The sequence below is a fragment of the Leptospira alstonii serovar Sichuan str. 79601 genome (assembly GCF_000347175.1).
GTDB lineage: Bacteria > Spirochaetota > Leptospiria > Leptospirales > Leptospiraceae > Leptospira > Leptospira alstonii.
The window spans coordinates 1-91,365 of the sequence record NZ_ANIK01000064.1 but is presented as its reverse complement, the minus strand read 5'-3'; the positions used below and the strand labels follow the sequence as shown (position 1 = coordinate 91,365).

General features: G+C 42.3%; 80 protein-coding genes and 1 pseudogene. 33 read left to right on the top strand and 48 right to left on the bottom strand.

Going from position 1 to position 91,365, the window contains the following annotated elements:
• Positions 1-318 precede the first annotated feature (318 nt).
• Complete coding sequence (locus LEP1GSC194_RS13595; RefSeq protein WP_036042864.1) at positions 319-858, top strand: DUF1564 domain-containing protein; 540 nt, start codon at positions 319-321, stop codon at positions 856-858.
• Between the two features lie 170 nt (positions 859-1,028).
• On the opposite strand, the gene LEP1GSC194_RS13590 is transcribed toward LEP1GSC194_RS13595, so the two are convergent.
• Positions 1,029-2,348, bottom strand: a complete 1,320-nt coding sequence (locus LEP1GSC194_RS13590) for a radical SAM protein (RefSeq protein ID WP_020774068.1) — start codon at positions 2,346-2,348, stop codon at positions 1,029-1,031.
• 270 nt (positions 2,349-2,618) lie between these two features.
• Here LEP1GSC194_RS13590 and LEP1GSC194_RS13585 point away from each other — a divergent pair, with 270 nt between their 5' ends.
• Together LEP1GSC194_RS13585 and LEP1GSC194_RS13580 are read left to right on the top strand one after the other, a co-directional pair.
• A complete protein-coding gene (locus tag LEP1GSC194_RS13585; protein ID WP_020774066.1) occupies positions 2,619-4,010 on the top strand; it encodes a PQQ-dependent sugar dehydrogenase in 1,392 nt (463 codons plus the stop codon).
• A 98-nt stretch (positions 4,011-4,108) separates the two neighbouring features.
• Entirely contained in the window at positions 4,109-5,278 is a 1,170-nt protein-coding gene (locus tag LEP1GSC194_RS13580) for a lipoprotein LipL45 (protein WP_020774113.1), read from the top strand.
• Between the two features lie 95 nt (positions 5,279-5,373).
• Here the strand turns inward: LEP1GSC194_RS13580 and LEP1GSC194_RS13575 are convergent, their stop codons facing one another.
• Together LEP1GSC194_RS13575 and lipA are read right to left on the bottom strand one after the other, a co-directional pair.
• Positions 5,374-5,673 (bottom strand): hypothetical protein, encoded by a 300-nt coding sequence (locus LEP1GSC194_RS13575; protein ID WP_017809155.1) that lies wholly within the window; start codon positions 5,671-5,673, stop codon positions 5,374-5,376.
• The gene (gene lipA, locus LEP1GSC194_RS13570; protein ID WP_020774056.1) at positions 5,661-6,566 is read right to left on the bottom strand and encodes a lipoyl synthase; all 906 of its coding nucleotides are present in this window, start codon (positions 6,564-6,566) and stop codon (positions 5,661-5,663) included. The genes LEP1GSC194_RS13575 and lipA overlap by 13 nt, the downstream gene beginning before the upstream one ends.
• Positions 6,567-6,652: 86 nt before the next feature.
• Between lipA and LEP1GSC194_RS13565 the strand changes: the two genes are divergently transcribed.
• The 3 genes from LEP1GSC194_RS13565 to LEP1GSC194_RS13555 are packed head-to-tail and all read left to right on the top strand — an operon-like array spanning position 6,653 to position 9,884.
• A complete protein-coding gene (locus tag LEP1GSC194_RS13565) occupies positions 6,653-7,414 on the top strand; it encodes a pseudouridine synthase (protein ID WP_017809153.1) in 762 nt (253 codons plus the stop codon).
• Positions 7,411-8,829, top strand: a complete 1,419-nt coding sequence (locus LEP1GSC194_RS13560) for an MBOAT family O-acyltransferase (protein WP_020774119.1) — start codon at positions 7,411-7,413, stop codon at positions 8,827-8,829. The genes LEP1GSC194_RS13565 and LEP1GSC194_RS13560 overlap by 4 nt, the downstream gene beginning before the upstream one ends.
• Before the next feature lie 14 nt (positions 8,830-8,843).
• Positions 8,844-9,884: a DUF1574 domain-containing protein gene (locus LEP1GSC194_RS13555; RefSeq protein WP_020774053.1), complete on the top strand. Its 1,041-nt coding sequence runs from the start codon at positions 8,844-8,846 to the stop codon at positions 9,882-9,884.
• Between the two features lie 942 nt (positions 9,885-10,826).
• Here LEP1GSC194_RS13555 and fsa read toward each other — a convergent pair.
• The 5 genes from fsa to purN all read right to left on the bottom strand — a co-directional run bounded on the left by fsa (position 10,827) and on the right by purN (position 15,172).
• Positions 10,827-11,471 (bottom strand): fructose-6-phosphate aldolase, encoded by a 645-nt coding sequence (fsa, locus tag LEP1GSC194_RS13550; protein ID WP_020774055.1) that lies wholly within the window; start codon positions 11,469-11,471, stop codon positions 10,827-10,829.
• 156 nt (positions 11,472-11,627) lie between these two features.
• Positions 11,628-12,347 (bottom strand): hypothetical protein, encoded by a 720-nt coding sequence (locus LEP1GSC194_RS13545; RefSeq protein ID WP_017808666.1) that lies wholly within the window; start codon positions 12,345-12,347, stop codon positions 11,628-11,630.
• A gap of 30 nt (positions 12,348-12,377) precedes the next feature.
• Complete coding sequence (locus tag LEP1GSC194_RS13540) at positions 12,378-13,004, bottom strand: hypothetical protein (RefSeq protein ID WP_017808667.1); 627 nt, start codon at positions 13,002-13,004, stop codon at positions 12,378-12,380.
• Positions 13,005-13,006: 2 nt separating this feature from the next.
• Positions 13,007-14,542: a bifunctional phosphoribosylaminoimidazolecarboxamide formyltransferase/IMP cyclohydrolase gene (gene purH, locus LEP1GSC194_RS13535; protein WP_020774049.1), complete on the bottom strand. Its 1,536-nt coding sequence runs from the start codon at positions 14,540-14,542 to the stop codon at positions 13,007-13,009.
• A 3-nt stretch (positions 14,543-14,545) separates the two neighbouring features.
• Positions 14,546-15,172: a phosphoribosylglycinamide formyltransferase gene (gene purN, locus LEP1GSC194_RS13530; protein WP_020774116.1), complete on the bottom strand. Its 627-nt coding sequence runs from the start codon at positions 15,170-15,172 to the stop codon at positions 14,546-14,548.
• 307 nt (positions 15,173-15,479) lie between these two features.
• On the opposite strand from purN, the gene fliS reads away from it, so the two are divergent.
• From fliS to LEP1GSC194_RS13515, 3 genes are read left to right on the top strand one after another with little or no spacing between them, the layout of a single operon-like run.
• Positions 15,480-15,926 carry a flagellar export chaperone FliS gene (gene fliS, locus LEP1GSC194_RS13525; protein WP_020774078.1) on the top strand — a complete coding sequence of 149 codons (447 nt, stop codon included), beginning with the start codon at positions 15,480-15,482 and terminating at the stop codon, positions 15,924-15,926.
• A gap of 4 nt (positions 15,927-15,930) precedes the next feature.
• On the top strand, positions 15,931-16,350 hold the full coding sequence (locus tag LEP1GSC194_RS13520; protein ID WP_017808672.1) for a hypothetical protein: 420 nt from the start codon (positions 15,931-15,933) through the stop codon (positions 16,348-16,350).
• Entirely contained in the window at positions 16,344-16,826 is a 483-nt protein-coding gene (locus LEP1GSC194_RS13515) for a J domain-containing protein (protein ID WP_036042862.1), read from the top strand. The genes LEP1GSC194_RS13520 and LEP1GSC194_RS13515 overlap by 7 nt, the downstream gene beginning before the upstream one ends.
• Here the strand turns inward: LEP1GSC194_RS13515 and LEP1GSC194_RS13510 are convergent.
• From LEP1GSC194_RS13510 to LEP1GSC194_RS13500, 3 genes are read right to left on the bottom strand one after another with little or no spacing between them, the layout of a single operon-like run.
• Positions 16,813-17,310 (bottom strand): LIC11661 family lipoprotein, encoded by a 498-nt coding sequence (locus LEP1GSC194_RS13510; protein WP_020774110.1) that lies wholly within the window; start codon positions 17,308-17,310, stop codon positions 16,813-16,815. The two genes, LEP1GSC194_RS13515 and LEP1GSC194_RS13510, sit on opposite strands and share 14 nt — an antisense overlap.
• Positions 17,307-17,861, bottom strand: coding sequence for an HNH endonuclease (locus tag LEP1GSC194_RS13505; protein ID WP_020774073.1), 555 nt, complete (start codon positions 17,859-17,861; stop codon positions 17,307-17,309). Before LEP1GSC194_RS13505 ends, LEP1GSC194_RS13510 begins: the two co-directional genes overlap by 4 nt.
• Positions 17,862-17,906: 45 nt before the next feature.
• Positions 17,907-18,521: a DedA family protein gene (locus tag LEP1GSC194_RS13500; RefSeq protein ID WP_017808364.1), complete on the bottom strand. Its 615-nt coding sequence runs from the start codon at positions 18,519-18,521 to the stop codon at positions 17,907-17,909.
• Between the two features lie 123 nt (positions 18,522-18,644).
• Here LEP1GSC194_RS13500 and LEP1GSC194_RS13495 point away from each other — a divergent pair, with 123 nt between their 5' ends.
• The gene (locus LEP1GSC194_RS13495; RefSeq protein ID WP_020774063.1) at positions 18,645-19,790 is read left to right on the top strand and encodes a deoxyguanosinetriphosphate triphosphohydrolase; all 1,146 of its coding nucleotides are present in this window, start codon (positions 18,645-18,647) and stop codon (positions 19,788-19,790) included.
• A 212-nt stretch (positions 19,791-20,002) separates the two neighbouring features.
• Here LEP1GSC194_RS13495 and LEP1GSC194_RS13490 read toward each other — a convergent pair whose 3' ends face one another.
• The 8 genes and pseudogenes from LEP1GSC194_RS13490 to LEP1GSC194_RS13455 form a co-directional block, all read right to left on the bottom strand.
• Positions 20,003-20,662 carry an LA_2272/LA_2273 family lipoprotein gene (locus LEP1GSC194_RS13490; RefSeq protein WP_020774064.1) on the bottom strand — a complete coding sequence of 220 codons (660 nt, stop codon included), beginning with the start codon at positions 20,660-20,662 and terminating at the stop codon, positions 20,003-20,005.
• A gap of 23 nt (positions 20,663-20,685) precedes the next feature.
• The gene (locus LEP1GSC194_RS22365; protein WP_155826352.1) at positions 20,686-21,123 is read right to left on the bottom strand and encodes a hypothetical protein; all 438 of its coding nucleotides are present in this window, start codon (positions 21,121-21,123) and stop codon (positions 20,686-20,688) included.
• Positions 21,124-21,261: 138 nt separating this feature from the next.
• Positions 21,262-21,309 (bottom strand): annotated as a pseudogene (locus tag LEP1GSC194_RS23635) (LA_2272 family surface repeat-containing protein); the annotation flags it as partial.
• A gap of 186 nt (positions 21,310-21,495) precedes the next feature.
• The gene (locus LEP1GSC194_RS13480; RefSeq protein ID WP_020774090.1) at positions 21,496-22,416 is read right to left on the bottom strand and encodes a hypothetical protein; all 921 of its coding nucleotides are present in this window, start codon (positions 22,414-22,416) and stop codon (positions 21,496-21,498) included.
• A 296-nt stretch (positions 22,417-22,712) separates the two neighbouring features.
• Positions 22,713-23,711: an LA_2272/LA_2273 family lipoprotein gene (locus LEP1GSC194_RS13470; protein ID WP_036042849.1), complete on the bottom strand. Its 999-nt coding sequence runs from the start codon at positions 23,709-23,711 to the stop codon at positions 22,713-22,715.
• A gap of 2 nt (positions 23,712-23,713) precedes the next feature.
• Positions 23,714-24,691 (bottom strand): LA_2272/LA_2273 family lipoprotein, encoded by a 978-nt coding sequence (locus LEP1GSC194_RS13465; RefSeq protein ID WP_036042846.1) that lies wholly within the window; start codon positions 24,689-24,691, stop codon positions 23,714-23,716.
• A gap of 557 nt (positions 24,692-25,248) precedes the next feature.
• Complete coding sequence (locus LEP1GSC194_RS13460) at positions 25,249-26,379, bottom strand: cysteine desulfurase family protein (RefSeq protein ID WP_020774089.1); 1,131 nt, start codon at positions 26,377-26,379, stop codon at positions 25,249-25,251.
• Positions 26,354-27,637 (bottom strand): hypothetical protein, encoded by a 1,284-nt coding sequence (locus tag LEP1GSC194_RS13455; RefSeq protein ID WP_020774097.1) that lies wholly within the window; start codon positions 27,635-27,637, stop codon positions 26,354-26,356. The genes LEP1GSC194_RS13460 and LEP1GSC194_RS13455 overlap by 26 nt, the downstream gene beginning before the upstream one ends.
• Before the next feature lie 134 nt (positions 27,638-27,771).
• On the opposite strand from LEP1GSC194_RS13455, the gene LEP1GSC194_RS13450 reads away from it, so the two are divergent.
• The 3 genes from LEP1GSC194_RS13450 to LEP1GSC194_RS13440 all read left to right on the top strand — a co-directional run bounded on the left by LEP1GSC194_RS13450 (position 27,772) and on the right by LEP1GSC194_RS13440 (position 31,467).
• On the top strand, positions 27,772-29,793 hold the full coding sequence (locus LEP1GSC194_RS13450; RefSeq protein WP_020774088.1) for a tetratricopeptide repeat protein: 2,022 nt from the start codon (positions 27,772-27,774) through the stop codon (positions 29,791-29,793).
• Positions 29,794-29,808: 15 nt separating this feature from the next.
• A complete protein-coding gene (locus LEP1GSC194_RS13445; protein ID WP_020774054.1) occupies positions 29,809-30,597 on the top strand; it encodes a LolA family protein in 789 nt (262 codons plus the stop codon).
• 102 nt (positions 30,598-30,699) lie between these two features.
• Positions 30,700-31,467, top strand: coding sequence for an enoyl-CoA hydratase/isomerase family protein (locus LEP1GSC194_RS13440; RefSeq protein ID WP_020774101.1), 768 nt, complete (start codon positions 30,700-30,702; stop codon positions 31,465-31,467).
• Positions 31,468-31,681: 214 nt separating this feature from the next.
• On the opposite strand, the gene LEP1GSC194_RS13435 is transcribed toward LEP1GSC194_RS13440, so the two are convergent.
• Positions 31,682-33,373, bottom strand: a complete 1,692-nt coding sequence (locus LEP1GSC194_RS13435) for an FAD-binding oxidoreductase (protein WP_020774067.1) — start codon at positions 33,371-33,373, stop codon at positions 31,682-31,684.
• A gap of 194 nt (positions 33,374-33,567) precedes the next feature.
• On the opposite strand from LEP1GSC194_RS13435, the gene LEP1GSC194_RS13430 reads away from it, so the two are divergent.
• Positions 33,568-35,220, top strand: a complete 1,653-nt coding sequence (locus LEP1GSC194_RS13430; RefSeq protein WP_020774059.1) for a glycerol-3-phosphate dehydrogenase/oxidase — start codon at positions 33,568-33,570, stop codon at positions 35,218-35,220.
• Between the two features lie 2 nt (positions 35,221-35,222).
• On the opposite strand, the gene LEP1GSC194_RS13425 is transcribed toward LEP1GSC194_RS13430, so the two are convergent.
• The 3 genes from LEP1GSC194_RS13425 to LEP1GSC194_RS13415 form a co-directional block, all read right to left on the bottom strand.
• Positions 35,223-35,801 carry a TetR/AcrR family transcriptional regulator gene (locus LEP1GSC194_RS13425; RefSeq protein ID WP_020774050.1) on the bottom strand — a complete coding sequence of 193 codons (579 nt, stop codon included), beginning with the start codon at positions 35,799-35,801 and terminating at the stop codon, positions 35,223-35,225.
• Between the two features lie 115 nt (positions 35,802-35,916).
• Entirely contained in the window at positions 35,917-36,408 is a 492-nt protein-coding gene (locus tag LEP1GSC194_RS13420; protein ID WP_017810207.1) for an Mpo1 family 2-hydroxy fatty acid dioxygenase, read from the bottom strand.
• A gap of 198 nt (positions 36,409-36,606) precedes the next feature.
• Positions 36,607-37,497, bottom strand: coding sequence for a hypothetical protein (locus tag LEP1GSC194_RS13415; protein WP_036042844.1), 891 nt, complete (start codon positions 37,495-37,497; stop codon positions 36,607-36,609).
• A gap of 72 nt (positions 37,498-37,569) precedes the next feature.
• Between LEP1GSC194_RS13415 and LEP1GSC194_RS13410 the strand changes: the two genes are divergently transcribed.
• The 4 genes from LEP1GSC194_RS13410 to LEP1GSC194_RS13395 all read left to right on the top strand — a co-directional run bounded on the left by LEP1GSC194_RS13410 (position 37,570) and on the right by LEP1GSC194_RS13395 (position 41,335).
• Complete coding sequence (locus LEP1GSC194_RS13410; RefSeq protein ID WP_036042842.1) at positions 37,570-38,073, top strand: NYN domain-containing protein; 504 nt, start codon at positions 37,570-37,572, stop codon at positions 38,071-38,073.
• 2 nt (positions 38,074-38,075) lie between these two features.
• Positions 38,076-39,563: an MBOAT family O-acyltransferase gene (locus tag LEP1GSC194_RS13405; RefSeq protein ID WP_020774071.1), complete on the top strand. Its 1,488-nt coding sequence runs from the start codon at positions 38,076-38,078 to the stop codon at positions 39,561-39,563.
• A gap of 9 nt (positions 39,564-39,572) precedes the next feature.
• Positions 39,573-40,643: a DUF1574 domain-containing protein gene (locus LEP1GSC194_RS13400; protein WP_020774072.1), complete on the top strand. Its 1,071-nt coding sequence runs from the start codon at positions 39,573-39,575 to the stop codon at positions 40,641-40,643.
• A gap of 83 nt (positions 40,644-40,726) precedes the next feature.
• Positions 40,727-41,335, top strand: coding sequence for a glutathione S-transferase family protein (locus LEP1GSC194_RS13395; RefSeq protein WP_020774051.1), 609 nt, complete (start codon positions 40,727-40,729; stop codon positions 41,333-41,335).
• Between the two features lie 156 nt (positions 41,336-41,491).
• Here LEP1GSC194_RS13395 and LEP1GSC194_RS13390 read toward each other — a convergent pair whose 3' ends face one another.
• The 4 genes from LEP1GSC194_RS13390 to LEP1GSC194_RS13375 form a co-directional block, all read right to left on the bottom strand.
• Positions 41,492-42,145, bottom strand: coding sequence for a suppressor of fused domain protein (locus tag LEP1GSC194_RS13390; protein WP_020774062.1), 654 nt, complete (start codon positions 42,143-42,145; stop codon positions 41,492-41,494).
• A 222-nt stretch (positions 42,146-42,367) separates the two neighbouring features.
• The gene (locus tag LEP1GSC194_RS13385) at positions 42,368-43,099 is read right to left on the bottom strand and encodes an SIR2 family NAD-dependent protein deacylase (RefSeq protein ID WP_020774105.1); all 732 of its coding nucleotides are present in this window, start codon (positions 43,097-43,099) and stop codon (positions 42,368-42,370) included.
• Positions 43,096-43,641, bottom strand: a complete 546-nt coding sequence (locus LEP1GSC194_RS13380) for a DJ-1 family glyoxalase III (protein ID WP_020774107.1) — start codon at positions 43,639-43,641, stop codon at positions 43,096-43,098. Before LEP1GSC194_RS13380 ends, LEP1GSC194_RS13385 begins: the two co-directional genes overlap by 4 nt.
• A gap of 21 nt (positions 43,642-43,662) precedes the next feature.
• Complete coding sequence (locus tag LEP1GSC194_RS13375) at positions 43,663-44,817, bottom strand: glycosyltransferase (protein ID WP_017809016.1); 1,155 nt, start codon at positions 44,815-44,817, stop codon at positions 43,663-43,665.
• A 389-nt stretch (positions 44,818-45,206) separates the two neighbouring features.
• On the opposite strand from LEP1GSC194_RS13375, the gene LEP1GSC194_RS13370 reads away from it, so the two are divergent.
• On the top strand, positions 45,207-46,085 hold the full coding sequence (locus LEP1GSC194_RS13370) for a S1/P1 nuclease (protein ID WP_020774081.1): 879 nt from the start codon (positions 45,207-45,209) through the stop codon (positions 46,083-46,085).
• A 487-nt stretch (positions 46,086-46,572) separates the two neighbouring features.
• Here the strand turns inward: LEP1GSC194_RS13370 and LEP1GSC194_RS13365 are convergent, their stop codons facing one another.
• A complete protein-coding gene (locus LEP1GSC194_RS13365) occupies positions 46,573-46,857 on the bottom strand; it encodes a hypothetical protein (RefSeq protein ID WP_020774085.1) in 285 nt (94 codons plus the stop codon).
• Between the two features lie 353 nt (positions 46,858-47,210).
• Positions 47,211-48,806 (bottom strand): methyl-accepting chemotaxis protein, encoded by a 1,596-nt coding sequence (locus LEP1GSC194_RS13360; protein ID WP_020774108.1) that lies wholly within the window; start codon positions 48,804-48,806, stop codon positions 47,211-47,213.
• Between the two features lie 561 nt (positions 48,807-49,367).
• Between LEP1GSC194_RS13360 and LEP1GSC194_RS13350 the strand changes: the two genes are divergently transcribed.
• The 3 genes from LEP1GSC194_RS13350 (at position 49,368) to LEP1GSC194_RS13340 (ending at position 53,704) form a co-directional block, all read left to right on the top strand.
• Positions 49,368-49,868, top strand: a complete 501-nt coding sequence (locus LEP1GSC194_RS13350; RefSeq protein WP_017809116.1) for an SRPBCC family protein — start codon at positions 49,368-49,370, stop codon at positions 49,866-49,868.
• A gap of 834 nt (positions 49,869-50,702) precedes the next feature.
• Positions 50,703-53,108, top strand: a complete 2,406-nt coding sequence (locus LEP1GSC194_RS13345) for a TonB-dependent receptor (protein WP_020774052.1) — start codon at positions 50,703-50,705, stop codon at positions 53,106-53,108.
• A gap of 29 nt (positions 53,109-53,137) precedes the next feature.
• The gene (locus LEP1GSC194_RS13340; protein WP_017809117.1) at positions 53,138-53,704 is read left to right on the top strand and encodes an LIC_11695 family lipoprotein; all 567 of its coding nucleotides are present in this window, start codon (positions 53,138-53,140) and stop codon (positions 53,702-53,704) included.
• A 211-nt stretch (positions 53,705-53,915) separates the two neighbouring features.
• Here the strand turns inward: LEP1GSC194_RS13340 and LEP1GSC194_RS13335 are convergent, their stop codons facing one another.
• A complete protein-coding gene (locus LEP1GSC194_RS13335; RefSeq protein WP_036042840.1) occupies positions 53,916-55,112 on the bottom strand; it encodes a polysaccharide deacetylase family protein in 1,197 nt (398 codons plus the stop codon).
• Between the two features lie 45 nt (positions 55,113-55,157).
• Entirely contained in the window at positions 55,158-56,375 is a 1,218-nt protein-coding gene (gene tyrS, locus LEP1GSC194_RS13330) for a tyrosine--tRNA ligase (protein ID WP_020774106.1), read from the bottom strand.
• Positions 56,376-56,407: 32 nt separating this feature from the next.
• Here tyrS and LEP1GSC194_RS13325 point away from each other — a divergent pair, with 32 nt between their 5' ends.
• Positions 56,408-58,060, top strand: a complete 1,653-nt coding sequence (locus tag LEP1GSC194_RS13325) for a glycerol-3-phosphate dehydrogenase/oxidase (protein WP_020774079.1) — start codon at positions 56,408-56,410, stop codon at positions 58,058-58,060.
• A gap of 464 nt (positions 58,061-58,524) precedes the next feature.
• Here the strand turns inward: LEP1GSC194_RS13325 and LEP1GSC194_RS23135 are convergent, their stop codons facing one another.
• From LEP1GSC194_RS23135 to LEP1GSC194_RS13290, 7 genes are all read right to left on the bottom strand, one after another.
• Positions 58,525-58,830, bottom strand: coding sequence for a hypothetical protein (locus tag LEP1GSC194_RS23135; RefSeq protein WP_081605101.1), 306 nt, complete (start codon positions 58,828-58,830; stop codon positions 58,525-58,527).
• 220 nt (positions 58,831-59,050) lie between these two features.
• Positions 59,051-60,808, bottom strand: coding sequence for an RNA polymerase sigma factor RpoD (rpoD, locus tag LEP1GSC194_RS13315; RefSeq protein ID WP_036042859.1), 1,758 nt, complete (start codon positions 60,806-60,808; stop codon positions 59,051-59,053).
• Between the two features lie 18 nt (positions 60,809-60,826).
• Positions 60,827-62,626: a DNA primase gene (dnaG, locus tag LEP1GSC194_RS13310; RefSeq protein WP_020774104.1), complete on the bottom strand. Its 1,800-nt coding sequence runs from the start codon at positions 62,624-62,626 to the stop codon at positions 60,827-60,829.
• Positions 62,627-62,643: 17 nt separating this feature from the next.
• On the bottom strand, positions 62,644-63,090 hold the full coding sequence (locus LEP1GSC194_RS13305; RefSeq protein ID WP_017809123.1) for a GatB/YqeY domain-containing protein: 447 nt from the start codon (positions 63,088-63,090) through the stop codon (positions 62,644-62,646).
• A gap of 62 nt (positions 63,091-63,152) precedes the next feature.
• Positions 63,153-63,362, bottom strand: a complete 210-nt coding sequence (gene rpsU, locus LEP1GSC194_RS13300) for a 30S ribosomal protein S21 (RefSeq protein ID WP_000232823.1) — start codon at positions 63,360-63,362, stop codon at positions 63,153-63,155.
• A 194-nt stretch (positions 63,363-63,556) separates the two neighbouring features.
• Entirely contained in the window at positions 63,557-63,769 is a 213-nt protein-coding gene (locus tag LEP1GSC194_RS13295; RefSeq protein ID WP_036042858.1) for a hypothetical protein, read from the bottom strand.
• Positions 63,770-63,922: 153 nt separating this feature from the next.
• Positions 63,923-64,366: a hypothetical protein gene (locus LEP1GSC194_RS13290; protein WP_017809127.1), complete on the bottom strand. Its 444-nt coding sequence runs from the start codon at positions 64,364-64,366 to the stop codon at positions 63,923-63,925.
• A gap of 164 nt (positions 64,367-64,530) precedes the next feature.
• Here LEP1GSC194_RS13290 and fbp point away from each other — a divergent pair, with 164 nt between their 5' ends.
• Positions 64,531-65,559, top strand: a complete 1,029-nt coding sequence (gene fbp, locus LEP1GSC194_RS13285; protein ID WP_020774095.1) for a class 1 fructose-bisphosphatase — start codon at positions 64,531-64,533, stop codon at positions 65,557-65,559.
• A gap of 90 nt (positions 65,560-65,649) precedes the next feature.
• Here fbp and lvrB read toward each other — a convergent pair whose 3' ends face one another.
• The 4 genes from lvrB to mgtE all read right to left on the bottom strand — a co-directional run bounded on the left by lvrB (position 65,650) and on the right by mgtE (position 72,426).
• Complete coding sequence (gene lvrB / locus LEP1GSC194_RS13280) at positions 65,650-66,798, bottom strand: hybrid histidine kinase/response regulator LvrB (RefSeq protein ID WP_020774117.1); 1,149 nt, start codon at positions 66,796-66,798, stop codon at positions 65,650-65,652.
• 36 nt (positions 66,799-66,834) lie between these two features.
• Complete coding sequence (gene lvrA, locus LEP1GSC194_RS13275; protein ID WP_017809878.1) at positions 66,835-69,333, bottom strand: hybrid histidine kinase/response regulator LvrA; 2,499 nt, start codon at positions 69,331-69,333, stop codon at positions 66,835-66,837.
• Positions 69,334-70,299: 966 nt separating this feature from the next.
• On the bottom strand, positions 70,300-70,950 hold the full coding sequence (locus LEP1GSC194_RS13270) for an LA_2219 family laminin/E-cadherin/plasminogen-binding protein (RefSeq protein ID WP_020774083.1): 651 nt from the start codon (positions 70,948-70,950) through the stop codon (positions 70,300-70,302).
• Between the two features lie 84 nt (positions 70,951-71,034).
• Entirely contained in the window at positions 71,035-72,426 is a 1,392-nt protein-coding gene (gene mgtE, locus LEP1GSC194_RS13265) for a magnesium transporter (protein WP_036042857.1), read from the bottom strand.
• A 136-nt stretch (positions 72,427-72,562) separates the two neighbouring features.
• Here mgtE and LEP1GSC194_RS13260 point away from each other — a divergent pair, with 136 nt between their 5' ends.
• The gene (locus tag LEP1GSC194_RS13260; protein WP_020774112.1) at positions 72,563-73,585 is read left to right on the top strand and encodes an OmpA family protein; all 1,023 of its coding nucleotides are present in this window, start codon (positions 72,563-72,565) and stop codon (positions 73,583-73,585) included.
• Positions 73,585-74,538 carry a cation diffusion facilitator family transporter gene (locus tag LEP1GSC194_RS13255; protein ID WP_020774074.1) on the top strand — a complete coding sequence of 318 codons (954 nt, stop codon included), beginning with the start codon at positions 73,585-73,587 and terminating at the stop codon, positions 74,536-74,538. Before LEP1GSC194_RS13260 ends, LEP1GSC194_RS13255 begins: the two co-directional genes overlap by 1 nt.
• 83 nt (positions 74,539-74,621) lie before the next feature.
• Here the strand turns inward: LEP1GSC194_RS13255 and LEP1GSC194_RS13250 are convergent, their stop codons facing one another.
• Together LEP1GSC194_RS13250 and uvrA are read right to left on the bottom strand one after the other, a co-directional pair.
• Positions 74,622-75,671, bottom strand: coding sequence for an acyl-CoA dehydrogenase family protein (locus LEP1GSC194_RS13250; protein WP_020774069.1), 1,050 nt, complete (start codon positions 75,669-75,671; stop codon positions 74,622-74,624).
• Positions 75,672-75,697: 26 nt separating this feature from the next.
• Entirely contained in the window at positions 75,698-78,595 is a 2,898-nt protein-coding gene (gene uvrA, locus LEP1GSC194_RS13245; protein ID WP_036042856.1) for an excinuclease ABC subunit UvrA, read from the bottom strand.
• Positions 78,596-78,704: 109 nt separating this feature from the next.
• Here uvrA and sppA point away from each other — a divergent pair, with 109 nt between their 5' ends.
• Entirely contained in the window at positions 78,705-80,459 is a 1,755-nt protein-coding gene (gene sppA, locus LEP1GSC194_RS13240) for a signal peptide peptidase SppA (protein WP_020774087.1), read from the top strand.
• A gap of 154 nt (positions 80,460-80,613) precedes the next feature.
• On the opposite strand, the gene LEP1GSC194_RS13235 is transcribed toward sppA, so the two are convergent.
• Both LEP1GSC194_RS13235 and LEP1GSC194_RS13230 read right to left on the bottom strand, forming a co-directional pair.
• Positions 80,614-81,558 carry an L-threonylcarbamoyladenylate synthase gene (locus LEP1GSC194_RS13235; protein WP_020774099.1) on the bottom strand — a complete coding sequence of 315 codons (945 nt, stop codon included), beginning with the start codon at positions 81,556-81,558 and terminating at the stop codon, positions 80,614-80,616.
• Positions 81,539-83,143: a glycosyl hydrolase family 18 protein gene (locus LEP1GSC194_RS13230; protein WP_020774080.1), complete on the bottom strand. Its 1,605-nt coding sequence runs from the start codon at positions 83,141-83,143 to the stop codon at positions 81,539-81,541. The genes LEP1GSC194_RS13235 and LEP1GSC194_RS13230 overlap by 20 nt, the downstream gene beginning before the upstream one ends.
• Positions 83,144-83,304: 161 nt before the next feature.
• Here LEP1GSC194_RS13230 and LEP1GSC194_RS13225 point away from each other — a divergent pair, with 161 nt between their 5' ends.
• The 3 genes from LEP1GSC194_RS13225 (at position 83,305) to LEP1GSC194_RS13215 (ending at position 85,599) form a co-directional block, all read left to right on the top strand.
• Complete coding sequence (locus tag LEP1GSC194_RS13225) at positions 83,305-84,012, top strand: queuosine precursor transporter (RefSeq protein WP_020774070.1); 708 nt, start codon at positions 83,305-83,307, stop codon at positions 84,010-84,012.
• A gap of 82 nt (positions 84,013-84,094) precedes the next feature.
• Positions 84,095-84,664: a hypothetical protein gene (locus LEP1GSC194_RS13220; RefSeq protein ID WP_020774096.1), complete on the top strand. Its 570-nt coding sequence runs from the start codon at positions 84,095-84,097 to the stop codon at positions 84,662-84,664.
• Between the two features lie 353 nt (positions 84,665-85,017).
• Positions 85,018-85,599, top strand: a complete 582-nt coding sequence (locus LEP1GSC194_RS13215) for a hypothetical protein (protein WP_020774111.1) — start codon at positions 85,018-85,020, stop codon at positions 85,597-85,599.
• Between the two features lie 585 nt (positions 85,600-86,184).
• Here the strand turns inward: LEP1GSC194_RS13215 and LEP1GSC194_RS13210 are convergent.
• The gene (locus LEP1GSC194_RS13210; RefSeq protein ID WP_020774114.1) at positions 86,185-86,517 is read right to left on the bottom strand and encodes a hypothetical protein; all 333 of its coding nucleotides are present in this window, start codon (positions 86,515-86,517) and stop codon (positions 86,185-86,187) included.
• A gap of 79 nt (positions 86,518-86,596) precedes the next feature.
• Here LEP1GSC194_RS13210 and LEP1GSC194_RS13205 point away from each other — a divergent pair, with 79 nt between their 5' ends.
• Positions 86,597-88,180, top strand: a complete 1,584-nt coding sequence (locus tag LEP1GSC194_RS13205; RefSeq protein ID WP_036042838.1) for a 2-isopropylmalate synthase — start codon at positions 86,597-86,599, stop codon at positions 88,178-88,180.
• 3 nt (positions 88,181-88,183) lie between these two features.
• Here the strand turns inward: LEP1GSC194_RS13205 and LEP1GSC194_RS13200 are convergent, their stop codons facing one another.
• Positions 88,184-88,708, bottom strand: a complete 525-nt coding sequence (locus LEP1GSC194_RS13200) for a DUF1564 domain-containing protein (RefSeq protein WP_036042854.1) — start codon at positions 88,706-88,708, stop codon at positions 88,184-88,186.
• A 257-nt stretch (positions 88,709-88,965) separates the two neighbouring features.
• Here LEP1GSC194_RS13200 and LEP1GSC194_RS13195 point away from each other — a divergent pair, with 257 nt between their 5' ends.
• Both LEP1GSC194_RS13195 and LEP1GSC194_RS22360 read left to right on the top strand, forming a co-directional pair.
• Entirely contained in the window at positions 88,966-90,909 is a 1,944-nt protein-coding gene (locus LEP1GSC194_RS13195) for an oxidoreductase (protein WP_231384473.1), read from the top strand.
• Between the two features lie 347 nt (positions 90,910-91,256).
• Positions 91,257-91,365 (top strand): transposase (locus tag LEP1GSC194_RS22360; RefSeq protein ID WP_232424468.1); only part of this gene is annotated, 109 nt, incomplete at its 3' end.

Below are 91,365 nucleotides of genomic sequence, written 5' to 3'. Positions count from 1 at the left end.
AGTTGGAAAGTTCCAACTACTATCAAACTAACTTCTTGCCACTTGAAATGTGGGAACTCACACGTTTTAAGGGATCATGAGTCAGAAATTAGATTTCAGGACTTTACAAGGGAAGAGTTGGAAAATTCCACCCCTCTCAGACTAACCTCTCGTCACTTGAAATGTGGGAACTCACACATTTTAGAGTGACACCTATGATTCAAGAAAGTAGGAACACTTACAAATTAGGTTAAAGTTTTTTTAGAAAAAAGAGGTAAACTTCTTCTTTTGCCGGTTGAATTCGATCCGTTCCAATACGTTCCGAGAACCGTATTTGGTATGGGAACTCTATTACTTAATTCCGATTGTAAAATCAGTTCGACTCTTGGGGAGAATCGTTCCGAAACGATCACTCTTTTGATTCCGGAAGATACCTGGCTTTGTTTTTCCGAAAAGGATGTGAAAGCCCTTCCCAGGAAAATTCCTGAACTTTTGAGAACGTACGGAAAGTATCTTTCTACTACGAAACGGCTCGGTAAGAAAGCGGGGCGGACTTTGTATCAGCCCAGTCCGGGAAAACAAAAAATGAAGCGAGTGAACATCCGGGTTAGTACTGGAAGTTGGACGCTTTTTGGAGCGCATGCTCAAGCCCACGGCGTGTCTCGCTGTTATCTTTTCAATTATCTCCTTTGGTTGGAGTCTGTGGGAGTCGGAGATTCTATCGTGGATACGATGAACGCAGGAGTTCCCGCATTCCATCGATCTTACAGTTATATTCTCCACATCGACCTGGTAAACAACGAGGTTACTCGTAAACTACGCTGTCGACCCATATCCTATTTTTACGCGTTGGACTATCGAGACTGGCTTCCTTCGTAAAACCTACGCATATCCCGTGCTCAAAACCCGAAAACTAAAATGTAAACTTTCACTACATGTTCAAAAATCTTAAGACTTCGAAAAATTCAAACCGCTCCTATCCTAACGCTTCGTGAATATTCAAAAATTTTAAAATAACCGTACGCTGATAAACAAAGATAGGAATCGTTTTAATTTCTTCCCGGGTAGCTGATTACGTCCATAAACGCGGAAACCGAAAACACGGCTTTGCCCGGACCCGGTTCTCCATAACCGGGAGGAACCGGTAGATTATACTTTTCGAATGTAGCTTTCCAAACGGTCAAAAGTTCGCAGAAATATTCCAGAGGTGGACCGGCCTGAGTTCCCAAAGTAGTGTAAGGTTCCGGACACCAAGCCGTAAATCTAGGCATGATTCCCTTTGACATAAAGAAGTCTAAACCTTCTCCCGTTGATTGGATTGCTTCTGCGACCGTTGCAAAACCGTGAGGTTTGGAAAGTTCCACTCCACCGACAAAGTTCGGAATCACAGATGAAGGTCCGAATACTTCCGCAGAATCCACAACTCTTCGAATCCAATTGTCTCTTCCTATGTAGGCTTCCTTACCGGGACAGATCTTTTGAAATAAATTCTTATCCCAGACTTCGTAGTTCGGATGATAAACTTGAATTCCCGCATCCTTAAATTTCCGGCAGTCCTCGATTTCCCAAGCTTGAGAAACGATCTTGCCCATCCATCTTCCCGGAAATTTGGATTCGATTGCCTGTGCGTAATCCAGATAAAAATCGATTTCATTCTTTTTCTTTAAGGAAGTAATCACACTTCCGCCAGTGATCGTATAAACTTTTGCGGTTTTGTCTTCCTCGTCGATCCAAGACAACACTTCTAAAATATCTTCGATGTCTTTTACACCGGTGTAAGGTCGTCCCGCGTTCTTCTGCTGACGGTAGTTATGATTGATGTCGCAGTAAGCGCATTCTTCTTCCTTTCCGAAGTATTGGCAGTTTCTAAAAACGGTAAGATAGATCAGATAACCCCATTCGATGACGGGCGCGATTTCTCCCGGAATTTTTCCGTTCTTGGTTTTATGACGATACCAAGCGGGAAGAGGAGGAAACTCAACGTTTCCTAAAAACGTTTCGCCGAGATAAAGAGCCGGTTTTCCATCCGGAGATTTTTTTACTTTATAGGGAGAATTCGGATTGTTCCTTGTGGAAATCACGGTGGGAAGCAGACTAAAATGACCGCCGGAAACTTTGATTTCTTCCGGAGCTTTGACGTCCGCGCCTTCTCCTAATTCCGAAAGTGGAATATGATCGAAGGAGAATATAAAGTAATCTTTCGTCTTGTATTCGCCCGTGACTTCAAAGGCTTCTTTGAGAAAGTGAATTCCCTGTCTAAGAATGTCTTGTTTGACGATGGCTTCCATCGGAATTGATTTATATTTCTTCTCCATTTCCTCCAGAAGCGGAATGGTAGAACTTTGGCGGATTGAATCTGTGACTTCCATCTTGATTAGACAATGTCCCCAAAGGAACGGAAATGACACGCAGTTTTTTTCGAAAAAACAGATATCCGATTTTCATACAGTCCTAGATCGTTTAAAGTTTGTTCTGAGACTTTAAAGAAGGATTGAAATTAAGAATAATTCGATAAGAAATCCTTTCGTCTTATGACCGCTCCTTACATCCAAGTCCCTTTAAAAAACAAAGAACCGATTCGGAAACTTGTCGTATAGAATTCAAGTTGACCGATTCACGCAAGAGGCGTAGGAAAGAGCATGATTTTTTCGGCGCAATGTTTGTTTCCGTTGGATTCTCAAACAGTACTCTGCAGGTATTTCCGGCTTGTCTCCTCAAAATGGAAGTCGCCGAGGTTCTTGTTTCGTTCCTTCCTTGAATGGAAATCGTTCTCGTTTTTTTTCGGCTTTCAAAACCTTTCGATTGGTCTTATCCAATCGTTTCGGGCTGGGTTTTCATTTACGCTCGTTTTGATTGTCTTATTATTGGGACTCGTTTGTTTCCATTCGATTCAATCTCCGTTGATTGCTAAAACGAAAAAACCTCCATTCAAAAAGAATCAGACAAAAAAAGAAATCGAAGCCATTCCCGGATACGTTCAGGTCGCGGAAGGATTTCAAGAGCCGACCGACATTCAATTTTTTCCAGGGGATTCAAAACGGATGATTGTTTTGGAAAAACGAGGAAAACTCGTGGAAGTGGATCTGACCACGGGAATCAAAACTCTCAGAGCGGATTTTACCGGCCAGGTGGAAACAAGATCGGAAGAAGGTCTTTTGGGACTTGCGTTTTCTCCCGAATTTTCAAACGATTCCAAATTTTTCGTACACGTTATTGTAAAAGAGGGAGGCAAGGACTATTCTAAGATTTTAGAATTTGAATGGAAGAATAACGTAGTACAAAAGATAGAACACGCAAAAAAAACTCTTCTGAAGTTGGAACAACCTTACTCCAATCATAACGGAGGTCAGCTCGCGTTCGGTCCCGATCGAAAACTATACGTCGGTTTCGGAGACGGCGGAGGAGCGAACGATCCGTATAAAAACGGGCAGAATCCCGGAACACACCTCGGAAAACTTTTGAGAATTTTTCCCAATCCTCAATCCTTCGGGGCTCCTTACAAAGTACCGGAAGACAATCCATTTCTGGGTCGCCCCGGTTTTTTACCGGAGATCTGGAGTTACGGTCTTCGAAATCCCTGGAGATTTTCCTTTGATACGATTACCGGCGAACTTTACTTAGCCGACGTAGGACAAAATGAATTCGAAGAGATCGATCTGATTCAAAAGGGAGGCAACTACGGTTGGAATATTAAAGAAGGATTTCATTGTTTTAAGAAGAATCCCGTGTGTGGAGAAGTGTTCCTCACCGATCCGATTCATGAATATTCCAGAGACGAAGGACAGTCTATTACTGGAGGATACGTATATAGAGGAAAAGAACTGCCTAAATTGGTAGGTTCGTATGTGTATGGAGATTTTGTAGCGGGTAAAATCTGGGCCTTACGACAAAAAGACGGTAAAAAGATCTCCAACGAGCTTCTTATGCGAGTTCCGTTTCAAATCAGCACTTTTGGTCGGGATTCGCGCGGAGAGATTTATTTTGCCGATTTTGGTTCAGGAAATATCTTTCATTTAGCAAAAAAAAATTGAAAGATTTGGCAAAATCGATTCTATTGTTTGTTGAGAAACATAGATAGAGGCTGCCACCACCGCAGTCCTGTTATCAATCCAATCTTAAGGAAAATGGTATGAAGAAGTTCCTAATCGTTTCCTCAATCGTATTGACCGCCGGAGTTCTGGTGTTCAACGCTTGTAAGAAACCTACCGAAAGTTCCAAGGCAGCCGCTACCGGTAAAGAAAACAGCCCTTCGGCTGTCGTTGTGTTCAGTGTAGGAGAAGCTAAAATTCTTCACGCGGATTTAACCGAAGAAAAAGCCACCTTAGGTGCCAGTTTGAAAACTGGAGACAAAGTCACGACGAAAGAAAAATCCAAAGTTGATATCCAATTTGCAGACGGATCAGCGATTCGAATTTCAGAAAATTCAGCAATCGACTTTGAAGGTCTTTCCATCAATTCCAAAGGTAATTCCGATACAAGACTGGCGCTTGTTTCCGGAAAAGTTTTTGCGAAAGTCAACAAGGCTTCTAAAGAAGATCAGTTTTCCGTGGTCACTCCGACCGCGATCGCTGGTGTGCGTGGAACTTCCTTTATCGTAGACAGATCTAAATCCGACAAAGCGGTCGTCAAAGTTTTGGACGGTTCCGTTGCAGTGGCTCCTCGTGTTACCGTTCTTGAAGGTTTAAGCGACGAGGAAATTTCTAAGAGTGAAGATCTGAAAAAGATTCAACAAAGTGTTGCATCTTCGGAGATCGTTCTGGAAAAGAATCAAGCTTCCGTAATGAAGGCGGACGATAAGTCTCTGGAAGGAAAAGATTCTTCTAAGATCAGTGAAAAGAATATCTCGGGCGCCGTTAAGAAACTGGACAACTCCGGAATCTCTAAAAAGGATGAAGAAGAAATTAGAACGATCGTGACCGTAGACAAAGAAACTACGGATAAGATGGTTCGTATCAACGAAGAATCTTCCGGAAAAGTCGATGAGCAAAAAGCTGCGTCTCTTGAAACTGAGAGAAAAAAACTGGAAAGTGAAGTAGCAGCTCGTCAAGAAGATGAATCTAAGAAATTCAAACAAATTCTGATTTCCTCTCCGAAAGAATTGAAATCCGGTAAGGATATCGTAAACTACTACGAAAGAATCGAAAAAATCATTATGACCGACGGATCTTCTATGATTGGTGCAATTGTTGATCAACAAGGATCAACCATGATCGTTCATACCGAAAAAGGAATTAAGAAGATTAATCAGGCCGATGTTCAAGAAGTGATTTACGACTTCCAAACAAAAGCTAAATTCTGATAACAGAGACTGAATCTGAAATCAGGTGGAAAGAACCCGGGTTTTAAACCCCGGGTTTTTCTTTGTACCATTGTCCGTCGAGTGACGACGACCTTTCAAGAATCGAATCTTTGATTCCAAAGTAAATGAATCGATTCCAAAATTTCTTCCATGTCGATGAGCATGATGCGCGCTTTCCATTGAAGAATCATCTTATTCTTACCGAATCGATTGATTTCAGCCCAATGCGCTTTTAAACCCGGAATCAGATTGATCGTTTTTTCCAAAAGGTCCTTAACTTCGGACCTGCTGACCGGCCCTTCCTTATGGGAAAGAAATTGAATTATGGAATGGTAGATAAGTTTCTTAATCTCTTCAGGGGGAGGACCGGGAACGAAATCTTCTACGAAGTCCATGAGACTTGTTCATCCGCGTGATAGGAACTTCTCACCAGAGGCCCGGAAAAAACTCCCTTAAAGCCGACGGACTTTCCGTATATTCTTAATTCTTTAAACACTTCAGGGAGAACGTATTCTTTTACGGGAAGATGTGTCGGGGTGGGTTGTAGATATTGTCCGAGCGTCAAAAGGGAAACACCGACACTTGCAAGATCTTGCATGCATTCTTTTACTTCTTCTACGGTTTCTCCCATTCCCAAAATTAAACCGCTTTTAGTCAGGAAACCTCTTTCAAAAGCGATCCTCAAAACGTCCAAAGAACGTTCGTATTTTTTTTGCGGGGCCACTTCGGGAAAAAGTTTTTTAACGGTTTCTACGTTGTGATTGAATACGTCCGGTTTACATCCGAAAATGATTTCCAAGGATTCTTCTTTTACCTTGAGATCCGGAATCAAAAGTTCAATCTTACAATCCGGAAGTCCTTTACGAATCGCTTCCACGGTTTCCGCAAAATGAGCGGCGCCCCCGTCTTCCAGATCGTCTCTGTTCACCGCGGTGATGACAACGTGTTTTAAGCCCAATGAAATCGCTGATTCCGCAACACGTTTCGGTTCCTCGCGATCGAGAGGAAAAGGTTTTCCCGATGCAACGTCGCAATAAGAACAACGTCTCGTACAAATATCTCCGCCTAACATGTACGTTGCGGTTTTTCTGGACCAACAATGATTCAGATTGGGACAGGAAGCGCTTTCACAAACCGTGTTGAGTTTTTTTTTCTCCAAGGAATCCCTTACGATCGCAACGGAATTATTTTTTGGATCGGGGAAGGTAAGTTTTACTTTGAGCCAATCCGGTTTTTCAGGAGCTTCTTGAAGAGATTGAGTGCGAGGTCTTTTTTTAAGAGGATTCATACGATTGCAGCTCCGACTTGCAACAAGCAACTCTATCCTAGAATTTTAGGAAGTGCGGTCAACGAAAGTTTTAGGTAGAAGATTTTTTGAATCTTTCTGAAATGGAAGAATCCATGCAATCTAAGGACGATCCAAACCTTCCAGATGAGATTCGACTGAATCGATTTCTTGCAGACTGCGGTTTGGGCTCGAGAAGAAAAACGGAAGAATTAATCCTAAAGGGCCAAATTACGATTAACGGCAAAAAAGTGGAGGCACTAGGAACCAAGGTCAAACCGGGGACGGACGTGGTTTCCTATTTAGGTAAAGTCGTAAAGCCGATAGAAGAACCTAAAAAAATTCTGATCTTAAATAAACCGGCGGGATATCTCTGTTCTCACGGGGATCGTTTTCACGAAAAGACGATCTTTTCACTTCTTCCTCCTGCCTATCAAAACTACAAAATTGCGGGGCGACTCGATCTTGATTCGAGAGGGCTTGTCCTTTTGACCAATGACGGAGAATTGGCTCAGAGGATTTCGCATCCTTCCAACGGTTCCGAGAAGGAATACCTCGTGACCTTAAAATATGATCCGGGAGAAAAGGGCATTCAAGTCGCTTTTCAGAAAGGGATTTTGGATGCAGGGGAAATTCTGCGTGCAAAAATGGTTAAACTCGTTCCTGGGAAAAATTGCGTGTATCGTGTTATTCTCGCGGAAGGAAAAAAAAGACAGATCCGAAGGATGTTTCACTCATCCGGAGCGAGTGTGGTTGATCTGCAAAGAATTCGCATCGGTTCGATACAATTAGAAAGGCTCAACTTGGAAGAAGGTAAATATCTTCTGGCTGAGACGGTAATTTGGAAATGAATTTTATCAGCATTGAGTTTCTTTTATTTTTTTTGGCGGTATATCTGATCTACTGGAACGTTCCGGAAAAGAGCAGAAAGTATCTTTTGATCGTAGGATCCGCTTTTTTTTATTCCGCATTCAGTTTTAATTTTTTATTCCATCTTATCTTGGTCGTTTTCGCCAACTGGCTTTTATACAGATATTTGTACGAAAAATCCTGGTACGTAAAGTCGGCAGTCGTTTTTAATCTTCTCAATTTGGGTTTATTCAAATATTTTTATTTACTCATGGAGTTTGTCGGTTTCGTATTTTCGATTTCCGTTCTCCAGGAAAAAACGGCGATTGACTCGAAATTTTCCGCTTTGTTCGGTTTAGCGGGATTTGAAGTCGTCCTTCCGGCTACGATCAGCTATTATACGTTTCAATTGATCTCATTTGCGGTGGATTCGAAACGAGAGGGTTATAATAGGAACGTTGGGCTTACGGGATTTTTTTCCTTTATCTTTTTCTTTCCGGTGATGATTGCGGGACCGATTCTACGATTCGATCAGGTTCGAGATCAATTTGAAGCTCCTACGATGACCCCGACCAAATTGATCGACGGTCTCTGGCTTTTTGTCCGAGGTCTCGTTAAAAAAGGATTATTATCCGCCGCTATTCTTCCTCTGATCGCGCCCGTGTTTTTATCTCCGAGAGATTACTCGGGGATCGCACTACTTTTGACCTGTTTTCTTTTTGCGGCCAATCTTTACTTCGACTTTTCGGGACTTACCGATATGGCTAGGGGGATCGGGAAGTTGATGGGTTTCGATCTGCCGGAAAATTTTAAAGCTCCGTTTTTTTTCCGGAATTTCGGGGATCTCTGGCGGCGGTGGCACTTAACGTTTTCCTATTGGATTCGGGACTACATCTACATTCCGTTAGGCGGGTCTAGAAAAGGTGAACTCAGAACCGCGATCAATTTTATCGTAACTTTTATGTTAGGCGGACTTTGGCACGGTGCGAGTTTGAATTTTCTCATTTGGGGTTCACTAACGGGAATTTATCTGGCCTTGGAGAGATTGTTCGAAGTGCGGAATTGGAGGATTCTTCCCGAAATTCCTTATGTAAAAGCCGTTTTACGTTATCTATTCGTCTTGCTCGTATATTCGATTTCCTGGACTTTCTTTTTTACGCCGAATTTTAATTCAGCAATTTCTTCCATCGCGAGAATTTTGACGTTCCAAAGCGGACAATCTTTGACCGGGCTGGAAACAGGAGTCTATATGTTGGTCTTCGTATTCTTGTTCCACGTTGGCGAGGAATGGCCCGAAAAATATTCGGTTCCCGAAAGGTGGAAAGCCCGGCTTTTGCCGATCTTAGGACTCGTAATCCTTTTTATCATGGTCGGAATGAACGCGGGAAACGCGGACTTTTTCTACTCGAGGTTTTAACGGAGTTTTCATCTATGAAGAAAATATATATCTATTATCCGATTTTATTTCTCATATTCGTATTTTGTTTGGATAAGATATTCACTCTCGAATACTTTCAAAAGAATTTCATTCAAGCCGGAAATACCGTTTATTATACCCAAAGGAAATCCCTCTTTGAAAAACTGATTCGCGATCAGAGTTTAAAGGAACGTTCTTTGGCGCTCGCTTTCGGAGATTCAAGAGCTTATCCGTACTCAGCGATGGGAATCGACAAAAAATTACAAGAGGATTGGGTATTGTATAATTTTTCCGGTCCTCAGGCCGTTCCGGCCTACGGTTTATATTGGTTCGAAAAAATCATCAAACAAGGTCTAAAACCTAAATTAGTATTTTATGTTGTAAGTCCGGAAGGATTCGACGATGCCAAGGGAGTTTTTTACGATCCGTTCTTAAAGTACGGAGCGGACGATGAATTTCTCCTGAAGTATATGGATCAAATTTCATTCGAAGATCGTAAAAAGCTGTTTTTAGATCGTCTGTTTGCGGTTAGACGAATCAACCCGGATCTGAAACTTTTTTTCAAAAGATTGCAGGAAAGAAAACTAAACGAATACGATCCCGCATTGAATACCGATTATACGGTACTCAATTTAAAAAACGGAGAACAATTCGCTTATACTACTTTCCTAAACGATCCGGATCGATTGGAAAAAGATTCGGCTCGAATTCGAAATCTGTATCTTTCCACGTTCAATCTCGGACCGACTCAATTCTTTTTTGTGGAACGGTTTTTGACGCTGGCAAAGGAGAACGACGTCAAGGTTTATCTCATCTGGCCTAAGGTGTATGAAACTTATCGAAAACGTTATTACGAACTCGAAATGGAAAAAACTTGGTGGCCTAAGATTCAAAATCTCGCGAAAAAATATTCCGCCGTTCCGGTGGATCTGAATACGCAGACGTCCTGTTCACTCTTTTACGACGCTTCTCACCAATCGATTATGTGTTTCTTGGAATCCATGAAACTGATGATCGACGATTACTACGGTTTTAAAAAGATTTCGATTCCTTAAAAAAGACGACGGCCTTAGAAAAAACTTTAAACTGAAATCGATTTTGAACTTGCCCTAAAATCTGAAAATGTGGGAACTCCTACGAAAATGGAACGATTCGAATTGCTTGAAAATGTCCTATGCGACGGTTTTTGTAAGAACTCTTACTTTTTTTAACGACAAGAAAATCAAGTAAAAGCCTAAAAATCGTTAAAGAAGCGAATTTCTGTGGGAACTCCTGCAAATTTCCTTTCCGGGTTCTGGGACAAACCCAGTGCTTTTTCTTAGGAATGCTCTGGAAGTTTGAAAGAAAAAAAATTATATTTCTTCAAAAACACAATGAATCCCTTTTTGTGCAAGAGCGGAAATTACCAAACTCAGGAATTCTTCGCGATCGTCTCTATCGGAAACTCGAAAAGAAATGATCAATTCATGGTTCTGAACGATTTCAACGTCTGGAATTCCGTTGTTGATACCTAAATATTTTACATTCCGTAATTTGAATCTATTTGGCGAAGATGGTTCAAAAAGAGTATAATTTCCGTTCCTTAAAATAGAGTCTTCAATCGTTTGTATTTGTGAAGAGGTAAGTCGAATGGAAGCGCTATATTCAATACTCATGGATTTAGCCTTTGAGATTTTAAGCGAATTTGTTTTAGAGAAGGGTCGATCTTTTTTGCCTAGGATACTCGTCGTCCTTTTTCGCGAAGATAAGTAGACAAATCCAGCGTTTCGGAAAACTCCCTTTTATAAAGTCGTAAAAGCTATCCTATCCATCAAAAGAATGTAAAGGAAAGATTTGATTTAAACCAAAATAAAAGCCCTCTTTTCAAAGGGCTTTTATTTGATTCTTCTTTTTAGAATTCCAAGAGTTTGAAAGAAAATTTTTACAATTCAAAAACTTTCGTATCGATGCAGAAAGAAAAAACTTTTAGAACGAATCCTAAAAACATTCTTAAAGAATTACCACTTTAGTTTTTTAGAATCTTCCAAGAACTTTTCCAAACCGATGTCGGTCAACGGATGTTTGAAAAGTTGTAGAAACGCGGAGTGAGGCATGGTCGCACAGTCTGCACCTCTCAGCGCGGATTCTTTTAAGTGCATAGGTCCGCGGATGGAGGCGGCGAGAATTCTCGTATCATAACCGTAGTTGTCGTAGATCTCTCTGATTTCGGAAATGAGTTCCATTCCGTCCCAGCTCGTATCGTCGACTCTACCGATAAAAGGAGAAATGAAAGTCGCACCCGCCTTAGCGGCCAGAAGAGCCTGAGGCGCCGAAAAACAAAGAGTCACGTTCGTGGGAATATTTCTTTTAGTAAGTTCCACAACGGTCTTGAGGCCTTCCGGAATCAAAGGAACCTTAATAACTACGTTCTCCGCGATTTCTACGAGTTCTAGAGCTTCTTTCAACATTCCATCGTACTTCGTAGCTAAAACTTCCGCGCTGACCGGACCGGGAACGATGGCACAAATTTCTTTGATGACTTCTTTAAAACTTCTACCCGACTTTGCGATGATCGAAGGATTTGTGGTCACTCCGTCTACAAGTCCGTAGGATGCGATTTCTTTAATTTCGTCTATGTTTGCAGTATCCAGGTATAATTCCACCGACATGCTCCATAAAAATAGGATGCTTAGAGCATGGTTGGAAAGCTATATCGTGGTCAATTGAAAAATTGCGATACGCACGGTACGCACCTATAAGCACTATACGCAGTTTCGTTTTCGTGCGAATTGCACGGCGCAATCGCGAACGGACTTCTTTTATGGAATCAAATCACGAAGGGTTTTGATTTCTTCCGCACTGAAGAATTCTTTGTATTCCTTTCCGATCTGAAATTGAATCGAAGAACTGAAGTAGTCCACTCGTCTTGTGAAAGGCATCTTTTTATACGCCTCTTTCCACTGAACCACATAACCGCCTTTGGGAGGAGATTGTTTTTCATCCGTTTTTTCCCAAAGAACCGCGCCGCCGATTTTATTTTCAGCAAGAGATTCTTTTTTAGGTTTTCCGTATTTCTGTTCCAACTTTTGTTGAACTTCTTTTCCCGGAAGATACCGGAATAGAACTCCGACGGAAAATAAAACTCCTGGCGCCGAATGATTTTCTTCTTCCGTCTCCGATTTGTTTTCAGCAGTCGCCGTTTGATTCTTAGGTCTGGAATCGGTTACGATTTTTGGGGTGGAATAAAAACGATAGGAATAGAAAATTCCGTTTCTGCGTATGAGAAGGGTTTTTTCCTTATCTTCGAAAACGATTTCCACCTTCTCGTCGTTCTGCGGATTGGTGGAAAGGGATAAGAACTTTTCTCGTAGGTTCGCGTAACTTTCACCCCAAGAGGACTCCGCAAATCCTTCCAACAAATTGATCGCCTGCTGCGAGGTGTTAGTCGGTTGTCTACGATCCGGAGATTCGTCCGGGAGTTGGGCATAAAGCGCGGCGGGAATTAGAATCCAAGAAAGAAGAAGCGCGGAAATTCTCATATTTTTCCTATCGGCAATTTTTAGAGAAATTTATTCAGAATCTTCTTCGTGCGAACGGTTTTTAGAACCCGAAAATTGAATCCCGCCGATCCTTACCTTTCCGTTCCAACGAAGTACGAGTAAAACGGCGATGATGGAAATATTCGGAAAAACGAATAAGAACGGAATCTCGTGAAACAATCCGTATACGGCGAGATTGGATGCGATGACGGAAATCGCCGATCCGCTAAGAACGGCTACTTCCTGTTCGAAAAAGCGGACCAGAAAATGATTCGGGTTCGTGGACGGAAGATCCTTGAGGACGAATTCCACAAGAACTCCGTATGTGGTCAAAAGGGTGGCCGGCAGCAAAAACGAAAGAAAGAAATAATTTCCAAACGAATCCGCGTAGTGAGGAGCGCCGATCATTCCTCCGAGAAGAGTCCAAAGGTAGGAAACGAATGCGGAAACGAAAAATCCGATCGCTCCATACTGAAGGCTTCCGTCGGATTCTAAAAGTTTGAGCAATTCATCCGGAAGGATTCGAATCCAGTCGATGAGTTCCAATCTTTCGAAAGATTCTCTTCCGGAAAGAAAGAGAAGTTTAAAGTAATAACTCGCCAGAACGAGTAACCCGGAAACGATTCCGAAGAAGATTAGATAGAGTAGAAATTCCATAATCAGTGTCTGAAGTGCCTCATCCCCGTAAAAACCATAATGAGTCCGTGTTCATCCGCAGCCTGAATGACTTCCGGATCTCGAACCGAACCGCCCGGTTGTATGATCGCCTTGGCCCCCGCTTTTGCAAGAGCGTCGATCCCGTCCCGGAAAGGAAAGAAAGCGTCGCTGGCAACGTAAGAACCCACAACGGAAAGACCGACGTTGAGCGCTTTGTTAGCGCCTAACTGCACCGAGTCGACTCTGGACATTTGCCCGGCGCCGATTCCCAAGGTCGCGTTTTCTTCCGTATAAACGATCGCATTGGACTTGATAAAACGAACGCAGGACCAAGCAAACATCAAACCACGAATATCATCGGGCGTCGGTTGTTTTTTAGTGACTACTTTTAAATCTTTTTCGGTAATTGTAGTATAATCCCTGTCTTGTATGAGCAAACCGTGATGGATTGGTCGGAGATCCAATTCGTCCAGAGCTTCTTTGAAGTCCGTAATTGCAATCAACCGAACATTCGGCTTTTTGGAAAAGATGTCGAGAGCTTCCGGAGTGAACTTCTGAGCGATCACACCTTCCACGAAGTTTTCGGTGATCACGGCGGCCAATTCTCCGTTTACGATTCCCTTGATCCCGATCACACCTCCGAACGCGGAAATCGGATCGGTTCTTCTCGCGAGTTGAAACGCCTCCAACGGATCGTCCGCGTAAGCGATCCCACATGGATTGAGATGTTTGATGATACAGACCGTGTTTTCGGGAAGAAGACTGGAGATATGAAACGCCGCGTCGAAATCCAGCATATTGTTAAACGACAATTCCTTTCCTTGTAAAGGGGTAAAGTCGCTCTTCGCAAAAAGAGGTTCGTAAAAGGCCGCGGCTTGGTGGGGATTCTCCCCGTATCTGAGTTTTTGTTTTTTAATAAAAGAAAGATTGAGAACGTCCGGAAAAATGTCTTCTGTCTGTTTATGGAACCAGGATGAAATCGCTGTATCATACATCGCCGTATGAGAAAACGCTTTTCTCATATAACTCGCGGCTACTTCTTCCGAAATTCCTCCGGATGCAACGAGAGTTTGTACTTCTTTGTAGTCGTTCGGATCGGTGAGAACGAGCGTATGTTTGTAGTTTTTAGCCGCGCTTCGAATCATGGAAGGTCCGCCGATATCGATATTTTCGATCGCTTCTTCCAACGAAACTCCGGGTTTGGAAACGGTTTTTAAAAACGGATATAAGTTGACGACGACCAAATCTATTTTAGGAATTTTTAATTCTTCCATTTTCTGTTTGTGCGCCGGATTGGAAGGAACGCCGAGAAGACCTCCGTGTACTTTAGGATGAAGAGTTTTCACTCTTCCGTCCAAAATTTCCGGAAAACCGGTGTAGTCGTCGATTGCGATCGCGGCAACGCCGTTGTCTTTCAGAAGTTTTAAAGTTCCGCCGGTGGAGATGATCTCAACGCCGTTTTGATTTAAAAATTGTGCGAACTCTATTAAGCCGGATTTATCACTGACGGAGATAAGGGCTCTTTTGATTTGTATCATCGTTTACCCAATGCTTACCTTTCTATTTTCGATCTTAAGCCTATTCTCGCAAAAATATTGCACCGCGAGTGGCAGGATTTTATGTTCCTCTTTGAGAATCTCCAGAGTCAAATCTCTTTCCGACATTCCCTCTTCGATTTTCACCGTTCCTTGTAAAATCACAGGACCGGAGTCCACACCCTCGTCCACAAAATGCGCCGTACAACCGGCGATCTTGACACCGTATTCAAAGGCTTGTTTTTGGGCATTGAGTCCCGGAAATGCGGGCAAGAGAGAAGGATGAATGTTGATGATCCGATTCGGAAACGCTTGGATCACTTGCGATTTCAGAATTCTCATATAACCCGCAGTGACGATCAGGTCGGGTTTTAGATCAAGTAGAAGGTTCAGAAGTTTTTGGTGATATGACGACTTGTCCGAAAATGAAACAAAGTTTAAAACGTGGGAAGGGAGTTTAAATTCCCGAGCGATTTCCAAAGCCTTGGCGTCCGGATTGTCGGTGATGAATGCAATTCCCGTTCCTAGGATCTTTCCGGCTTGAATCTTTTGAAGAACGGCTTTGAGATTGGAGCCTCTCCCGGAGGCGAGGAAGACGATCTTTTTTTTAGGTTTTGTAAACAGGCTTGCCAAGAAAATTGAATCCGAGTAAAATCAAAACGGTTCCGGAATTTTTGAGCACGTTGGAATCCAAAAACTTCGGTAACTTCAAGCGAATTCCTCCGATAAATTCGGCTGAACTTTGGCGCGGTCTTTTTTTTAAAAGATGAAAATCCGTGCCAAACTCGTGGAAATAATCACTTCAAAGCGATTTTTGCGAGATTTTTTTCGCTTTCGGACTCTCGATCTGCGTTAAAGTTTTGAGAGAAACCGCAAGAATGTTCAGACCCAGCATTAAGGAGGCAAGCGTTTTTGTCGAAGAGTATTTCAGGAGAGATACATGTCACTTGCCAGAAAATCCACAGCGACCGTTGAACAATATAAATCCAACGAAATCTCGACTGTAAGCCAGGGAAAACTCATCGTGATGCTCTATGACGGAGCGATCCGTTTTCTAAATATCGCTCTGGAGAATAATACGCCCCGAAAATACGATGTGGTGAACAACCATATCCTCAAGGCCGGGGAGATCGTTACGGAACTCATGCTTGCCCTCAACTTGGAACAAGGCGGGGAAGTGGCGAACAACCTCCTGGGAATTTACGTTTACATCAAAAAACGCCTTCTAGAAGCGAACATGAAAAAGGATTCCGAAATCATTCAAGAGATCATCAAATATATGGAAGATCTGAAGTCGGCTTGGGAAGAAATCGAGAAAAAGGAAAAATCCAACGTAGTTTCGGCGCCGTTCCAAAATCGCGGGAACGGTTTATCCATTCAGGGCTAAAACTTTGTCGGATTCAAATTCAGTCGATTCAAACCGCAGTCTGGTCGTCCTCTACGGAGATAAAATCCTTCTGTTGGAACAATTGATCGTCAATCAAAAACGACAATTGGAAGTGTTCGGTTTCGGAGACGGAGAAGGTGGGGTCAAGATTGAAAACTCTAACGTAAAAATCATCGAACAACTTTGTTCCGTCGATCGAAAGATCGAAAAATTGGAAGAAGCGGTTCCTCAGACTTCGGAATTGATCGAACTTACGGAAGTTCTGTTTCAAAAAATGGAAGAATCCAGATTTCTACATTCTCAAGTGGAAGAAAGGATGAAAGAAATTCTGAAAGAATATCAAAAGGAATTAAACCTGGTTCAGGTTCAGATTCAATTAAAAGCCCATCTTAGACAAGACTATTGGAAAACGGGGACCTGTTAGAAAGAGCCCTGGAATTTCTAGGTTTAGAACCGGGGTTCGACGAAGAAAATTTAAAAAGTCGTTTCTACTTCCTTTCCAAAAAATATCATCCCGATACGGGCGAATTCTCAAACGATTCCCTATTCAAACAACTGATCGAATACAGAGACGTTTTATATTCCCACCTGGAACAAAGAACATTCAAAAAAACGAATGTCTCTCCAGGTTCCAAAAATTCCAACCAAGACGATTATAACGTCTACAAACGGGCGAGGGAAGTCTACGATTTGGCGATTCACGAGTATTACAAACTCACGGAAGGAAATCCGATTTTTTTAAAAGGAGAGGAAAATCCGGCTCTTCGAAAACTTAGGTCTTCCCTGGAAATTTCCAAATCGGAATTCGAAGAACTGATCTCTTTTTATCCGCAGAGTATTTGGGTCGCGGACGCGAAGGATATCCTCGCGAAAATCGAGATTTGGTTTAAGGAACCCTAAGAGAATTGGAAGGCATCGAAAAAACGAAACCGGATGCGTTTCCGTTCGTGATACTGACGACCAACACTTGAGAACGAAGAGTGAGATACTGACCCGAAGAGAGAGTAACGTTCATCTTGCAGATTCGATTTGCGTTTTCTCCGGTTCCGATTCCGGCCAAGGGTCCGTCGTTAGGACTCAGCTCGATAGAATATTCCAGCGGCTGGTTCGGTATTATATTCAGGATTCCGTTTACACATTCGATTCCCGAATCTAGTCCCGAAGGAAATCTGGATTCGTTTTCCGTGCTCCCCACATACAATCGATATCCGCTGAAAAGAAGTTCCGGATTTCCGGCCCTCATTCTGAGTTCGTAACCGCTCGCAATCGGAATGACGCTGATCAACGTGGGCGGAGTGGAGATCAATCGTGTTGTGGAGTAATGAGGACATCCGAATAAAAACGAAAACACCGGTAGCAGAAATAAAAGATAAAAACGTTTCAAAAAGAAATATACTCCCTCCAGCCGAACTTTTCAGCCTGCTGATCCGATATTGAGAAGAGTGGAAAGCGTAGTTTCGGTGTCACCCGATTTTCTTCCGGCAAGCTCCACTTCAATTCGGTAAGAAGTTTGTTTCCTTTTCGAGTGTTACAATGTTTACATGCTGCGACCAGATTTTCCCAAGAATTGAATTCCTTCGGTCTTTCCTTTTTGGGTACGTGTTCCCATCGACTTCGCGGTATGACGTGATCGAGAGTGAGTTTGGAACCCGGAAATTTTTTTCCGCAATAAACACAGTGATAGTTATCCCTTTGAAAGATGTTTTCTCTGGAAACCCGATCTTTCCTAGGAGGAACCCTGTAGTAATCCCGAAGAAGTATGATTCTAGGCGCCGTAAATTTGAGTTTTTCGGAACGGATTAAAAAGTTTTTATCATCCTTGATGAGTTGTGCTTTTTCAAGGATGATCAGGATGAGGGCGTCTTTGACCGACCGGATCCCGATGGGGACGTAACCGGCATTCAGCACAAGCACCGGCTGCGCAAGAATGTCCATAGCTGGTCAAAAAATAACCGAAGGTCGGAAGATGTAAAGAAATTCTCAAGGCTCTGAGGATCGTTTCTTACGAATCCAATACGCGACCCCTAAGAGCAAAAATACCGTTCCTATAAGTCCGAGTACCATGAGTTGACCGTTGTGAACCCAGCGCATCAGAGTATCGAAATTATAGGCTCCGAAATATCCCAAGTAGACCCAAATCGGTACCGAGATGATTGCGGCGAGAAAGTCAAGGATTACAAAACGATAAAATGAAATTCGATCCGAGGTCCCGGTCGTGAGATAAATCGGCATTCTGAGACCCGGCATAAAACGGGCCATAAAGGTGACCCAATTTCCGTAACGAGAGATTTTATCCTGAACCTTTGCGAACCGTTCGGGTGTGACGATCCTCGAAATCATCGGAATCTGAAGAACTCGAACTCCATAGATCCTCCCGATCAAAAAAACGGAACTGTCCCCGATGAGAACCCCCGCCATTCCGACCAGAAACATAAAATGAGGGTCCGCCTTTCCGAGTCCGGCGATTACTCCGCCGGAAACCAAGGAAATGTCTTCCGGAACGGGGAGGCCGAAACCGCAGAAAATCAAAACTAAAAAGACGGCGATGTATCCGTACTCGGAAAAGATGTGAACGAGAAGATTTAAGAATTCCATTCCTACAATAGACGCCTTGGGTTAGGATTTCTGAGTCAGTAAAATCCGGCTCCTTTAAAATAGCAGTAAACAAACAAAAAAAGAGGAGGGACTTTTGGGAAAAGTTTCCGAATTTTGTAAAACGTGTACTTTTCCAGAAACGATTTACTACAAAAAGAAATAGAAGGTTTGGCTCCTTACGCGATTTCGAGCGTAAATAACGGAGGAAGAATCCATGAAGAAGAGGAACATTCCTACAGACTTCCGTTTCAGAGGGATAGGGATCGGGTTCTTCATTCCAGCGCTTTTAAACGCCTTCAGTATAAGACTCAGGTGTTTATCTTTTCCGTCGGCGAGAATTATCGAAATCGAATGACCCACACCTTGGAAGTCGCCGGTCTTTCTCGAACGATCGCAAACGCACTCGGACTCAATTCTCATCTTTCCGAAACGATCGCTTTGGCACACGATCTCGGTCATACTCCTTTCGGTCACGCCGGTCAGGAAGTGTTATCGGGTCTTATGAAAGATCACGGAGGTTTCGAACACAATAAACAATCCCTGCGAATCGTAACTTCGATCGAAAAGAAATACCCGAATTTTTCGGGACTCAACTTATGCAGAGAAACTCTGAAGGGCCTTATGAAACACGGAACCGATTACGATCCTTCCATGATGCTTTTGGAAAGAAAAGAAAGCGGGCCGTCGCTCGAAGGAATGATTGCGGATCTTTCGGATGAGATCGCGTATACAAGCCACGATATCGAAGACGGTTGGGAGATGGGTTACCTGCATCTCGGCGATTTGTCCGAAAACCGTTTTTGGAAGGAAGTTTACGAAAATTGCAAGTTGTTATACAAAGACGCCGGAGAAAAAATTTTGGTCCGCACGACCATTCGAACTCTCACTAATTTTATGGTTTCCGATCTGATCCAAAACATTTCCCGCGAACTGGAAAAAAATCAAGTTAAGTCCACGGAAGACTTGGTTCGCCTTTGGAAACAGGAAATTCGGATCGCTTCCTTTTCGGAGGAGGTAAATTTTAAATTCAGGGAACTCAAGTCTTTTCTGTACGAAAAACTTTATCGTCACGAGGATTTGGTTCGTATGAGCGATTACGGTAAGAAAGTGATCGAATCCTTATTCGATTATTTTTTAAAACACCCCGAAAAGATTCCGGATACTTACAAGGAAAGAATCGAAGAAGAATCCCTTTACAGAGTCATCAGCGATTTTGTGGCCGGAATGACCGATCGATACGCGGAAAAGATCTATCAATCGCTTCCGTAATATTTGAAAAATGGAATATGCTTTGTTTTTAATGTTATACAAGTCGTGATTGATTGTCCATTTTGACTTTGGGAACTTCGATTTGAGATTGTTTTACTTAAATGAGCGCGTAATACGTTTTTCTGAATGTTTATTCTATGGATTGAGTTGCGTTTCCCGTTGTTTCTTGCGACTTCGGTTGAATCGAATGATCCGTTGCGCTTCAAAGAGGATTATTCTTTTGCGCAATAATTCGCGATAATCATAATAGGAATCGTGTTGTTGGGACAATAGTTGACGATTCCGATTTGAAGATTTCCGTTACTACCAATGTTGATCGCGCCTACGCTCAAACCTGGCTCACCGCTTCCATTTACGACTCCTAAGCTGAAACTTGCTCCCGCATTGAATACGCCTACATTGATACCTCGTCCAACGTTGAATATTCCTATGTTGAAGGCGTTGTTAAAATTGAACATACCAATCGAAAGTGCAGTCGCGATTTTCCTTCTTTCTTCTTCAACTTTCGAGCCCGGCATCGGGTCGCCAAAAAAAGAGAAATTAAAATTGAAGATTCCAAGTTTTAAACCATAATATCCGAAACCACTATTATTCAAGATTCCTACTTGGAAACCTTTTCCTTCGGAGTAATTAACGGAATTGAGTAGCCCGATTTGGGTGCCGATCATACGACTGACTATAATGTTGACGAGTCCTATATTCATTCCGTATAAAGTTTCTACTTCTCCGTGAAATAGATTGAGTCTGAAAATTTCTGTGTTTGTTTCCCGTGGAATTTTCACCGTGGCCTTCGGAGTCAAAGCGACGCCACAATGATAAACGAACAGACAAAGAATTAGGATAAGAACGTAAAGTTTAAGAGCTTTTTTCATAAGTTTATTCTAATTTCAGAATATTATTCTACGGATTGAGGTAGTTTTTCCGTTTTTTGTTCCGTCTTCGGTGTTGAAGATGGAGTTTCAGGTTTCGGTTTCGAACAATAATTCGCGATAATCATAATTGGAATCGTATTGTTGGGACAATAGTTGACGATTCCGATTTGGAATTCTTCTTTATGAGATCCTGCATTGAAAATTCCGAAACTAATCGCCCGTTTCTCTTTAGGCGAAACTTCCAGGTTTGTTCCTATATTCACAATTCCTAAACTAACCGAACTACCTTCATTCAAATTTATAAGCCCTACGTTGAGACCCTCCCCCCAATTAAATAGTCCTAGATTGAACCTTCCGCTCATCACATTGGCGGCGCCGATCGAAAGTCCGAAGTTTTTTCGGTCGCGACTTTTGTTTTCCTGTTCCTGATCGTAACCTTCATAGGGCCCTGGTCTTGGCATTCCTCTATCCAAGGAAAAGTTAAAGTTGAAAAGTCCGATTTTCAAAGCGCCATACGTTGGGTTTGAATTGTTGACGATTCCGATTTGTGCTCCTGTGGCATCATCCGCTCCGTTTATAATTCCAATTTGAGCACCGATCAAATGGTGTCTAACAGAGTTGAACAAACCGACGTTGAGTCCATAAATGTTCTTTGCTTCTCCTTCGAGTAAGTTGAGTCTAAATATTTCCGTTTCAGAGGGATTTTAATCGTCCTTCCGGAAGTCAAGGCGACGCCGCAATCAATCGACGAAAAGCAGAATGCAAGGATCGAAAAGCCGCGTAAAAAAAATGAATTCATCGTCTTTTCGATTTCTGAAATTATCAACGCTTATCTAACGTTGAATGATCGGAGTTGTCTTTTTATAGTTACAGGCGAGGGTTCTGGAAAGTTCAATGGCCAAGGGTTGAACGTCCTTTCGCTCCGGCATCAACTGAAATTCGTAGGTTTGAAACTTGGCCGGTTCCGCCGTATAATTATAAACCGAAATCATAACTCCGGAAAAACTATTCGTCTTCAATACTTCGATTAAAAACGGACCGTGACGACTCGGTTCCGGTTTTACCGGCATCTGATGCGTGGATTTGCGGTTCATGATTTCGGATTCTATGGAAGCGAAGTTTTCAAGGGTATATACGAATACGTTTTGAGCCAAAGAGATTGGGGCGCTAATGATTTTCGTTCCGAACCCTACGAGTGGAATGTCTTCCACAACTTTAAAAAGTCCCGATAAACCGAGCATTTGTTTTTGAGACGAGGGAAGTGCGTTATGCGGAACACGATTTGTGATATTCCAGGCAAGCGACTGCACTTCCGACCTGGAATTACATTGGCCCCACATACTATTGATAAGTTTTCGAATTTCATTACGTTCATCCACTCGAATGACTCGGTAGGGTTCCTCTCTTTGGGGTCCGGCTCCCGATGATTTCAAACAATAAGCGCTTAGGGACAGAATGAATTTTGTATTCGGTGGAACGATCAAAGTATTGGATTCGAACGAAGGGGATAAAATACTAACGAGAGTAGGGGAAACTTTTATTTCGGTATTTTTAATTTGATTTTTTTTATCCGGAACTGAATTGAATTCGACTTGAGCTTGTTTGTCGATATCCATTTCGATCGTTTTTTGAGGAAGGAGTTTTGAAAAATCGATCATCTCTTCGGATTTCGTTTGTCTCATGCAAAAGACCGAAAGAAACGTAACGGAAACGTACAGAAAAAAAGGAATGAATTTTTTTTGAAAAAGAATCATGAACTTATCCTAAATCTTGAATGGAATGGTTTGTAAATCGAAAAACATCTGATTAAAAAAAGAGCCAATGTTTTTTAACAATCCGATCGGAGTTGGTCTCAAAAGCTTGTGTTCCGTCAAGAGTCTGTCCCACAACGTCTCGGAATTTTTCGGTATTGGATTGATTTCCGTATCTTTCGTAAGTTTTTTGGGACAAACCCTAAATAGATATGATTTAAAGAATATCATAATGGATCGCGGGCAAAATCGAGTTCACAAGAATATATTGTTCCTTGAATATTCTAAACTATGAATTCTTAGTTTGTGGAAGAGGTTTCTTTTTTCTGCATCGGAGAGTCGTCGTAACAATAATTTATGAGAATCGTAATCGGAAAAACCCCGTCCGGGCAGATATTGATTGCTCCGATTTGGAAGTTTCCAAGCTTGCCGATATTGACCGCGCCGACGCTTAAACCGCCTCCGACATTTACCGCTCCGACACTGAATCCGGTTCCTTTGTTGACGACTCCGACGTTGACCCCGGTTCCTCGGTTGAAAAGCCCTACGTTAACTCCCTTTCCTCGATTGATGGCTCCTACATTGACTCCCAATCCTCCCGAATTGTACAAAACTCCCGCGTTCAGGCCGTTGCCTCCGTTGGAATTGATGACTCCGAGAGTGATGCCGCCTCCGCCACTATTCACTCCGCCTACGGTTAGGTATAAACCGTCTTTTGTTTTTGCATTATAAAGTCCTAATTGGATTCCCGAGTCGCTTTCTTCCACCGAATTCATTCCGCCCGCCTGAACCGTAAAAACCCCTTTTCGTTCTTTGTTATAAAGCCCGACTTGAATTCCGGCGCTAGATTCGGCGGTATTCACCGCGCCCGTTTGAACGGCAAAAATTCCTTTTTGTTCTTTGTTATAAAGCCCGACTTGAATTCCGGCGCCGCCTTCCACTTCGTTCATTCCCCCGGTTTGCAGCGCAAAACGGGTCTGTTTAGAAGTGTTGTACAACGCGACTTGCGTCGTCGCATAGGTGTCTCCATTGGAAATATTCGCGCCTCCGACTTGGATTCCCGCATGACCTTCCCTTACAATGTTTGCAAAACCGAGGTGAACTCCGTATAAATTCTTAACCTCGCCCGTTGAAAGGCTGACATGAACCACTTCGGTTTCCGTTCGTACGGGGATTCGGACAAAGGATTTTTCTCCCCTAAATCCGGTGATTCCGCAATTCAGAAACGACGTAGCAGATCCTATGATTCCGAAAAGAGAAATAAAGATTTTGAATATTAAAGAATGGTTATGTTTCATAGTCATTTACAGTAGTTGAATCCTATCATCACGGGAAGCAATCCTTTCCCGCAGAAGTTTAAAAGTCCGAACTCCAAGGTGGGTTCGTCCGTGTCTTCCTCTCCGGAAGCGTTGATCAAACCGATATGAATTCCGGTTCCTCCGTTCAAAATGCCCACGTTGATTCCTTCTCCCTGAATGTTCAAGGCTCCGAGATTGAAACCGCTCCCTTTTTCGTTCATAATTCCTACGTTGACTCCCTCCGAGGCTATGTTCAAGGCTCCGATCATCAAACCCTTGGTTTGGAAATTCCCCGCTCCTACGGTAAGATCAAATCCGGACCTTTGTTTTCCGATGTTGACGAGACCGGCTTGTAATCCTTTCGAATCCCCTTCGGAATAATTTACGAGGCCCGCTTGAATTCCGGCTCCTTTATCTTTCGCACTGTTGATGAGAGCGATTTGTGCTCCGTATGTGCTTCCATCCGAAGTGTTTACAAGTCCTACTTGAGCGCCCACCATACGATCCCGACTTGAATTGTAGAGAGAAACTTGGGCTCCGTAAGTATTTCCCTCGGAAGCGTTTACGATTCCCACTTGGCCGCCGATCATCAGATCTTTGCTTGAATTGTAGATCGAAACTTGGGTTCCATACGTATTTCCTTGAGAGGAGTTTACGATTCCCACTTGGCCGCCGATCATCAGATCTTTGCTTGAATTGTAGATCGAAACTTGAGCGCCGTAAGTATCTCGGTTCGAGAGATTTACAATCCCGACTTGACTCCCGATCATTCGATTTTGAACCGTATTATAAATACCTAAATTTAAACCGATCAGATTTTGCAGTTCCCCGTAAAGAAGATTGAATCGAAGTATTTCCGTATCCGTTTTCGGAGGAACCCTAGTCGTAATTCGGGGAGTCAGTGCAAAGCCGCAATTCAACATTGAGATTCCGCACAAAAGAAGAAACGCATTTGTAGTGTGTTTGAAATTGATTTTCATAATATAGGAAATGGGTGAGTGTAACACTCCAAAAAATGGAACAGAATGTCAAACTCGTTTTACTCATCTCTACATAATAGAGTGTCTAAAATTCTGCCTCTAAACGTGGGATTTGTGCTCAAACTAACGGTACTCTATTTTATAGGGATCAGTAATACGAACAATGGATTTTCGGTAGTGTAAAGTTTAAGTCAAAAACTATTTTTCGAATATTCGATTGGCTAAAACGATTTACAGCGCGTCCCAAAACCTAGTTCTACTTTATCAGAAAGATCAAGCTGCAAGGTTCTGTCCCAGTTTTGGGACAGGTTCTTATATCCATCGAAATAAAAACGAATGATCCATCGTGATCGGCTCGCAACGCAATTCAGACGATCCACCTCAAAGGATTCCTAAAAATAAGATACGAGTTCAAAGAATGAATTCAAAAAAGAACCGACCGCTCAATTTGAAACAAGATCATTCTACTTTGCAATTTCGTTTTTTAGAATTTGTTCGGTAGGGCGACATTCAAATTTAAAATGTGACGCGGTATGGATTTTAATCGGAATGGATATTTATAAATCATCGACCAACGCTTTCAAAACGTCTCTTATCTTTTTACAAAGTTCTTCCACTTCTTCCTGAGTCGTAAACCAGCCGGTGGAAATTCGAATGGCGCGTAACGCTTCTTCTTCCGAAAAGCCCATCGATAAAAGGGACGGAGCCGGCTCTCTGGATCTGGACTTACAGGAAGATCCGGTGGAAACTACAAAGCCCGCTTCTTCCATTCCCATCATAAAAAAATCGACGTCGTCCGTGGGAAGGATACAAAAGGAAGTGGAAGGAATTCGAATTGTATCTTTTCCGACGATCTTACAACCGCATCCTTCCAAAACGGCTTCGATTTGCGTTTGAAAATTTTTCAGGAGATCGTTTTTCTTTTTTTGCTCCGGAATTCTACGTTTTAGTACTTCAGAAAGTGCTAATATGGAAGGGGAGTTTTCCGTTCCCGCCCTGTGATTGTTCTCCTGGTTTCCTCCCCGAAAGATCGCAAATTCCTTTTCCGCAACCAAGTCGGAGCGGATCCAAGTTCCCGCGGCTCCCATTCCCGCTCCGATCTTATGGCCGGAAAACGTAAATCCGTCCAAAAGTTCAAAAGGAATCTCCAATTTACCGAAAGACTGCATAAGATCGCCAAAGAGGGGAACGGAATACTTTTGGGAAAGTTGATAAACCTTTTCCAAAGGCTGAATCACACCCGATTCATTAGCAACGTGTAATATAAAAATCGGAGAGGGATTTTCTTTCAAAAGTTCTTCCAGATGAACTAGGTCGATTTCGCCTTCGGACAAGGAACGGATTTTTTGAAAATCGAATCCCGCAAATTTCAGAGCGGAATACATCGAAGAATGTTCCAAAGAGGAAACGATCGCACAACCGCCAAACTTCCCTCGGATTGCTTGCGCGAGTAAGTGATTGGATTCGGTTCCTGTGGAAGAAAAAACGAATTCCTTTGCGGGTTTGCCCGTATAAAATTCCAAAGTTTTCCGGGCCTCTTCTATCTTTCCTTGTCGGCTTAAGGAGAAACGGGTCGCTCCGGACGGATTGTAAAAATCGGAAAAGTAATCGTTTTGAATTTCTACGAGTACGTCGGAAAACGGAGGATGAGTCGCGTTGTAGTCAAAATAACGAATCTTCTTCGACATAGAGTTCATCCGCTTCTTCGTATCTTTCTTTTTTTCTGAGAATGTATCTGAGAAGTTTTTTTCGATCTTCCACAAGATCGCTTCTTCCGCCGCCGTTGACACGATAGGCTTTGTCGATCGTATAAAGGTTCATTTCGAGTTGTTGTAATTCTTTCAAAGCCTCGTCGAGTTGTCCTTTGCGGATCTGGGCGCGTACGATCATCAGTCCGGATTCGAAAACGGAACCTTTTTCCAAGAGGTTCGATTTGGAAGTTTCTCTAAAATAAAAGATCGCTTTGTTCAAAAAGAAAGGGTCCCGTTTTCCGAGTTGGTAATTGAGCATTCCTCGTTTCATTAGCAATTCGTCATATTCGACCGTACCCGGATCGGAAAAGAAAAGTAGTTTTTCCAGAATTCCGTCCGCTTCCAAAGGAGAAATGGAATTGAGCCCCGTTTTGTAGATCCCGAACGCGAGTACATTGAGGGCCTTTTTAAAATCGTTCGTACTGACTTTGAGATTTCTTTCCCGATCGATCACAAAAGAATTGGATTTGATCTGGGACCATACCCTCATCTGATTTTGTTTTTCGGTCAATACGTTCGGCGGATCTTCTCCGGAATTGCAGGAGAAAAAGGATTTCGGTTTTTTCGTTTCTTCCATCACGATCCGAACCGCTTCTTCTGTGTTTCGAACGTAGTCCGCGTATGCAAGCAGAACTTCTTCGGGACGACAAACGGCTAACGCGGTTTTTTCGATTTTTTTAGGAACGTTCAAGTCCGGACCTGAAAAGTTCAAGGCTCTTTTGTAATAGTCCAAGGCTTCGAGTACGGTGGGAGAAACCGTTTTCCAATATTCTCCCGGATTGAAACTTCCCGTGATCGGATTTCTGGATTTGGAAGAAAGTTTTTTTCCTCCGGATTCATCGTTCATTCCGGAGTCTTTGAATCTCCAGATCGATATGGAATCCGTCCAAGCGGGTCTGTATAAAACGTTATCCCTTCCGCTCAAAGAATAATAATAAAGACAGGCTTCCCGCATCACATCCAAATCCGGAATTCTTTCTCCCAGATCCTGATAAGAAATTTCTCGTTGTAAAATCGAGTCTCCTTTTTCGATAAATTCTTCGGCGGTTTTAAGATCGTAACCCGGCGGACGAATCGCAAGTGCGAGTTTACTCAATAATTTATATCGATTGGGGAGAATCCACGCCGTTGCGATCACCCAGACAAAAAGCAGGAAGAATACGTACTTTCGATTTTCTCGAATGTAGGTTAACAAAGTTTCGAACTCTCAGGCATTGGAAAATTGATTCGACTCCTGGATGGATCGGTTGCAGAATGAAATTCAGGACCTGCAGAAAAGATGGTTCCCGATAAATGGAACATTCTATTCAAATCTGTCCCGTTACCTGAATGAATCAAGCAAATATTAAAATCCAGCGCAATCGACTAACACGTTTCCGTTCCTTTTTTTTTGGTTCCTTGACAGTTTCGGTCTGCTTATTTCCGATCTCGGTTTTTTCCCAATCCGAATGCGAATATTCCGGATCGCATGTCGCTCCGGAATTTTTTCTTTCTCTTGCGTTTGAAAAACAAACGAACGCCGCGAGAATGCAGTTTCAGGAAAAATCCAAAAAGGCCTTTGAAGAATCGGTAGAATATTACGATCGGTATTTTCTTTGTTCTGCGGCGCTTGAGCGACAAGTTTCCCCCGTGTCCAGAGCGGCAAAAGCCAACGTACATTTTTATCTGGGACAATTCGAAAAAGCGGAAAAAGAAGCGGACGCCGCCATTCTATCCGATCCGGGTTTCAGAGACGGTTATCTTTTGAAGGCGAGAATTCTCATTCGTTTCGGAGAATTTCAAAAGGCGAGCGATTTCCTCGAAGCGAACCTAAGTCGTTTTCCGGACGATTCCGATTTTCTCTATCTCTTGGGCTCTCTCAATCAAGAACTCAAAAATTATCCGAGAGCGATTCTTTATCTTACGTCACTCAGCGATTCGATTCGAAATCGGGAAGGAAATCCGAAATACAGATCCTTTGTGGATAAATCCTTGGGTGAGATATATTTTGTGAACGGCCAACCGCAAAAGGCGCTTTATTTTTTAAGCTCGTATCTGCATCAGAATCCGAGCGATATTTCCGCAAGACTGACTCTCGCAAAAATTTGGAATCAACTCGGAAAATTTTCCTCGGCTCGAAAGGAACTGAACCGGATTTTAAAGACCAAAAAAAATCTTTCCTCCGTGGAACATCTGCTCGCGGAAATGTACTTTATAGAGAGTAGGGCGACTGCATTCGAATATTTTAATGTTCTCAACCGAAATTCCAAAATTCCGAAGGACGGAGTTTTGGAGGGTCTTTATCTCGTTCTGCTCGGAAAATATGCGGAAGCGAAAAATCTGCTTCTCCCCGTAAAAGAAAAGTTTCCGGCTCGTTTAGCGGTTCGACTGGCGATGTTGGACGTGTATGAAAAAGAAAAAAATTCGTCCTTGTATCTAAAAGAACTCAAGGAAGTAGCGGAACTCGTATTCGGGATGCAACAGTTTTCACTCGCAGAAAGAACCGCACAAAGGGCGCTTGCGATTCCGGATAAAACTTCCGAGTGGAGTGACGCGGAGATTTATGATTTTCTCGCTTCCTGTCACGAACAATCCGGTTACGTATATCGTGCGATCCTAATGTCCAGGAAGTCGGTTGAAAACGCGCGAAAGGAAGAAGAGAAACTCAAGTTTCAGTTGCATCTTGCGTATTTACTCAGGGCGGATCCTCCCGGAAAAAAGGAAGAAGCCGAGGTTATTATCCGAAACGTTCTTCGGGCTCACCCGGAAGTGGCCTATGCGAGATATTTACTCGGAATCGTTTTGGCATCCAAGGAAAAGTATAAAGAAGCATTAGAAGAATTGAATGTAGCGATCGAAACGGAAGCCGGAAACGGAGTTTATTACTTTTATAGGGCGTCCGTTCACGAGAAGTTGGAACATCAGGATTTTATGGAGAAGGATCTGAAAAAATCCATCGAGATCGATCCTGGAAATCCGATGGCATACAACTACTTGGGATATTATCTTTCCGAAAAAGGAATTCGTTTGGACGAATCCCTTGCGTTAGTCCGCAAAGCCGTCGAACTGGCGCCGGATAACGAAGCGTATCAGGATAGCCTCGGTTGGATTTTTTTCAAACTGGGAAATCACGACGAGGCGCTTTTACACCTGCAATTGGCGTATCAGATTCTAAAAGACAAGGGAGAAGAAGATCCGGTGATTTTGGAACATATCGGGGACGTTTATAAGGAAAAGAGTCAAGCGGTAAACGCGATCGCTTATTGGGAAAAAAGTCTGAAACTTTTTAAAAAGAAGGAAGATATTTCCAGGATTCAAAAAAAACTACAAACCGGTTTTCCCGAAACCGGCGGAAATCGAAACAATAAATAGAAAGAACGAACGGTTATGAAATTTAAACTTTATTTTAATATTCTAATATTTCTTTGGATCTGTATCGGATGTGCTACGACTCAAATCGAAGAGATCTCGTTTCCGGATAAAGGAAATCTGAAATTCCTTTCCTCTAAAAATCCGGAAGCCGCCCGCGTTTTAAAATCCGTTCGCGATTTGGAAACGAAAAATTCATCCTACTCGGGGGAGTTTTCGATGCGGATCGAAAACTTCGTTCCGAAAAAGGAAAGTTTTTCCGCGGACGGAAAGATCTTTTACGATAAACCTTCCGGAAAGATGTACATAGAACTTTCCGATCCTTTTTTCGGAATGGTCGTTTCCAGAGTGTATACGGACGGAAGTTCGATTCATATCAAAACGGCCACCGGCGGTCCTCAGGTTCTTCCTATGGGAGATATTCTTTTTAAGGATCCGAGCGGTAAAAAACAATCCACGATTCCTTTTCCCGTTTTATATTCTCTCTTATCCAACAATAGTTCAGGACTTGCGGGGACGGATCCGATTTTTGTGAATCTTTCCGAAAGGGCCATTCTCGTTAAAAAACCGGGAGAGGATATCACATTCTGGATGACGGATTTTGGAATCAGTTCCGTGGAACTTCTTTCTAAAAAAAGCAATCTAAAAGCCATTACGAAAGTGCAGGGAACGGTTTCTTTTCCGCCGAAGACTACGATCACAAGAATCGTAGAACCGAAAACGAATCAGGATCAGAATAAGATCGAAATCAAAATGAAGAGGGTCGTTCTGTCCGAGACGATTCCCGCTTCCAAATTTCAATTCTAAAAACAAGGATCGAGATTTACAACGGTGAATCCAAGAACGACGTAAAAAGTTTGTCGGCGTTTATTAAGTATATTTAATTTTCAATCGAACGAGGTGCTAACGATGTTTTCCGAAATCAGAAACAATCATATTCTGGAACTCTATATCGAAACCAACGAAGTCAATTCTTTGAACGGAGACTTTTTCAAAACGATTTCGGCGAAGTTGGATGCAGCCGCTCAGGATCCAACGATCAAGGCGCTGATCCTAACGTCTAAGAACGAAAAGTTTTTCTCAAACGGGTTTAATCCGGATATCTTTGTCGGAAAAACTTTGGAGCAAATCCAAGACGTTTTGCGTCTTGCGTTAGACACCGCTTCCAAACTTCTCTTTTTTGAAAAGCCGATGATCTGCGCGATGAACGGACATTCTATGGGCCTGGGCGCGGTGTACGCCATTTTTTGCGATTATAGAATCATGGTGGAAAAAAAAGGAAGACTCGGATTTCCCGAATCTCAGATCGGAATTAACTTTCCATCCGTTGCGGGTTTTATGCTCAAAGAAACCGTGGGAATCACAAAGGCCCGCGATCTTTTGTATTCGGGTAAAGGTTTAAAGGCGGAAGAGGCATTGGAGATCGGTTTGATCGACGAGGTCGCGTCTTCTGCGGAAGACCTGATGGTGCGCGCCCGTAAATACTGCGATCAATTCAAGGATATGGCGATGGGTTCCGTAACCGGGATCAAAGTTTCCCTCAGAGATCCTGTGCGGATTTTTGCGGAACACAACGGGGAACGAGACGTCAAACTTCTTTCCGAAGCGGTGTTTTCCAGGAACGGTCAGGAAGGTATGAGATCCATTCTCGAAAGAAGAAGACCCGTATTTCAGTAAATTCTAATTTAGAAAAGAAGAATGGAGCAGGGCCGGTTTGGAAGTCGCCTTTTTTGTGGATGCCTATTTTAACGTGAGTTCGGTACAACAAATGCGAAAGCGATTGAAGCGGAATCAACAAATTGGAATGACGAAAGAAAACCGTTTTTCGAGCAAACATCGAGTTTCCGTTTAATACATTTATTAAAACGAAACTCGATGTTCACAAAAAATCTCAATGAAATACCTTACCGGGATTCAAAATTTCCTTTTTATCGAGTTCTTTCTTAAACGCCTTTAGTCCGAGCAAAGCCGGTTTGGAAGTCGCCTTTTCATACCAAACCTTGTGATCGAAACCGACACCGTGGTGGTGAGAGATCGGAGCCCCGTTTTGAAAGAAGGTTTCCGAAACCATTCGTTTCATTTTGAACCACTGGTCCGCAGGTTTTTTCTCATCCATCGGAAAGATGACCGTATAGTAGAGACAAGCGCCTTCGTGATAACTGTGCGAGATATGACACATCGCGATCGACCCCGGAATCGATTTTTCCAAAGAGGCGATTCCTTCCTTATGAAGATGTAAAACGCGATCGTAGGTCGTGGAAGTTTCCATCGTATCCACTCCGATTCCGTTTTCCATCAAATGATTGCGTAAGAACGGCATGTTGTATCTGGAATGAATCCACTGCTCGCCCAAATGCGTTCCCGCATAAAGTCCGTGGTATTTGCCGATAATCGATTTGATCTTGGAAAAATTTTGGGAAACGTCTTCCTTACGTCCGTCGAGTCCGAGAAGAACCACACATTTGTCTTTGCCGAGAGATTTCCATTTGAGAACCTGATTTTGGATCCGATTCTTGATCCAACGGATCGGAGTCATTTTCTTTCCAAGAGCACCTAACGTTTGATAAAGACGAGTTTCGTTTTTATCGGAAAGACGGATCATGGAGGTCGGAATTTCCCTGTGATTGACTTCGCGGATAAAATCGACTCCGGCCGCAAAATTCGGAAACACGATTCCGAAATACTTTCTCGTTTCCGGAAGTTTATGAACCTTGATCGTCGCCTCCGTGATCACTCCGAGCAGACCTTCGCTTCCCGCAAAAATTCGATTCAGATCGGGACCGGTGGAAGAGGCGGGTTCTCTCAGAGTTTCGACGACGCCCGAAGGAGTGACCATCTTCAAACAGGTGAGAATCTCTTCGATCTTTCCGTAACGATTGGATTGTTGTCCGGCGCTTCGAGCCGCGATCCAACCGCCTAACGTGGAATATTCGAAAGACTGGGGAAAATGACCGAGAGTAAATCCTTTGTCGTTTAACAATTTTTCGAGTTTGGGTCCGTAGACTCCGGCTTGAAACCTGGCAAGATGACTTTCCTCATCCATGGATAAAAGGGAATCCATTCGGGTCGTGTCCAAGGAAAGTACATGTTTTTGTCCCTTACCTTTGATTACCTCCAGGCCTCCTACGACCGAAGAGCCGCCTCCGTATGGAATTACGGTCACGTTGTTCTTGGAACAATATTCCAGGATTTTGGAAACTTCGGATTCCTTGTTCGGATAAATGACTCCGTCCACAAAACTTTTGAGAGTGTTGAACGAAAGTCTGAGAACGTCGTAATAACTTCTTCCCGCCGAGTGAAGGACTCTTTCTCTTCTTTCTACGGAGAAATGTTTGGCTCCGCCGATCTTACTCAAATCTCGAACGTGCGCCGGAGTGAAGGACGATTTCGGAAGAGTGATTTCTTCCAAGGCAAACGGAGGTGTTTTTCGAATTTCGGAGATTTGAAGTTCTTCGGAAAGAAACGCAAGAATTTCCTGCATTTGTCCGACTCTGAAAAAATCCTGACCGTAAGCGCCCCAAGCGTTCCATCTCAGGCTATCCCTTGAATAATCGATGTTGGAGTTTAGTTCCGTATAAAACATAATTTTTTGAATATCTCCGATGATAAGATGTAAACGGTAATGGCGTTTCCTAACGTTCGACTTTTTTCAAAAGGAAGGTTAGATTTTGAAACAAATCGCAGGAGTCGATATCCTACAATCCAATGATCGAATCCTTCCGGTTCTACTTTCTAAAATCGGAAGAATCCGATTCTTTTTAAAAAACCGAGATTGATATGCCAACCAATAAAAAGTTATCTTCTTCAAAAACAAAATTATCCCGAAACTCCGGAGTTTCGATCTACGACTTGTTGGTTATTGGAGGAGGAATTACGGGGGCGCACGTTCTCTGGGACTCCACTTTGAGAGGTATGAAGTCCGTTCTTTTGGAAAAAAACGATTATGCTTCTGGAACCAGTCAGGCGACGTCGAAGATGATTCACGGCGGTCTGCGATATTTGAAAAATTTCGAGTTGGGGCTTGTGCGAGAGTCCCTTCATGAAAGGGCCACGTTGGCAAGGATCACTCCCCAAGCGGTTCAGACGATGGGAATTTTGGTTCCGATTTATACCAATGTCGATCGGTTTGTTTTGAAAGTGGGAATGGAACTGTATAACGCGCTTTCTTACGATCGAAACACGAATATCTGCAAGGATCGATTGATTCCGAAATACGGTTTTCTTTCCAAAGAGCAGACGATTATGGAATCTCCCACCATCGAACGCGACAAACTTAAAGGCTCTTACTTATATTACGATTATCTAAATTTAAATCCCGAAAGACATACCTGCGAATTTATCTTTTCCGCAAGGGAAAAAGGAGCCGAGGCAAAAAATTATACCGAAGTGATTTCCATAGTTCGTTCCGGCGATTCCTTATACACCGTAATCGCAAAGGACAAGATCTCCGGAAAGGAAATCTCGTTTCAAACCAAGTCCGTCGTAAACGCGGCCGGACCCTGGGCGGACATCGTCGAATCCCTTGCGGGAGTGGAAATCGATAAACATCTCGTGAGGTCCAAGGGAATTCACGTCGTTACCAGAAAAATCTGCGGAGATAAAACTTTGGTGACGAAAAAAAAAGACGGCACTCACCTTTTTATCATTCCTTGGAGAAATAAAACGATCATCGGAACGACCGACACGGAATACGCCGACAATCCGGATAGGTTTCGAGTTACCAAAAGGGACATCGAAGAATTGTTAAGCGAAGTCAACAATTCCTTCGGATATACGGACCTGACCCTGGACGACGTGGATTTTTACTACGGAGGTTTAAGGCCGCTCGTCGAGGATCCGGGCGAAACCAAATCCACATACAATGCTTCCAGAAAAACGGAAATTTTCGATCATAAGGAATCCGGATTCCCCGGTTTTTTTACCGCCATGGGAGGTAAATACACCACAAGTCGGGGGGTGGCGGAGGAAGTCGTAAACAAGGTCGTCGATTATCTTCCCGGAAATTTTCGAGTTTGCGAAACCGCCGTGATCCCGCCCGATACCGGAAATTATTCGGATGTTCTTTCTCTTATAAAGACGCTTGGAAAAAAATTTCCAAAGTTAAGCGGAGAAACGATCGAAATACTTTCGTTTCGTTACGGTTCACAGGCGTATCGGATTCTTGAGAAGAGTACAGCCAAAGAAGAATTTTACGCTCTTCAAAACGGGGAAAAATTCTTTGAAAGCGAAGTTCGGTTCATTACAAACAGGGAAGACATTCGGTTTGCGACCGATTTTTTCTTTCGCAGATCGGGTGTGGGTGTTCCCGGTTTGCCGGAGGAAAAAGAAACGAACAAACTCGTTCGTTCTTTGGCAAAACATCTGCGTTGGAATCCCGCCCGGATCTCCCAAGAGGTTAGATCGATAAAAGAACGTTACAAGATATACTGAAGTCAAAACGTGAAGGAGTTGGAAAGAAGGATCGACATAAAGTCCTTGATAATTTCGGAAGTGTCCGAAAGTTCGATCGAGTCTCCGTCCACAATTCTTTGAACCACGGTTCCTAAAATCACGCTGATTAAGATTCGATTTAAAGACGGATTTGTAACACCGAGATGTTTTGCAATGATGTTGACGTATTCTTTCATAACATCGGCGATCAACAGTTTTTCTTCCTCGTGATTTTTCAATCGGGAAACGTCGCAAATAATATATAAGAGATTTTGAAAGTAGGCTTCCCGAATTCGGACCATCTGGAACAGAGACTCCACTCTGGTTTCAAGGGTTTGTCCGGGATTTCCTTTGGAGTAAAGTTGTAATTCTTCGATATCTCTGTGTAAGACGAACTTTATCAATTCCTTAAATATATCTTCTTTCGTAGTAAAGTAGTGATATAAAGTCCCCGTGGAAACGTCCAGTTCGGTCGCGATTTCCCGCATCGAAACCGCTGAATATCCTCTTCTAGCAAGAATATCCACGCACTTGGATAGGATCTCCATTTTGTATTTTTCATGATTTACTATCTTAGGCATCGGATTTCCTCGGGTATTTTTCTCGATAACTCGTATTTACTGACGATCGACCGCTTTTACAGTCGATTGGAAAAATCGGCTTTTGTTGCGATCCGAAACCGGGACCAGCAAACGATCAGTAGGCGATTTTCAATTTTTGATAGATGAATCCAAGCAGCCAAATCGGACCGATCATTAAAAACTGAAGATCCTTGAAGAAAGAAGGTTTTTTACCTTCGATTTTATGGCCGATAAACTGTCCGATCCAAGCTAAAACGAAAATCGTAATCGAAAGTTCTAAAATTCCATACGAATACGTTCCGAGTAGGATTGGAAGAACCGTTCCTTGGAGAAGAACGATCAGATAAATCATCAAAGAACTTAAAATCAACATTCCCAGCGCTAATACAGGCGAAAGGCGAACGTAAAATGCAAGCGCTAGGACGAGTGAGATCGTCGCAAAATTTAAATAAGGAACGGACTGAAAAAGAGAAGGCACAGGAATCGACCAGAGCAGTCCGATGACAGTAAAGTAAATCAACGGAACACAAATCCAATGTATATTTTTATTGATTGGATTACGGTGGCTTTCTGCGTATTCGTTAAACCAGGTTTCTACGGATTTCATAACAACTCCTCTGGATTAAAAATTTTAAACGTTCGAAATAGAATCGCAAGTGTTTTTTATAGAACTCCCTAGATAAAATCCCAAACTTCAGTTAGCGCGAGCGATTCGATCGACAATCTTTCTTAGGTAGATACCTCATGTTAAGAAAGTTTAAAATCTTGTCGGGTTTAGATGATTTTTGAGGCGTTTACAACAAATTCAAAGAGGTTTTTCTTCGGGAGGGGTTGTCGGATTTTCTTTTTCGAATTTGTTTTCCGATTGCGATTTGATTTCGATCGGAGTTTCCAAGGGTCTTGTGATCCTTTCGAGGGGAAGTTTTTTTACGTGATTGGCCATCTCTTTCAGGATGGCTTCGGTGACTTGTTTCATGATTTCACCGGTGACCTCGTTTTCCAAAACTTCCGTAATCATAGAACTGATATCCTCTCCCAGTCGTTTGGAAACTTCGCCCATAAAGGGAATTCTGGACAATTCTCCCAATAAAAATTTGGATTGAAGAGATTCGTTTACTTTGGCGTTGAACTCATCCTGATGAAGTTCGAAGGCGCGTTTAGCGAGCCTACTGTAGTCGAGGCGAATCATAACTTCTTCCACTCTTTCCAAAGAATGTAAAAATACAGCGTCCGCGATCGTATCCACGATCACGTCCCTAAATCGGAACGTGATTTCTCTCGTAACGATATCGCTTAAGTTTTGTCCGGATTGACCTAACTTGTAGAATGCAATCAGGATTTTTATGCCTCTTAACAAAAGAAAGGGCCGCAAAAAATAAAACGGAATCACTCCTACGATTTCATACCAATTCATCGAGAAGTAGGTTCCGGGGGTTTTGGATTTTCTAAACTTAGTTACGAGTTCCATCACCCAAATCACTAGGACAAAAAAATCAAAACCGATCACATAGGCGTAGAGTTCTTTCGGAAGAATTTCCTTATAAGAATTGTAGATCAAAAGTAGGAGAACGTCTAAGGCCGCAAAAGAAAGTAGAAATAAATCTTTTCCCGAACCGGGCAACGCTCGGAACCATAGATAGAAATGCCGGATGTTAAATTTGTTGACCCGGACAGGATAACGTTCGGAATCAGCCATTTTACTCATAATCTCCCCGGAAAGGTTGGTTTACAGTATTTACGAGAATGGGATTTTGGTCACTACAATTCCATGTCATCTCAAGTGGCGATTGACGGCTTCAATCTGATTTATAAATTCCTAGATTTGGAAGAATGTATGGTTCAGAATCGACTTTCACAAGCAAGACGGGGACTTTTGGAACGGATCGAATCGTATTCAAAAAAAAAGAAAAAACAAACCTTTCATATTTTCTTCGACGGAAAGAAAGAAGTCGGCAGCGAAGTCTTTCAGGAAACCTTCGGAAAATTGAATGTGTATTTCAGTCGGGACAGAAAGGCGGACGATCTGATTAAGGAATTCGTTCGAACCAATGTTCGTCCTTCCGAAATTCAAGTGGTCAGTTCGGATAAAGAGATTTTTTTTCACGCAAAAAAATGGGGAGCACATCCGATTACCTCCGAAGAATTTGCCGCAATCGTCACCGCGGAAATTTTTCCTCCTAAGCCGGAAGCCGACGCCGATGAATTCAAAGATAAAAAATTGAACTCCGAAGAATTGGAATATTGGAAAAATTTATTTAGGAAGGGCAGATAACGGTGCTGTTCAACTCGGTTACTTTTGCGATTTTTTTTGCGATCGTTTATGTGATCTACTGGTCGGTTCCGAAAAAAAAACGTCCCGATTTTTTGATTCTTTCCAGCGCCTTCTTTTATGTATGGTTCTCCTGGATTTTTTTTCTTCATTTCCTGCTCGTCATCCTACTCAATTATTTTTTCTATCTTCGGATCAAAACGTCCGGGGAAAATTCCAAACGATGGATGATTGTGTCGGTTCTTTTTAACTGTATCAATCTCGGATTTTTTAAATACTTTTATTTCTTTTCCAGGGTTCTCGCGGATTTGACCGGTTATCCGTTCTTTCAAGAGATTCAAGGAGTCATTCAGATCATCCTTCCGCTCGCAATCAGTTTTTACAGTTTTCAGATGATCGCCGCGGCCGTGGACGCAAAGAGAAATCCAAACGGAGAAAGTATTTCTCTGAAGGGTTATTTCTTATTCGTTTTATTTTTTCCCGTTTTGATCGCGGGGCCGATCATGAGAACCGGGGATTTTTTTCCCAACTTAAATCATCTCGAGCCGGATCGGAATAAAATCTATAACGGCTGTTATTTGATGATCTCCGGTTTGATCAAAAAGGTTTTGATCGCAGATCCCTCTGCGGGATTGATCTCTCCGATCTTTTCTAGTCCCGAGACGTATGATTCAACTTCTTTGATTCTCGCAGGAATCGGATATTCGATTCAGGTTTTCTGCGATTTTTCGGGTCTGACCGATATGGCGCGCGGGGTCGGGGCGCTCCTCGGTTTTTATCTGCCGGAAAACTTCAAGGCTCCTTTTTTTTCCTTAAGCGGAAGAGAACTCTGGCAGAGATGGCACATAACGTTATCCTTTTGGCTTCGGGATTACATCTACTTTTCTTTGGGCGGAAGTAAGGTCGCGCAGTGGAGAACGCATCTAAACTTGATTCTTACTATGACCCTCGGAGGTTTTTGGCACGGCGCGGACTATACGTTTATCGCGTGGGGATTTTATTGGGGAGTTCTGCTCGCGGGAGAAAGATATTTGGAAACTTCTCTCGGATGGAAACTGACTCCCGAAAAAAATATCGTTTTGAAAATTTTCAAAGCCTTTTTCGTATTTTTACTTTTCTCGTTCAGCGCGGTCCTTTTTCGAGCAAACAACGCAAAGACAATGGTTCAACACGTAATTGGAATATTCAAAAATGCTTCATCCTTGATCGAGTCTGAAATTTCAAGTTCCACAACGACGGCTTGGATAGGAGAAGCGGGAAGTTTGATCGACGGAAATTCTTTCTTTCTTCTCAATCAAATGGAAAACGTGGAAAAATTCTTTTATCTGTTCTTAGCCTTGGTTCTTTTCAATTGGGTTCAATACGTTCCCGATTTTTGGAAACGTTTTCGAAAATACGATCCTTGGCTTCTTATAGGCGCGGGTGTTATTACCGTTTTTCTGCTCGCTTTGTTCTCCGAAGACTCGGGCGCGTTTATCTATTACAAATTTTAGGAGAATAGAATGTTTCGGAATCGATTTCTTTTCGTTCCTTTTGTTATATTCATCGTTTCATTCGGCATCGATAAACTTGTCAGTTCCACGGCGTTCGAACCGTATTATTCCCTCACTCTTTCCGATTTGAACTTCAGACATAAGGAATTTCTTTTCGAAGAATTAAAAGATTATCTGGGAAAAGAGGATCGTAAAAAAGTTTTGGTCTATTTCGGAAACTCGAGGGCGCTTTTATTCAGAAAAGATTATATAGAAAAAAAGTATCCGGATTGGGTGTTGTTTAATTTTTCCGTGCCTGGAGGTTCTCCGGATTATTATCTCTATTGGTTGGAGCGGTTTCAATCCGATTCCGTAAAACCGGATTTTATCCTGATGGACGAATCGATCGAGATCTTCAATTCTTCTTCCGTATTAACCTTGGACGAGGTTTTATTTTACGGTCTCAGCGCTTCTTTCGTTTTCAGACACGTGGACCGATATTCTTCCTCGGATCTTACCGGTTATATCTCCAAGAAATTATTTCATACGACTAAAAATCGTCCGAGGCTGAACGTAATTCGTGCAAGAGCGAAGGACGGTGGAATTCTTGCAAAGGGTTACAGCGAACTTCGATCAAAGATCTGGGAGAATTTAAAAAAACAAAGGGGGAGTGCGACCTCCGACGCAAGCCCTCGAATCGTGTTGCCTTCTGAACTCTTAAAAAAAAGATCCAATACGGATTTTAAATCTTACTTAAGCCCGTTTACGTTTAATTCGAAGATGCTTGCCAATCAAGAGGATGCGATCCGAATCGTGAAAGAGATCCGAGTTCCTTATGCTACGATTTGGGTCAGGGTGGCCCGGCCTTATTTCGAACTCTATAAAACCAGAAAGGTTCTTACCGACGAAAAAGATCAAAAAACTCCCTACGACATTATGCTACCTATTTTAAAGAAATTGCATGAATCTACCGAAACTCCGTTCTGGAATATGAACGAAGACCCCGAATATCATTGTGACGATTTCAGCGATCCGGGTCATATGTCTCCGAATTGTTTTAACGATTACGCGGATTTTATTTTTACTCGATTGCCTAAATGAAGCGGGGCTTTTGAAACTGTTAAACCCCGCCGCAGAGTAAACGCGGGTAAGAATCGTTTTCCCGTCGAAAAAAGGAGAATACATTGAAACTTTTTGAATTTGATATTTCCGGAAACAGCCACAAGGTGCGTCTGCTGTTATCCATGCTGAATTTGGAATATAAAAGTCATCCGGTGAACCGTTTTGATCGTGAGCAAAAATCCGAAAACTTCCTAAGAATGAATCCGTTCGGTCAGGTTCCGGTTTTAAAAGACAAGGAAATTTTGATCCGGGACAGTCAGGCGATTTTAGTCTATCTTGCAATCGAATACGGCGGCGATAAATGGCTTCCTAAATCGGGAGCGGGTACGGCAAAGGTGATGGAATGGCTTTCAACGGCCGCCAATGAAGTTGCACGCGGACCGGCGGCTTTGCGCGTTTATCATAAATTCGGACAATCCGTGAATGTGGAAGAAGCGACTGCAATTACGGACCGTCTTCTGAAAATACTGGAGAATCATCTGGATGGAAATCTTTGGCTTGCGGACGCGAAAATCACGATAGCCGACATTGCGATGTATCCGTATCTCGCTTTGTCTAACGAAGGAAAGGTCGACTTGAGGCCGTATGAGAAGATTCGAAGTTGGATGCGGCGAATCGAAACTCTTCCGGGTTTTATTTCTATGCCCGGCATAAAATTGCAGAATGTCTGATAGGATGCCTAGTTTAGCCCGCGACGTACATTGATCTTGATTCGATATGCAAAATGAGAATCTCGATTCGCTGTTAGCAATCGAATCAATCCGGGACAACGGAATCGAGAACGATTCATGCTGTCTACAAAGATATGATATCGGACTGAAATCGATTTATTCTATTTCGGTGATATACAGTTTCGTTTTCCTCTGAATCTCGGATATCGTTCCGGAACTTCCTTCGGATTTTATCTTTTGCAAGGTTTCGCTGTCGATGCCGACCAATTGCAGAAAATTTAATATTCCATAAGGTGTATCCGTCGACGGCAGTTCAGGATCTTCCACAAATAAGACGCCGGTTAGTTTTGTTTTTTGAGTTTCGTCAATCGGACGGCCGAAGTTTATACTTTGGGTGGGGCCGAGGCCGGCACCGGTCATTGCATACGCGGCGATGTCATTCATCAAAGGCATGGGCCAAATCGGAGGTGTTTGGTGACTTCCTTTTTTCAATCGAAACGTGAGTTCGTATCCAAGTCCGCTAAAATCCGGGTCGTCCCACGTTTTTTCGAAAAGTTCGCTGCAACCGTAGCTAACGTAAAGCCAATGATCGTCTAAATCGAAAACCGCCAATTGATACAGAACCGATTTTCCCGTTCTATCGTGAATCGGCATTATTTTGGGAGTAATCGCCGATGATAACATTTTGGAAGGATATGTCTTTGAAGTGATTTCATCGATCGCGAGCCAGCCTAAACTTTCCGGTTCTTGAGTCGGATCGTAAGGTTCTTGATCCTTTCGGGTCTTAAAAATTTTCGAAAAAATATTCACGGCCAAAGTTCCTTTGTTCTTTATTCTAAATGAAATGTTGATTCGTAACTCTAACTTTATCCGCGGTTGATTGGTTCGGATAACGGACTCATGGAGCGATTTGATGCGAGTTACTCATTCGGTTTATAAGACAATTTTTGAAAAGGACCTATGTCAATTTCCTTTTCGGAGAAACTGCTGCGGTATTATAAAATTGAATTCAATCTCGGGCTTTTGATCGGTTCAAATCGAAATGATTTCGTGGATGAGGTCGGGTAGAATTTCACCCGATTTTCCTTTTAAAAATAGATCGACAGAGGGGGTAAAGGAACTTTCTTCCGGGTTGATCTCGATTATTATCGAACCTGATTCTTTTGCGATCTCGGCCAGATAAACGGGCATACTAACGGCTCCCGACGTGCCGATGATCAAAAGGAGATCCGTATTTCGCATTCTCAGAATCGACTGTTTGAGTTTAGATTCATCGTAGGATTCTCCAAACCAAACGACGCCGGGGCGAAAAAGTGACCCGCAAACATTACATTTCGGAAGCGGCTCGTTTGGAGTTGAAATCGGAATTAGGATTTCATTGTCGCAGGAACTGCAACGATTGATAAAAATGTTTCCGTGAATTTCAATGAGCTTTTTCGAACCGGCTCTCGAGTGAAGGCCGTCCACGTTTTGAGTGATCAGAAAGAAATCAGTATGACGTTTTTCTAATTCTGCAAGCGCTTCGTGTCCAGAATTTGGATCTTTGGTTTCAATAATACCTCGTCTCCAGAGATACCATTCCCAGACCAACTTCGGATTTTTTTGAAAGGCCTGGGGAGTTGCAAGGTCTTCCGCACGAAAGTTTTTCCAGAGACCGTCCGCTCCTCGAAACGTGGGAATTCCGCTTTCCGCAGAAATTCCGGCTCCGGTGATCGCCGTGATTTTTTGGAAGTGATGTTTGTGTTTGGAAACGAATTCTTTCATTCAGGAAGTTGAAGAGCGGATTTGACTTTTAACATCGTCTCTTCACCGCTCAAAATCCGAACGAGTTCCAAGGCAAATTCAAATGCGGATCCCGGCCCCACGCTCGTTATGATCTTTCCGGAGATTTCCAGTCTGGATCCCGTATAACCGGGAGCGTCGGATACTACACCCGGAAACGCTGTAAAACGATCCTCGTTTGTAAGAATATTCTGATGTACTAAAATACTCGGCGCTGCACAGATCGCCGCTATCCATTGACCGTGTTTTTTTGCGTCTTTGAGAAGTTCTACGATTTTAGGATCGGCTCCGAGAGCTTTGGTACCGCCGTTTCCTCCCGGAAGTACGATCATATCGAAGTCATGAATTCGGATTTTATCGATGACCTCGTCGGCCAAAAGTTTGACGCCTCTGGAGGCGGTGACCGGACCTTTTTTGAGGGAAGCGCTCGTGACTTGGATACCGGCGCGCCTCAGCACGTCCACGATGATCACCGCTTCCATTTCCTCCATTCCTTCCGCGAAAGGAACCAAAACCTTGACCATAGATTCTCCTTTAAACTCGAATCAATCCTTGGAACCTTTCCACGTGACGTTTAAGTTTAAGAAATAATTTGTAATCATCGCCGTTAAAATGGCGAACGAATCCGAGATTATTTTAATCAGAAGTCCGGAAGATTGCAATTCATAGACGAAAATTCTATGATACAAAAGCTGAAATACGCTGATTTGAATCAAAAGCCCCAAAAGGCTTACGAGATGGAATAAAACCAATCCCCGGATGAGCTGAATTCCTATATAACGTTTTTCATAAAAGGTAAAATAGTTGTTCAAAACAAAATTGGAAAGAATGGACATCTCGATCCCGAAAAGAACCGAAGTGTAGAGCGGATTCAAAAATCGAAAAGGGGTGGAAATTTCCGGAAAACGAAACGTTTCCGCGATCAAAAACCCGGATAAATTTACGAGCACCCCGAATGAACCGACCAAGGAATAAAGAAAAAAAGTAGGGGATATTTTTTTTCCGAATCTAAGATCGAGCAGCGCGATCAAATAGTTTCGAATCACCGATCCGTCCAACTTCGTTTTGCCGAACCGTCTGCTCTGAAACGTATAGGCGACTTCCGAAATTTTCGGTCTTTGTTCCGATACATTCAAAAATTCTAATAGAATTTTAAATCCCCTTGGATTGATCCGATCGGCCGATTTTTGAAAATAGGAACGGGAAATCGCGAAGTACCCGCTCATCGGATCGGAAACCGGAATCGGCAAGAGTAGTTTTGTGAGACGAGTTGCAAACACACTGAAGTTTTTTCGAATCCAAGACCAGTCGGAAACCGAGCCGCCGTTTATATATCTGGTTCCGACGCTAATGTCCGATCTATTTTTTAGAATCGGAGATACGAGAGTGGGAAGAATTTTTTCGTCGTGTTGAAGATCCGCATCCATCACGACGAAGACCTTTCCTTTTGCGACGGACATTCCCGAGATTACCGCCGAAGAAAGGCCTCTGGCTTCCATTCTACGAATGACGATTAGATTTTTATGAACGGTTTTTAAATTCTCCGCCACCTCCCAAGTTCTATCGGGACTATTGTCGTCTATAAGAATGATTTCGTGAGGATACGCTTTAAGAACCTTCGTAATTTTCGGAACGAGAATCTGTATGTTTTCCCTTTCGTTGTATGTGGGAAGAATAACGGAAACATCAGGGGTTGTCATGGGGTTTTTAGAATTTCAGAACAAGGTTCAATTGTAAATCCATTCACACAGGCTCCTACGATTAAAATTTCCGTTCAAATCGTCGTTTTGCGGGTTATATCGCGTTTATAATTTCATTTTATAGAGGATCCATAGAGAATGAGGCACCTATTTCGCGACCTATCGAACAACCCGTAGGAAACGAGATTGAGTTGAGGAAGCAATTCATTGAGTTTATTTCCCACCACCTAATACTCAAGTAGAATGATTATTCATAGTCGGCTTAAATATAATATATTCAATTTTTATAATTTAATTCCTTAAGTGATGTTTGAAAGTATGATCTATCCTTTTGAATTTTACTTGTAATAAAATTCATATTTCTGAAAATTTAATGAGGAGAAATTTGAATGAAAACAATCAATCGGGTGAAGTTTGCAATTTTGATTACTGTTACTTTATTAGTAAATTCAAATGTTTATGGATGGGGACATGAAGGGCATGAGGTAATCGGAATGATTGCGCAGAAGATATTAGAGAATTCTAAAGGATTTGAACAAATAAATAATATTTTAGGAAAACTAACTTTAGAACAAATATCCACGTGCCCCGACGAACTTAGAGTATTCCAATCCGAAAAAAGACCGATGAGTCCGATTTGTAATCAAATATTTACGGATCCGCAGCCGCCCACAAATACCGGTTCATGGCACTTTATAGATATTCCCGTTTCTTTGGTTACTCCGACGCATGAAGATATCGTAAAAATTTGCAAATCTTCTTGTGTGATCACTGAAATCGATAGATGGAGTAGCGTGCTGGCGGATTCCACCCAAACCAATGGAAAAAGATTACAAGCGCTTTCGTTTGTAGTACATTTTATTGGAGATATACATCAGCCATTACATGTCGCAGAAAGAAACAATGATCTTGGCGGTAATAGAGTCAGAGTGCAAATCGGAAAGCGTAGGTCTAGTTTACACGGAATTTGGGATACGAATCTAGTGAATTTTATCAGCACCAATCCTATCACAGTATCGATTATTTTAAAACCGGACATTGCTTTTGCACAATCCGAAGCACAAAATACTCCGGAGGTTTGGGCTCTCCAAGGTTTTCAATTTGCTCGTAATGTAGCTTACGACGGAATTCCAAACGACCGTTCAACGGTAAAAATCTCGGACGCCTATATTCAAAACGCAACACCGGTAGTGAAACACCAGCTTGCAAATGCAGGAGTAAGACTCGCGCAACATCTTATTAAAATATTCTCAAGTTCGAATCGATAAAATCCAATAAAGGTTCTACGAGGAATTCAATTGAAAAGATTCATTTGGTTCTAATCCGGTCTTTTTTTGAAGGAGATTTTTTCTTCCTAGTTTCTCGTAGAATTGTTCTTGCGTTGATTATATCTGGCGGGGCTTCAAATCTACGAATTCATTGAGGATCAGACTTTTTTCTTACTTGAAAGCCCAACGGTATCTTTTCCTTGAAGATCTCGTATCTCCAGTAGATTCAGTTTCATAATGCACTAGATTGATTCTTCTAAGATTTGGAGTAGATTTTTTTTATTTGATGCAACAGTCAACTTCCGATAATACATATTATGTCTCATTGCGAGAAAACAAGTGAAGGAGGGCTACTCACGTAAGCGATCCTCTTCACTAGAAAGTTGTCGTTTTAGCTTGTCGATGAAAGTCCGATCCGGGTAAACGCCAGAAGAACCCGGTAGCGGAATGCCAGAAAATAAAATCATATAGATAATAAAAAAGATTTTTAGTAATACTGACCGAGAGTGATCGTAACGATCGTTTTTTGATTATCTTTTTTATTGATGCACTCGCATTTGATCTGAGCGGATTGACTGTAATATCCTTGGTGTGCTGAAAATCCGGGAGCCGCCTTACAGCTTTTATATATTCCCTCGTTTACCAAACGATTACAGGCTTCCTGGATGGCGGCTTCCGCGTCGCTTGCTTGAGAAAACACTTTGCCGGGAAGCAAAATTCCCGCTAAAATTGAACTTAAAAATAAAGCCGTTTGAAACCATTTTTGAATCATGAAAATTACTTCCTTACGAACTAAGAACAGATAAACTACTGGATTAAAATTTCAAGAGATTATTTTAGAAAGGATTTATTTAACAACAAATTTCTAAAAAATCGGATTGTAAAATCCTATCTAAAATAGGCCTGCGGACATCTTAAGTCCTGGTATGTTTAAACAGCGCGCCCAAAACTTAATTTTACTTTATCAAAAAAGTTAAGCTGCAAGGTTCCGGCCCAGTTGGCGGACAGGTTCTTATATGAACCAAACTTGCTACAAACGAATTATGACTCTTTACTTACACGGATGATATCATTTTCAAAATTCAGGTTCCTATAAAACTTCTCTGCCATTTTTAGCTTCTCAGATCAACCTGCGGATTGAATACTCAAAAGCCTAAGTTCGGAGGCTTGCGTTTTGATTTTCACGATTTCTTCTTGGAGTTGCCCTGAATCTTCGTTGATCTCGTTGATTTCCGCGCCCAAATTTCCTATGGTCTGGACCATTTCTTTTTGCCCCATCATCTGTTCTTGGGTGGATCTGAGAATTTTTTCGGAAGTTAATTTGATTCGATTCACTTCGGAGACGAACTTTTGAATGATCGATTTCTGTTCCAGATAAAACAGATTCATCTTATCGATTCGATCGGCGGTATCTAAAATTTTCAGCTTTTGATTTTCGGTCAGATCGCCCGTTTCCGTAGAAGCGATTCTGGCTTCTTCTATAAATTTTCGCGACTGATTGACGATCTCCGAAATCGATTTAGCGTTACCGGAAGTGAATTCCGCAAGTTTACTCACCTCGTTTGCGACGACCGCAAAACCTCGACCCGCCACACCCGCCCTCGCCGCTTCGATCGAAGCGTTCAAAGCGAGAAGATTGGTCTTGTCCGCGATTTCGCTCATGATCCGATTGATCTCATCCACTTTGTTAAACGAATTCGTAATATCCATAAGATAAGATTTCGTTTTTTCGGCTGCGAGCGTAACGTTTTCCATGTCTTCCTTATTCTCTTTGGCGAAAACGGCGAGAGCCTCGCTCAAGGACGCGCTACTCTTTAGGATTTCGTCTAACTTTTCAGAATTCCCGACAAGCTCACTCAAACTCAGGTTTTGGGTTTCGATGGAATGGGTCGTGTTGGAAGAAGAGACGGAAAGTTCTTCGATCACCGCGTTTACTTCTTCGATGGCGGCGGCTTGCGATTCCATCTTCTCGCCGGTACGATTGATAAAGTCGGCGAACTTACGAATAGACGCTTCTAGATTTTCAGCCGAATCTTCCAGGGCCTTACGATCTTGGGTAAGTTTATCCAAAAGAATTTGAGAATCCTTATAGAGTCTGGAACCTTCGTCCGTGAGTTTGTCAAAGAGTTTCATCAACTGAGCTAGAATGACGCTTGCCGTGAACAAAAAAGAAATCTTAACGATCTGAACCGAAAAAATCATATGGCCTGAAACTTTCCCTAATTCGGGATTTTCCGTGAGAACCATACCGTTTAACCAAGCTACGTAAATCGCACATCCAACGCCTAACGCGCTAAAAAACCCGATTAAAAGAACGAATCGACTTTCTCCTAAAAGAGAGGAATACATCATGATATAAAAATAAATGAAGAACAGAAGCATATTCGAAAGAGTACCCGAGGAAAGCGCAGCATCAATGGAGCAATCCGCCATCATAATCAAAGAAAGAATGTTCACGTCCAAGAGAACTAACGTTTTCTGAAAACGAACCCCTACCTTACCCGAACGATGAAGAATGAATTCCAAAAGACAATATCCGGCCATCAGAGCCGTTCCTGCGACGTGGGCGATCACTTGAGTGGGATGACTCGTTTTGGAAACGCTGATTAATGTAAGAGAGAAAAGAATGACCAATCCGAATCGAATTCGATTGATGACAACGGCTCCTTCCTTCCAAATTTGATGGATGGACGACTTTTCGGATCGCATTGGACTCAGCATAAGGATTCTCCTGTAAAGAAGTTAATTCTGAAAGCGCAAATAAAAAAGAAAAGCAAAAAGTACGGAATACAAAAAAGTCGACGAATCATTTTGGCGCCCGCCGGAGAAAAGTAAATTCAAAGAATGTAATATTCTAAAAACGAAGTAAAAAGTAAAAAGGCTCCGTCGCCGCGTCTCGTCCGGGGTTCGGCTATCGCCTCCGTTCCGAAAAATTGATTCCGAACGATTGTAAAAACCGGCAACAAAACGGCGCCTTAACGTGAATTTCGGAACCGCTTCGCGCCCTACCGGCCGCTGGCGCATCGTAAACCGAAAACTTTCGTAAACGGATCCAAAGATTTGCCTTGACAAAAAATTTCGGATTGTTAAGGAAGAATGGTTATTTTCAAAGGATAAAGAAAAAGAATTTTGAGAAAATTTCAAGTTCTAAGGTTTTACCGAGAACAAGTAGTATAACAGGGTCGCCGTCTAAATGGCGGATTTTTACCGAAGTTTACGATACTCTAATATATTCTGGATTCAGTAAGGTTTTAAAAGTAAGACGAGAGAAAAGGAACAAGTATGAAAATATTATACGGCATTTTGGGAACGATCGCTTTTTTTGTTTTAGGATTTTTCGGTTTAGGAATTTTTGCAAATCCGAAATTCGAAGGTAATATTACCGGAACGATTCACGCCCCTGTGGAAAAAGTATTCCGGCATTTATTGGATTTGGAAAACCTCCCGAAATATAGAAAAGAAGTCACCGAAGTGATCATCGAAGGAAAGAATGCAAAGGGATATCCGATTTGGAAAGAAGGAACGGATATGGGAGGATTTATACATTTCGAAATGATCGAAAAGGAGGAAAACTCTCGGGTTCAAATTCTGATGAAAGAAAGCAGTTTCGGAATGAAAGGGACCTGGGATTATAGACTACAATCCGACGGATCCAAAACAAATATTACAATTTACGAAAGTTCGGAAATTTCAAACGTTATGATACGAGCGATCTTTGCGCTTGTGGGGAAAGACGCAAATCTCAAAAAAGAACTTGAGATTTTAAATACCGTTTTTCCTTAAAAAGAAATATTGAATTTGTACAAAACATAAGAGACTTGAATTTAAAAGAATATTTTTGAATGAAAGCGAGAAATTAGGATTTGTTTGAATCGAACCTTGCAAAACTTAGGGTTTGATTTCAAGGGAACTTTTTATAAAATGTTAGCCGAAATCGGCCAAAATAAAGTTTTGTAAAAATAGAAAAAAATTTTGTGCGAAGTTCTTGATGTCAATTCCACTCGGTTTTTTAACCCTCTGTCCGAAACACTACAAACTCCTCAAAAAATCGAGTATGAGTGTTTATTATAATCAACTTATATAAGTTTGGGTTTCGTGAGTAGGTAAAATCTTAATTCGGATCCATAACGAGTCGTAAGATTTTCCGTTTTTTGGATTCTATAAATTTTTTCTTAATTTGCGGAGGCTGAAAAGACGAGTTTTTTTAAAATAAAATGCAGGCGTATAAAAAGCTCCATTCTTGTCGGAATACTTACATTTTGTTGTGGGGTGTAAAGTCCTAACTCCTAATTTCTATCCATCCACTAGCCACTTGAAACGTTGGAATTCCCACACTCTTCCCGTTTTACGATAAGGCTTAATTCTAAAGATCTATCAACAGATTCTCTAAATAGATGAATAATCGATTTATAATATGAACATATTTTTGGCATAGTTTTTGAAACTATAAAAGGGAATTCATAAAAACAATAGATTGTCATTTAAATTTCAATTTCAACTTTTCGATTGTGCACCGATTGGAAATTTCCATTTGAACAATGTTTTTCCATAATTGATTTTGAGTCCTGGAATCAATTATATCTTTACAAATTGATTGTTCTTTTTCCAATGTGCACTATGAATCATGAGTTTCCTTTTTCGCCTTGTCATATAAGTAATAAGGCTGAATTCCTTTTTTCAGATCGTAAAATTCAAAATAAAACCTTTCGAATATTCATATTTCACTTTGTAAACTTCAGAATCTTATCCCGCCTTTGTAAATTTTCCGTTAAAATTCTATTTTTTGTAATATTATCAACTCTTTATGCACAGGAACCTTCACGTTCCACTCCTACCGAATCCAACAAGGAGACTTCCGGGAAAAACGGCGGAATTGTCGTTCAGGGTAAAAAAGATCGGAGAGACCTTGAAATATTCAAAACTCCGAGCAGCATTTCCAGATTCAACGAGCAGGACATTTTGGATACGGGTATATCCAGAACAAACGATATAGATAAGCAAGTTCCGAACTTTGCAATTATAGATTCGGGCGCTCGTAATTTCACATATTATAATATTAGAGGAATGAGAAGTACTTTGTTCAGCGATCCGTCCGTGGGGATAATCTTAGACGGGGTTCCTCTTGCGGACAATGTCGCATTAAATACGGAGCTGTTCGCTCTGGAAAGTATTGAAGTGCATAGGGGTTCTCAAGCTACCGTTTTTGGAAAAAATTTTCAGGGAGGTGTTATAGAGATTAATACCAAAAAGCCGAACAATATGCCTCAAGGCAGATTTACGATCGATTTTGGAAATTATAAAAAAAAGGAATATTCTTTTTTCTATAATACTCCCTTGATCAAAAACACTTTTTACATAGGTGTTTCCGGAAAATCGACCGAAAGAAGCGGGTACCTCAATAATATTACGGGATTTCATTATCCAAATAATTTAGTTTCGGATGTGCCCGTCGAATTTCATAAAACTCATCCCGACGGAAGAAGAGGAAAATCGGGAAGACTTAGGTTGTATTGGACGCCTATCGAAAATCTTGAAATCGATCTACAAGCAAGCGCCGAAAGTTTCGATGACGGTTCTTTAAACATAGTCAATTATCTGGCTTCCAAAACGGAAAGACGAAAAAGTTTAGTAAAAGGATGTGCAATCAGTCCGGAAAATTGTGAGAAAAATTTTAGAACCTATATCAATCGTACTAAATCGGTTCGAAAAGTATATTGGGATTACGAAGGAGTTTCCAACACAACCGGGAACACCTATTCGAGCAACATCAGTTACAAACTTCCTAAAGCCGTTTTTAAAATAGCTTCTAGTATTAGAAAAATGGCAATCGATCCCCTGAATGTGGACGGCGATTTTACGAGAAGCGCCATGTCCAAATCGGAATATGTAGAAAAATCCGTCACCCGAACTCAGGAAACAAACATAGAATCCAAAAATAAAAAAGAGCCGTTCCAATTTAAAATCGGAACATTAGTTTATCATAAAATATCAGATAAGGATTTTACTCAGGAACATTTGACACAATCATATACATATAACGTCCTTAAAGGGTTAAACGCGCCCGCAAGAGAAACACATCACTCAAGAATCGAAGACAAATCACTCAGTCTGTTTACTCATAATAGTTATACGTTTTGGGAAAAATTCACTCTTACCTTAGGAGCCAGAATTGAAACTCAAAAAATTAGGATAGGTCATAGCCGAGACGCGACAGGCGTCCTTTTCGATAATCCGTACGGAGACGTTCGAATTTTATCTCCTCATTATAATAGAGACGATTCCTATCGATACAATGTCTCTAGAATCATTTTCGATTATAAACCCATCGAGTCTTTGATGGTCTTTACGGGTTTAAGCCGCGGTTATAAAAACGCAGGGTATAGTACGGTGGTCAATCAAGCTTCTTTGGCGGCTTTCAAACCGGAAATCAACGATACGATCGAATTCGGAATCAAGTCGAAATATTTCAAAGACACGCTCGGAATCAATGCCACCTATTTTTATACGGAAACGACGGATTTTCACGTAATCAGAGCCATTTCCATCGCTGAGGCCGTAAACTTAAACGCGGAAAAAGTTACGATTCGGGGAGCCGAGATGGAAGCCTACTTAAAACCGTGGACGTCGCTAAGACTCGGTTTTTCAGCGGGATATACGGAAGGAATATTCAATAAGTTTTATGATCGAATTCTAAATACGAATTTCGACGGCAAACGCGTGCATTTTATTCCGCAATACGATATCGTAAGTTATCTGCAATACCGTTCCTTACGGGGTATGTTTTTCAGATGGGAATTTCAAGCCGTAGGAAAGATGTTTTTTGCAACGGATAATACGATCCATAGCAGCCCTTATACGGTTACCAATCTTAAAATCGGATACGAGGAGGATCGTTTATCTGCATACATTTATTGTAATAATTTAAATAACGAATATTACTTCACTTCCTACATCGACGGTACCTTTCAAGCAGTTCCGGGCGCGCCCCTTACCTACGGATTCATTGTAAATTACAAAATATAAGAATCAAACTTTAAGGAGATGTAGACTAAATGAAAAAAAATATAAGAATGGGCATGGTCGTTTTGGCGATTATTACCCTACTTCCCTTTTGCAAAAACGAGGAAAAACTGGATATGAAGGAAGTTCTTGGGATTTTACTGATGAAAAAAAATTCCGAAAGCGAAGGAGAAAGTTTAGGGCTTAAGATTGGATATAGCTATAGATACAAAAAGCAGAATGGAGAGGTTCTTTTTTGTCAAGAATGGAGTACCGCCTATTTGGATAAAAGGGCCTTATGGGACCAATCCGCTCAAGGATTTGTAGATAGAATGAAAGAAGTATACGGTTATGAAATGGTCGTTGAATCCATTGATGGCCCTTGTGTTGTGCCGAATAAGGTAATGGCTTGTAATTACGAAGGTTTTATGGGTGTCAACGAAATGGTAACGAATGTGTATTCGTATGCCGGGGAGCGCGAGTTTTTCGTTCCAATTTGGCACTCTTATAATTTTTTTACGGATGCCAAGACCGGAAAAGCATTGTGTAACAGACTGAATGAGTTCGGGCATGCGACTCAATACAAATGTTACGCGCCGGGACAATGTATGGAAGAATAATTAGAAAACTTGCCTCGTAAGTTCGTCTTGTTTGGAAACGTTGTTTCTATATAAAAGAGCTTTATGGGGTCAGTTCTAATTCGTTTTTACTAAGCGCTGCATGATAAGGTTGCCAGGGATTCTGTACCTAAAAGGTGGATTTGTGTTAAAATTTGCGGCGCACTCATCGGCAGCGTTTAGTAATTTTTAAGGAAGGGATCCTCTCAAAAAATCAATCCTGACGATCGTTGATGATTTCCGGAACGGTTACAAAACTATAACCCTTGGAAAGCATTTCCTGAATAAAATCGGGAAGAATATAGATGAGTTTTTCCGATTGTCTCGGCGAGCCTAAATGCATCAAAATGATGGCTCCGTTCATACCGTTTTTATCCGCTTCTTCCCAACGATACAGAAAATCTAGAGCTTCGGCTTTGGTTTTGTAATTCGGGTTCGGCATGATCCTCGTTTTTCCGCTCTGAGGATCCTTCTTATAAATGAATTTCTTATATACGAAATCCGGAATATCAAGGGAGCCGACAGAATTGTTACTCCAAAAAATATGATGCGTAAATCCCAGTTTTCCGAAAATTCGGATCACCAGAGGATCAAAACCTCCGTAAGGAAGACGATAATACTTGGTCAATTGTTTGCCGGTGACGGATTCGAATTTTTCTTCCACCATTCTCATTTCCTGTTGAAGAAAATCCGCGTCCGGAACTTCGTCGGAAACGTAGCTGAGTAAGGCCCTTTTACGCAGAGAAGGTTCGTATAAACTTCTTGGAATATTATAATGACTCCAAGTATGATTTCCGAAAACGACTCGATTTCCGAGTTCCGAAAGTTTTTTCAAATAATGAAGATTGGTATTGCTAAAGAAGGAACCGTTTTTGAGCGCCGGGTTTTCGTTCGAAACGAACAACGTGATTCTAATGGGAAATCGATTCAAATATTCGTAGATCAGTTTTAAATCTTCTCCGGTTCCCAAATCGAAGGTCAAAGCGATCTCTTTAAAACGGACGTCTCCCCGATTGACGTTTTTTCCCACGTCCTCACTAGCAAGAGATTCTAGATTCTTTTTATTTTCGGAAACCTGATCGGTTAGATCTCCGTCGGGAACCGTATCGTAAAGTTCGGATTTGAATTTAAGGAGTTCCTCTTCCTGTTGTTGTTCTTCGATACGAAGAGACGTTAAGGTTTCTTCGAGACTAGCGATATGAACCGTTTGTTTTTCGACGGTGGCTTCCAATCTGAAAATTCTATTTGTTAAGATCAGAACGGATGTAGCGCCTAAGAATGTAAAAAAGCCGATGGAAAAAAGGATACGAAGAGTTTTGAATTTTCGCTCGATCACCTCGGATTCGATTCCGCTTTTTTTAATTTCGGAAATCGTTCTGGAAAGTTCCGATGATTCTTCTTCGCTTAACATTCAAATTCGATTGAAAGGAAGAATTTCGAATCCTTCAAATCATTTTTAGGAAAGAATTTTTAAAAATTTTCCCTTTTTACCCTGCCTCACCAAGTATTCTTTCCCTTTTTGAATCGTGAGTTTTTCGTCCGTGATTTTGTCTTCGGAGAGATACAATCCTCCGGCTTTGATAAGTCTTCTTCCCTCGGAGACGGATGGAACAAAAGAAAGTTTGTTTAAAACCCAAACCAGCAAGGGTTCCGGAGTTTCCACAAAAAATTCTTCTCCTAATTTTACTTCTTTGACATCGTCCGGAACGGCCCTCGATCTCGGGTTATGTATTTTTTTCCATTCTTCGATCGCCTCTTCGTTTTCGGAAGAAGGAGAAAACTGATCCATGATGAGTTTTGCAAGTTCGGTCTTCACTTCTTTCGGATGGAGTTCTTTCTTTATCATTCCTTCCTTGCGAGTTTCGATTTCGGGTAGCGGAAGGTCGGTTAAGAGTTCGAAATAATTCCACATCAGTTCGTCGCTGATCGACATGAGCTTACCGAACATATCGATCGGCGCCTCGGTAATTCCCACATAGTTACCGAGGGACTTGGACATCTTTTTAGATCCGTCGAGTCCCACAAGCAACGGAAGAGTCAGAACACATTGTGCTTCCTTTCCGTATTCCCTTTGTAAGTCCCTTCCTACGAGAAGATTGAATTTCTGATCGGTTCCACCGAGTTCTACGTCGCATTCCATCGCAACCGAATCGTAACCTTGTACGAGAGGATATAAGAATTCGATCATGGAGATCGGTTGACCGGCTTTGTAGCGTTTGCTGAAGTCGTCTCTTTCGAGCATTCTGGCGACGTTGTATTTGGAACTTAAGACCAGGACGTCCTCAAAGTTCATTCCGGAACACCAGCTCGAATTGTAAACGATCTTGGTTTTCACCGGATCTAAAACTTTAAAAACTTGGCTCTGATAAGTCTTTGAATTTTCGAGAACTTCCTCTTTGGAAAGTCTTTTTCTGGTTTCGGATTTTCCGGTCGGATCTCCGATCATAGCCGTAAAGTCGCCGAGTAGAAAGGAAACTTCATGACCTATGTCTTGGAAATGTTTTAGTTTTTTAAGCTGAACGAAATGTCCGAGATGAAGATCGGGCGCGGTGGGATCGAAACCGGCCTTGATCTTGAGCGTTTTCTTTTTTTGAAGTTTGGATTTTAATTCTTCTTCGCTGATCAGATCAACGGCGCCGCGACGGATGATTTCGATTTGTTTTTGAATGTCCATGAAAGAAAATCCGGATTGGATTGTGAAACTTAATGCAAATTTGTAGGGGGAAAGAAACCTGTAAAGCAGGAAGAATTCTCAAAATGGAAAAACCAAACAGAACCGAACAAATTTCGAAACTGCAAAAAGAATCCTTTGATATCCTCGTGATCGGAGGCGGATCCACCGGAACCGGAGCCGCTCTCGATGCCGCGAAACGAGGTTATAAAACCGCTCTTATCGAAAAGAAAGACTTCGCATCCGGAACCTCTTCTCGTTCCACCAAACTCATTCACGGCGGAGTACGTTATCTGGCTCAGTTCCATTTTAAATTGATCCACGAAGCTCTGACGGAAAGACAACGACTTTTGGAAAACGCTCCTCATCTGGTCAAACCCCTTAAGTTTGTTCTTCCCGCGTATCGTTTTTACGAAAGACCGTATTACGGAATCGGTCTTACACTCTATGACATCCTCGCTTCAAAAGGAAAACTTCCTTCTCACAAATCCGTTTCCAAGTCCGAAGCCATCTCCGAATTTGCGGCGATCAAAAAGGACGGACTTTTTGGAGGGATCACATACTACGACGCTCAGTTCAACGATTCCCGTTTGAACGTTCTTCTTGCAAGATCCGCGGAAAAAGAAGGTGCGACTGTCGCCAACCGAGTCGAACTCGTTTCTTTTATTAAAAAAAATGGAAAGATCGTCGGTGCCAATCTCAAAGATTTAGAAACCGAAAAAACTTTTCCGGTTTATGCGAAAGTAATCGCAAACACGACGGGCATCTGGGTGGATCACGTTCGTAAATTGGACGACCAAAGAACGTTTAACGTTCTTTCTCCGAGTCAAGGGATTCACTTGGTATTTTCCAAAGAAAAAATTCCTTGCGAATCCGCAATGATCATTCCAAAGACAAAAGACGGACGCGTCGTATTCATCATTCCCTGGGAGGATCACGTCATTCTGGGAACCACGGATACTCCGATTGAAAACCCGGGAGACGAACCTCTTCCGATCGGTAACGAGGTTCGGTTCTTACTCGATACGGGAAACGATTATTTGGAAAATCCGGTTACCGAAAAAGATATTCTCTCCGTGTTTGTGGGGATTCGTCCTTTGATTTCTCCGGAAGGAAATCAGGATACGAAGAATATTTCGAGAGAGGAAGTCATCCTCGTTTCCAACTCGGGGCTTGTCACAATGGGCGGAGGAAAATGGTCGACTTACAGAAAGATGGCGGAAGACCTTGTCGACAAACTCATCCAAGTCGCTAACTTGGAAAACAAAACGAAATGTTCCACGAAGTTTTATTCGTATCCGGGCGCGAAAGGTTATTCGGAATCTCTCTATCTGGAAATCGAAAAAACGTATAAGGTCAATACGATCTTCGCAAAGAGATTACAAAATTATTATGGAACCGAAGTTTTCGAAATCTTGGGTAAAAAACCGAAACTTTTAGCAAAGGGAATCCCCTACTTTGAAGAAGAGGTTTTATTCGCGGCCCGAGAAGAATTCGCGTTAGGCGTCACCGATGTTCTTGCAAGACGATTTCGAATTCTTTTTGTGAATTTGGATCTCGCTCAAAAGATGGTTGCTCCAGTCGCGGTCCTTCTTTCCAAACAACTCAAGTGGAAAGACAAAACAAAAAAGGCGGAAGAATCTGCTGCGATTGAGTTGATCGAAAGTTTGAGAAAGTCGTATCGTTGAATAGAAAAGGAAATTCTAATTTTCTAATATTGGAGAATTCGAATTTCTAAAGACCCTAGGAACAACGACGTCTTATTGTAAAAAAACTGCGCCCTGAATCCTGACCCATAGGGAAGGATTCAATTAGTTCCCTGTTTCGGAAACTCAATATCTTGCTCTCTATGGATCGCTCGATAGGTGGTGGGATTGGCGGGAAGAAGTTCGAGAAATTTTTCTTTATCAGAAAAATCTGATCTTCGCAGGCAAAAATTATCTCTTAAGAATGTAGGACTCCTACTTCTTTCACCAAAACAAGTCATTCGATACGCTTCTTCGAAGCTACTCAGGACAAGTCATCTCAACTCAGGGAACTCCTCATTATAGATCCACGTTCAAAGGGGCCTGCCCTGAGTAGGACGAAGACCGTATCGAATCGGAAGAAAATCTGGGTCGGCTCTGGTTTCCTCAGAAAAAGTATCTGATATCTAATCGGGCAGTATTTCCTCAGATTTCGTTAGAATTTTCCATTGCTTCTTCGAATGACTGTACTTCTTCTTAATGGCGTTGAGATCTCTGTCAACCCTAGAGCATCTAAGCTCAGCAAACTTTTTCTTTAGAAATGCTCTCCGCTCGGCGTCATACCCTTCTTCTCCACGAAAATGGATGCACATTACGACCCTTTCTAAGATAGCTTTAATATCTGCGGGCCTGCCTTTTGAGGCTTCGGATAAGTATATATCATTCGCTGATAAGGGGAAAACGAGCCAAAAAAGCAATAAGCCGATTTTCATAAATTCCATGCAATGCACACCTATTGGCGATTCAGTATGATCCGCAAAGGGCCGGTCAACGGCAAAACTGTTCATGAGAACTTTCTGGAATATTCCTACATCGAATTCACGTTAAAATAGAATTCGAAGTCGTTCTGCTGCGTCGCTCCGTATATCATAAAAGTCTAATATTTTCAAGTAGAATTTTCGAAGTCTACCCCTGTCGAAACTCCGACAATTCCTAACCGTCGATATAATCTTTTAACTTTTTAGAACGAGACGGATGTCTGAGTCTTCGAAGGGCCTTCGCTTCGATCTGACGAATCCTTTCTCTCGTAACCTTAAATTGATAACCGACTTCTTCCAAAGTTTGCGGATAACCGTCGTCTAAACCGAAACGCATCCGAATCACCTTTTGCTCGCGCGCAGGCAAAGTATGAAGTACCTGACGGATCTGTTCCGCTAAGATGCTGGACGCGGCCGCATTCACGGGAGTTTCCACTTCCGTATCCGGAATAAAATCCCCCAGTTCCGAATCTTCTTCGGAGCCTACGGGAATTTCGAGGGAGATCGGTTCCCTCGCAACGTTCTTGACCATCTTGACTTTTTGCACCGGCCAACCAAGTCTTTCCGCAATTTCTTCGTTGTTCGGATCTCGTCCGAATTCTTGGATGAACAATCTGGTCTCGCGAATGACCTTGTTGACCTGTTCGATCATATGAACCGGAACACGGATCGTCCTTGCTTGGTCTGAGATCGCTCTTGTGATCGCCTGACGGATCCACCAAGTCGCGTATGTGGAGAATTTATAACCTTTCTTATACTCGAACTTATCCACCGCTTTGATGAGACCGATATTCCCTTCCTGGATCAAATCGAAGAAGTGCATTCCGCGATTCGCATAACGTTTCGCGATGGAAACCACAAGTCGCAGATTCGCCTTAACGAGTTCTTTTTTGGCCTGGGAGATTTCCCTTTCACCCTTGATGATCTTTTCGCCCCAGTCCTTGATTTCTTGAACCGTAGAACCCGCTTCCTGTTCCATACGACGGAGTTTTCTTTCGTTGTTTCGGATATCCTTGATGACCTCTCGAACTTCGTCTATGTTGACTCCCATTTTGACTTCGATGTCGTCTAACTTCTCGTTTTTTTCTATGAATCGGTTGAACGCTTTGATGTCGCGAACGTCCTGACCGTACTGAGCCTTGATCTTTAAGAAGTGACGATCGATTTCCTTGATTCTAAAAACCATGGACTTGATCTTCTGGGAAATTTTCTGAATTTCTTTTTGAGAAACACCCAGTTCGCGGATTGCGTTGTGAATGATATCCGTGGCGGCGTCGATCTTCTCTTTAAATTCTTTGAACTTTTTGGAAGTTTCGGAATACTTTCTGATCTTGGAAACGGCTTCCTGAAGAACTTTTTCCTGTTCTTGGATGACTAAAATATTCTTAAAAAATAACTCTTCGAGTTTGTGAGCCTCTTCCGCATTGAGGGCATACATCTTGTCCACGCGAATCAGGTCGTAGACCTTGATCTTCTTGCTTCGGATCTTCGGTAAAAGTTTAATGTAGTTCGCTCTGAGAATGGAAGAACTAAGAATCGTCTCTTCGATGATTTTCTCGCCCTTCTCGATTCTTTTTGCAAGAAAGACCTCGGTCTCGCCGGAAATCAAACTCACCTTACCGATTTCTCTCAAATACAGTTTGATCGGATCTTCGGAACCGCTTGTGGACGCCGAGGATTCTTTTTTCTTTCTCGCGGGTTTGGAATCGTCTTTAGGAACGAGTGTGGAAGCTGGTTCCAGAGTGTTTCTGGTGTATTCCTCCACAATTTCGATTCCCATCTCGTGTAGGAGGGTAAAAAAATCGTCTATCTTTTCCGAGTTCAGAATTTTGTCGGGAAGGATCTCGTTGATATCATCGTACGAGACTTCTCCGTTTGCCTTTCCAAGAGATATAATCTTCTGAACCTCAGGCATGCTTTGCAGATTTTCCATCATTCAATTTCCCTCTATTTATGTGGTAGCCGATTGACTCCGGATATGCTCCAGAATCTTTTCTTTTTCTTTACGGTAGAAACTCAGTTCCGTAAAGACCTCGGGCGTAAAAAAACGTTCTCTTCTTTGATCGAGTTCCCGAATTCTTTCCTCGATCCTAAACTTCTTTTGTTGTAACAAAAGTATTCGAAAAATCTTATGCAGTTCCCCCGGTTCCACCTTTTCGGAATCCTCTTCCAAAAGATACGGAGCCAGAGCTTGTTTTAGATCCTCGGGAACGTCCGAGGCTAAAATTCTCACAGGAGAAATTTCACCTTCTCCCGTATAAATCGTATATAGATAATCCCAAAGAAAGGAACTGGCAATGTCCATGAATTCCATCGAAGAGATTTCCTCCGAATAGGAAAACAGTCCCGTGTGTTTGACGAGCATGGAGATGATTTTTCTTTCACAATCCAACGCAGGACCCGAGATCCCTTGAACTTCCCTTAGGTTAGAACTAGTATCGGCATTTGAAGGTCCATTCTTGGCCCCGGTTCCGCCTTTAAAATCCCGAAGAACCGCTTCCATACTGATTCCGAGTTTGTTGGCTCCGAGTCCCAAAAGGAACTGTTTGTCCGTTTCCCGATTCAAACTCTGGATGAAAGAATATAGATTTTGAAGCGACCTTCTTTTCTTTTCCGGTAAAGCCCGAGAATCAGCGTTTTCGAGCAATTCTCCGACAACGAATTCCGATCCCGGAATTTGTTCCGACAAAAGTTCGTTCAACTCGGGTCTGCTTAAGAGTTTTGCGAGATCAAATGGATCCTTTCCTTCCGGAAGCAGAACGATGGAACATTCCATTCCTTCTTTGAGACAAATCTCTGCGGCTCTCAAAGCGCCTTTTTTTCCTGCCACGTCCCCGTCCAAAACGAACGTCACTCGTTCCGCAAATTTTTTAAGAGTTCGAATATGATTTTCCGTAATCGCGGTGCCCATGGAAGCGATTACGTTTTCATAACCTCTTCTCACGAGTCCGATCACGTCCAAATATCCTTCCACGAGCATGGCTTCGCCAGTTTTACGAACCCCTTCCCTGGCTCTGAAAAAATTATAAAAGGTGCGGCTCTTATCGAAGATTACGGAGGCGGAACTATTGATGTATTTGGCTTCTTTTCCGGGACCTAAAATTCTTCCGGAAAATGCAATGGTTCTGCCGGATAAATCCAAAACCGGAAATAAAATTCGGTCTCGAAAGAAATCGTAAGGACGTCCGTTACCCGCTTCTTTCTCTCGAAGAAGTCCGAGCTGAATGGCTCCCGCGATTTCGTCTTTGGTTTTTAAGACTTCTTTTGCAAGAGTTTCAAATCCTTCCGGGGCATAACCCAGTCCAAACAATCGAATTTCGGAATCTTCGATTTCTCTGGACTTTAAATAATCCAGAGCATTTTTTCCGATCGGAGTATGCAACAGATGTTGGTAATATTCGGAAACCTTTAAATTGATTTTATAAAGAAAGTCGGAGATCTCCGCGTTCTTGGAATTTTTTTCTTCCAGAGGAATTCCGGAGTATTCCGAGAGAATTTCCAACGATCTGGAAAAATCCACTCTCTCGTAATCCATCACAAATCGGATGAGATCTCCCGACGCCTTACAGCCGAAACAATAGTAAAATTGTTTTTCGGCAGAAACGTTAAAAGAAGGGGATTTTTCCTGGTGAAAAGGACAAAGTCCTAAGAAATTTTTTCCTCGTTTTTTAAGAGGAACAAAACGGGAAATGTAAGATTCGATGGGAACTTCCCTATGAACTCGATCGATGAAATCCTTTTTGTTAGACAAAGGGGTCTCACTTAAGATCAGGAAAGCCTGGATTTAACAATTGCCGAAACTTTAGTACCGTCGATACTCTTTCCTTTGAACGCGGCCATAACTTTACCCATGACCTTTCCCATATCCTTTGCGGTTGGTTGTAATTCCGCAAAGATTTGATCGATCGTTGCGATGATCTCCGATTCCGGAAGTTCCGGAGGAAGATACTCTTTGAGAACGGATGCCTCTCCTTCTTCCTGAGTTAAAAGATCGTTTCTTCCGGCCTTTTGATACATCTGGATCGCGTCCAGACGTTTTGCAAAAGCCTTCTTGATAACGGAAACAACCTGATCGTCCGAAAGTTCTTTGGCTCCGGTCTTAGTCAGTTCGTATTGAATATCGGATTTGAGAAGACGAAGCGTGGAAAGATGAGGTTCTTTCTTTGCTTTCATCGCCTCTTTCAGATCGTCATTGATTTTTATCTGCAGGGACATAGGTTTTTAAGATTCAATTTTGAGGGGAATCAAACTGATTCCATTTTAACAAAGCCCGAACTTTAGGCTTTGTCTTTTTTAGAGAAAAGGCGTTTTTTCTTTTCTGCTTTTCTTTTTGCGGATTCGATCGCTTTTTTCTTTTTGATACTCGGTTTTTCGAAGTATTCTCTGCGTTTGATTTCGCTCATAATTCCTGCGTTTGCACAGTCGCGTTTGAAACGTTTCAGAGCAGATTCGATCGACTCCCCGTCTTTTACAATGATTCCTACCATTCGATTTTTAGATTCCTTCGTTTTATTGCCATTCTCCAAACGATTTCGTTTGGAGATAAAATTGCATACCAATCGCTACCGATTTCCAATCAGAAATAAGTAGACAAGATCCACGATACCAGAAAAAAGGGGCATTATGTCAAGGGTTTTCCGACAAAATCTCAAAAAGGCGTCGTTTTTCCTACAATTCCGATTTACGCGGCAAAGAATTCCGCTTTTTGAATCTCAGAAATCTCAATTTGAGCCACGATTCCTGTTTTTCCGTTCTTAATTACCACATCTCCGTTCAATCTTCTGTTTTTATCCAGCTCGATCACGGTTCCGTTTTTAAGATGGAGGATGATGTCGATCCCTCTGTAGTCAATGTACCTTGCCAGGGTTTTTCTGAACTTTTCTGCTTGATCCATTCTTTCCTCCGAGGGTTGTCCCTCGTGAAAATTTACGGTACAACTGTTCATTCCCTGAAGAACTTTTTAAAAAAGATGAATGGAGTTCGCTTAACAAGCGTCATGTACTTTTTGAAAAACGAGTAACTCTTTCCAGGTCGCTTTAAACAAATTTCATTTCTCTTTTGAATAAACGATTAATTCTTTCCAAATCGGTTCGATCGAATCGATGGGAGAATCCAGTTCCATGAATTGAATCTCATAATCCACGATAAGATGATTTACCTGAAAGACGACTTCGTTGAATCTCGCTTGAACCACTTCCGTCTTGCAATCCGGAGATAACGTAAGAATCGATCTCGGGCTGATGACATACAATTTATCGTAAGGACGGAGGTGGGCCTGAATGATCGACTTCAACTCTTTCATGATTTCGCCGGACCTTTGTTCTCCCAAAAGTTTAAAATAAGGATGTAAATCCTGAAAATAGAAATGGGTGATCACGATTTCGTTACTCAGAGAATTTTGGATGTCCCTCACGATCTGATTCGAAAATTCTTCGAAGGGATCTTCCGTAATTTTATATTTGTGTGTGATCGGTTTGATTGCGGATTCCATAGGAGGCTCCTTCTACTTACAATATATCGGATGAGAATCTTCTCAAAAATCGCAAGTTTCTTTTTAAATCTCAACTTTCGGATAAGCTCTTTTTCGGAGATCTTTTCGCTTGAATTCGGAGACACTCGGAAAACTCTGTTCGAATCATTTTCCCAGAGGAATTTATGTCTGTCCATCCTACACAAACATTGAGTCTTTCCCAGTATCTTATCGAGGAACAACTCAAGTTACCTCAGGCGACGGGGGACTTTACGGCTTTGATGAGCCATTTGGTTTACGCCGCTAAGATCGTTTCCAGAGAGGTTAGAAAAGCGGGTCTTTTAGAAAACATTCTCGGTTCTACCGAAGTTGTAAACGTTCAAGGGGAAACCCAAATGAAACTGGACGAATATGCGGATAAGGTTTTCAATCACACCCTGACTCGTTCAGGTCATCTTTGTATCTTAGGAAGCGAGGAACACGAAGACACTGTTCCCGTTCCGAACGGATACAAAATCGGAAAATACACCATCGCGATCGATCCGCTTGACGGTTCTTCCAATATAGACGCGAACGTTTCCATCGGAACCATCTTCTCCGTTCATTTGCGGAAAAGTCCCGGCGGAACTCCCGGAACGTTAGGCGATCTTCTTCAGCAAGGTTTCGGACAGAGAGCCGCCGGTTACGTTTTATACGGATCTTCCACGATGCTCGTTCTTTGTACGGGTAAAGGAGTTTCCGGATTTACGTTAGACCCTTCTTGTGGAGAATTCATTCTTTCCCATCCGGATATGCAGATGCCGGAAACCGGAGGTATTTACTCCATCAACGAAGGAAACTACAACTATTGGTCGGATGAAGTGAAAAATTATATTCGAGACATCAAGTCGATCGAAGGCGGGAAAAAACCTCAGTCGGGTCGATACATCGGTTCCTTGGTCGCGGATTTTCATAGAAACCTCTTGAAAGGCGGAATTTTTCTCTATCCGAACGATACCAAGTCCACGAAATACCCGAACGGTAAATTAAGACTTCTTTATGAAGCGGCTCCTATGGCGTTCATCGCGGAACAAGCGGGTGGAATCGCAGTCACCGTTTACGGAGAAAGGATTTTGGATCTCACTCCTAAAGAACTCCATGAGCGTACGACACTGGTCGTGGGAAGCAAAAAAGAAGTGGAACATTTCTTAAAGTTCGCTCCGAAAAAACCCTAACCGAAGCGGATTCGAAAACTTTCTATATCATAAAATCATACTTTTTGCAATCAGAAGTATGATTTTTGTCGAAACTCTCGCTTTTAAGGTTTACTGAGTGCTCGCGTCGAAAACCGGAATTCTTAAATAAAACCGAGTGTATTGTCCCGGTTCGCTTTCAAAGTTAAGACAACCTCCGTGTTCCTTCGCGATTCCCAAACTAACCGACAAACCCAAACCGGTTCCTTTATCGGCCGCCTTTGTCGTAAAAAAAGTTTTAAAGACCGATTGTTGAATATCGATCGGAATTCCCGTGCCGAAATCCTGAACCGCAAATTCGGCGTACTTCTTGTTGTTCTCTTCTACGATTGAATTTTCCAAGATGATCCTTTTTTCGTCGTCATACTCCGGATACTTTTGATTCAGGCTGTCTACGGAATTGTTTATAAGATTTACAAGAATTTGAAGAATCTGACCTTCCCTACATTGAATCGAATATCCCGGTTCGATGTTTTTCCAAGAGGCGTCGATTCGATTCATTTTAAAGATTTGTTGTGTGATCGATTCCAGTTTTACGAAAATTTCTCCTACTTCCACGGGATGAAGCGATCCCTTATCGTCCCTGGAAAATCGAAGAAGATTTTTCATAATGGTGGAGATTCGAGCGCTTTCGTCCCGAATTTTAGAAGCCAATTGTTTTGTTTTATTGGAGTCGATTTCCCCTTTTGCGATTATGGCCGCATACTCCGAAATCGCAAGCAAAGGATTGTTGATCTCGTGTGCCAAAGTTCCCGCCATAACACCCATCGCTTCCAGTTTTTGGCTTTGTATCAGTTGCTCTTCGAGTTCGTATCTTTCCTTTTCCGCCTTTATGCGTAATTCATGATCTTCAATTTCGTGTAAGGCTCTCTGCACTGCGGGAAGAAGTTTTTCGATTCTATCTTTGAGAACGTAATCCGTCGCACCCATGGTAAGCGTCTTTATGGCCGCGTCCTCCCCGTAAGTTCCCGATACGAATATGAAAGGCGTCGTAGGACAGATTTTTTTAGCCAATTTCAAAGCGGAAAATCCGTCGTATTTGGGAAGGCTGAAATCGGATAGGATTAGATGAGGTTTTTGATCCAGGATCGCCTGAGTGAATCCTTCCGAATCGGTGACGTGAATCGGGTAGTAATCGATTTTTGCGCGATTCAATTGCCTCTGAATCAACTCTAGATCCACTAAAGAATCTTCTAAAAAAAGGAATTTCCATCTATTCATGCGTAGTACCGTTTTCTATATTTTTATGACGTTATTTTAAATGTTTTCACTTTCCGAAAGTTTAGGAAGAGTGAATGAAAATTTGGCGCCTCGGTTCACCTCTCCTTCCGCAAATACCTGCCCCCCGTGGCGTTGTACGATTCTGGATACGATCGCCAAACCGACTCCGGTTCCCTCAAATTCCTCTTGGGTATGAAGTCTTTGAAATACCTTGAATAATCTGGTCGAATAGGCCTTATTAAAACCGACTCCGTTGTCTTCCACGAAGTAAACGTTAAATCCGTCTACTTCCTTAAAACCGATTTTAATCACAGGATATTCCCTCGTAGAAGAATATTTAACCGCATTGGAAATGAGATTGATCCATACCTGCTTGAGGGCGGACCCGTTTGCAAAAGCGTTCGGCAATTTTTCGACCTGAAACGAATAATCCTTTTTCGGATAATTTTGAAGAACGGTTGTGATCGATTCTTCGACCATTCTGTTTATATCGACGATTCTGCTCGTCATATCGATCTTTGAAACCTTGTGAAAATTCAAAAGGTCCTGTATAAGATTATTCATATAAAACACGTTTTTTTGTACGATCTTGAGCAATCTCAGAACCTCCGAATCCATCGTCTCGGAAAAATCTTCCAAGATGATTCGGATAAAACCGTCGATCCCTAAAATCGGGGCGCGAAGATCGTGCGATACGGAATAACTGAAGGATTCCATGTCCTTATTCGCGACTTCCAGGGTCTCAATCGTTTTTTTACTCGCGGCAAAATTGTGAACTTTCACGCTCAGTTCTTCCGGCGTAAACGGTTTGATCAGATAATCGTGGGCTCCTTCTTGCAGGAGTTTGACTCTGAAATTCTGATCTGACTTTGCGCTTAAAAAAAGGATATATGTTCCGGAAAGTTCCGGAATTTTTCGGATCTCTTTTACCATCTGATCCCCGCTCATCACCGGCATCATAATATCGGTAACGATAATGTCCGGCTTTTCAAGAATCGCTTTTTCCAAACCCTCTTTTCCGTCTACAGCAATCCAAAGATTGAAATCAGCGGATAACGTATCGAAAACGTATTTTCGCATTTCCGCGTTGTCCTCCACGATCAAAACCTTGGGACGATTGTAAAAGGTTGAAGGTTCCTGCGTTTCGATTTTATTTTTCTGTAATTTATTAATATCGCTTATCAAGGCGGGAGTCAATTCTTCCGTCCCAATCGATTGTTGTCTATCTTCGATCTGAATCGGAGCGTAAATCGGAATCTGAACCTTAAACAGAGCTCCGCCCAAAATAGAATCGGAAACCCCGATCGATCCCATATGTAGATTTGCAAATTCCTTTGCGATTGCAAGCCCAAGTCCCGTTCCTCCGAAAGTTCGGGAATCTCCTTCTTCCCCTTGTCTGAATTTTTCAAAGATCTGATCTCTCAGATGAACCGGAACTCCGGGACCGTTGTCCGCAACGTATATGGAAGCCATCACACCTTCCGTTTTCAAAGCACAATGGATCTTACCGGAATCGGGAACGAATTTAAACGCGTTTGAAAAAAGATTCAATACGATCCGTTCCACTTTGGAAACGTCCATCTGAATCGGAAAATTTTCGGGAATACTCAACACAAAGTCTATATTTCTTTCCTTGGCTATGATATCGAAATGAGCCGCTATAAACCGAATCACATCCGAAAGATTCGCATTCGAATATTTTAATGTCATTTTACCGGATTCCAATTTGGAAAGATCCAGGAGATCGTTTACGTGTTTGAGAAGAGTATAGGAATTTCTTTCGATGGTTTCCAAATGGGCGCGCTGGGTCGAAGCGATTCCTTGATCTTTCAGCAAGGTTCGGGTGGAACCGATAATTAAGGTCAAAGGCGTTCTTAACTCGTGGCTTACGTTGGCAAAGAACTGAGATTTCAATTGATCCATATCGAACAAACGTTTGTAAATTTCCTGAATTTCATGTTCTCTCAGGGTAAGTTCTTCGTTGAGTTTAAGAAGTTTTTTATTGTTACTCTGAATCTCTTGAGCCCTTTGATAGATCTCCGTTTCCATAGAGGCCGTCAGATTTCGCAGGTCTTCGGCGATCTTGTTCTGTTCTTTTCCCTTGTTTTTGAGTCGAACAAATTCCGTTACCTCCTCCACTTTGTGGACGATGTAAACCACTTCCCCTTTTTCGTCCAAAATCGGAGAATTCATCGGGCTCCAGTATTTTTCTTCGAACCCTCCCCCATCCGCCTCGGATCGCCTAACGTCGTACTTTTGGACGGCCATTGTGTTCGAAGCTTTATCCTTTAAAACGAGCATAAGAGAATCGTGCAAATTACCCGCGCCGTCCGCGTTCGGATCGGAAGGGTTGTCCGGAAAAACGTCGAAAATTCCGCGGCCGAGAATTTCATCTCGTTTTGTATTCGTTGCTTTGAGGTAAGACTCGCTTACCGCGGCGATTCTAAGATCGGGAAGGAGGATGAGATAAAGTCCCGGAAGAGACTCGAATATGAGCCGATATCCGTCCCGTTTTAAATCGATTGAATTTATCATAAATTTCTAATCCGAAATTACTCCAAAATCGCATTCGCTTCGGTATTTGTAAGTTGCGAGGACAAAAAATATCAAAGTTTAAATGGAATTTCAAACTCTTTTTACGGAAATTTACAATTCGGTTCGTTTTATGAAAGTATAACATAATTCCTTAAAATGGGATCTACTTTTTTAAAAGGAGAATTTGAATTCTACACGAAACGGATCATTATCACGTTGGAATATTCATATTTTCCGGTATTGGAAAAGGATCGAAGAGCTGATTTTTCCGTTTGAATTTCTGAATGTGACAAAAAAATTCGAAAAACTTAATTGAAAACCTATCCTTAATTTTTCAAAATCCGGTAAACTTTCTCATTCAAACGCATTACTGAATCCGAATGAGTTTAGGAAAAACTCTTAGTATACAACACATTTGTCTGCAACTTAGAATGATTCAAAGTTGCTTTTCAATATTCAGAGTGTACTAAAAATAAGCTTCCGGCTCGCAATGTAGTTTGCGGGCCACTTAATCGTTTATCAGGTCAGAGTATACGTTTCGTGAAATGTGGGAACTCCTGCGTTGATAGGATCCTCGGCTTTGACGGACTCCAATCGCAGGAGATCATCGAGAAGATAACAACAGATACTTGTAAGAGAGTCCCCAAAAAGAGTCCAACTTGCGGCGGCGCCTAAGTATTACATCCAAGGGTGTCAGGAATTCTGTATCTACTCAAAAACTACATAATAGAGTGTCCAGAATTCTGCCTTTAAACCGGGGGTTCGTCTCAAAATTCATGGTACTCTTTATATAGGAATCAGTAAAAGGCGGATTTGTTCTAAAATTCCCGGTCACTTCATAGGCAGCGTTTAGTGACAATCGTTTCATTCTTAATTTTTCCGAGACTGAGTTTGAAACGCCCGTTTTTTTTATCGGGGCGTTTCGTAACAACTTTAGAAATTTCTAAAACAGAAATTCCAAGGAAATCATTTCCTACGGATAACTTCCTTTTTTAATTCTTCTTTGACCGCGTCGCGAGTGCTTCCCTTATGGTTTTTCAATTCCAAAGAATAGTGAATCTGAAACCTTGTCACGACGGGTTTATCCTCGGAATGTTCCATTGCCCAACGGGTCACATCGTTTTGAACGATCTTAGCAAGGTCGTTGATTCTAGGCACTCTTGTATTAAAACGAATCGTCTCAAAGGCTCCCGTATTTCCGTTTAACACGACGATGATGATCCCGTCGTCTACGAAATTGATTTTGTTAAAACGAACCAACTCTTCGCTGATAAGAGCGTCCCCGCCCTTATCCACTTTTCTTTTGATGAACTTGGAGCCTCTCAATTGACGCAGTTGATAACCTTCGCTCGAAATATGAACTCGAAAGTATTCCAAAGGATCCTTGGAAGGTTTTAAAAAAGACGCCGGATCTTCCGTATTTAAAACGACTTCTCTTCCCTCCTCGTCCAATACGATTTCGTTTTCTCCGGCGGGGTTTGGAACCGATTCCCGTTTTGTAACCTCGTTATCCGCGGTTTTTGTACTGGAACAGGAAAGGATCCAAAATAAGCTCCAACTTAGTCCCACAAGCAGGATCGTTTTTTTAAGAACGGACTTTGATTTTATACACGACATTGATTTTTGATTCTCCGAAGCTGATTTCCAATTAAAAAATTCGAATATAACGAGGATAAACGCGAATATTTACACTTTAAAATATTATAACATTTGAATAAATATGGTAGCCAACCCCAAAAAGCAGAAAAAACCGAATACGTCCGTAAAAGTCGTCACAAAAATGGAAGAAGCGATCGCGGGATCGATTCCCAAAACGCGCAACAACAACGGAATCGAAGTTCCTATCACCGCCGCGATCACCAGATTCGCCTGCAAGGCCATAAACATAACCATCGATAGCGTAAAGTTTCCCGTAAAAAAATAAACGAACACACCCGCCGTGATTCCGATCATAAAACCGTTGAGAAGCCCCACAAGCCCTTCCTTTCGAATGGCGGATTTCCAATTTCCGGTGGAAAGATCTCCGGTCGCCAAACTTCGTACGATCAAAGTGATTGATTGTGTTCCCGCGTTTCCACCCATCCCCGCGACGATCGGCATGAGAGACGCAAGTAATACGTATTTTTCAATCGTATCTCCGAAAAAAGAAACGACCGAGGCCGCAAGACAGGCCGTTCCCAAATTGATCAAAAGCCAGACCATTCTTCTTCTTGTGGAAGTTAGAACGGAAGAAGACAATTTCTCCTCTTCGGAAACCCCTCCCAAACGAAGAATATCTTCCGACGCCTCTTCATGAACGATATCCAGGATATCGTCGACGGTAATTCTTCCTAAAATTCTTCCGAAGTCGTCCACGACCGCGACGGAAACCAAATCGTACTTACGAAAAATTTTAGCGACTTCCTCCTGATCCTTATCGTAGTGAATCGAAGTGAAACCGGTTTTCATCAGTCGATGTACTTTTGTGTTGAGAGGAGCCAGAAACAAATTCTTCAGTTTAACGTATCCCTTGAGTATGTTGTTTTCGTCCGTGATATATAAATGATAGATATCGTCCGTGTCTCTTGCGATCTTTCTGAGTTTGATGATCGCCTTTCGGACCGTATCGGTTTCAATGGCCGAAGCAAACACGGTGTTCATCAAACGTCCGGCGGAATATTCCCGAAAGGTAAGTTGTTTTCTGACTTGGGAAGAATCCTCTTTATCGATCGAGTTTAGAATTTCTTCCGCTTTGTCTTTGGGAAATTCGGAGATAAGACTTGAGAGTTCGTCCGTTTCTAAATTTTCCAAAATCGGAGAGATTTCTTTCATTTGAAAACGGGAGATTAAGTCGGCCTGAAATTCTTCGTCGAACTCGACGAGAATCGAACTCTGCAATTCGGAATCACATCGTTTGAATACGGAAAACGCCTCGTCTTCTTCGAGTTTTTCCAGAACCTCCGCGATGTCCGCTGGATGATTCTGTTTGAGAAAACGATCTAAAAAAACGTTCTCACCGGCTTTGATTTTTTCGGAGAAAAATTCGATCCATTCCTGGGAGGAAGGATTTGCTTTTTCAGAAAATGATCCGCGGCTTACCCCTCTTTCTTCCATAAAGTTTCTCCAAGAAACGGTTTTTAGTGAACAGGATTGAAAACGGAACAGACCGATCAATGAATTTCCATACGAACGTTAAAAAAGGAGTGACCCGATCGTAAACCGCTCAATCTTAGAGAGAAGTGCGATCACGATGAAGCCCTTTCTGAAATTCCATTTTCTTTTTTTCTGTTGTCTGATTCTTTCCGCGAATTCGGTTTCTGCGGATGTGTTTTATTATCCTTGGGAATACCACAAGGTGTATAACGAGAAAATCACCTTGGAAATCGAATTGGATTCTTTCAGAACCAGATACAGAAACGAAACCGAAAATTCCAAAAAGGAACGTTTGGAATTCGATTCTAAAATTCGTTTTCTGGAAGAAATGCTCGCGAGAGAAAAAGAATTCCGCGCCAAGGACAACGACCTCGCCGACGAAAAACTCAAAATCTTGGAGAATCAAATCGCCGTTTTAAAGACAAAAAGTTCCCATAAGGAAAAGGAACTGATCGAAGAGAACGAAAGACAGACCAGGAAGTTCGCGGATCTTTTAAACGACTTAAAGGAAGAATTGGAAAAGGAAAGAGAAGTTTGTCAAAAAAAAACGGAGTCCCTTCAAAAAGAATACGAGAAGAAAATCAACGAGCTCGAAGGTAGAATCCTATCTTTAACCGATGAAATTTCCAAACTGAAAAATCTTTCGGAAAATCAGAAAAAAGAACTGGATCGTCTCTCGGATCAGGCGAACGAACTTGAAAATAAACTCGTAGATGAAATCAAAAAAGGACAGATCCGTCTCAAACGATTTCACAACCGACTCGTTATCAATATCGACGATCGGATTTCCTTCGATTCCGGTTCGGCCGATTTAAAAAAACAGATCCTTCCCGCATTGGATAAGATCAGAGAAATCTTGGGAAACTATCCGGGAAATTTAATCATCATCGAAGGACATACGGATAACGTTCCGATCCGAACCAAAAAATTTTCGGACAACTGGCAACTTTCCGGGGAACGGGCCCTCAGCGTACTTCACTACTTTTTAGAAAGTAAGATTTTGGACCCGAGAAGTTTTTCTCTCGCGGGTTATGGAGAATTTCAACCCATCGTTTCCAACGATACTCCTGAAAACAAAGCGCTCAATCGAAGAGTGGATATCGTAGTCGTTCCGCGTTGATGGATGATTTTTTTCAACTTCATCACGTAGAGAGAAGTCAGGAGAAAGGTCTGAAAAGATCGATTCTACTGGCGATTCTCGTTTCCCTTTTTATTTTTTTCGTGGAGTTGTTCGGCGGGTTTCAAAGCGGAAGTATCGCCCTTCTTGCCGACGCGGGTCATATCATCACGGATGCGATCGCTTTATCCTTGTCTTTTATTGCCGTGCTACTCGCTTCCCGAAAACCGAATCATCGATTTTCGTTCGGTTATTATCGAATCGAAATCCTGACCTCTCTTTTGAATTCGCTTTTGATTTTCGGGATTTCGTTTTATATTTTTTACGAGGCCGTTGAAAGATTTCAAAATCAAAAGGAGATTTTGAGTTTTCAGATGATCTTCTACAGTTCTTTCGGAATCCTTCTCAACTTGATCAGCGCTTGGATTTTATTTCGTTTTAGCGACGAGAACATCAATATCAAATCGGCTTACGTTCACGTCCTAAGCGATCTTCTTTCGACGGCGGGAGTTTTAGTCGGTTCAATTCTGATTTATTTTACAAACTGGAACTGGATCGATCCTTTGATCAGTGTTTTGATTTCGATTTTGATTTTGCGTTCCGCTTGGGGAATTTTTAAGGAAAGTGTTTCCGTTCTATTGGAATCGTCTCCGGAAACATTCGAAATTCCTCATATTCTAGAACACGTTCGTAAGATCGAGGGTATCGGCCAAATTTTGGATTTTCATTTTTGGGCGATTACAAGGGGGGTTTACGCCTGCACGTTGAGGATCTCGATCGCGGATTTAAAACACGCGGAAGAGATCGTTTTCAAGTCCAATCAAATTTTGAAATCTTCATTCGGGTTCGACTTCGTTACCGTCCAGTGCGAGGTTCCGGGACTAACAAAAAAAATCGGCGAACTTCCGATCCTAAATTCGCACGGAACCCATGACCATCACGGACATCGTCACTGAGCGAGCGATCCGCATTCTGAATTTCAAAGTCGATCTGAAAAATATTTTCTCGGTTTCTACTTTCCTACAAAATCTGAAATTTCCTAACGCAAAGCTCGAATTTTTTTTAGAATATTCTTTTGATAGATAGGGGTTTTACCCGGATGAATGGAATAAAAAAGTCCTATATCCGGAAACATATTGGACAACTCAACCCCGCTCACCAAATCCGTAAACCAGGAATAAATCAGATCCAGAGCCGTTTCGTAACCGTAAGGATGGATTTCCTCCATCCTAAAATTCGGATCCTGATCCTTTTTTCCGGATATCTCAAGAATTTTTGAATATAATAATTGTTGAATGTCTAAAATCTTTCCGGCGATCCTCGGATCTACGTCCCTTTTTTCTTTTAAAAGGGTTTTTAGGACCAAATCCACGTAACCGCAGAAAAGCGCGGAAGCCGATAACATTTCCGAAAGGTGAATTTCGGGTGCAAAGTTTTGGTAGTTCAAAAAGAGTAGATTTTTCAGAGGAAGGGACAAATCGTTTCCTTTAAGTCTGCAGTGGGTCGCTTCTTTGGCGTATTCCAGATCGAAAATTTCCAACTCAAGACCGTAAGAATCGCGGGGGATATAGATCACGTCGTAGGTTTCCGAAGGCGATTTTGCCACGATCAAAAATCCGCTGCAGTTCGCGCCGTTGGTTATAAAAGACTTGGATACACTTAAGATGATTCGATCGTTTTCGACTCGATAGTCGCTGACGATATTGGAAATTCTCCCCTTCCATCCGGATTCGCTGACTCCCATGGAAATGATATCTTTTCCGGAACTGACGTCCTTTAAAAGTTTCGTTCCGATCGCGATCGTTTCTTCTTTTCGAAAAACTCGGTTGATTCCCGTTTCGTTTAAGAAACCGTCTCCGACGAACTTCAAAATCCTCCCCGCTACATTGGTCTGAGCCATCATCGCAATTCCGAGTCCGATTCCTCTCGGATAAGAACCCAGTTGATAAATCTTTTTGTGAAACGTTTCGAAGGAACCTCCCGCAATCGCTTCGAAATAACCCTCTTCCACTAAGTAAGGAAGCGCATCCCTGAAAACGTTTCGATATTCGTAGGACGGAACGGAAGATAAGAATTCTTTCAGATTCATAATGCCTCGTTGGCGATTTTAACGATTCACTTTTTGTTTCGTTTCTCGGACGGAGAGTTTTCCTTCATTCCGTTTTTACCGCCCGATGCGGCGGGCTTACCGTTCTCGGATGTAAAGACTTTCTTAAGATACTGGCCCGTATAGGAATTTTTTACTTTTGCCACGTCTTTCGGAGTTCCTTCCGCGATAACAAGACCTCCTCCGTCACCGCCTTCGGGTCCCATGTCTACGATCCAATCTGCTTGTTTGATCACGTCCAGATTGTGTTCGATCACGATCATGGAATTTCCGCGATCCACGAGAGTATGCAGAACCTCGGAAAGGTGTCTAACGTCTTCGAAGTGAAGTCCGGTCGTTGGTTCGTCCAAAATATAAAGGGTTTTTCCGGTGGGTCTTTTGGAAAGTTCGGTCGCGAGTTTGATTCTCTGGGCTTCTCCTCCGGAAAAAGTCGTCGCCGGTTGTCCGAGCCGGATATAACCGAGCCCCACTTCCAAAAGGGTTTCCAGTTTTCGTTTTACGATCGGAATATTCTCAAAAAATTGATTCGCGTCTTCCACGGTCATTTCCAGAACGTCGAAGATATTCTTTCCTTTATAACGAACTTCTAATGTTTCCTGGTTATATCGTTTCCCTTTGCAGACTTCGCAGGTTACGTAAACGTCCGGTAGAAAGTGCATTTCGATCTTGAGAATCCCGTCTCCCTCGCAGGTTTCGCAACGTCCGCCGCTTACGTTGAAGCTAAATCTTCCCGGACCGTAACCTCTTAGTTTTGCGTCTTCGAGATTGGAAAACATTTCCCGGATCGGAGTAAAAAGTCCGGTATAAGTCGCCGGATTGGAACGAGGAGTTCTTCCAATCGGAGACTGATCGATGTTGATGATCTTATCGATGTTCTCGAATCCCTTGATCGTTTTGTGCTTTCCCGCCAAGGTTTTCATTTTCATCACCTTGTGCGCGGCCGCGTTATAAAGAATGTCGTTGATAAGAGTCGATTTTCCGGAACCGGAAACTCCCGTAATGACGACTAACTTTCCGAGAGGAATGTTCACGTCTATGTTTTTGAGATTGTTTTCCCTAGCTCCGATGATCTGAAGTTTAAATCCGTTTCCGTTCCTGAGTTTTTCGGGAATCGGAACGTTCCGCCTTCCAGAAAGATACTTTCCGGTCAATGAGTCCTTATGTTTGGCGACGTCCGCAGGAGTTCCCGCACAAACGATCTGACCTCCGTGAACACCGGCGCCCGGTCCCATGTCGATGAGCCAGTCGGATTCTTCCATCGTTTCGTGATCGTGTTCGACCACGAGAACCGTGTTTCCTAGATCTCTTAAGTTTTTGAGAGTGGAGATGAGTTTTGTATTGTCTCTTTGATGCAGACCGATGGAAGGTTCGTCCAAGATATACAATACTCCCATCAGTCTCGAACCGATCTGGGTCGCAAGTCGAATGCGTTGCGCTTCTCCACCGGATAAGGAACCCGCGCTTCTTTCCATCGTAAGATAACCGACGCCTACGTCGTTTAAAAAGGAAAGTCTCTGATGAATCTCTTTTAAGATCGGTTTTGCGATGATTTCTTCCGCTCCGGTTACTTTGAGACCTTCGACGAACTTCAAAGCGTTTTCAATCGAATACGAAGTAAACTCGTCCACGGGAACGTTATGCACCTTTACCGAAAGGCTTTCCCGTTTCAGACGTTTTCCCTTACAAGAAGGACAAGGATGGTTGGTCATATAAGACTCGAACCACTGACGCATGGAATCGGATTTGGTTTCCTTGTATCTTCTCTGAAGATTCGGAATCACACCCTCGTATTCTTTGGTGAACTCGTAATGGGAATTCGCGCCCCTAAAATCATATTCAATTTTTATTTTCTTATCTCCGTGTAGGATCGTCTGTCTCGTTTTTTCGGGAAGATCCTTCCAAGGAGTGTTCATCTTGAACTTCAAAGAATCGGATAAGGACTTGAGAGTGGCCATAAACCAAAAGCCGTTACTCTTGGAACCGGCCCAGGCTTCGATACAACCGTCGACCAAGGAAAGTTCGGGATCGTTTACCAAAAGATCCTCGTCAAATTCCAATAAACTACCCAGACCGTCGCAGGTTTCGCAGGCTCCATAAGGAGAATTGAATGAAAACATCCGAGGAGAAAGTTCGGTAAAACCGATATCGTGTCCGTTCGGACAAGCCATCTTCTGAGAAAGAATATGATCCTTGGAACCGTCGTCCAAAATCACAAGGCCCTCTGATTGTTTGAGAGCGGTTTCCACGGAATCGGCGAGTCTGCTTCGAATTCCGTCCTTCATCACAATTCGATCCACTACGATCTCGATGGAAGTTTTAAAATTCTTTTTTAATACGATCTCTTCGTCGAGGGTTCGGATTTCTCCGTTGATTCTCACCCGATTGAAACCGTCCTTACGGATCTTTTCGAGAACGTCCTTGTGTTCTCCTTTTTTGCCCGAGACAACCGGCGAAAGAATCTGTAGTTTACTTCCTTGCGGAAACGCTAGAACCCGAGAAGTGATCTGATCGATGGACATGGATTGAATCGGAGTTCCGCATTCGGGACAATGCGGTTTTCCGACTCTCGCGTATAAAAGTCGGAGATAATCGTAAATTTCCGTAACTGTTCCGACGGTGGATCTTGGGTTTCTATGAGTCGTTTTTTGTTCGATTGAAATTGCGGGAGAAAGACCTTCGATCAGATCCAGATCCGGTTTTTCCATCTGACCCAAAAACTGTCTGGCGTATGCGGATAAACTTTCCACATAACGTCTTTGACCTTCTGCGTAGATCGTATCAAAAGCGAGGGAAGATTTTCCGGAACCGGACAATCCCGTAATGACAACGAGCTTATCTCTCGGAATATCCACGTTGATATTTTTAAGATTATGCTCTCTCGCTCCACGAATCCGAATTTCCTGCAATGAAATACCCTCTTGCATTTAAGGTTTTATTGCGTACTTAAATCTGAAAACTCCTTTCCTAAATGAAATTCTTCTTTTTCAGGAAGAATCCGGTTTTCAAACTGACCTCATGTTTCGAAATTTTTTTCAAATCGTATTCATCCCTTTCCGATTGATTTTTCAACTCATCCGCCGGATTCGATTTCGATTTTTCTCGGGCAATCACTACTTTCTGGAAATTCCCTCCGAATTTTCAAGTTATCGAAAATCTTTTTTGATGAAACTTCTCTCTTCCAAAGAGGAAGAGTTTTTTTTCACGGATTTTCTTTTAGAACTCAAACTGCTCTCTCAAGTCCCCGGATTGAAAAAAATTTCGGTTTTGATTCAACAACCGGAATACGGGTTCGGGGAAACCTTGAGCATTGCGGAAAGATTACGGATTTTGAAAGAATCCGGAGTGACGTTGGAAGGATTTGCACTCACCGGCGGACTCAAATCCTTATTCCTCTTGGGAGTTTGTAACGAACGATTCGCTTCGGAAGCCTCGGAGTTTTTCCCCGTTTTACCCTCTGCGGAATCTTTTTTCTTCGGGAGCGCGGGCAAAAAATGGGGAGTGAAAGTGGAAACCTTTCAAAGCGGGCCTTACAAATCTTTCGGAGAATCGTTTCAAAGGGATAAATTTTCGCCCAAGGCAAGGGAGAATCTAAACGCGCTCCTCAAACAAATGACGGAAGATTTGGAATCCCTTTTTCAACGTTATACGGGCTTTGCACTCAAAACTTTTGCCGAACCTTTTTTATCCGCAAAAACCCTGAAGGAAAGAAAATTTGTCACCGGATTTTTAAACGAAGAGGACTTTCGGGAGAATTTTCTCTATCCGAACTACGAAAACGAGGATGAAAAACAAAAACCCTCCACAAAGGAACTCGGTATTTCCTCTTTATATCGTTTTTCTAAATTAAGAAATTTTAAAATACTTCCCAAACGCGAACCGATCGTCGCGGTTCTGCCGCTCAAGGGAAACATTCATCACGATACTCTCGGCAAAGGAGAAGGAAAAACGGAAGGAATCTCCTATCACGCCGTAAAAAACGCTCTCAAAGAACTCAAGGAGGAAACTTCCGTCAAAGCGGTGGTATTGGAAGTGGATTCTCCCGGAGGTTCGGCTTTCGTGTCGGAGCTTCTATATCAGGAAATTCTAAAGTTGCAAAAGAAAAAACCCGTTTACGCGTATGTACAAAACGTTTCCGCGAGCGGTGGATATTATCTTTCCTGCGGGGCTTCGAAAATTTACGCTTCTCCCTACGGAATCGTAGGAAGTATAGGCAGTATTTCTCTTCGTTTGGATCTGAAAAATCTTTATTCCAAATTGGGTGTGACAAAGGACAGGGTCGGCTTTTACAAATACAGGGATCTTCTCTCCGAATACGGGCCGATTCATCCGGAATCCAAAAAATTGATGGAACAAGAGATCAAAGAGTCGGAGGGACTTTTTTACAAACGGGTTGCCGATGCGAGAAAAATTTCAATCTCGACTTTGGATAAACAATTCGGACAAGGAAGAGTTTTTACTTCCAGTCAATTCTTAAAAGAAAAGATGATCGATTCCGTCTCCGACTTTTTGGGGCTGCTCGAAGACATCAAACAAGAGTTGAAAACGGATCGTGTGGAGGTTCGATACTTGCCCGCACTTTTTACGTTTCAAAGTTTTCTTAGGTCCTTAAAACCCGGATTTTTAACCAATCACTTAAATGCAAATTTCGGGTCTTCGATAACGGAAGTTTTACAGTCCTCTTCGATGGACGTCGCCGATCCTTTGCGAAAAAAATTTCAGTTCAGCGAAGCCGAGTTTTTATTGAAATCAAGATTTTGGAATCAGGGCTAAAGGTCTGAACTCCACTTTCAGGAAAATTTTCGACGAAATCGTTTTGCGGAATAAGGTTGAAACAGATTGTATTCGATTCTTTGAATGGATTCTTTACAAGAATTGAAATTCTATCGTGCGCTGACTTTGGTTGGAACTTTCAAAAGTGACTTCCTTATTTCGAAGCCGCTTTTGAAATTCGATTGATCAGGGCTTCCTTTCCCCTTCCTTCTTTCGGAATTTCACACCACGCTTCCGCAATTCCTCTGCGATCACATTCCACAAAAAAGGAATAGATGGATTTCATATATTCCTCGTTGGAAGAAACTAAAATCCGATATGCGGATTCAGATTCGAAACGAAAACCGATTTGGCCGAAATCATTTGAAATTCCGTTTAACGAATCCTTTAATACGACCTTACAGACCGGAGCGTAGTGTCTATATTTAAGACCCGGACTTTTTGGAGCTACTTCCACTTCGTTTAACAATTCGAGACCTTTTAAATCCGGAAGAATCAAAAGCAGATCCTTTCGGTCCACAAAACCGGGACGAAGTAAAATGGGAGGTTCCGACGTAAAATCGATCACGGTGGATTCAATCCCGATCTTCGGTTCTTCTCCCGTTAAAATGCAGTCCGCTTTTCCGGTAAATTCCTCCAAAATATATTCAATTTTTGTTAAGGACGGTCTTCCGGAAAGGTTGGCGGAAGGAGCGGCGACGGGAACTTTGCAGGACTTTAAAAATTCCAGCGCCGTTGGATGGGAAGGAATTCGGACGGCGACGGTATTTAAACCCGCCGTAAAAAGCTCTTGGTTCTTTTTTGTAAAAATGCCAGTGATCGGACCGGGAGAAAATTTTTGAAATACGAGATCGGCTTTTTCACTTATGTTTCCGCAGGCTTTCAGGGAGGAAATATCTTGAACGTGCAGAATGAGAGGATTGTCTTCGGGTCTATTCTTAACTTCGTAAATTCTTTTACAGGCTTTGAAGTCGAGAGCCGAAGCTCCTATTCCATAAACCGTTTCGGTCGGAAAAACGACGAGCCCTCCTCCGAGCAGTATTTTTGCCGCTTTTTGAGGAGAGTCCGTGATGAAAGTTTTAACCTTGTTTTCTGGCAAGTTTCTCCGCATGTTTGCGGTCTACGTTCGCTTCTTCCGGAGCGGTCTGTTGAACGTCCGTCGCGGGTGCGTTCGGATTTTTTACCGGCTCTTTCACTTTTTCTACGGGAGGAAGTTTATTAGAAACCAATAATTCTAGATAATCGTTGATTCCCGGGTCGTTGTCGCTGATCAATTGCCAAAAAGAAAATCCGCCGAGGTCGTATTGTCTGAGAAGATTCATCTTGTCTTCGAACGCTTTTCGGTTCATGTAAAACGCTACACGATCGCAACCTTCCGATTTATACCAAATGCTCGGGTCCTCGTAAGTTTTTCCGGTATGAACGTAAGAAAATTTGGAAAGATTGGTCCAAGAACCGGAGTTTTTCGTGTTCGCAACAATCTGATCGATGTTAGTCGGTTGTCTATGAATCCCAAGATCCTTTTTACGAATTGCATCCATATAATAAACCGACTTGATCTTCGCGTTACAATTTAGGGCCCAGTCGTAGCCGTAAGTAGGAATCGCCATATACAACTGATTGGAAGGAACTCTTGCTTTTGCGTATTCGATGATACTTTTGATCCAAGTGTTCGGAGCTTGTGGACCCGGTCCCGGATTTCTGTATTTTCTAGGATGTAATTCATATGCCATAATCTTAATACGATCCGCGTATTTTGCGAGGAAGGCATAATCGTGAGTCATAGGCCCTCTCCAGTTTTCCGCGTAATCCATTCTGATTTTTTCTTTTAAACCCTTACAGACTTTCATGGATTCTTTTTTAGCGGGAGTTTTCGGATGAACGGCAACGGAAAGAATTTTTCCGCGTTTATGAATTTCCTTGGAAAGAATGACGATGAATTCTTCGAACTTTTCCTTCTTCTCGCAACTCATTCCTTCGTAGTCGACGTCGATCCCGTCGTAACCGTACGTATCCAATTCGTGAAGAATATTCGCGAGGTGTTTATCACGAATGTCGTTACGTCCGTTCATCCCGATATTTTCGGAAATTTTTTCGTATTTATTTTCCCAACGAAAGATCGTAGGAATGATCTTTACGTTCGGATTGAGTTTACGCAACTCGGCGACTCTTTCGTGTTTTTGAGCGCTTCCCCAGCTAGAATAAAGGTCTCCGTTATTCGTTTCGCGGCCTTTCATTCCGTAGATAAAAGGATGGATTTCGTTGTAAAGATGTACGGTCTTTTTCATCGCTTCGTAATCGGAAAACCAAGTCGAAGCACGAAAGGTAGTATTCTCGTCCGCTTTCGGAAGTAAGGTCGCCTCGGGCATATCGCCTTCGTCCTTGGCGAACGAGAAAAGACCCGACTTGGATTTTGGCACCGTAGAAGAACCGGTCGTTTCAGGCACGGGTTTGTTGATAAAGAAAAGGTCGCTGATTTCATCCATGATTCCGACGGAACTCGCACGAACATTTTCCACTGAAAGCGGAGTTCGATCTTTTTTGAGAAGATGAATCCCTAAAGTAAAGGAAGTTGCGGACAATAAAAACCAGGTAAAAGAATAAAGTAGGATCTTATGCTTCGGTTCTGAACCTTTCTGAAAAGGAGCGGGAATGTCGTGTTTGTCTTCTTGTTTGTGTGCCATCGGTGTTGTCTTAATTATCGAATCGAAACCCGGGAAAATAAAGAAGTTTCCTAAGTTGATGAATTTTAGAACCCGCTTCCAGAGATTTATACGCTTAGAGTCTGTCAAACGGTTCTTTTTACAAGTTGACGAATTCGCGTAATCGACGGATAAAACCGCTTATGCTTCTCTCCAAATCTCTGAAATTATTTATCATCTTAAACGCGTTCTTTTTAACGTTCTTGATCCTTGCCGAAGTGACAGGCTCCAAACTTTTTGTTTCCTTCGGTTTTACTCTTACGATGGGAGTGATTCCGTTTCCGGTAACATTCATCATAACCGATCTTCTCAACGAATACTACGGAAGAAAGGGAGTTCGTTTTACAACTCTTTTAGGAATGGTAATGATTTTCTTGGCCTACTTCCTTTTGATGTTGGACATGTCGATTCCTGCGGCCTCGAATTCTCCCGTGGACAATCATTCTTTCAACGTCGTTTTCGGAAACTCGGGAAAGGTCATCGTCGGTTCGATCGTGGCGTATTTGATCGGGCAGTTGATCGATATTCAGATCTTTCATTTTTTGCGGGTTAAAACCAAAAACAAATACATCTGGCTCCGGGCCACGGGTTCCACGATCGTTTCTCAGCTCGTGGATTCTTTTGTTGTGATTTATATCGCACTCGGAGGAGGCAAACTCAGTTTTCAAGAATTGAATCAAATTTCCACGAACAACTTCATTTACAAATGCGCCGTAGCGGTCACGATCACTCCTCTGATCTACGGAGCACATCGGTTGATCGATTTATATTTGGGGAAAGAAGCGGAAGAAATGATCGAGTTCGCAATGAAAGAAGGTAGGTCCGACGTGGAACCTATTTCGCCGGGTTGAAAATTGCGCGAGTTCCGGTAAAAAGTTTTGCCCGAACGGAAAGTTTTCTTTTTAAAATTTATTTTCAGATTAAAGGAAAAAGATGATTAAAAACAATTCCTTCCTCGCTTTACTTACAATTTTTACTTTTTCGTTTTGTTGCGGATCCGAAATGACATTTGAAACCGTACAACAAGGAAAGGATTTAAAAAAAATTTCTCAAATTACTCTGGAAGAATTTTTTCAAATATGGATTCGAAATCAAAGAAAAGTGAAGATTCAAACGAACGTCCGGATTCTATTCGAAGATTCTGAATATTCCTATTTCGGAAAAACAAATATGTTCGGTTATATTCCTAAGTCCCGTTTCTTTAAGGTAGAAGCCAATCTTCTGAAAAAGAAATTTCCAAATTACGAATCTTTTTTTGCCGAAGACTTGGAACGATATTACTGGGACCATATAGTATCAAAAGAAGATCGTGATCTCTGGATTCATACTGAGAACAAAACTCGACAAGCATGCGGACCCGAATATTCCTATTCTCTTTCGGATCAAAAAGTGACGTTACAAGTATATTGGAAAGTAGATTCAAGTTGTCCTACATTGTCCATTTTTCAAGAAAAAGTGGATAGAATCCATTATGATTTAAATAACGGAAAAATCTCCCAATAGAATTTTTTGGAATCGATTCCAATTTTGATTCAACATTCATTCTGTGGATTTAAAAGATTATATGTTATCTTAATTTTATTTTATATTCATATTTTTGAATATCTTTTAGATCGGCATTAAAAAAAATGAGTGGCTGTTTTATTAAGAGGATTTACGAATTCGTTTATGCGAATCTTAGAAATAGAATTGTGAATATAAAAATCCATTCTACTCAAGATTTAACGCTTTCGTGCGTATTTTGGTTTTCTAAAATGTCCGCACATAAATTTGTTTTAGGGAAAAATATGGCTATCTTTCCGACAAATTTCCGGATTCACGTTTTGGGATTGTGGCATAATCGCAAGGAATTCAATATGAGAATCAAAGAATGGTTCATTCTGATTTTAATTATGGGAACCTTATTCTATTGTAGGACAAAACAAAATACAATGACTTTCGAATCGGTAAAAAACGGACATCATTTAGAACAAGTTCCTTTGGTTTCTCTGGAAGAATTTTTTCAACTTTGGTTACGAAATCGAAAACATCCAAAGATGGTGGGAATTAATTTTGAAAAACTTTTTGAAGATAAAGAGTTTCAATACTTCGGAAAAAAAGAATTGGATCGTTTGCTTCCCATTTCCAACTCACGTTTTTTCAAAATTCAAAAAGAAATTTTAAACAAAGAATTTCCCGGTTACGAATCTATCTTTAGTGACGAGCTCCAAGGATATTTTCAGAATCGAGTCCTTCCCGAATCGGATTGGAATTTTTATAGGGAAACAAAAACCGCAAATCGGGAAAATTGTATACCTTTCTATCAGCTTTCTCTTATGGACAAGAAAATAATCCTTATGATGAAATGGGACGTGGAAGACTGTAAGGAACTGGTTTCCCTCAAAGATAAAACCTATCGATTGGTTTATGATCTTAGAAAGAAACAATTTGAAGAATGATCTTGTAGTGATCCATTTTATCGGATCAAGAAAATTTATTTCCAATATCGGATTTGAGAACTCATACAAAGTCCTGATTTCTGTAAAAATAACCTTTCTATTCTTGCGAAAAAATTGACTTTCGAACTTGTTTCAAAACCGTCCAATGTGGGAACTTCTCTTACGGAGATTTTCCGCGAAAAAACGATTTAAAACCGCAAAGATAATGTTAGGCGACGGTTTCTGTGGGAACTCATACGTTTTTCTTTTCGGGCTTTAGGATAAGTTCTTTATAGAATGTCGCTTTCCTAAGAACGATTTCTTCCGTTTACAAAGCGGATTAAACTAAAGTGCCGCGTTCTCTGAACTCAATAAACACCTGTCGAACCATCAACTTAATACGCCGGGGAAGACGCTCCTTGAAGTAAAATCAAATTGTGGTCTTTCCATTTTCGTATCCAAAATGTGAGAGATTTTTTATGCGGGAAATAGATTTCGAATCGATCAAGCGGTTTATGGATCGATTGAAACTACTTTCGTTTCGATCGGAGAATTACGAAAATCTAAAATGAAAAAATTCAAAGTATCGATTTTTTAGCGGAATTCTCATTCGAAATAAAACCAGATTCTATTTTTCCAAGGATCTAAAACGGAAACATATCTCGAATCCCGAGTTTCCACGATAAACCCTCTGGAAAGCAAAATCGTTTTCAGATTTTCCCATTTTTTTTTGTCCATCCGAAACGTTACTGTTCCAGGGCCCACCGGACAATTTTTGGATTCCTTATTGAAGATCAATATCCCTTTGTCGTCGGGCCAAGAAAGTTCTGCGTGTGAACTGGAACTGACGACGATCGTCAGTCCAAAGAGTTCGCTGAAGAGATTTGCGGATACGGAACAATCGGTGGATTGAAAGTTAGACGCATAGAATCGGAGCATAGTTTTTTCGAGGAACATTGAAAGTTGAAAGCGTAAAAAGTCATCGTGGTTTTTCAATCGAATATTTCGTTTTGAAAGAATGCGGAGTTTAATTGGTTGTCTAAAGAATAAAATCCAAAAAACTGGAAGCAGAATTTTTTGCGAGAATCACATGGCAACAGATCAGGAAGACTACGTTCGTATATTTGACACGACGCTCAGGGACGGTGAACAATGCCCCGGAGCCGCGATGACGGAAAACGAAAAGTTGGAAATCGCAGCCCAACTTGCAACGATGAAGGTGGATATCATAGAAGCCGGATTTCCCGTATCTTCTCCCGTTCAATTTCAGGCTGTGGAAAGGATCGCAAGAGAAACCGAAGGCCCAACAATCGCCGCTCTCGCAAGAGCTATGAAAGCCGATATCGAAGCCGCGTCCAAGGCTTTACAACCCGCAAAAAGAAGAAGAATTCATACCTTTATCGCCTCCTCTCCGATTCATATGAAATACAAACTCGGAAAGGAACCCAAAGAAGTTTTAAAAATGGCCGTGGAAGCCGTGACACTTTGTAGACAATTCGTGGATGACGTGGAATTTTCTCCCGAAGACGCAACTAGAAGCGAACCGGGATTTTTAAGAGAACTCTGCGAAGCGGTGATCGCCGCCGGAGCGACTACGATCAACATTCCGGATACGGTCGGTTATACTACACCGGCAGAATACGGGAATCTATTTAAATTCTTAATTGCAAACGTGAAAGGATCCGAGAAAGCGATCTTCTCCGCTCATTGTCACAACGATTTGGGACTTGCGACCGCAAACTCTTTGGCCGCCGTTCAAAATGGCGCGCGTCAGATCGAATGTACGATCAACGGAATCGGAGAACGGGCGGGAAACACCGCGATGGAAGAAATCGTTATGGCGATGCGAACCAGAAAGGATACGTTCGGAATTCAGACCCAAATTAAAACCGAAGAAATCGCTCGTGCCTCCTATCTCGTGAAAACGATTACCGGAATGCTCGTTCAACCGAATAAGGCGATCGTTGGAGCAAACGCTTTCGCGCACGAATCCGGTATTCACCAAGACGGCGTGATCAAACACAGGGAAACCTACGAAATTATGAAACCCGAAACCGTCGGGCTTTCTTCCAACAGAATGGTTCTTGGTAGGCATAGCGGACGCGCCGGTTTTAAGGATCGAATCGTAAAACTCGGCTTTTCTCCTCAAGCGGAAGAATTGGAAGCCGCTTACCAAAGATTTTTGGAGATCGCCGACAGAAAAAAGGAAATCTATGACGAGGATATACGCGCGCTTTTTTCGGATGAAACCAGAAAGTCTACGGGAGATCGTTTTCAACTGGACGGTTTTACGGTTTCCACAGGCACCAAAAGTACTCCGACTGCGGGCGTGAGAATTGTTATCGACGGTCATGTCAGAGAAGAATCCGCTACGGGAGACGGTCCGGTAGACGCGATCTACAAAGCGATTCAAAAAACGACCGGAATGGATCCGGAAGTTTCCAGACTCGTAATCTCCCCGGTAACCGCGGGACAGGACGCCATGGCAGAAGCCTCCGTGACTTTGGAATACAAGGGAGACCGTGTTGTCGGAAAAGGAAGCTCCACTGACATCATCGAGGCTTGTTCGAGGGCTTATATTTCCGCGCTCAATCGATTGTAAGTTCTACGATGGGGCTTGGTTCAAATGGTAAGGATATTGGTTCGTGATTGGGTTCGGATCGAAGTCGAATTCCCTTGTGATTTTGTTCTCTCGTAAATTTAAAGTCCAAATCATTCTGTAAATCCCGTGAAATCTAGGAGTTCCTAGGTTTACAACTTCCACGATGGAATCCCCGACTCCAATGTCATCCAGCCAAAGCATATAATTAAACATAAAACATCTCGAAACACCATGCGCCGCCGCCAAAGCCCAAGCGCCCGTATTCACACGTATGCTCATTTTTTTCATCTTTCCCACACCCCAGTTGTATTTGATCTTACCCGCCCTCCAATGAAGTCTCTTCATAGAAGCCACGTACTTTGTATATCTCCGCAAAAGATAAGGCAACTTCTTAGAAAGAGCCTTTTTTTCTTCCAAATCCAAAACGTCCCAATACGAAACCGGAATGAGAATCGAATCGATCCCGATTCCACCTTCGACCAATGCGGATTCAATTTTTCTCTGAGAGTACAGCGAGAGAATTTCCATACCCAATACAGTTCTTCCGGAACGAAGTAAAGAGGGGTTTCGCAAAAAAAAGATAAAAAAAATCACACGGAACCTGGTGCCGTATTTAGTCGGAATCCAACTTGAACCAGTGAATGGGCAAGAATTCACTTGCCCGTTTTCCAATCCGTTTTCAAGATAGAAGGAAAGATTCACCATAAAAAAGGTTTGTTATGAAATATTCTGAAATTTTCCAACCGATCCAAATCGGTTCGATCACACTTCCCCACAGAGTCATTATGGGCTCCATGCACTTAGGGCTGGAAGGAATGCCGATGACCGCGGAAAGAATGATCGCATTCTATGGGAGACGATTCGACGGAGGCGCTTGTTTTATCACGACAGGAGGAATCGCCGTCAATCACGAAGGCAGAGGAGCCAATATTTTCTTTAACTTTCAAAAGGAAGAGGATTGTAAGGAATTATCCGTTGTAACAAACGCGCTTAAATCCAAAGGAGTTTTTTGCGCACAACTTTTTCACGCGGGAAGATATTCGTATCATAGGGAACTTGTGGCGCCTTCCGCGCTCCGCGCTCCGATCAATCGTTTTATACCGAAAGCACTTTCCGAAGAGGAAGCCTGGAAAACGGTCGAAGACTTCGGAGACTCCGCGCTCAAGGCAAAGGAAATCGGCTTTGGCGCCGTAGAAATCATGGGAAGTGAAGGTTATTTGGTGAACCAATTCTTCTCACCCGTAACCAATCAAAGAGAGGATTTCTTCGGCGGAAGTTCCGAAAAAAGAATGAACTTTGCGATTGAAGTCATGAAAAACGTCCGTAAAAAAGTAGGAAAGGATTTTCCTGTCGTTTATCGTATGTCGGGAATCGATTTGATTCCGGGCAACCCGACTTTTGAAGAAGTTGTACTTCTCGCGGAAAAACTAAAAGAAACGGGAGCGGACGCGCTCAACATAGGAATCGGTTGGCACGAGTCCAGAATTCCGACGATTTCCATGCTCGTTCCGAGAGGGGCTTGGGCAAAAATTTCCGGAAAGATCAAGGAGAGAATCAAGGATATTCCGATCATCGCATCCAACCGAGTCAATATGCCGGAAACGATGTCGCGCATTTTAAAAAATCGTGAAGCGGATATCCTGAGTATGGCGAGACCTTTTTTAGCAGATCCTGATATTCTAAACAAGATCCAAGCGGATGAGGAAGAAAGAATCAATACCTGTATCGCTTGCAACCAAGCCTGCCTAGATCATACGTTCAAAGAACAGATGGTTTCCTGTTTAGTAAATCCTTCCGCGAACAGAGAGCTTGAAATCGGCAAATTGAAAAACGCGAATCAAAAACACGTGGTTATAGTCGGTTCCGGGCCGGGGGGACTCGAGTCGGCGAGAATCAGCGCCATCCGAGGTCACAAAGTGACCGTACTGGAAGCGACGGACAAGATCGGAGGACAACTCAATCTCGCCGCGCAGATTCCGGGAAAATCAGAATTTTTTGAAACGATTCGTTATTTTAAAAACGAACTTAAAAACCTCGGAGTGGAAATTCAGTTCGGCCACCGCGCCACGTTAGACAGCATTCTCGCGCTCAAACCGGATGCGGTAATTTTTGCGACCGGGGTCAAACCTAGAGAATTTTCCCTTCCCGGAATCGAAAAGAAGAAAACGGCTTCTTACGCGGATTATCTTTCCGGAAAATTCAAGCCCGGCAACAAGGTTGCGATCATAGGCGGCGGCGGAATCGGCTGCGACGTGGCACATAAACTTACGGAAGAAGACGCGCCTACGATAGATTCTTATTTTCATCGTTACAATGTGGCATCCTATACGAACGCGCAAATTCAAAAGGAAAAACCGAATCGAAAGGTTTCCATCTTTCGAAGATCCGGAAAGATCGGGTCCGGATTGGGAGCGACGACCGCCTGGGCGTTACTTCAGGAATTGGAATCGAAAGAAGTTGGATTTTACACTTCTCTCAATTATAAGGAAGTCACGGATCAAGGGCTCGTCGTTGAAACCAAAAAGGACGGCCCTCTAACCATCGAATGCGATTCGATCATACTTTGCGCGGGACAACTCAGCGAAGTTTCTCTTTACGAAGAGTTCAAGGCAAAATCTCCGGAAATCCCGTCGTATCTCATCGGAGGCGCCAAGGACGCATCCGGAATCGACGCAAAGCGGGCGATGTTGGAAGGATTTGAGGCCGCGATTGGAATCGGAGTGAACTAGAGAGTTTCCTCTAAAACTTCAAAATTAACGTGAGTTCAGTGTAAGAAACTCACGTTAAATGAAATAACCCAGGCTTGTCCCAAAACCTATCTCGCGACCCATAGGGAGCGAGATTGAGTTACCCCTCGCGACCTGAAACGCGATCCGTAGTGAGCGTTTCACTGAGTTCAGATAGTGATCACTTGAAATAAGTGCCTCATTCTCTATGGGTCATTCGGCAGGGAGCGAGATTGAGTTACGTCTCGCGACCTGAAACGCGATCCGTAGTGAGCCATAACCTTACCCACAAATATGAGAAAAAACTAGATTTTTCAACCTTTATTTCCAAAGTTAGTAAGGGCCTTATAATGAACACTAAACATTGGAGTAGTACACTCGGAACGGAATTAGATTGGGTGGAAGAAGAATATTTATCGCTGAACTTGGGAGATAAGCGATTAGATAAACGACTCAAGA

Excerpts from the sequence above, each read along its gene's own strand:
- LEP1GSC194_RS13595 (WP_036042864.1), top strand. The coding sequence starts at position 319 with ATGGGAACTCTATTACTTAATTCCGATTGTAAAATCAGTTCGACTCTT.
- LEP1GSC194_RS13590 (WP_020774068.1), bottom strand. The coding sequence starts at position 2,348 with ATGGAAGTCACAGATTCAATCCGCCAAAGTTCTACCATTCCGCTTCTG.
- LEP1GSC194_RS13585 (WP_020774066.1), top strand. The coding sequence starts at position 2,619 with ATGATTTTTTCGGCGCAATGTTTGTTTCCGTTGGATTCTCAAACAGTA.
- LEP1GSC194_RS13580 (WP_020774113.1), top strand. The coding sequence starts at position 4,109 with ATGAAGAAGTTCCTAATCGTTTCCTCAATCGTATTGACCGCCGGAGTT.
- LEP1GSC194_RS13575 (WP_017809155.1), bottom strand. The coding sequence starts at position 5,673 with ATGGACTTCGTAGAAGATTTCGTTCCCGGTCCTCCCCCTGAAGAGATT.
- lipA (WP_020774056.1), bottom strand. The coding sequence starts at position 6,566 with ATGAATCCTCTTAAAAAAAGACCTCGCACTCAATCTCTTCAAGAAGCT.
- LEP1GSC194_RS13560 (WP_020774119.1), top strand. The coding sequence starts at position 7,411 with ATGAATTTTATCAGCATTGAGTTTCTTTTATTTTTTTTGGCGGTATAT.
- LEP1GSC194_RS13555 (WP_020774053.1), top strand. The coding sequence starts at position 8,844 with ATGAAGAAAATATATATCTATTATCCGATTTTATTTCTCATATTCGTA.
- LEP1GSC194_RS13545 (WP_017808666.1), bottom strand. The coding sequence starts at position 12,347 with ATGAGAATTTCCGCGCTTCTTCTTTCTTGGATTCTAATTCCCGCCGCG.
- LEP1GSC194_RS13540 (WP_017808667.1), bottom strand. The coding sequence starts at position 13,004 with ATGGAATTTCTACTCTATCTAATCTTCTTCGGAATCGTTTCCGGGTTA.
- purH (WP_020774049.1), bottom strand. The coding sequence starts at position 14,542 with ATGATACAAATCAAAAGAGCCCTTATCTCCGTCAGTGATAAATCCGGC.
- fliS (WP_020774078.1), top strand. The coding sequence starts at position 15,480 with ATGTCACTTGCCAGAAAATCCACAGCGACCGTTGAACAATATAAATCC.
- LEP1GSC194_RS13505 (WP_020774073.1), bottom strand. The coding sequence starts at position 17,861 with ATGGACATTCTTGCGCAGCCGGTGCTTGTGCTGAATGCCGGTTACGTC.
- LEP1GSC194_RS13500 (WP_017808364.1), bottom strand. The coding sequence starts at position 18,521 with ATGGAATTCTTAAATCTTCTCGTTCACATCTTTTCCGAGTACGGATAC.
- LEP1GSC194_RS13490 (WP_020774064.1), bottom strand. The coding sequence starts at position 20,662 with ATGAAAAAAGCTCTTAAACTTTACGTTCTTATCCTAATTCTTTGTCTG.
- LEP1GSC194_RS22365 (WP_155826352.1), bottom strand. The coding sequence starts at position 21,123 with ATGCCAAGACCAGGGCCCTATGAAGGTTACGATCAGGAACAGGAAAAC.
- LEP1GSC194_RS13480 (WP_020774090.1), bottom strand. The coding sequence starts at position 22,416 with ATGATTCTTTTTCAAAAAAAATTCATTCCTTTTTTTCTGTACGTTTCC.
- LEP1GSC194_RS13470 (WP_036042849.1), bottom strand. The coding sequence starts at position 23,711 with ATGAAACATAACCATTCTTTAATATTCAAAATCTTTATTTCTCTTTTC.
- LEP1GSC194_RS13465 (WP_036042846.1), bottom strand. The coding sequence starts at position 24,691 with ATGAAAATCAATTTCAAACACACTACAAATGCGTTTCTTCTTTTGTGC.
- LEP1GSC194_RS13460 (WP_020774089.1), bottom strand. The coding sequence starts at position 26,379 with ATGTCGAAGAAGATTCGTTATTTTGACTACAACGCGACTCATCCTCCG.
- LEP1GSC194_RS13450 (WP_020774088.1), top strand. The coding sequence starts at position 27,772 with ATGAATCAAGCAAATATTAAAATCCAGCGCAATCGACTAACACGTTTC.
- LEP1GSC194_RS13445 (WP_020774054.1), top strand. The coding sequence starts at position 29,809 with ATGAAATTTAAACTTTATTTTAATATTCTAATATTTCTTTGGATCTGT.
- LEP1GSC194_RS13440 (WP_020774101.1), top strand. The coding sequence starts at position 30,700 with ATGTTTTCCGAAATCAGAAACAATCATATTCTGGAACTCTATATCGAA.
- LEP1GSC194_RS13435 (WP_020774067.1), bottom strand. The coding sequence starts at position 33,373 with ATGTTTTATACGGAACTAAACTCCAACATCGATTATTCAAGGGATAGC.
- LEP1GSC194_RS13430 (WP_020774059.1), top strand. The coding sequence starts at position 33,568 with ATGCCAACCAATAAAAAGTTATCTTCTTCAAAAACAAAATTATCCCGA.
- LEP1GSC194_RS13425 (WP_020774050.1), bottom strand. The coding sequence starts at position 35,801 with ATGCCTAAGATAGTAAATCATGAAAAATACAAAATGGAGATCCTATCC.
- LEP1GSC194_RS13420 (WP_017810207.1), bottom strand. The coding sequence starts at position 36,408 with ATGAAATCCGTAGAAACCTGGTTTAACGAATACGCAGAAAGCCACCGT.
- LEP1GSC194_RS13415 (WP_036042844.1), bottom strand. The coding sequence starts at position 37,497 with ATGGCTGATTCCGAACGTTATCCTGTCCGGGTCAACAAATTTAACATC.
- LEP1GSC194_RS13410 (WP_036042842.1), top strand. The coding sequence starts at position 37,570 with ATGTCATCTCAAGTGGCGATTGACGGCTTCAATCTGATTTATAAATTC.
- LEP1GSC194_RS13400 (WP_020774072.1), top strand. The coding sequence starts at position 39,573 with ATGTTTCGGAATCGATTTCTTTTCGTTCCTTTTGTTATATTCATCGTT.
- LEP1GSC194_RS13385 (WP_020774105.1), bottom strand. The coding sequence starts at position 43,099 with ATGAAAGAATTCGTTTCCAAACACAAACATCACTTCCAAAAAATCACG.
- LEP1GSC194_RS13380 (WP_020774107.1), bottom strand. The coding sequence starts at position 43,641 with ATGGTCAAGGTTTTGGTTCCTTTCGCGGAAGGAATGGAGGAAATGGAA.
- LEP1GSC194_RS13375 (WP_017809016.1), bottom strand. The coding sequence starts at position 44,817 with ATGACAACCCCTGATGTTTCCGTTATTCTTCCCACATACAACGAAAGG.
- LEP1GSC194_RS13370 (WP_020774081.1), top strand. The coding sequence starts at position 45,207 with ATGAAAACAATCAATCGGGTGAAGTTTGCAATTTTGATTACTGTTACT.
- LEP1GSC194_RS13365 (WP_020774085.1), bottom strand. The coding sequence starts at position 46,857 with ATGATTCAAAAATGGTTTCAAACGGCTTTATTTTTAAGTTCAATTTTA.
- LEP1GSC194_RS13360 (WP_020774108.1), bottom strand. The coding sequence starts at position 48,806 with ATGCTGAGTCCAATGCGATCCGAAAAGTCGTCCATCCATCAAATTTGG.
- LEP1GSC194_RS13350 (WP_017809116.1), top strand. The coding sequence starts at position 49,368 with ATGAAAATATTATACGGCATTTTGGGAACGATCGCTTTTTTTGTTTTA.
- LEP1GSC194_RS13345 (WP_020774052.1), top strand. The coding sequence starts at position 50,703 with ATGAATCATGAGTTTCCTTTTTCGCCTTGTCATATAAGTAATAAGGCT.
- LEP1GSC194_RS13340 (WP_017809117.1), top strand. The coding sequence starts at position 53,138 with ATGAAAAAAAATATAAGAATGGGCATGGTCGTTTTGGCGATTATTACC.
- LEP1GSC194_RS13335 (WP_036042840.1), bottom strand. The coding sequence starts at position 55,112 with ATGTTAAGCGAAGAAGAATCATCGGAACTTTCCAGAACGATTTCCGAA.
- tyrS (WP_020774106.1), bottom strand. The coding sequence starts at position 56,375 with ATGGACATTCAAAAACAAATCGAAATCATCCGTCGCGGCGCCGTTGAT.
- LEP1GSC194_RS13325 (WP_020774079.1), top strand. The coding sequence starts at position 56,408 with ATGCAAATTTGTAGGGGGAAAGAAACCTGTAAAGCAGGAAGAATTCTC.
- LEP1GSC194_RS23135 (WP_081605101.1), bottom strand. The coding sequence starts at position 58,830 with ATGAAAATCGGCTTATTGCTTTTTTGGCTCGTTTTCCCCTTATCAGCG.
- rpoD (WP_036042859.1), bottom strand. The coding sequence starts at position 60,808 with ATGGAAAATCTGCAAAGCATGCCTGAGGTTCAGAAGATTATATCTCTT.
- LEP1GSC194_RS13305 (WP_017809123.1), bottom strand. The coding sequence starts at position 63,090 with ATGTCCCTGCAGATAAAAATCAATGACGATCTGAAAGAGGCGATGAAA.
- rpsU (WP_000232823.1), bottom strand. The coding sequence starts at position 63,362 with ATGGTAGGAATCATTGTAAAAGACGGGGAGTCGATCGAATCTGCTCTG.
- LEP1GSC194_RS13295 (WP_036042858.1), bottom strand. The coding sequence starts at position 63,769 with ATGGATCAAGCAGAAAAGTTCAGAAAAACCCTGGCAAGGTACATTGAC.
- LEP1GSC194_RS13290 (WP_017809127.1), bottom strand. The coding sequence starts at position 64,366 with ATGGAATCCGCAATCAAACCGATCACACACAAATATAAAATTACGGAA.
- fbp (WP_020774095.1), top strand. The coding sequence starts at position 64,531 with ATGTCTGTCCATCCTACACAAACATTGAGTCTTTCCCAGTATCTTATC.
- lvrB (WP_020774117.1), bottom strand. The coding sequence starts at position 66,798 with ATGAATAGATGGAAATTCCTTTTTTTAGAAGATTCTTTAGTGGATCTA.
- lvrA (WP_017809878.1), bottom strand. The coding sequence starts at position 69,333 with ATGATAAATTCAATCGATTTAAAACGGGACGGATATCGGCTCATATTC.
- LEP1GSC194_RS13270 (WP_020774083.1), bottom strand. The coding sequence starts at position 70,950 with ATGTCGTGTATAAAATCAAAGTCCGTTCTTAAAAAAACGATCCTGCTT.
- mgtE (WP_036042857.1), bottom strand. The coding sequence starts at position 72,426 with ATGGAAGAAAGAGGGGTAAGCCGCGGATCATTTTCTGAAAAAGCAAAT.
- LEP1GSC194_RS13260 (WP_020774112.1), top strand. The coding sequence starts at position 72,563 with ATGAAGCCCTTTCTGAAATTCCATTTTCTTTTTTTCTGTTGTCTGATT.
- LEP1GSC194_RS13255 (WP_020774074.1), top strand. The coding sequence starts at position 73,585 with ATGGATGATTTTTTTCAACTTCATCACGTAGAGAGAAGTCAGGAGAAA.
- LEP1GSC194_RS13250 (WP_020774069.1), bottom strand. The coding sequence starts at position 75,671 with ATGAATCTGAAAGAATTCTTATCTTCCGTTCCGTCCTACGAATATCGA.
- sppA (WP_020774087.1), top strand. The coding sequence starts at position 78,705 with ATGTTTCGAAATTTTTTTCAAATCGTATTCATCCCTTTCCGATTGATT.
- LEP1GSC194_RS13230 (WP_020774080.1), bottom strand. The coding sequence starts at position 83,143 with ATGGCACACAAACAAGAAGACAAACACGACATTCCCGCTCCTTTTCAG.
- LEP1GSC194_RS13225 (WP_020774070.1), top strand. The coding sequence starts at position 83,305 with ATGCTTCTCTCCAAATCTCTGAAATTATTTATCATCTTAAACGCGTTC.
- LEP1GSC194_RS13220 (WP_020774096.1), top strand. The coding sequence starts at position 84,095 with ATGATTAAAAACAATTCCTTCCTCGCTTTACTTACAATTTTTACTTTT.
- LEP1GSC194_RS13215 (WP_020774111.1), top strand. The coding sequence starts at position 85,018 with ATGAGAATCAAAGAATGGTTCATTCTGATTTTAATTATGGGAACCTTA.
- LEP1GSC194_RS13210 (WP_020774114.1), bottom strand. The coding sequence starts at position 86,517 with ATGCTCCGATTCTATGCGTCTAACTTTCAATCCACCGATTGTTCCGTA.
- LEP1GSC194_RS13205 (WP_036042838.1), top strand. The coding sequence starts at position 86,597 with ATGCGGAGTTTAATTGGTTGTCTAAAGAATAAAATCCAAAAAACTGGA.
- LEP1GSC194_RS13200 (WP_036042854.1), bottom strand. The coding sequence starts at position 88,708 with ATGGAAATTCTCTCGCTGTACTCTCAGAGAAAAATTGAATCCGCATTG.
- LEP1GSC194_RS13195 (WP_231384473.1), top strand. The coding sequence starts at position 88,966 with ATGGGCTCCATGCACTTAGGGCTGGAAGGAATGCCGATGACCGCGGAA.